This window comes from Ideonella alba, assembly GCF_018069845.1.
GTDB lineage: Bacteria > Pseudomonadota > Gammaproteobacteria > Burkholderiales > Burkholderiaceae_C > Ideonella > Ideonella alba.
This window is the reverse complement of the sequence record NZ_JAGQDD010000016.1, coordinates 1-111391: the sequence shown is the minus strand read 5'-3', so window position 1 is coordinate 111391 and position 111391 is coordinate 1. Positions and strand designations below refer to the sequence as shown.

The window sequence follows — 111391 nt, the reverse complement described above, 5'->3', positions numbered from 1 at the left end:
TCACGGCGCTCACTGAGCCGGCGCAGGCCTCGGGCCAGATGACCGAACTGTCATCTGCCGGTTCCGAAACTGTTGCCAGGCGATTTCTAGAGTCCGTGGTCATGCCATCGGGGCATGCGGCTGAGTGAAAGCCGATCACACCACCACGAGGAACTCATGCAATCACCTTCGTCATCCCTTCTCCGCCTGTCGGCCGTGCTGATCGTGGCGGCCGCGCCTGCCGTCGGCTTCGCGGCTGGCGAGACCTTCATGAACGGCCAATCCATCTACGGCCAGCCGGCCGCTGTATCGAGCGCGGCTCGTGTCGTCGACCTGGCGCAGGCCCCGCGCCCGAACATCGCCTACGGCGAGACGGTCGCCTTCCGCGGCGACGCCGGACAGCAGTTCGCATGGACCTTCAATGGCCTGGACCGGCGCGGCGTCGACCTCGCCAAGATCGCGCCGCCGGGCTTCGGCGCGAAATCCGCCGTCGCCTACGTCGGGCGCGATCCGTCCAACCGCCGCTAACCGCGGTCCGACGCGCGCACAAGCGCCGGCCGGGATCGTCCCGTGCGGCGGGCTTGACCCGGTAGTGGCTTCAGGGTCTGAAATGCGGCTGTCGCCGCCTGGGGCCACCCTGATCGAGTCATGTCCGACATACCTTCGTCACTACTTCGCAGCACGCCACTGCTCGACACTCAACATCCTGACATCGAGCGGCTTGTCGCCGAGCGGGGGTGGCGCGCGCTGCCGATGCGCGAGCGGATCGGCGCGGTCTACGACTTCGTCCGCGACGAGATCGCATTCGGCTACAACGAGGCGGACGATCTGCCGGCATCCCGCATACTGGCCGACGGCCATGGGCAGTGCAACACCAAGGGCACCTTGCTGATGGCCTTGTTGCGCAGCGTCGGCGTGCCGTGCCGTTTCCACGGTTTCACCATCGACAAGGCGCTCCAGAAGGGCGCGATCACCGGGATTGCGTATGTCCTCGCGCCGCGGCGCATCATCCACAGCTGGGTGGAGGTCTGGTTCGAGGGGCGATGGGTCTGTCTCGAAGGATTCATCCTCGATGCGCAGTACCTTCGCAGCCTGCAACGCAGATTCCCCGGTGCGCGACGCTTCTGCGGCTTTGGCGCCGCCACCCGGGACCTGTCGGCGCCGGACATCGAGTGGCGTGGCCAGGACACCTTCATCCAGAAGGAGGGCATCGTCGACGACTTCGGGATCTTTGACGATCCCGACGCGTTCTATGCCCTGCACGGCGCCAACCTGCGTGGTCCGAAGCGGTGGCTGTTCGTGCACGCGATCCGCCGCTGGATGAACAACAACGTGGCGCGCGTCCGCGCCGGACGGTGGTGATGTCCTTCACGCCTCCGCTTGGCCTCGCATGCCCAGGGTCAACCCTGTAGCCGCTACACTCTGACCCCATGCGCCGTTGGCTCGCCATCCTGCTGCTCGTTCTGCTGCCCACCCAGATGTCCTGGGCGGCAGTGGCGGACTACTGCGCCCATGAATCGGGCGCGGCAGCGGACCATGTCGGCCACCACGATCACGCCGATCACGGCCATGCGCCTGCAACGGCGGATGTGGCCGATCAATCGGGTGCTGACGAAGGCGCTACTTCAGCGCCTGACGCAGACTGTGGCCATTGCCACGGTCAGTGCACAGGCATGCTGGTGTCGCTCGTCACCACGGCGCACGACCGCGCCACGGCCGCCCCGACTCCAGCCGGCGATGCCCCGTGCGCTGCCCAGGCGGCAGCCCAACCTGAACGCCCTCAGTGGGCGCGCCTCGCCTGATCGGCGGGGCGGGTTCGTTCTCCTCCTGAACCTCGTCCGCGCCTGAGCGCGTTGCCGTAGCTCGCTCTCGGCAACCCGTTCGGGTCGGCGCGACCGCATTGGTCGCGGCTCGCCGGTCTCCCGTGTTCCCCTTCTTTCACACTGGAGCATCGGATGCATCCGAGAACACGAACAACGATCGGCGTGCGGCAGGCCCTACTTGCCGCCGTCCTGGCCGGGGCCGTTGCTGGCGCAGTGGCGCAGGCGCCGGCAGCCCCCACGCCCGGGGGACCTGGCACGCCCGGCCTCAAGGAACTCTTCGAGGCGGCCTGGGCACGTCAACCCGAGGCGCTGGCGCTGCAGTCCCGCCGAGAAGCCGCGCAGGCGCAGCGCCGGGCGGCCGAAGCCTGGACGCCCGAGCCGCCTGCGTTCGAGGCAAGCCACAAGACCGACCGCCTCACCCGCAACGACGGTGCCCGGGAACTCGAGGTTGGTCTCGCCGTGCCGTTGTGGCTTCCGGGCGAACGCCGCAGCAGCGGCGCGCTCGCGGAGGCCGAGGCAGCCGCCGTCGAAAGCCGCGCCCAGGCTGCCCGCGTTCGCCTGGCCGCGGCGGTCCGCGAAGCCTGGTGGACCTGGCAGCGTGCCGGCGTCGATGTCGAGATCGCGCGCGGCCAGCTCGACAACGCGCGCAAGCTCGCCGCCGACGTCTCGCGCCGCGCCAGGTCCGGTGAGCTTGCCCGCGCCGACCAGCACCAGGCCGATGGTGCCGTGGCCGCGGCGGAGGCGGGACTGGCGCAGGCCGAGGCTGCGGCCACGGCGGCGCTGCAGCAGGTCAAGGCCTTGTCTGGGGGCGCAATCGGGATGACCCCCGCGGTGATGGCCGCTGCCGAACCGGAGCCCGCCGCGACCGAGGCGGGCACCCATCCGGCGATCACGGAGCTGCAGGACCGCGCCAGCGCCGCCGAGCGCACCGCCGTGCTGGCTGCCACGCAGTCGCGTGCAAACCCCGAACTGACCCTGGCCACGACGCGCGATCGCGGCGCATCGGGCGAGCGATACGGCCAGACGGTGACGCTGGCCGTGCGCATTCCGTTCGGTGGCGGTCCAAGACATGACAGCCGAGTGGCCAGCGCGCGTGCCGATGCTGCCGAGGCCCAGGCCCAGCTTGCACTTGACCGCGCGCGCTTGCAGTCCGAGCGCGACGCCGCCGTTGCAAGGGTCGACGCGGCGCGGGTCCAGCTGGCAGCGGCCGAGCGCCGGGCGACGCTGGCACGCGAAACACGCGGCTTCTTCGAGAAGTCGTTCCGGCTGGGCGAGACCGACCTGCCGACCCGGCTGCGCATCGACGCAGAGGCCAACGAGGCCGAACGGCAGGCCGCGCGCAGTCGCATCGAGCTGGCCGCTGCGATCTCGGCCTGGCGCCAGGCGCTGGGGCTGCTGCCGCAGTGACGAACGAACCGAACACCCACCTCCTCTTGCGAATCTTCACCATGAGACTGACATCCTTCATCGCTGCGCTTGGCCTCGCCACGGCTGCCTTCCTTCCCTCGCCGGCTCACGCCGGCGAGGGCCACGACCATGGCGAAGCCGCTCCCGCGGCGGCCGGCCCCGCCCTGCCCCGCTTTGCGGCCGCCTCCGAGACCTTCGAGCTGGTCGGCGTGCTCAACGGCAAGCAGATCACCCTCTACCTGGACCGCGCCGCCGACAACAGCCCGGTCACCGATGCCCAGATCGAGATCGAGATCGCCGGCACCAAGCTCAAGGCCGAGAAGCACGAGGACGCCTACGAAGTCGTGCTGGCAGCCGAGCCGAAGCCGGGCGTCCTGCCGGTCACGGCCACGGTGACGGCCGGCACGGAGACCGATCTGTTGGCTGGCGAGTTCGATCTCCACGAGGAGGTGCATGCCGACGAGTCCGCACATGCCCACGGCTGGCAGGAGTACGCCGGTTGGGCCGCAGGCGCCATCGCCGCCCTGGCCGTCCTGATCGTGGTCGTCCGCCGCGTTGCGGCCAACCGTCAATCCCGCGCCGGAGCCCCCGCATGAAGCCGAATCGCATCCGCACGTTCTCGGCGCTTGCGGCTACTCCCCTGGCAGCCCTGATGCTCATCCTGGCCGGCGCGCGGCCTGTCCATGCCGGTGAAGGCCATGACCACGGCGGCGCCGCCGCGGCGCCCAGCGCCAACGGCCCGCAACGCTTGCCGGACGGCGGCGTCTTCCTGCCCAAGCCGGCGCAGCGCCAGCTCGGCATCCGCACACTGCTCACCGAGGCGGCGGAACTGCCTCGCTCGTTCGAGCTGAACGGCAAGGTCGTGATGGACCCGAACGCTGGCGGCAAGGTGCAGCCCCTGAACGCCGGCCGCGTCGAACCGGGCCCGCGCGGGTTGCCGACCGCAGGCCAGACGGTGCGCAAGGGCGAGGTGCTGGCCTACGTCGTTCCCTCGGCCGCGCCGATCGAGCGCTCGAACCAGGCCGCCCAGCTGGCCGAGCTGCGCGCCGCGAAGTCCCTGGCCGACAAGCGCGTAGCACGGCTCAAGGAACTCTCCGACACCGTGCCGCGCAAGGACATCGAGGCGGCCGAGAGCGATGCGCTGAGTCTGGCCGAGCGCATCGCTGCCGTCGGCACGGGGCTGGCAACGCGCGAGGCCCTGATCGCGCCGGTCTCTGGCGTGATCGCCTCGGCCCACGTCGTCGCCGGCCAGGTGGTCGATGCACGCGAGCTGGTGTTCGAGGTCGTCGATCCTCAGCGCCTGCACATCGAGGCCCTGGCCTTTGACCCTGCGGTCGCTGCCGGCATCGGGCGGGCGACCCTCGCGGTCGGCAGCGAGCGGGTGCCGCTCGCCTTTGTCGGCGCCGCCCGCAGCCTGCGCGAGCAGGCGCTGCCGCTGACCTTCCGCGCGCAGGGCAAAGCCCTCACCGCTCTGGCCGTCGGCCAGCCGGTTCGCGTCTTCGTCCAGGGCAAGGAGCTGGTCAAGGGCATCGCGGTGCCGGTGGCATCGCTGATGAAGAACCCGGCGAACCAGACCATCGTGTGGGTGAAGACCGCGCCCGAGCGCTTCGAACCACGCACGGTGACCGTGGACCCGCTGGACGGCGTGAGCATTGCCGTCACCTCCGGCTTGAAAGCCGGTGATCGGGTCGCCACGCAAGGCGCAACCTTGATCAACCAGGTCCGCTGAGGAGCCCCCGATGTTCAAGTGGCTCCTCGACAACAGCCTGACGAACCGCCTGCTGGTGATCATCGCCAGCGTGGTGCTGATGGCCTACGGCGCGTTCACCCTGTCCCGAACGCCGGTGGACGTGTTCCCCGACCTCAACAAGCCGACCGTCACCATCATGACGGAAGCCGGCGGCATGGCCGCCGAGGAGGTGGAACAGCTCATCACCTTCCCGCTGGAGACGACGATGAACGGGCTGCCCGGCGTGGAGAGCGTTCGCTCCACCTCGTCAGCTGGCCTGTCCTTCCTCTACGTCACCTTCGACTGGAGCACCGACATCTTCCGCGCGAGGCAGCTGGTCGCCGAGCGGCTGGCATCGATGGAGGAAGGTCTGGCCGAGGGCGTCGTGCCGCGCATGGGGCCGATCAGCTCGATCATGGGCGAGATCATGCAGATCGCCATTCCGGTCGATCCGCAGAAGATCAGCCCGATGGCCGTGCGCGAGTACGCAGACTGGGTGCTGCGGCCGCGCCTGCTGTCGGTGCCCGGCGTCGCGCAGGTGATCCCGATCGGCGGCGAGGTTCGGCAATTCCAGGTGCAGCCGAACACGGCGCGCATGGCCGAACTCGGCATCACGCACGATCAGCTGGAAGGAGCGCTGAAGGGATTTTCCGCGAACACCTCCGGGGGCTTCCTGGAGCTCAATGGCCGCGAGTACCTCATCCGCAACCTCGGCCGGACGTCGCGCCTGGATGACCTGAAGAACCTGGCGATCGGTGCGAACCGGGGGCAGCCCATCCTGCTGCGCCAGATCGCCGAGGTCACGTTCGCCGCGGCGATCAAGCGCGGTGATGCCGGCTTCGAAGGCAAGCCTGCCGTGATCCTGGGGGTCCAGAAGCAGCCGACCGCCGACACGATCGCGCTGACAAAGTCGATCGAGGAAGCGCTGACAGGGCTCAAGGCCTCGCTGCCGGCCGGCATGGAGGCGCCCCGCGTCACCTTCCGCCAAGCGAGTTTCATCGAGGCGTCGATCACCACACTGCAGGGCAAGCTGATCGGCGCGTCGGTCTTTGTCGCGGCGATCCTGTTCTTCTTCCTCGGGACGCTGCGGCCGACAGTGATCGCGCTCACCGCGATTCCCGTGTCGATCTTCATCACCGCGCTGGTCTTCCGCTACTTCGGGCTGTCGATCAACACGATGACACTGGGCGGCCTGGCCATCGCCATCGGCGGGCTCGTGGACGACGCGGTGGTCGGTGTTGAGAACGTGCTGCGGCGGTTGAAGGAAGACCGCGCCAAGCACCCGCACTCGCGCCTCCATCCTTTGGAGGTCGTCGCCCACGCCACGATGGAGGTCCGCTCCGCGATCCTGTATGCGACGGTGATCATCGTGCTGGTCTTCATCCCCTTGTTCGCATTGCCGGGATTGGAAGGCAAGCTGTTCGTGCCGCTGGGCATCGCCTTCATCGTCTCGACGCTGGCCTCGCTGGTGGTGTCGGTGACGATCACGCCGGTCCTGAGTTTCTACCTGCTGCCGCGCATGAAGAACCTAGACCACGGCGACACCAAGGTTCTGGCATGGCTGAAGGCGCGTTACAGCAGCAGCCTGCAGGCCGTCCTGACAAGGCCGAAGGCGGCGCTCGCGGCAGCCGGTCTGGCTGTCGTGGCGGCAGCGGCTGCCGTGCCGTTCTTCCCCACCACCTTCCTGCCGCCGTTCAACGAAGGCACGCTGTTGATCGGCCTGCGCCTGAACCCCGGTGTCACGCTGACCGAGAGTTCAACCGTGGCGCGCCAGGCCGAGACGCTGGTGAGCCAAGTGCCGGAAGTGACTCACGTCGGGCGACGAAGCGGGCGTGCCGAATTGGATGAGCACGCGGAAGGCGTGCACGTCAGCGAGCTCGATGTAGGCATCGTACCCACGGCCGAGCTCAAGCGCAGCATGGACGAGGTCAAGGCGGACATTCGCGCCAGGCTGGCCAACCTGCTGGCAGCCATCGAGATCGGCCAGCCGATCTCGCACCGTATCGACCACATGCTCTCGGGCGTGCGGTCGCAGATAGCGGTGAAGATCTACGGCGAGGACCTAGATGCACTGCGCGGCCAGGCCGATGCGCTGCGCCAGCGCCTGGCAACGATCCCCGGCATTGCCGACCTGCAGATCGAGAAGCAGGTCCTGGCGCCGCAGATCAAGGTGCGCGTGGACTATGCCGCTGCCGCGCAGTACGGCGTGCCGGCGCCACAGGTGCTGGCCACGCTGCAGAGCCTGGTCGAGGGCGAAAAGATCACGCAGATCGTCGAGGGAGGGCGCCGCTTCGCACTTGTGGTCAAGCTGCCCGAGTCGGCACGTTCGATCGAGGGGCTGAGCCAGATCCTGATCGAGACGCCGACCGGCCGCATCCCGCTGTCGAAGGTCGCTTCCATCGAGGACGGCGACGGCCCGAACCAGATCAGCCGCGACGACGGCAAGCGGCGCATCGTGCTGTCGGCCAACGCCTCCGGCCGTGCGCTGTCGGAGATCGTGGCCGACATCCGCAAGATCGTCTCCGAGACCAAGCTGCCGGAAGGCTACTTCATCACGCTGGGCGGCCAGTTCCAGGCGCAGGAGGAGGCGTCGCGCCTGGTCGGCCTGCTGTCGATCGTCTCGCTGGTGCTGATGTTCGTGGTGCTGTACAGCCGCTACAAGTCCACGACGCTGTCGGCACTAATCATGGTGAACATTCCGCTGGCCCTCGTCGGCGCGGTGATCGGCCTGTGGCTGTCGGGCCAGCCCTTGTCGGTGGCGGCGCTGGTCGGCTTCATCACGCTGGCCGGCATCTCGGTGCGCAACGGCATCCTGAAGGTCAGCCACTACATCAACCTGATGCGCTTCGAAGGCGAGAGCTTCGACACCAAGATGATCGTGCGCGGCTCGCTCGAGCGGCTATCGCCCGTCCTGATGACGGCGCTCGTGACGGCTTTCGCGCTGGCGCCCCTGCTCTTCGAAGCCGAGCGCCCGGGCACCGAGGTGCTGCATCCGGTGGCCGTGGTGATCTTCTCCGGCCTGATAAGTTCGACCCTGCTCGACACCTTCCTCACGCCCGCTATGTTCTGGCTCTTCGGCCGCAAGGATGCTGAACGGCTGATGGACGACAAGGACGCCGAGGCGCTCTGACTCCGACAACCCCGCTCACCCACCGAAAGGAACCCCATGAAGCTGCAAGCCCTTATCGCCACTATCGCCCTCGCCATCACCAGCGCCGCCCACGCGGCGGGCGACAAACACGACCACGCCCACGAGCACAAGCCGCTGCACGGCGGTGTCGTGGTCGAAGTCAAGGACATGGACTTCGAGCTCGTCGCCAACGCCACGGCCGTCAAGCTCTACCTGCGCGACCACGGCAAGCCGGCCGACGTGTCAAAGGCAAGCGCGAAGGTCACGCTGCTGGCCGGCACCGAAAAGCAGGAAGTCGAACTCAAGCCAGCCGGCGACCGGCTCGAGGCCACCGGCAGCTTCAAGGTCGGCCCTGGCACCAAGGCGGTGGCCGTGGTGACGATCGCAGGCAAACCGGCCACTGCACGCTTCACGTTGAGGTGATCACCATGGACAAGGACCGACTGATTTTCGTGGCCGCGCTGGGGGCGGCCGTGCTGCTGACCGGCTGTGCCACGCCCCCTCCGCCCGATCCCACCGCGGAAGTTCCGCATTGCTACAAGACCAACAAGGGCCGGGTGATTGCATGCACACCCGCCGCGGCGCCCAGCCTGAATGCGGATGCCGAGGCCAAGCGCTTCGTGCCGGACCGCAATGCGCTGACCGTCTACGTCGTGCGACGCAACTGGGGGGACGGCCGCAACTTCGTGAAGGTCTACCCGGATGGCGGAACCGGCGTCGATACCCTGCCCGACACCATGGTCCGGCTCAAGTTCCGGCCCGGTGCCCACAGCGTCACCTTCGAGTTTGACGGCAAGCGTCAGAGCACGACGGTGCAAGGTCAGGCGGGCGACATCCGCTTCGTCCGAATCGACGGGACGGTGTGGGCTTGGAAAAGTACCTACGAGTGGGTTGATGAGCCGGAGGCCGCAACCCGCGAGCGTGCCCTGAAGGCGAGGCTCGTCGCCGACGTGTCCGTCCGCTGAACCAGGGCGATACTGGCTGAGTGACGCTGCCCCCTCTTTCCGTTGCCCGCTGACTAGCAGTCGGCACGGCTGCGGCCTTGCTCGCCGCGGCGCTCTTCGGCGCCGGTACGCCGCTGGCCAAGGCACTCATGGCCGCCGTCGGTCCATGGACGTTGGCCGGCCTGCTGTACCTGGGATCCGGTCTCGGGCTGGCGCTGCTGCGGCTGGTGCGGCGGGCGCCCCAGCGCGCCTCCAAGCCGGCGAGTGGCCGTGGCTGGCCGGTGCGGTGCTGACGGGCAGTGTGGTCGGGTCGGTGCTGCTGATGTTCGGCTTGACGGCCATGCCAGCCTCTGGCGCCTCGCTCCTGCTCAACGCCGAGGGCGTGTTCACCGCCGTTCTGGCCCGGTTCGCCTTCAAGGAGATGGGCGGAGGCACCGCCGACAGCACCACCTTGAGCGGCTTCCTGGATCGCATCGAGAAGCGCTACGGCCGCGCCAACCGCATCTGGGTGATGGACCGCGGCATCCCCACCGAAGACAGCCTGGCCAAGATGCGCAGCATCGGCGCGAGCTACCTCGTGGGCACACCCAAGGGACGGCTGACGAAGCTGGAGCAGAGCTTCCTGAACCGGCCCTGGGCCAAGGTGCGCGACGGCGTGCAGGTCAAGCGGTTGGCCACCGAGGAGGACGTCTACGTGCTGGCGCAAAGTGACGCGCGCATCGACAAGGAACGCGGCATGCGGCGCAAGCGGCTGCGGCGCTACGTCGAGCGCTTGAAGGCGTTGCAAGGCCAGAGCCTGACGCGTGACCAGTTGCTGATGAAGCTCGGTGCGGCCAAGCACGACGCCGGCCGTGCGGCAGGCCTGGTGAAGGTGACCTGGCCCAAGGACGCATCGAGCACGGCCAGCCTGGGGTTCAGTCTGGACCGCCACAGACTGCGCCAAGTGCGCAGACGAGAGGGTCGCTACCTGCTGCGCACCAACCTCACGGCGCACGAGCCAGACGCCTTGTGGACGTTCTACATCCAGCTCACCGAAGTCGAGCAGGCCTTCAAGGAGATCAAGCACGACTTGGCCATCAGGCCGATCTTCCACAAGACCGAAGATCGCATCGAGGCGCACATCTTCGTGGCCTTCCTGGCCTACTGCCTGCAGGTCACCCTGAAGGCCAAGCTCCGGGCATTGGCTGGCGGCACCACACCGCGCGAGGTGCTGGCCAAGTTCAAGACCATGCAGATGGTTGACGTGCACCTGCCCACCACCGATGGCCGCGAGTTGACCTTGTCGCGATACACGCAGCCCGAGGCAGAGCACCGCATGCTGCTGGACCAACTGAGGCTGAACTTGCCGTGCCAGCCGCCACCGAGGATCACCGTCGCGCAAGCCACACAAGCCACCGCAGAACTCACCCTGTAGTGGAGACCTACGGGTCTCGCACAAGTCAAATCAACAACTTAGCAGCGGTGTCAGTGGGAAAATGAGAAAGCGGGCTAGTCGAGAGACTGGGGCGCGGCGACGGCGCCGAGCACCGGAAGCCTGGCGGCAGCCAGGAAGACTGCACGCAGGACGTGGCTGGACATGGGGCTCTCCGAGGTCGGGCGGACGTGCCACGCCAGCACCGGTCCGTTGACGGAGCGGATCAGCCCCGGAGTCTGAGCGTGGAGTGGAAGACGGGATCGGGAGGTGGCTGCGCCTCGGACGTGGCCATCGGGGGAACGGCGCGCAGAGCCTGGGCTTCGAGCACCAGGGGCAGTTCGAGCAACTGGACCACCACCGGCTAGCCCGCTTCCATCATCGCAGCCACCGTCTCGACGTCCGCCTGCTGCAGGCAGACGTACCGGCCAGCGCCAACTGCGAGAGCAGCAGCGACAGCACCACGAAGAGCGCGGTGGCAAGGCGGTTGTTGCGGAGCTGCAGGATGTGTCGTGGCAGGTGGTAGTGCGACTGTGCGGAATGCTCGACTTGACGGAAGTCCTTTTGCGTCGGCCGCGATTGCTTTCGCCCTTGTCGGTGCCGTCCCCCGCCCCTGCTACCTCGCTTGTCTGCCAAGAGGTTCCGTCAATTTGTCTTTGTCAAATGACGTCCTGATAAGAACACTTCTCAGGACATCCCCCACCGCGATGCGTTGACTGTCGATCACGTAGAACATCCTTCCACGGACATCGCCTCCAGGTCGATCAACGCATCCGCCATCCCCGTCAGCTCCGGCGTCTGCGACACAAAGAACTCTCGCGCGTAGCCACCCAGTTCCAGCACCCGCCGCTTCATCGCCATGAACATGCGCTTGCGTTCCGGGTCCAGCGGTCCATCGGTCTCGTCGGAGAACAGGGTGTCGTAGCGCCGGCCGGTGTTCTGCGCCAGGTACAGCGCCACGGCCCGCACCAGGCACTCGTTGATCCAGACCCGTTCGCCTCCGCTCATCGCCGTGACGCTCTTGTCCTCGCCCGACTCTGCGTCGTAGACCCGGATGTCGAAGCCCTCGCGCTGCTCGCCCTTGGCCGTCTCCTGCAAGGTTTCGATGGCCACCGTGAAGCGCGGGCCATAGCAGGCCAGCAGCAGGTCGTTCACCAGACCGGACAAGGTCGGCCCCGCATCGTCGATGGCCAGCGCGATCAGGCCATCGTTGCCCATGCAGCGGGCGAACAGCAGCCAGTTGGCGAGTTCCTGCTCCACCCGTGCCGTGCGGGCCGCGGCTGCGTCGCGCCGCCGGCCATGCTCCTCCATCTGGGCCGACAGGGCGGCAAGCGCCTGCGCGTCGCGGACGGCAGCCAGATGCAAGCGCTCCGCCTCATCCAGCACACCATGCCAGCGCTCCACCTGGGCTCGAGCATGTGCGAGCCCCGCAGCATCCGGCGGCGACGGCAGTGCATCGATCGCGGTCTGGAGTCGCTGGATGGCCGCCTGTGTCTGAGCCTCCAGCAGCGCGACACGCTCGGCAACGCGCATCCGGCTGGCGATGATCTGCTGGCGCTCGGCCGCTTCGGAGTCGGTGTCGATCGCGATGCCCGCCCCGGCCGAGGAGTCTGGAGCGGGAGGAAGAGCGGCCAGTTCGTCCTCCGCTTCGACAAGACCCGCGCGCGCCTGGAGCATCTCCGCCCCGCGCGCAGCCAAGGCGGCATAGGCCGTCTGACGGGCCAGGGCTCGCCTCGACTGGCACTCGGCCCGGCTCAGGCTCTGCGGTGCGCCGACGTTGAGGCTTACCACCTCTTGCAGGGCTTGCAGTTCAAGCCGAAGACTGTCCCGCTCCGCAGCGAGTTGACGGATGCGCTGCTGGGCGCTCGGCGCCAGCGCGGCCGCTTCGCGTGCGTCCGACAGCAGGGTGCATAGGCCCTGCATGGGCATGCCGCTGCACGGCACGCGGTTACTCAGGGCCAGTCGGCGACTCAGGTCCTCCGCCTGGAGCGCGGCCTGGCCCGCCTCGCGCTCGAGCGATGCCAGCCGCTGCCCGAGCCCTGCGACGGCATCGCGACGACGCGCAAGGTCCTGGACGGCATCGCGAAGCGCCAGCACGCGGTCCTCGCGGCGACGCACCACCTCTGTCGCCAGCGGAAGACGGCGGCCGGCTCGAGCCACCGCTCCCCCGTCCGCCAGCACCCGATGCAGGGACCGGATGCGGGCCTCCAGTCGTTCGCGCTGTGCCCTGGCCTGCGCGACACGCTGCGCCACACGACCGTCGAGCCGTGCGAGTTGCTCCGTTGCCTCCCGGTCCTGCGTGCGCAGGTCCTGCAGGGTGCGATCACCCTCGGCACGGGCGCCCGCCAGTTCCTCCACCAACTGCGCTCGCCGGCTCTCGATGGCCTTCGCCTGCTCCTGCAGGGCCATCAATGACGCCTCGTGCGTTCGCGCAGCTTCCAGTTCTTCATGGGCTGCCTGCTGGCTGGCGTGCGCCGCCTTGACCCTCTCGTCCGCGCCGTGCCATCGACGGGCGTCATCCTCCAATCGCTGGCGCTCGGCATCGAACACGGCTCCCTCGGCGCGCAACGCCGCCAGCGCCGCCTTCAGCTGCCGCGCCGTCTCGCCGGCCTTCTGACCGAGCGCGCGGATGTCCTCCTGCCCCAGCAGATCGGCCAGCAGGGCCTTGATCTCGCCGTTGCGGTAGGTGCTGAGCTGCCGCTTCCCTTGCGCCGAGAAGACCGAGGTGAAGAAGGTGTCCGCCGGCCCGCAGATGGCCTCGACGCATCGCGCATAGGTCTCGACCTTGCCGTCGGAGACGGTGCCGTCTGGCAGCGCGGCGGGAGACCACGTGCCGGCGTCATCCAGCGTCAGCAGGTAGGCCTCGGTCCTGCGGCGGCTCCCGGTGCGGCCGTTCATGCGGATGACCACCTGCGAGCGGTAGCAGCGCCCGGCGTGCGCCCAGTGCAGGTCCTTCTCGTTCTCGGGCAGACAGACCTGGTCGTAGTACGAGAATCCGCCCGGTCCGGCCTGCGCCGCCCGCGACGGCATGGTCAGGTAGGGATGTTAGGTTGCATTCGCGAGTGTCAACAGAGTTGGCTCGCTCGACGCCACGACCTACAGTTGTTCATGCCCGAGGAGCCCAAGCCTCTTTCAGAGGCGAGTAGCCCGGTGCGTCCCGCGTTTTCAGCAGCTTCAGCGGGGGTTCGACATGATGGTTGCGCGCCGATCTCGCAGGTCGTTCAGTGCCTCGACGTTGACACGGCTTCGTCAGATGCCGGCCAGCGACGCGCTCGCGCTGCTAGCCACCCACGTCAAGCCCGATTCGACCTATCAGCCCCTCAAGGATGAGCACAGCCGCCGCTGGCACGCCAGCACGGCACGCGGCGAGTTCGAGATCCTGACCACGGGCGTCAAGTGGTACGACACACGCGCGCACGCCGGTGGCGGCGGAGCCATCGACCTGGCGATGCACTTGCTCGGCGTGTCGTTCGTCGACGCTGTGAAGCGCTTTACCGCGAGGTAAGAGCGCCGTGGTCCAGATAGTCCGCAAGGCTTCGCTGCCGAGTCCGGCAGACCTGCCGGAACCCTTGGCGCAGCTTGCAGCACAGGCTTTGGCGACTTCGCTTCGCGAGCCGCGTCCTGCCGGTTTCCCGCTTCTTTTCACGAAGCAGTGGCAGTTGATCGAGCCCGCGGTCGCCTTCCTGCATGAGCACGCGATCCAGCGCGCGCACACCGCCGACACGCTCAGAACCTATACCGAGATCCTCTACGACTGGTTCGACACGCTCGAGCAGAACGACATCCCTTGGCACAAGGCGGATGCTGTCGACCTGGTTGCCTATCGCAACCGCATGATGTCGCAGCCCAGTCCGCACACCGGACGTGCGTACCGGACGACGACCATCAACCACCGGGTTCGCGGCGTGCTGCGGTTCTATGCTTGGGCGGTCCGCGCGCATTGGCTGAGCGAATCGGCGCTCGCGGACAAGACCCGCGACTTCGCTGTGTCGAGGCGGTACTCGCCGATCCGGACGCGCTACGCTGCGGACACCGAGCGCAGCATCTTCGTACTGCGGCAATACGAACCGCTGCCCCGCCCGCTGGTCTCCGGGCAGGCTCGCGAACTGCTCGCCTATCTCGCCCCGCCGTACGATCTGATGGCCCGCTGGCAGCTGTACACCGGGCTGCGGATCAGCGAACTCCTGCGGCTCGGCGTCGACGACATCAACGGCCGCCCCACCCCGCTCACGGCGCATCACACCATCGAGATCACGCGCAAGGGCCGCAAGCCGGGCTACGTGATTGCACCGGCCAGCCTGCTCGACGAGACCGATGGCTACATCTCGGGGCTTCGCTTCGCGTGGCTCAAGCGCGCGCGACGCAGGGGACGCGCCGCCCACCACCCGGCGTTGTTCGTCAACGCCCGCGGCGCACCGGTGAGCAAGAACGCCTACCAGCGCGCCGTCAGCCGGGCCGGCCTGGCCTGCGGCTTCAAGGCGACGACGCATCTGCTTCGCGCGACCTTCGCATGCATGCTGCTGGCCCGGCTCGAGTACTTGGCCAGCGAGGGCGCCAAGGTCAATCCACTGCTCGTAGTGAAGATCCTGCTCGGGCACGAGCACATCGAGACCACCGACCGGTACCTGCGTGCCGTCGCCGTCGACGCCTGCGTCCTCAAGGACGTGCTGGACACGCTGCTCGCGGGCAGCGCAGAGCCGTGAGTTCACGGCGCCCGCCGATTCCGCGGACCCTGGCCACCAGACCGCAGGCCGGAACGGGGCACGCGCCACAGCCGGCGCGCCACGACGCGGCTCGCCTGGTTCGCCACACGCTCATCGACTTCTCGTCGTTGCCGCTGCCAGCCGACGTGCGCCTGGCGCTCGCCCAGGCCTTCTGGGGCCATATCGGGGGCCATTCGGATCGCAGCATCGCCTCGTACTGGAAGTCGATACTGCCCTTCGCCCGGTTCGCCGCCGAATCGCAGTCCCTCAGATCGGTCGCCGACCTGGACCGCGCGATGCTGGTTCGCTACATCGAGTGGCTCAACGCGCAACGCTGTGCCGACGGCAGGATCTGGGCCCTCACCACGCAGGCCGCCGTCTATGGGGCATTGCGCCAGCTGCTGCGATGGCTTGAGCGGTGTCGGCCCGACTTGATCACCAGCATCGATTACCCCTTCTCGCCGTTCCCCAACAAGGCCGCCGCGCGGGCATCGCGCTCGACGCTTTCCGGTCGGCAGCTGCGCGCCATCCTCCAGGCCTGTGAGGATGAGATCGCCCAGATGCGCACGGCCCGCGAATCGGCTGCCCGTCAACGCGCCGCCGACGCAGACAAGCCCGGCACTCTCGGCTGGATCCTCGAACAGATCGATCAACGCCACGGAGGAATCATTCCGGACTGGCGCACGACCCAGGCCAGCGGCAATTTCTGGCTGCAGAAGGCCGTTCGCCGCTACGGCGGCGCCAAGCAACTGGCTCCCCTCCTGTACCCGCGCGCGGTTTCGCTGCTGCCGTACTACCTGGCGATCCTGATCCACACGGCCGGCAACCCCGAAGCCATCGCCGACCTCACTCGCGACTGCCTGCAGCCCCTGCCCTTGCTCGATGACCGCGAGTTGCTGGTGTGGTTCAAGGCTCGCGCGTCGCGCATCCAGCGCCGGACCTTTGACCGCGCCGACGCATTCGGGCCGCCGGCCCTGGTACGGGACATCCTGGCCTGGAACGAACGGCTGATCCCGCTGACCCCTCCCCCGCAGCGCAACCGGCTCTTCGTGTTCAAGGGGCAATTCACGGTCAACGCGATGTCGATCATCACGGTCCACCATCAGCTCGGCGCGTTCTGCGATCGCCATGGCTTGCCGCACTTCGCTCCGGCGAGCATCCGGCCGAGCGTGCTGAGCTGCTTCTACCGCGCCAGCGGTGACCTGCTGCGCACCAAGGCCGTTGCGAACCACGCCAGCGTCGCCACGACGGTTCGTTACGTGCAAACGCCCCTGGTCGAAGCACAGAACCGCTCGCGCATCGCGGATCTTCAGGGTGCATTCATCGAGCACATCGAAGGGCGGTCGGGTCCGAGCCAGACGCGGTGCGACGCTGCGCCTGAACCATCGCCTCCCCCACGCGGCCGCGGTGTCACGCTGTTCGGCTTCGACTGCAAGGATCCATTCGCGGGCATCGCACCCGGTACTCGGCAGGGCGACCTCTGCGTGAACTTCATGGGCTGCTTCACCTGCCCGAACGCCGTCATCACGCCCGACCCGATGTCGCTGGCGCGCTTGCTTCAGGCGCGCGATCACCTGCGCGCCGCTGCGGCGACCCTGTACCCGGCTCGTTGGGAAGTACTCTATGCCCCGCAGCTGAGGATCCTGGAGGAAGACATCCTCCCGCGCTTCGGCTCCCGCGAGCTCGACGCCGGCCAGAGGCTGCAGGCGCAGCTTCCCCCGCTGCCTGACCTGCGGTGAGGTCGCGCCATGCAACCACGGCGATCCAGCGCGCTGAGAACTTCGGCCGGCACTACGCTCGGCACCTCTGACGATCGCCCATGGTTCCTGAAGAACTCGCGCTGGGAGGATTCGACCTGGATCCTTGCGCCCACCAATGCGCTCGAAGAGAGGCTGCCCGTGCGCCTGCACTGGGACTTTTCGGTCGAGGATGGCTGCAGTTTCACCGACGCGCGCCATGCCCCGCTGCTGCAAACCAGCAAGCGGCTGATCGCCCTCATACGCGGCCGCTCGCTGTACACGGGACTGCCGCTGCGGCCGAGTTCCGTCCTGAACTTCTTCCACACGCTGCGCCTGCTGGTGCGCTGGATGGACCTGGAAGGCCTCAGGCGCTTTGCCGACCTCGATCGGCCGGCGCTGCTGCAGTTCCAGCACCGGCTGTCGGTGTCTCCGACGTCCAGGCACTCGACACGCGCCGCCTCAACGGTGCAGCGGCACCTCGCCTTGTTCAACTACCTCTACCGCTGTCGCGCCGAACTCGGCGACGGTCTTTCGTTCGACCCGTTCCCGGGGAGCAACCATCACGAAGCCGCTGGCGCCCGGGAAGGACTGCGCCGGCCGTGGCCGTACACGCCGGACACTGTCTCGGTGGTGTTGCTGCAGGCCGCCGTCAAGATCGTGACGCACGACGCGGCGCATGTCCTGCAAGCCCGAGAGACCTATCGGCGCGTGATGGCGAGCGCAGCCGCGCCGCCCCACAGCTCAGCACCTGTCGGCCGGGCAACGAGGGCGCTGCGTCGGGCACGCGAGGGTACGTCGGGCGTCGAGCGGCCGGTGACGTCGGTGTCCGAACTCGTGCGGCGCATCGACATGCTCTACGCGGCGTGCTTCGTGGTCCTCTCCTACATGGTCGGTCCGCGTGTCAGCGAGATCCTCCACCTTCATGCCGGCTGCGTGCGGCGGCTGGTCGGCGATGCGGCCGGCGCACCCGTGAGCGTGATCGTCGGCAGCATCTTCAAGCGCCAGCCCGGCTACGATGGCTGTCCCCATGAATGGGTCGCACCGCCCGTGGCCGTCCAGGCGATCTCGGTGCTCGAGGCGCTGTCCGAGCCGCATCGCGCCCTCACGGCTCGCCCGGAACTGTGGCTGCGCCTGCGCCGTGGCAACGGCGCGTGGGAGTGGCACGAGGTGCAGCCCGAACTGCTGGAGATCGCGTCGGCCCCGCGCGTCAGCCATCTGCTGCGGCGCTTCGGCGCCGCGCTCGGCCTGTCGCACCTCGACAAGCCCTGGAGGCTGACGACGCATCAGGGGCGCAAGACCTTCGCCAGGTTTGCCGCGCTGCGCGACCGCAGCTGCCTCTTCGCGCTGGCTCAGCATCTTGGCCACCGCGAGCGCGCGCAGACCGACCACGGTTACGTCGGCAGCGACTATCGGCTCAACCAGGAGATCGACGCCGAGATCCTCAACCAGTCCGTCGCCGCGTGGGAGCACATGCTGGCGGCGCCCGGGCTCGGCGGGCGCGCGGGCGCCGAGATCGTCGCCAAGCGCCCGCGCTTTCGGGGCAGCCGCATGAAGCAGGACCTCAGGAGCTACGCCCGCTTGCTCGTCGACGCCGGCTTGGTGCTCGGCGTGTGCGACTGGGGCTACTGCGTCTACCGCGAGGAACACAGCGCCTGCCTCGGCAACGCGACCGGGCCCAATCCAGCCCGGCGCGAGCCCTCGACCTGCGCGCGCTGCCAGAACTTCGTCGTCTCGGCGCAGCACCGGCCGTACTGGCTCGAACAGGTGCGACGCAGCGAGAGGCTTCTCAACGAACCCGCCCTGCCGCTGCAGACGTTGCGCATCGTCCGCGCGCGCATGAACGAGGCCCGTGGCCTGCTGCGCGCGCTCGGCTCGGACACAGCCGAGGAGACTGATCATGCCTAGGAAGACGCCCGTCAGCTCCGCAGAACCGCCTGCTGCCCAGCGCCTGCATGACGCCCTGGCGGAGATGGTTCGCCAGCACGGCGCCGGCCTGTCGCCGCGCGAGCTGACCGCCAAGGCGCTTTGTGAGTCGGCCGGCATCTCGCGCAACGCGCTTTACCGGTACCACCGCGACGTGCTGCTGGCGCTGCACGACGCCCAGAGCCGCCACCGCGATCGGCCCGAGGCTGCGAAGCGCGTCGCCGCCCAGTTGCGCCGGGAGAATCGCGAACTGCGCGAACACCTCGCCAAGCTGGCCGCGCTGGTCGACCACTACTTCGCGGCTTGGCAAGAGACGCGGCTGCAGCTCGAGCGGCGCGATCGGGAGTTGGCCGACCTGCGCCGGATCCACAGGCCCCAGGTGATCCCATTGCAGCGCTCACCCGGGAACCGGAGTTGACCTTGACACGGGGACAAGGTCTACGCTGCAAGCAATGGGGCAGTGGTGTCCCGTATGGAGGTCTGCGATGAACTGCGACCTCGGATCGAACCTCGTGCTCGCGCGAGGACTGTTGCGGCTCTTCAAGCTGGCCGTGATCGATGGGCACCGTGGCGTAGCCGACCAACTGCTGTGTGCCCTGGAACGACTCGCCCGAAGCGATCCGGGATGCGAACCGATTCTCGATCATGCCTACCTGTGGAGCGTCGGTGGGCACGCCGGCGCAGCGCGTCTGCGCACGCCAGGGCCCGGGCCGCAGTGATCGATGCCGCTGCGACGCCATCGGCTACGCCAGCGACACGCACCGATCCGCATCGCACCCGTCCGCCCTCAGCGCGTCGATGTCGATCACGGCGTCCGCCATCGCCGTCAGCTCGGGGGTCTGCGAGATGAAGAACTCGCGCTCGTAGCCGCCCAGGCGCAGCACTTCCCGCTTCATCGCCATGAACATGCGTTTGCGCTGCGGACCCAGTGCGCCGTCTGCTTCGTCGGTGAACAGCGTCGTGTAGCGGCGCCCGGTGTTGCGGGCAAGGTACAACGCGATCGCCCGGGTCAGGCACAGCTCCACCAAGGTCCGCTCGCCGCCGCTCATCATGCTGACGCTCTTGCTGTCGCCGGTGTCGCCGTCGTGCACGACGATGTCGAAGCCCTCCTTCTGCTCGCCCTTGGACGTTTCCAGCAAGGTGTGGATGGACACCGTGAAGCGCGGTCCGTAGCAGGCCAGCAGCAGGTCGTTCCCCAGTGCCGACAGCGCAGGCCCCGCGTCGTCGATCGCCAGCGCGATCAGCCCGTCGTTGCTCATGCAGCGCGCGAAGAGGCTCCAGTTGCCCAGTTCATCCTCGACGCGGGCGCAATGCGCGCGCAGGCGTTCGCGACGTTCATCCAGCACGCCCTCTTGCTTGGCGACCTCGTCGAGCGTCTGCGCCTCGCGCACCGCCGTGAGCATCGACTGCTCGGCTGCGGCGAGCGCTTCCCGCGCGGCGCCCAGTGCCCGCGCAGCCTGCGCGACCTGCTGCTCGTCGAAGGCGGGAGGCAGCGACCCGAGCGCTTGATCCAGGCGCGCCAGCGCCGCGCCGGAGTGCGTGGTCTGAAGATCCCGTTGTTGCCCGATCGCCGCCCGCGCTGCGGCGATCTGTTGGCGCTCCGCGCGCTCGTCGGCGGTCTCGGCGGCGGCACCGTCACCCACCTCGGGCCCCAGCGCCTGCAGCTCCCGCTCGACCTCGACCAAGGTCGCCTGCGCCTGCGCGCACGCCTGGGCCTTCGAGCACATCACGGACAAGCGGTTCACCCGCTCGCGTGCGACGGTCTCGTGGAACTCGGCCTGCGCCAGGGCCTGCGGCGCGCCGGCCAGTGCCTCGTAGCGCTGGCGTGCGTCGGTGAGCTCCCGTTTCGCCTCGGACTTCTCGCCGGCCAGCCGAGCGACCTGCGCCTGGGCGTTCGGGATCAGCGCCTGCGCCTCGCGCGCATCACCCAGCAGCTTGCAACGCCCCTGCAGGTCCGTGCCGGCGCAAGGCACCTCGCCGGTCAATCCGAACCGGCGCGCCAGTTCCTCGGCCTTCAGCACGGCCCGACCCGCGTCCCGTTCGATGCCGGCGACGCGCTGCTCTGCAAGACGTACCGCCCCCTGGCACTGCGTCAGCTGATGAACCTGCTCGCGGCACGCCTGCGTGCGTGCACTGCGCTGCGTCTGCACGCGTTGCGCCAGCGGCAGGCGCCTTTCGGCGTGCCGCACCGCGCCGGCCTCGGCAAGCACCACCAGGCATCGCTGCCGGGACTGGCCCAAGGCCCGCCGCCGCTGTCGTTCCTGCTGCAATCGGCTGGCGACCCGCTGATCGAGGCGTTCCAGCCGCTGCTGCTCGGCCTGTTCCTGAGCATCGAGCGCGCGCAGCGCCTGAGTCGCGCTTGCCAGCGCGGCTTGCCGTTCGGCCACGAGCTGTGCCCGCCGGGCATCGGTAGCCTGCGACTGCTCGCGTTCGACCACCACGCGGGCGTGCCGCGCCTGGGCGGCCTCCAGGGCGGCCTGTGCCGCCGTCTTCGCGCGCTCGGCCGCCGACACACGATCGTCGGCGCCGTCGAGTTTTCGGCGCACCGCGTCGAGGCGCTGATCCTCCGCGTCGAGCCCGGCCAGTTCCTGACGCTGGGTTGCCAGTCCCGCTTTCAGCAGGCGGACGATTTCTGCGGCCTTCTGGCCCAGTTCCTGGATCTCCTCCTGCCCGAGCAGGTCGGCCAGCAGCGTCTTGATTTCAGCGTTGCGATAGGTGCTGAGCTGCCGTTTGCCTTGTGCGGCGAACACCGAGGTGAAGAACGTCTCGGCACTGCCGCAGAGGCTCTCGACGCAGCGCGTGTACGTCTCCACCCGGCCGTCGGACTGCATACCGTCATCGAGTTGCACCGGCCGCCAGCATCCGGCATCGTCGAGCGTGTGCAGGAACGCCTCGGTGCGGCGGCGGCCGTTGAGGCGGATGACGATCTGCGACCGATAGCATCGGCCCTCGTGCGCCCAGGTCAGGTCCTTCACGCTCTCGGGCAGGTAGACGTGGTCGTAGTAGGAGAAGCCGCCCGCACCGGCCAACGCGACCCGGCTTGGCAGTCCCATGAAGGGCGTGAGGCAGTCCATGATCGTCGACTTGCCGCTGCCGTTGGCGCCGACGATGGCGATCAGGTTGGCGCCGTCCGCCAGGCGCTCGAGGTCGAGGGTGATTTCGTCGCGGCCCAGGCCGTCGCGGATGCCGCGGAAGCCTTTGAGGGTGAGTCGGAGCGGCTGCATGGGATGCCTCGGAGTTGATCTCCGATCAGGCTCTCATGGCCGACGGCGCCTTCAACGGTTGTCAGGGACGACCGTTCACGAGCTTTGCCGCAGGTGGCGATGCTCCGCGACGTTCCTTGTTCAAGTCCCGCTGAGCTCAGCCGGCGCAGCACGACAGTTGCTTCACGTCCTTGGTGAAGGTCTGCGCCGCGAGCTTCAGGGCTTCGACCATCGTCAGGTACGGGAACAACTGGTTGGCGAGGTCGTGCACGCTCATGCCGGCACGGATGGCAATGGCGGCGGTCTGGATGACCTCGCCGGCTTCGGCGGCGACCGCCTGCACGCCCAGCAGCCGGCCGGTGCCCGCTTCGGCCACGAGCTTGATGAAGCCGCGCGTGTCGAAGTTGACCAGCGCGCGCGGCACGTTGTCGAGCGTCAACGTGCGGCTGTCGGTCTCGATCCGCCCCTGGTGCGCTTCGGCCTCGCTGAGACCAACCGTCGCGATCTGCGGATCGGTGAACACGACAGCCGGCATCGCGCGCAGGTCCAGTGCTGCATTGCCGCCAGCCATGTTGATCGCCGCCCGCGTGCCTGCGGCGGCCGCGACGTACACGAACTGGGGCTGATCGGTGCAGTCGCCTGCGGCATAGATGTTCGGTGCGCTGGTGCGCATGTGGCCGTCGACCACGATGGCGCCCCGACCGTCCACCTTCACGCCGGCGCCTTCGAGGTTGAGCGCGCCCGTGTTCGGCGTGCGTCCCGTGGCCACCAGCAGCCGGTCGGCGCGCAGTACCCCGTGGTTCGTCATCACCACGAATTCGCCGCCAGCATGAGCGACGCGGCTGGCTTGCGTCTGCTCGAGCACCTCGATGCCTTCCTCGCGGAACGCGGCGGTGAGTACCTCGCCGATGGCTGGGTCCTCGCGGAAGAACAGCTTGTTGCGCGCGAGGATCGTGACCTGGCTGCCCAGGCGCGCGAAGGCCTGAGCGAGTTCCACTGCGACGACGGACGAACCGATCACAACCAGCCGCGGCGACGTCTCGCTGCTGGCCAGCGCCTCGGTCGAGGTCCAGAACGGCGTGTCTGCGAGGCCAGGGATCGCCGGCACCGCCGCGCTGGCACCGGTAGCCACCAGACAGCGGTCGAACGGCACGACCCGCTCGCCGCCGTCGCGTAGGGTCACCGTCAACGAGTGGGCATCCGTGAAGCGCGCCGTGCCGTGCACGACCGTGATGGCCGGTGTGCCCTGCAGGATGCTCTCGTACTTGCCGTGGCGCAGTTCGTCCACCCGCGCCTGCTGCTGCGCGAGCAGCCGGTCGCGCAGGATGATCGGCTCGGCAGCGGAGACGCCAGCGTCGAACGGGCTGCGTCGCCGCAGGTGCGCGACGTGCGCGGCGCGGATCAAGATCTTGGACGGCACGCAGCCGACGTTGACGCAGGTGCCGCCGATCGTGCCGCGTTCGATGAGCGTGACCCGCGCACCGCGTTCGACCGCCTTGAGCGCCGCGGCCATTGCGGCGCCGCCGCTGCCGATGACGGCAACGTGCGACGCATCGCCGCCGCTGCGCTCCTTCTGGCCACTGCCAAGCCAGCTGCGTGCCCTATCGAGGAATCCGTCGCGCGACGGACCGGAGGCAGCCTCGGGCACGCGAGCGCGATATCCGGCGGCGGCCACGGCCGACACGAGCTCCGCCACGGGTGTGTCAGTCGCAAGGGTGAGGCGCGCCGTTCCGTTGGGGTAGGACACTTGCGCCGAACGCACACCAGGCACCTTCTCCAGGGCCTGGCGAACGTGCGCGGCGCACGACTCGCAGGTCATGCCGCTGATCGCGAGTTCGGTCATCGGAATGCCTTTCTGGTGGAGTCGCAGCGTGAAGGCTTCAGGCGTGCTTGGGCGGGACTGCGCAGCCATCCGGACCGCAGCGCCGGTTCGCCGGCGAGACGAAGTCCCACACCGACACCGCGACCATCGTCGCGAGGCCCACGTAGAGAAGCTTCTCGGCCACGGTGAAGCTGGCGACCAGCACGATGGCGGGGCCGACCATGCCCAGCACGCTGCGGTGCCACTGGCGGTGGTTGAACCAGCCCAGCGCGTTGGCCAGCAGCGCCAGCGCCGCGAACAGCGGCAGCAGCACGGTGACGAACACGGCCTCGAACTGGCTCAGGAAGCCGAGCCCGAGTGCTGCGCCAAGGCTGGCCAGGGCCGGGAAGCAAGCCCCGCAACCCATCGCCGAGACGATGCTGCCCAGCGCTCCGGCCTTGTCCGCGACCCGCGTCATGACGCTCATGGTGTCCTCCTCGATCGCTGCGGCTTCAGCGCTTGACGGTGGACGGATAGCCCGCGTTCTCGGTCGCCGCGGTCAGCTTCTGCACGTTGGCCTTGGCATCGTCGAAGGTCACGATGGCCTGGCGCTTCTCGTAGCTCACGTCGACCTTGCTCACGCCGTCGACCTTCGAGATCGCCTTCTTCACCGTGATCGGACACGCCGCGCAGGTCATGCCCGGCACGTCCAGCGTCACGGTCTGCGGCGCTGCCTGGACACCGGCCGCGCCGGACATGGCGAGGGCCGCGATCAAGATCAGCTTCTTCATGGAGCACTCCTGGTCAGTAGAACAGCGGAAGGACATAGGGGAAGGCCAGCGCGATCAGCACCAGCACGGCCACGAACCAGAAGACGGCCTTGTAGGTGGACCGCACCTGGGGGATCGCGCACACCTCGCCCGGCTTGCACTGCTGCACCGGTCGATAGATGCGACGCCACGCGAAATACATGGCGACAAGCGCAGCGCCGATGAAGAACGGGCGATAGGGCTCCAGCGCCGTTAGGTTGCCGATCCACGCGCCGCTGAAGCCCAGGGCCACCAGCACGAGCGGGCCCAGGCAGCAGGTTGACGCGAGGAACGCGGCCAGTCCGCCGGCGAAGAGCGCACCACGCCCGGTCTGCGATTCCGTCATGCACTTTCCTCGGTGTGTCGGGGACACGATGGCGTAAGCTTATTTCCGTACTCATGTACGGAGTCAAGCGGGATGGACAGCGATCAGCAGGGACTGACGATCGGGGCCGTCGCCAAGGCGGCCGGCGTCAACGTGGAGACCGTGCGCTTCTATCAGCGGCGGGCCTTGCTGCCCGAACCGGAGAAGCCCTATGGCGGCATTCGGCGCTATGCGGCCAAGGACGTTGCGCGGGTACGCTTCGTGAAGGCCGCGCAGCGCCTGGGTTTCAGCCTCGACGAGGTTGCAGGACTGCTACAGCTGGACGACGGCACGCACTGTGACGAGGCGAGACAGCTCGCCGAAGCAAAGCTCGGCGATGTGCGCAAGAAGCTGAAAGACCTGCGCCGGATCGAGTCGGCGCTGGCCGTCCTCGTCCGCGACTGCTGCTCGATGCGGGGCAAGTTGTCGTGCCCGTTGATAACCACCCTGCAGAGGCAGTGAAACAAGTGAAACGCCGCGTGTTGGACGATTGTTGACGCAGCGAATTCAACATAAGGGGTGCAGGTTGTCCATCACCGTGGACTTGCCGCGGCCGTTGGCGCCTGCGATGGCGACCAGCGCGACACCATCGGCCAGCCGCTCCAGATCGAGGGTCAGCTCGTCCAGCCCGAGGCCGTCGCGGATGCCCCGGAAGCCCCGGAGCCTGAGAGATAGTGGTTGCATGGCATGCCTCCAGCGCCGCTGGGCGGCGCGATGGGTGTGGTGGGCAGTGAAGCAGCCTGGGCGCCCTTCGGGCGCTGTTCAGGCGAAGCTTCAGGCGGCCTCGACGAGGTCCAGTTTCGAACCCTTCTCGGCCGGGTCAACGCCACCCTGTGCCTTGGCACGTTCATTGGGGACCGCCAGGACTGCCACGACGATGTCCTCGGGCTCGGTCGTCGTCACCCGCTCCAGGCAGTCCAGCAGCGGCGGCGCGTGGACGTCCGTCGCCGTGGCCCAGGCCCTGACCTTGTCGGCCAGGCTGACGAGCTGCGAGATGCCGGGCGCGCGGGTGCGGACCACGGGCACGATCCGCCCTTCGAGCTGGACATCGGCGGCGCCGGACAGGGCGCGCTCGATGGCGCCGCGGTCCACCTCGTGCCGGTCCTCGTCGGCTACGGTCCATCGGACCCGCACGCTGACGCCGGCCAGTTCCTGCGCCCGAACCGCCTCTCGCAACTGCTCCAGGTCGGGCCGGCCTTCGAACACGATGTCCAGCGTCCGTCTGGCAGGGGTCGGTTCGAGGCGACAGTCCACCCCGTCCGGTCCGAATTCCCACAGCAGGAACCCCTTGTCGCCCTGCTCGCCGTGATGGAAGCGACCGATCGACCCGGCGTATGCAATGCACTGGCGCCGCTCGCCATCCCCCTGAGTCCAGGCCTGGTGCCGATGGATGTGGCCCAGCAAGGTGGCCTGCACGCCGGCGCTGAACAGCGCCCCGGTGGTGAACTCGTGGTCGAACCCGGCCATCGGCACGCCGTGCTCGGTCACGCAGCCGAAGACCGTGCCATGCGACACCGCGAGCGTCGGCACGCCGGCAGCACGGGCTACGCCGTGGATGCCGGCGTAGCCCTGCAGCAGCCGGGCCAGCTGCTCGCCCTGGGCCTCGGCGGCAGCGGTGGCGCCGACCGCTGCCGCGACAGCCGCCTTGTTGGTCGACGGAATGCAGGTGAACAGCGCCCTGGCGCCAGGCGGCACCTCTGCGAATCGCGGGCCTTCGGACGCGATCCAAAGGTCGGCAGCAGACGCATCGGTCGCCGACAGGTCCCGAGACGATCCGCTGCCCATCAGCGCCACCTGACCGATCCGGTCCGCGACGAAGACCCGATGGCGGCTGCCCAGCATCCTGAACACGGACAGCGTGCCGGGCGGCTCGTGCGACCACGTGCCCTGGAGCATCAGCACCGGGCAATGATCGGCCAGCCGCCGCACCTGCGCCAGCAGCCGCAATGCCGCGGGCGCATGCAGATCCAGGGCGTGATCGGTGGCATCCCCGCAGATCACGGCCACATCGACGGCGAGTTCGATGGCGCGGTCCACGGCCGCCGAGAAGCAGCGATCGGCCTCCTCCAGGTGGCGCGGCCCGTAGTGCAGGTCGGACAGGTGCGCCACCCGCAAGCGATGCGCCTGAAGGTGCGGACCGTGCACTCGCGGACGCCCATCCGGGATGGGCGGCACTTCCGCGCGTTGCGCACCGGTACCGCCTTGCGGTCGTTCCGGCGCGCTCACGATGCCACCTGCTGCAGTTCGGCGTTGACCTTGTCCGCGTAGCCCTTCGGATCGTTCCGGAAGCGCTCCAGCTCGCCGAAGGCCCGCTGCCGCCCTTGCGGATTGAGCTTCCACCCAGGACCCCAGCGCGCGGCCGCATAGCTCAGCCAGGTCTGCGCAGGCACGCCCATCGCGCTCAGCCGCCCGAGCACATGCTCCAGCGTGGGCGGCATGCCGTCTGCCGTGGGATCGCTCGCAGCCGCGGGTTCGTCGACAGACTCGGGTCCCTGCCCTGGCGTCGAGGAAGCGCTCTCCCGGTGTCCCTGGAGCACGCGGGCGGCAACATCGGCCTGCAGGAGCACGGTGTCCTGATCGTCCTGCTCCCGCATCAGCGTCGCCACATCGACCGGCGCTTCCAGTTCGATGATCCACTGCGGCACCCGGACAGGCCGCCCATGGTCATCGATGTAAGCCACGTCCATCAGCCGCTTGGTCAGGTAGAACGGCGTGCCCTGGCGGTCCAGGAACCCGGCGAGCCGGCCGCCCCGCAGGAACGCCACGGTCTCGAAGGTGCGGATCGCCGCATTCATCGCGTAGAAGCTGCGCGTGTGCAGCTCGAAGGCGCTGATCGAGCGGATGCCGGGGATGAAGAACAGGAAGCGTCCGGTGAGGTTGCACTGCCGCTGCTGGTACTCCGGGCAGGACTCCGGCTGGCACAGCCCGCCGTTGTCCTCGCGCGGAATCGCCTTGCGGCCGCCGAACAGCCGCACCGTGCGGCGCCCGGTCGCGTCCACCGGCACCGGCGCGTGCGTCATGCAGTGGCGCCATCGTCCGTCGGTCGAATACTCGGACCAGAAGCGCTTGTCCTGCGCACCCCAGGTGGCCAGTTCATGCGGCATCACGCTCTGCCAGCGATCTGTCGGGAACACCACCGGGAAGCGGTAGAGGCGCCGGCCCTCGCCGCGGTCCTCGCCATGGAGGTCGAGAATCTGTGTCGCCAGTTCGGGGTTCGGGAAGTCCTGGGCACGCACAGTGAACCACGGCACGTTGCGCGGAACGAGCGGGCTCTTGAGCTCAGGGCAGGCCTCGGCCAGCGCACGCTCGATCTGGTCGAACGACTGGCCCTGGTTCAGGCCCTGTTCGTAGATCGCCTGCGCACGCGGCACCTCGGCAGCCCGACGGGTCAGGACCTTGATGCCCGCGCGGACCTTGCCGCCCGTGGGCAGGCGGGGCATTCCGCTTGTACCGTTACCCAGCAGGGTCGGCAGAGCGGTGGGCCCGCCGTGCAGCACGACGGCGGGCCGGGGATCGGGGGATGGTGAAGAGGCCATCGGCGTTCCTCGGTGGGCGTCGGGGGATTCCGACGAACCATCGTCCCGCCTCGACCCGTGCTTTCAACCCCGGGTGCCGTCCGGATGCCATGATGCGACCCGTCACGAACGCCATGGGCCTGCGCAGTCGCATCGCCCTCACCAGTCCCCTCAATGCACGCCGAGTCACCCTCCAACCCAGAAGACAGCACAGACAAAGACGACGATGAACTGCGGCGCGTACTCGCCGCCTCCGAGGCCTTTGACGAAGATCTGCTCGCACTGCTTCGAGCCGGTTGGAACACGTCGTCCCGACGCTCGACCATCTGCCTGGCCTTCTGTCGTTCGGCGATCGAGCATGCGATCGCGCAGCGGGTCCTGATCGAAGCCGGCCTGACGGGGACCGCACTCAGCCTGATCCGCCTGCAGTTCGAGGCAGTTGTCCGTGCCGCCTGGGTGCTTCACGCCGCCAAGGAGGACTGGCTGGACAAGTTCTCCGCGCCGGTGCCGGACGGCGAACTCTCGGAACCCCAGATGGGGCCACCGATCCCCGCCATGATCGATGCCATCGGCGCGGTCGCCGGCCCGGCGGCCACCGAACTGAAGCGACTGCATGGCACCGTCAAGGTGATGCACTCGTTCGTCCACGGAGGTGTCCACCTGGTCGTCCACGCCCTGCGGGGCTACCCGGCAGGAAAGCTGACGTCCGTGCTGCAGAACCGCAACCTGCTCTCGCTGATGCTGGCCAACGTCATCGTGATCGTCAGCCAGGATCCCGGCCTGCGGGGTTCGGTCGGACGGCTGTCGGGCCTGCATGCGGCCTGCATGCCGCCGCTCCAGCGGTGAGCCTCGTCGAGGGCCCGGGCAGGACCGGCATGGCCTCGCCAGATGACCAGAGCCAGGACCTCGGCCGGGCGCTCTCGAACGCCCTTCGCTTGGCACCCTGTTCGGCCTCGCCCATGAAGCCGCTGACGACATGGAGGTCGACCGGCTCCGCGCCCACGTCCAGGAGGATGGCATTCGCGAACCCGGATACCGATCGCGCGTCGTACCGCAGCGGCTTCACGAACCGCCGTCCCTGCGCCACCAGCGCACGGACCAGCGGCGCCTCGTGCACCCCCTCCAGCGGAATCCACTCCTCGCTGGTCAACATCAGGGTGGCGAGGTCGATCTCGTAGGTGTGCTCCCGGCGTGCGCGGATCAGCGCCGCCAACATCAGACGCAGCCCTCGCCCTCCGTCCGAGTCGAGCGCCTCGAAGAGTGGCGCGAAGCCGCGCTGCACCCGCGCCCACGTCCGTGCGTCTGCCAGCAAGGGTGCGTCCGGCATGTGGCGGATCCAGATGCGCGCGCCCGCGGGCGCCGACTCCCAGCCCTTGAACTCCCCCAGAACCAAAGCCAGCGGCTGACGCCCGTCATGCGGCTGCAGCACCGACAGCCGGGCACGCCGCCGTTCGGCCTGCTCGGCCTTCGCGGACTCGTTGAAGGCTTCCGGCACGTACAGCCGGTTCGACAGCGGCTCACCCTTCACCTGGATCGCCTCGGCGGCCTGCATCAGGTACTTGTGAAGCACCGCCTGGTTGCGCTTCCCGGCCATGGCCGGTGACCAGCGGTTGAAGCCGGCCCGCTCGAACAGGAAGTGCATCAGCGCCCGCAGGCTCATCCGGCGACGGGTGCGGCCGACCTCCGACGGATCGGCAGGCTCGCGGCTCACCCCAGGCCGCCCGGGTACACGCGCCCACGGGAAGTCCACGTGCAGTTCCACCCGCGCCGGATCCAGCTGGACGACGGCCTCGCCGACCAGTTCGCCCAGGCCCGACATTGCAGGCCCCGGCTCGTAGCTCGGGCAGGCCGGGTGGTGCCGGTCCCCGGTCTCGGGCATGCGCTTGATCTGGAAGTGGCGATGGAAGGCGACGTACATCTCGACGCCGCCTGCCACGCACAGGCAGCGTGGCCGGCCCGGCGCCTCGTAGGCCTGGGCCAGCAGGTCCTGCAGCTGCGGGTCGTCGGCGTCGACCACGCGCCCACCGATCGCAAAGCGCTGCCCGTCCACCCCCGACTCCTTCCCCGACTCCATCGCCGATGCAGCCCTTCAGCGGGCGCGCCGCGTCATGCCAGCTCCTCGAGCACCTTGGCGAGCTCGGGTCGCGGCCTTGGCAGCTGCTCGCGCACGGCACTTCGATCGGCGATGCCCAGCACCAGCCCGACCTGATCCTCGTCGGCGCCACGCTCGTACATCCGCGACATCAGGGTCAGCCGTGCCGACTGCGTGCACAGACCGGGTATGTCGGCCTGGCGGAAGATCTTGCGGTAGATCTCGAGCAGGGGACGGCAGACGTAGCGGTTCTGGCCCTCGGCGCCATTCGGCGTGATCGGATAGACCTCGCCCTCCGCGCCCAGGAACAGCGGGCCGTGCCGATCCAGGCCGCGCCAGTGCTCGGCGGCGCCGAGACCATGGCCGGCACGGACCCGCTCGTCGAGATAGGCGCCGAGCGCCTCGTCGAGACGGCGGTGGTTGAAGAACAGCGGTCGGTCCCTGCCGTTGATCGCGACATCGGCGCGCACCCTCGACTCTCGCCGCACGCTGCCGTCCTCCAGCAGGTAGTCGCCCACCGTCAGGCGCGCGACCTCCAGCGGGCGCAGGCCGGTCGCGAAGGGCAGGTAGTAGAGCGCCAGGTCGTGCAGCGGCCGCGTGGATCGGCTGCGCACGCGGCGCGCCCCGAGATCGACCTCATCGGGATTGAGCACACGGGCCTCGCGCTGGGAGCTCACCTGCGTCGGGTCGAAGTGCTCCAGAGCCTGGAGGATCGCGTCCCGGTGCATGCGCAGACGCTTCACGAAGGCGGCGCCGCTCTCCTGCAGGCCATCGACGCCCACAGCCTGCGTGAGCTGCACCGCGAGGCCCTTGATGCGCCGGTCGACGGCCGACCGCGACAGCCCCCATCGCTGCGCCACGGTCGCGTAGGGATCGCCGTCGATCACCTCGCGCAGCATCTGGATCGTCTGCAATGTCTGCCGGCGATCGCCGGCGGCTTCCGGATCGTCTTCCATTGTTGTTACTCCCTGGACGACGGAATCACCGACGGACGCTGGCCGGGCGCGGCGTCGTGGTCGCTTCGCGCCAATCGCTTCCCCGATGTCGACGGCTTGGACTCCGCACGGCCCAAGCACGTGCACGGTGTCCCCACGTCTAACGCGCGGACCTGCGACTCCCGTGTGACCAGTCGTTTCGCGACCGATACACGCCAGGCCCTGTCGCGTTCACGGCCGCGGCGAGACCTCGCCCGACCGCGTTGCGGCTTCAATGTGCCCGCGTATACGTGCCGCCTTGTTGCCGAGGCGTTACCGCGTGCAGCGCGATGCGTCCGTCGCCTTTCCAGGTGTCTCATTGCGCAACCCCCTGCTGCTCGATCCAGCGGCGGATGTCCTCGGCTCGCCAGACGGTCACGCGCTCGGACAGCTTCACCGGCTCCGGAAACGTGCGCGCATGCACGCGCCGCCACAGGGTCGACTTAGAGATGGGGACGAAGGACAGCACCTGCGGCTGGCGCAGGAAGCCGGTGTCCGGCAGCGCGGCGCTGGGCGGCGCGGCCGGGGAATCCGCCGACGGGGCGGCGGGAACAGGAACGCGGGGCATGATCGGCCTCTCATCGGCATGCAGCCGGCAAAGGTCATGACCTGCTCTGCGACGACGGCGCTCGGTCAGGAAACGCGCCAGCCGCCCGGGAACGCTCGACTCCTGGACCACCGCGGGCGTTCCGTTCGCGCGGTGGATGAAGATGCCTTCCGAAGAGGGCCCCTGCCGAGGGCCCCCTTCGGTGTGATTCGATCGCCACCCCCTTGGGGGTGCATGCCGGCCGCCATGCGGTGCGGGTCCGCGCGTTCGATGCCGCGGAGGGCCGAGTCCGGCACCGGGTGCGTTCGGTTGCCGAGCCGGGCGCGGCGGGTCCGCCGGAACTGGCCGGCACGCCGGAGGCAGCGGACCGACATTGGACGAGGCAGGTATCGACTGCGACGCCACCCGATGCGGGTGGAGGCCCGGGGCGATTCGCCCGTTGAACGGGTGATCGGCGCTACGGTGGCGCCGACCTGCCTCTGCGGGCAGCCCACGGCCTGGACACACGGTAGCGTCCGCACCGCTCACGGGCAACACGCCCGCGCCGATTGCCCGCGCAAGCGTCGGTGGGCGCCGCCGCTTGGGAGAGACATCGGACTGCCTGCAACTCCACCACCTACTCCGCCACCGCAGCGACTGTCGCCGGCGCAGGCAGCGGCTCCACGTCGCGGCCCGCTGACGGTGGGGGATCTGCGGGTCCGTCCTGTGCCCCGGTCGTCGAATCGACGGCTTCGCCGATGGCGGCACCGTGCGCATCGTCAGGACCTTCGGCATCGTCGGGCGACGTGGCGCGGGCATCGAGCGCGTTCATGCGCCGCCGCAGGCCCGTTGCAAAGCTGCGCGCACCATTGGCGATGTCGCGCACCTGGCGCTTGAGCCCCGCACGCTGCGTGTCCACCGCCTGCGCCGACACCACCTCGTGGATCTCCAGCGTCTGCAGCAGCGGCATCAGCTGGTCGAGCTTGACCAGCACCTCCAGGAATCGGCGGCTGATCGACGACAGCACGCGCACGTCCACGTCCAGCGGCACCGTGTCGTAGGACGCCAGGCTGGTGATGCCGTGGGCCTTGAACAGCGCCTCGGCGCCATCGATGGCCTCGTTCAGGCTGGCGGTGGCGGCATCGATCCTGCCGCGCAGCGCCGTCTCGATCCTGCCGATGTCGTCGTGGTCGAGCCGGGTGCGGGCGATGACCGAGATGAAATGCATGTTCAGCTGCAGGGTGTTGAACATGCGCACGAACATGCGCTTGCCCTCGGCACTGCTGAACCGCGTGGCGATCTTGAGGCTGGCCGCCTCGACGCGCCGGAAGTCGACCTTGGCTTCGCGGGCCAGGATACGGGCGTTGGCGCCGCCCTGGTCCACCTTCACGATCTCGACATTGGCCATGCCCGCGGCTCCTTGTGCTGACAACGGGGTCGACGGCATCTTCCGAACGTGCGCGGCCCTTTGCCACGCGAAAGCCCCGGCACCTCGGGGCGCTTTCGCGATCAGTTGCGTGGCGACGGGCGTCGGCCCATTGACCGGGCGGAAACGGCGCCCTACCTTTGCGCCATGCAGCAGCTGGCCCTGCATCCAGACTCGGCAAGCCTTGGAGATTTCCTGAACTGATCCCCCGCGTGGGTTCCCGTGCAGGTCGCACAGGCACCCGTGGGGGCGATCGAATCGCGGTGATGCACGCCCCACCGATGGGGGACACCCGTTGCGGTGTCGCTCCGTCGGGTGCCCCTGTGCATCGCCGTGCCGAGGACCGCGCAAGCGATCAGGCACGCCGGGGCATTCGCCTCAGGCCGGGCCTTCGAGGCAAGGGCCGCGACCAGGTGCCGAGCGCATCTGCTCGAGCGCCGCACCGACCGCGCCCTTGCCTCCCGGGCTCGTCCTGTTCCCGCCGATGTCCCCCCGATCGGACGCTGACACCGATCACCGCGCTCGCGCGCGCCACTGAACCCGGTCAGCCCTGGAGTTCCACGCCCCGACCGCAAGGCGGCCGGCGCCACATCACCCAACCGTCACCCGCATGGGGGCCCACGCCCCCGCCACGGGGTGCACGTGGTCTCCCTTCCCATCCAAGGAGTCCACGATGCACAGCACCAACGCCTGCCGTCAGGCCGGCGCCCATGTCGGCTCGCCACACACGGCAAGCGTCGACGCAAACCGAGCCCGACTCGGCTCGACGACGACCCCGTTCGTCGTCGACGCCCTGTTCGACATCCCGACCGCCCTGGATCTTCAGGACGATCCCGGCGCAGACAGCGCCGACAGCGCCATCGGCGCACCGGGCAGCACCCGCGAGGAGTGGGTGCAGGAGTGGAGCGAGGACGACATCGTCCTGCTGCACTGGCGCCTGCTGCAGGAGATCCGGCACCTGGCCGACCCGGCCACGCCGCTGGAGGAGAAGCTCGACACCCTGCGCTGGGTGTTCACCGAACGCGAGAAGGACGGCCTGCCGTTCTCGTTCGTGAACTGCCTGCGCGTGGTCGGCTGCAGCCCGCTGTCGCCGATCCCGTACTGCGGACTCGTCGACGCCGAGGAGGTTCGCGAGTGCATCCGCCATGGGCTGCGGCCCTGGCTCCACGCGACGCTGGCCCGCTACCCCGACTGGGTGCGCGAGGCCGTGGCGACCCACCCCGAATGGGTCGAGGCCCGGCTGACACGCAATCCCCAGTGGATCAACGAGCAGCTCAAGCAGATGTCCGTGCAGGGCGACCTGTTCGCGTGATCACGCCCACCCCGGGCGCCGTGCCTCGGGCCGCGCCGACCGATCCGGTCAGGCCGGCGGCACGCGCCCATCCGTTCGAAGGAACTCACCATGCTCACGTTCAAGGAAGCCCTCTGTCTGCTGGCGATCGTCATCGCCTACGGCATCACCGGGCGCATGGACTACGAAGACGCCCTGCTGATGGAGCAAGTCCGGCAGCAGGTCGGCGCCGACTGCATCCTGCCGCCCGAAGGCGACGACACCCTCCCGGAAGCGGGACCCACCGGGCACCCGCCGGTGGCCCGCCCCATCGAGGGCATCCCTCCGGAGGCACCCTGCGTCCCGGACGCTGCGTCGGACCAGCCCATTCGGCTGACCCGGCACTGAGGGGAGCCGCCATGCACACCGATGCACGCCTGGTTCCCGGCCGCGTGCGCCTGCTGTCCGTGCAGGCGCCCGAGGACATCGAGTACCTCGTCAAGGAAAGCGAAGTGCTGACCGGTCGGTCCGGCCGCACCTTCGTCATCGCCGGCGCCGACCGGCTCGTCTACCGCGTCCACTGGCAGCCGCTCACCGAATCCGGTGGTCATGCCGCCGGGCCGTTGGTCGAGCGCCTCGGCCACCAAGGCGAGGTCCTGAGTCGCCAGCACCTGCAGCTCTGGGAGTTCCTGGAGCACAGCCTCGTCGAGGCGCAGGCTGCCGGCCAGCTGTTCACCCCTCCGGTCCGCACGACGCCCTGATGGGCACCGATCCGCGCTGACCGGCCCACACACCCCGGCGGGTGCATCCCGCCAGGGGTGCTTCCGCCGGTTCTTCCCCCGATCGGGATGCCCCCGAAGGAGTCAACGATGAAGATCCAAGTCCGAATCAACGAAGAAGGCGCGCTGCGCAACCAGCGCCATGCCTTCAGCAACCGGTTCACCCTGGTGTCCGAGCTGCTGCAGAACGCGCGCCGTGCCGGCGCCCGCCTGATCCGGATCGACCACGATCCGCAGGCACAGATCCTGACCGTGCAGGACGACGGCCACGGCCTGGACGACTTCCAGAAGCTGCTCAGCTTCCACGAGTCGGGCTGGGACTCTGACACCTGCACGCAGGAGCGCCCCTTCGGCGTCGGGTTCTCGAAGTGCCTGTACGCCGCCTCGCGCTGCGTCGTGGCCTCGGGCCGGCGCCGCGTCGACATCGACACCGCGGCCGCACTGGCCAAGGCGCTGGTCGAGGTCGAGGAGTGCACAGAGGGTGACGCGGTGTCGGGTACCCGGGTCGAGCTGCACGGCGTCGACCTGCCGGACCTCGCACAGCGCGTCGAGGAACTGTGCGCCGGGTTTCCGGTGCCGGTGTGGTTCAACGGCGAGCCGCTCAGGCGCGCCATGGCCGAGGCCAACCTTGCCACCCAGGCCAGCGCCATCGGCGCCGTGCACCTCGCGGGCACGCGCGACGGCCGCTACACCCACGACACCTGGGTGTTCCTGCAGGGCTTCTGCGTGCTGCGGCCGGCCTGGTCGACACGCGAGGACGTGAACGTCGTGCATCTGGACTCGCGCCAGTTCATGGCCCGCCTGCCGGACCGCGACCGCCTGATCGACGAGGACGTGCAGCGCCAGCGCATCGACACCGAGCTGAAGGCCTGCTGGCGGCGCACGCTGGAGATCGCCAAGGCCGAACTGCCGCCGCGCCACTTCATCGACACCTACTACGGCGTCATGCGCGGCTGGGGGCACCTCGACCTGCTGAACGACCTCGGCACCCTGCCGACGGAGCTGTGCAGCCTGGTATCGGGCTACCCGGTGCAGGTGGAGCATGGCGAGCGCCGCCATCTGACGCCGGTGCCGACCGCGCCCACGCGCGAGGCCATCGAGTCGGGTGCCGTGCAGCTGGTGGCCCTGGACGACGTGGGCGACGACAACGCGCCGCGCTGGATGATGGCGCGCGCCCGCGGGTTGCTGGTGTTCGACTGGATCGGCGTGCATGCCGACCACTGGGTGATGCGCCACGTCCGCTTCCTCGAGGAGGAGGGTCAGCGCGTGACGCCGGTGGGCGAGAAGCTGCGCACGGCGCTGGAGGGCCGCTGGGTCTGGCCCACGGTCATCCTCTGCGAGAAGGTTCGCCTGCGCGTCGGCGACGACGAGACGCTGGTCAGCGACGCCGGGGTCTGCCACGACGGCAACCTGTACATCCCCGACGGCGAGACGACGGGCGCGCCGGTGGAACAGCTGTCCTCGTTCACCGACGAGCACGACCAGTTCCTGGATGCCGACCGCGACGCCGACCGTGACGCGCTGGCCGATCTGCTGCGCCTGCTGCGGGCGGTGGACCCGGTGCAGACGCTGGACTCGCTGCTGCAGTCCCTGCGGCTGGGCAAGTACCCGCTGCTGCACGGCAAGACCTTCCAGCTGACGGTGGGTGTGGGTCTCGCGCCCGGGCACACCGTCGATCTGGTCGACCACGCAGCCGCAGGCGGAGGAGCCCATGCAGGACGCTGATTACGCGGCACGCATCGACGCCGTGAAGCAGCGCGCGCACGGTCGCTGGAGCGAGGTGCTGGCTGCGGCCGGCATCGAGGAGCGCATCCTCAGGCACCGCAACGGGCCCTGCCCGTCCTGCGGCGGGACGGACCGCTTCCAGTACACCGACAAGTTCGGCGAGGGCAACTACCACTGCCGGCAGTGCGGCCCGGGTGGCGGCTTCAAGCTGCTGCAGGCCGTGCGGGGCGTGGACTTCCACGCCGCTCTGTGCGAGGTGGAACGTTGCCTGGGCATGCTGCCGGCGGCGGCCGCCTGCGAAGCCGGTGCCCCGGCGGCACCGGGGGAGCGCATGCGCCGGCTGGTGCAGCGCATCTGGGACGAGGCGCGACCGGTGGTGGCCGGCGACGAAGTCGACCGCTACCTGAGCGGGCGCGGCCTGACATTGCATCGGCATCCGCCGGTGCTGCGGTTCCACCCGTCGCTCGGCTACTTCGAGAAGGGTGCGGACGGCAAGTCGCGGCAGATCGCGGCCTACCCGGCCATGCTGGCGCTGATCCAGGCGCCGGATGGTCAGGCCGTGACGCTGCACCGGACCTACCTTCGCGACGGCCGAAAGCTCGACGCCGCCGACGCGAAGAAGGTGCTCTCCGCGGGCATCCACGGCGCCGCCGTGCGGCTGTTCGATGCCGGCGCGCAGCTCGCGCTGTGCGAAGGCATCGAGACCGCCCTGGCGGTGCACCTGGCCACCGGCAAGCCCGCGTGGGCCGGCATCAGCGCCGGCAACCTGGAGAAGCTCTGGGTGCCGGACACCGTGCGCGAGGTCTGCATCTATGCGGACAACGACGCCGGTGGCGACTTCGCCGGCCAGTGCTTCGCCTACGCGCTCGCGCGGCGGCTGAAGCGGGAGGAGAAGACCACCGGCCCGCGCCAGGTGCGGGTGTTCGTGCCGCGCCATGCAGGCACGGACTGGGCCGATGTGTGGTGCCAGCGTGCCACCGGCCCCGACCAGGGCCGGGGGCAGGCGACCGCATCGTCGTCGGCCGACCGGGCCTCGGGCAACCGGGTGGCCCTCGGTGGCTGAGGCAGAGGTCATGAAGCTTGGGGTGCGGCGAGCCACGGCGGGCCGCACCCGCTTTTTCAGCGGCACTGGACGGGTCGGCGCATGCCCTGCGCCAAGACCTGCCGGTGCCGGCGAAAAGGTCAGGCGCCGTCGGCCATGCGGCCGACGCGCTCCCCTCGTCGATTCCCGACTGGTAGCTGCCAGACCAGGTGACGCCAAACGGCGCCACGAAGGCAGCCCTGGAGATCCCGCGCGACCGATGGCGACACACGTGTCTCCGATGTCGCGCCCCTGCCTCGCCGATGCATCGCCAATCCATCCAGGACACGCTGCATGCGGCGAGTTGTTGTCGTCAACCCACTGCGGGGACCCGTGCCCCGACGTGGGCCGTGCCGTCCCCGCCTTTCACACACCCCAACCCGATTGGAGAAAGTCATGAAGAGCGGACGTACCCTCGTGAGCCTGGCCCAGGAACTGGAGCGCCAGCTGCACTCGAAGAAGGACCTGATCGTGCCGTCGCAGCTGGTGCATCACAGCACCGGCGACGACGGCCAGACGCACATCATCGTCAACGAAGCCGGCAACCCGGTGCGCTACGGCGTCACGCCGCTGGCGCGCCGCCAACTGGCCGACAAGCTGAAGATCCCGCACGCGTACTTCGAGCGCATGCGCGAGGAGCAACCGGTGCTGCTGGACCGCAACGTCAACACCTGGCTGCAGAGCGAGGACGACCGGCGCATGCTGCGCACCCTGGACGGCCAGGTGCGCGCGGTGCTGTCGGACCGCTACCGCCGGCTCGACAACTTCGACCTCGCCGAGAGCGTGCTGCCCATCCTGCAGCAGCTCCCCGAGGTGCGCTTCGAGTCGGTCGAGCTGACCGAGACGCGCATGTACCTGAAGTGCATCACCTCGCGCCTGACCTACGAGATGGCGCCGGGCGACGTGGTGCAGGCCGGCGTGGTGATCTCGAACTCCGAGGTCGGCCAGGGCACGCTGTCGGTGCAGCCGCTGCTGTACCGGCTGGTCTGCCGCAACGGCCTGATCGCGGCCGACCGGTCGCTGCGCAAGACGCATGTGGGCCGTTCGCTCGGCACCGAGGACGAGGGCCTGCAGGTCTACCAGGACGACACTCTGCGTGCCGACGACAAGGCCTTCTTCCTGAAGGTGCGCGACGTGGTGCAGGCGGCGGTGTCGGAAGCGAGCTTCCGGCAGACGGCGCAGAAGCTGCAGAAGACGCTGAAGATCCCCCTCGTCGGCGACCCGGTGAGGACGGTCGAGGTGCTGGCCCAGCGCTACACGCTCAACGACGTCGAGCGCTCGGGCGTGCTGCGGCACCTGATCACCGAGGGAGAGCTCTCGGGCTACGGGCTGGTCAATGCGGTGACGCACTACAGCCAGGAGATCGACGACTACGACCGCGCCACGGAGTTCGAGGCGCTGGGCGGCAAGCTGATCGAGCTTGGCACCGCCGAGTGGAAGGGCCTGGCCGAAGCGATCTGAGCACGGCCTGAGCAGGCAGTCAGGCTCGGCGGCGAGCGGGGGTAACCCCGTTCGCCGACCGTGCCGGCACCGACGTTGCACGACGCCCCGACAAGGTCGTCGTTCACGCCGCATATAGCTTCATGCGGTGGCGCTCACGCATTCGCCGGAATTCACCAGGGCTTGCGAGTGGCAATTCGGTAAGCAGATGCACAGGCCCGCGCCGCCCATTGAAGTCGACCTGCCGCCCACCCTATGCTGGCCGCACAGCGCCGGAACCATTCCCTAAGCCACCGCAACACGACCCGCATCCACCGACCAACCCCTCCACCCTGCCCTGCACGGGCTCGTGGTCCCCACGCGAGGACGCACCATGAACCAGGTCCAGCTCTCCGATGTGCAGATCGCCAACCTGACCCTGCTGCTCACCATCCGCGACGGCATCCTCCACGACCGCACGGCCGCGTGCTGCCGCTTCTCGCTCGACGCCATGCAGGCAGAGCGGCTCGGCACGATGAGCGTCCAGCAGTTGATGGCCATCGTGGCCAACCTGGGTGACGCCACGCTCTTCCCTCCGCGCCGCGACCTGGTCAGCCTGCTCGACACACCGTTGCCGCTGGTTCGACCGCTGGCCGCGGTCCACGCCCCCCGCCATGTGACGGCCAGTTCGGCAGCCTGACGCCCAGTTGCCCGGTCATACGCCATGCAGTCGCGGGTCGATCGCCAACTGCGCGCCCTGGCACTGGCCAAAGCCTGCGCGGCCTGCGGTGCACGCGTGCGCACCATCGGCCATCTGACGGGCCTGCCACCCCGCGAGGCGCTGCGCCTGCTCTTCCCGGACCGCATGGCTGTGCCTCGAGGGCGCTCGCCGGACTCGCCGGAGTGGTACCACGGCGCCAACCTGCTCCACCGCGCCGAGGCCTCGATCGTCGTGGCCCTGTACCGCCGTCTGCGAGACGCCGACTTCCCTGCGGGTGAAGCTCTCGTCGGCGCCTACCGCCACTACGTCGGCATCTGCCAGCCGCCGCACCGCATCAGCTTCGACCGCGCCTTCGATCTGGCCGCGCACACGGACGGTCTGTGGCTCACCGACACGAGGAGCTTCTCGCTCGTCACCTGCCCGACCTGCCACAGCGAGTTCCTGGCGGCCTTCGGCTCCGTGGCGCGGTCGAACGACCACTGCCCGTTCTGCAAGCTGGTGCAGCGGTACGGCACGGACCCGCGGGTGCAGGGGGCGTTTCCGGTGCAGCCGCTGGCTGCGCCGAGTGCGGAGCAGCTGGGGATGCTCATCCTGCTGCAGCGTTCCTTTGGCTCGTCGACGGGGCAGGCTGGAACGTCCTCGGCGAGCGAAAGCCAGCCGTGAGCCAATCGGTTCGCAGCAGGACCTTCCCTGTCGGATGGCGATGCGAGATACAGAGGAAGCAATTCCGATCTGGCGTGGACGGCACAGCGTCCTACTTGCATCAGAAGCGGATGCCGCCGGACTTCGGTGTCGCAAACTGGTCCGGCTCCTTGCCCAGCGGGAAAGCGACAACGTACAGAACGCTTACCGGCATCGGCTTGGCATCGGGGTCGGTTCCCCACTTCACCTGCATCTTGCGTTCGGCATAGCGCAATGACACGCCGAGCGCCTTCAGGCCATCGATGCGGGACTGCAGTTCGTCGTACACCTCGAACTTGGTCGACTCGGTGTAGAGGTCCGCGCAGTCACGGTACTCCCTGAAGTAGTCCACCAATCCGGCGAACGCCTCGTCCGCCTCCCGCTCGAGCTCGCACCCAGGCTCCGACAGATCCATCATGTGAGCTTCGGTGAGCTTGGCCAACTGCTTCCCCGTCGTCAGCGGGAGTGCAGTCAAGGTGACGTGTTCGCGATCGAACTTTGCCTTCTGTGCCTTGAGCTCCTCTTCCGTCGGGATCGCGAAAGGCTTGTTCAGTACATCCAGATCCTCGAACTCGAACGCACCGGCCAGAGCCCTTCGCGTGTCCAGGCTGGCCGCCAGGCCCTGTTCGACCCGCTGGATCGTGCGGACGTTGAGCCCGGAGATTTCAGCCAACTGCTCCTGAGACCACTGGCGCATCTCCCGGAAGAGCCGCACGCACAGGCCGAGTTCGGCCGGGGTCAGCAGGCGAGCGGTCGTCACTCTTTCGGCGGTGTCAATCACAAGGTTCTCCATGGTAGGACATCGATGGCATGCAGTATCGAAAGCACCGACGGCGCTGACCACGACAGCTGCCCGACAGCAGCCCGCCATGGCGGTGTATGAACGCGGACGACGCACGCCCGATGTCGACCGCCAGCGATGTCGGATCAGGCCTGCCGCCGACGCCTGGTGTCGAAAGCCGTGCCCGAGAGTGATCCTTTCAGGTGACGGCGTTCAACCGTGTCCATCAACATGGCCGCGGGTGCACGCCTGCAATCGCCATGCTTTCGTCAGCTTCCCACGGAGCCTTTCCAGCGTCCGACCCGGGCTTCGCCGCCCTGCCCGTCCCTGACGTGCTGGCATCGGCCGACGGCCTCGTCAGCCGCATCCGCCTGTGCTTCGGCCTGTCCCGCGACACCTTCGACGCCGAGGTGCAGCCGCTGCTTCAGCGCTATGCCGGCTACGTCCACCTGCTGCCGGCCACCGCCGACAACTACTTCAGCTCACCTGCTGGCCTGCTGAACCTCGGGCTGGAGGTCGCGTTCTACAGCCTGCAAGGCACCGACGCGCACATCTTCTCCGGACGATCGACGATCTCGGCGCGCCGCCAGCTTGAACCGCGCTGGCGCCTGGCCACCTTCATCGGTGGCCTGTGCTGCGAACTGCACCGGGTGCTCAGCCACCTGATCGTGACCGACGAGGCGGGTGGCGAGTGGCCGCAGTTCCTCGTCCCCCTGGGCGACTGGCTGGCATCGCGCAGTGCTACTCGCTACTTCGTTCGCTGGCGGCCGAACGCCACCGAGTCGCGCGGCCTGGGCGTGTTCGCACTGCCCCTGGTCATCCCGGGAGCCACGCTCCAGTACCTGGCGCAGGACAACAGCATCATCGTCCCGCACCTCCTGTCCAGCATCAGCGGGCAGCCGGTATACCGTGACCACAACGTCCTCGACGCTCTGGTGCGTCGATCGCTCGCGCTGGTGGTCGACCGGAACCTGCAGGCCAACGCCGATCGCTACGGTGTGCCTCAGTTCGGCTCGCACCTTGAGCGGTACCTGGTCGACGCCATGCGTCGCCTGGCATCCGGCAGTCCCAGCTGGTTCCCGAATCGGGAGAAGTCGCGCGCCTGGCTGGGGTCCGATGGGCTGTTCCTGCTGTGGCCGCAGGCGGCCCACGATGTCCAGGCACTCCTCGAAGCCGATCAGCTGGCCGGCATCCCGAAGGCGCCTGAGACGATGCTCGATCTGCTTCTGGAGGCCGGGGTCTTCGTGCAGCAGCCGGACGGTGCCTCGACTTGGTTCGTCCTGCCGCCTGAGTTGAAGACCGCCGCGGAGGCTGTGAAGCTGGCATCGCCGGCGATCCTGCTGAACGGTGTCACGCCGCCGGCCGAGCCATTGACCATCTCGTTGGTCTGCCCACCTGGCGCCATGCGGACCACACAGAAGACGCCAGCGACTGCACCGGCGCCAGCCCCCGTACCGCCGCCCGGCACCCAGTTCTCATTGCTCGACGCCACCGATGTGGCCACTTCACCGGCAGCTCGCACGTCCCCGCCGCCAGCCTCGCAGACCCCGGCACCGCCCTCCGCTGTCGTCGCCGACCTCGCAGTCCAGTCGCCGCCCCCTCCGCCCTCCCCTCCGCCCTCCCCGTCGCAGGCCGCGGCGCCCACCTTAAAGCTGAACGCGCCCATGCGCCTGAACCCGGCCGTGCGCGATGCCCTCGCGGCCATCGTCAGCACCCTCAATGGGCCCGGCAGCGCTGCGGCCGCCGCACCTGTCGCGGCCGGCCTGTTCGTGCCGCTGGCTGAACTGGAACGGCGTGGCGTGCAGCCCGCGCTGGCGGGTCGGGCGCTGGCCGATGTCGGCCTGCTGGTACATGCCGGACGGGATGGCCCGGCCACCGTCACGGCCGACTTCCGCGGCGAGCCGACCATCGGGCTGGTCGTTGCCCCAGCCTGCATCGATGGTTTCGACCCTGCCGCCTTCGAGCCGGCCGCGCACGAGGAGCCCTGACATGCTGATGCGCCGCTACGAGATGCCCTGGCGGCGCGCCTACGAGGTGTACGCCGCCGCCGTCTGGGCATCCGCCCTGCTGTTCTTCGCAGTCACCGGCGGACTGGGCCTCCTCCCGCGACAGCTCGCACTCCCGCTCGCCGCTTTCTGCCTGGCGATGGGCGTCCTGCGGCTGGCGCAGGGCGTTCACACCCTGGTGCTGCGCGCCTCGCTCTCCGGCCGCGGCATCCAGGTGCTGAGCACACGGGCCGTCGCCCGCTGGACGGAGAAGCCTGACGCGGTGTTCCTGGGCTTTGGCTTCGAGTGGAGGCCCGTCCACTCGCAGCGTCTCTACGAACTGGCCAAGGTCGACTACCGCGAGTTCACCGTGTCGCCCCGCCTGCTTCAGGTGCTGGGCTACGACGCACGCCCGCAACCCGATGCAGAGATCGGCCTGCCCTACATCCATGGCGTCGAGCCACGCGAGGTGGCCCTGCACCGGCCGCTGCAGAACTTCGAAGGCGGCACCTTGCTGGTGGGCACCACCCAGTCCGGCAAGGGCGTGGCGCTGGCCAACCTGGTGACGCAGGCCGTGCGTCGCGGCGACGTGGTCATCGTCATCGACCCCAAGAACAGCCGCCGCCTGAAGCGTGTCACCCAGCGCGCCTGCGAGGACTGGCGCGACCCCGACACCTTCCTCGAGTTCCACCCCGCCTTCCCTGAAGCCGGCGTGCGCCTGGACTTCACCTTCAACTGGCAGAAGCCCACCGAGATCGCGTCGCGGATCCAGTCGATCATGCCGCCGGACACGGCCGGCGCCTTCTCCGCCTTCGGCTGGGACGCCGTGAATGTGGTCGTGCAGGGCTTGGTCGAACTGGAGGAGCGGCCGAATCTGGTCAAGCTCACCAAGTACATCGAGGGCGGTATCGAGCCCGTGCTAGAAGCGACGCTGCGCCGCTTCTACGAGCGGCTGCTCGGCGCCAGCTGGCGCGACCAGCCGGAAATGAAGAAGCTGCTGCACGACGCGCACCGCGGCAACATGAAGCGCCCGTCGGAGGCGGCCAGTGCGGACCTGCTGGCCCTGGTCGCCTTCTACGAGCACCACGTCCCGCAGTCGCAGCGCAACAAGGTGCTCGACGCCCAGGTGCGCACCTTCCGCCACAACCGCGAGCACTACCAGAAGATCACCGCCAACCTGCTGCCGGTGCTCTCGATGCTGACCTCGGGCGACCTGGGCCGCAGCCTGTCGCCCGACCCCTTCGACGCCGGTGATGCGAGGCCGATCATGAACTTCGAGAAGATAGAGCGCGCGGGCCATGTGTTGTACATGTGCCTCGATTCCCTGCCCGACCCGTCGGTGGCTACCGCCATCGGCGCACTGGCCCTGGCCGACCTGGCCGCCCGTGCGGGCATGCGCTACAACCTGGGCGGCTACCGGCGCATCTCGCTGTTCGTGGACGAGGTGTCGAACGTCATCAACCAGCCGCTGATCGAGATCCTGAACAAGGGTGCCGAGGGTGGCATCTTCACCACCTGCGCGATGCAGACGCTGGCCGACCTGGCCAAGCGGCTGGGCAGTGAAGACGCGGCGCGCATGGCGCTGGGCAACCTGAACAACCTGATCGCGCTGCGATCCAAGGACCGGCCGACGCAGGACTTCGTGGTCGAGACCTTCGGCAAGACCGCGATCCACTCGGTGCGCGTGGGCCTGAGCAGCGGCGCCGACGCACACCTGGGCGACTTCTCGTCGAGCTACTCGACGCAGCTCACCGAGAGCTTCGAGGAGATGGTGCCGGCCGACGTGCTGGGAAAGCTGCCGAACCTGCAGTACTTCGCCTCGGTGTCGGGCGGGCGGATCATCAAGGGTCGGTTTCCGATCCTTGACCCGGATGCGGATGAGCCCAAAGCAACAGGTTCGGCGCCACCGAAGGCGATCCGGACTCCAGGTGCGATGACGGGGCAGCCGTCGTGATCCGTATCGTCAGCATCGCCGCCCTGCTGAGCCTGCTGGTGCTGGTGCTCTACCTGCCATCGGCGCATCCGCCAGAGCGGTTCCTGGCGCAGATTCGAAGCGAGCACCAGGCTATGGAAGAGCTTTGGGGCGAGGCGCCGGCGCTACGGATCCTCGACCGAGCACTGGGCCTTCAGGGTGCGGCACGGGAGGCCACGCCTGTGCCCCCAATCGCCAGCGCATCGGCGGCCAGCGGCGTGGACGGTGCCGTGGCGCGGGAGATGGCTTCCGTCAACCGGCGGCTGTTCGGAAACAGCTACTTCCGCGCGATCGACGCGCTCGTGCTGCTGGCCGCCTTCAGGCTGTCGGCGATGCTGGAGTGGCTGCCTTGGATGGCGGCGTTCCTTGTTGCAGCAACGGCGGACGGTGCCATCAGCCGAGTGATCAAGTCGAAGGAGTTTCTGCACCACGATCCCGAGGTCTTTGCCCTTGCGGTCTCCGCAGCGATCGTTCTGGCCTGCACCGCCGCCGTCACCTTCGTCTTGCCGACTACGGTGCCTCCATTGACGCTGCCAACGGTGATCGTGGCAATCGCTCTCCTTGGCGCCGCTGCGCTCTCAAGCTTTCACAGGCGAGCGTAGAGCGGCGCTCCGTTGGCTGCCGGGCACCAGAAATGCGCAGGACCGGCCTTCGCAGGTCACGCCCGAGCATGCGGCGAGGGCCCGCCAGCAGTGGAGCGGCATCCATCCCAGCACGGGAACATTGTTCCCATTTTGGGAACTGTGCTAGACTTGCTCGCATGATCCTGTTGGGCCGAGAGCTCCTCCTCACGCACACGCAGCAGTACCCGGCGGCCCGGACAGCTGTTTCGATGTGGCTCGCAATCACCAACCGATCGACTTGGCAGTCAAAGGCCGATGTCATCGAGTGTTTTCCTGCCACGACTTTCGTGACGCCGACTCTGGCCTCGTTTTACCTAGTAGGGGTCGATTCAGTATTGACTGCCCAGATCGCCTTCAACTCCGGACTCTTGATCGTACTTGCCGCATCGCAGGGTCGTAAGTCCGTCCCAATCTCCGCCCAAGAAAAATAGCATGAAGCTCCGCGTCATTAGAGACGACTTGCAGTATGCCGCTCTACTTGAGCAGGCCAAGGAGCTTGCGATCTCGGACCCTTCGCCCGACAGCGAAGAAGCCGAACGCCTCGCCATTATTTCCGTGCTTCTTGAGAAGTATGAGGAGGAACGCTTCAAGCTCGAAACACCCGACCCGATTGATGCAATTCTGTACAGGTTGGCCGAGCTTGGCTTGAAGCAAAAGGACTTTGCAACGATAGTAGGAAGTCGGAGTCGAGCATCAGAGATCCTCGCGAGAAAGCGCGGTCTGACTATTGAGATGATTCGTGCCATCCATGAACATCTGAAGATTCCTGCCGAGTTGCTGATCGCCCATCCTCGCGATCGGGATGTTGATCCTGAAGATTTGGATTGGAGCAAGTTTCCCGTCCGCGAGATGAAGAAGCGTGGCTGGCTGGACTCCGATCTTGCACAGGGCAAGACTGGGGAAGATTTGATCCGTTCGTTCTTTGCTCGAACCTCAGCGCATCACGCACCGGTTCTCTTACGCAAGACGCTGACCGGCGTTCAGAACGAAGAGAGCCGCTACGCGATTTATGCCTGGGTGGCAAGGGTGCTGGTACGCGCTCGGGACCTACGCAAGGTTGACGTACGGTATGTTCAAGGCTCTATCACCGATGAATTCTTGCGGCAAATCGCCAAGCTCAGCCGCTCGCCCGATGGGCCATTGTTGGCTCGCGAGTTTCTCGCGATGAAAGGCGTTACGCTGGTTGTTGAACCGCACTTGCCCAAAACGAGACTTGACGGTGCCGCGATACTGGACGATGGTGCGCCCGTGATTGGCCTCACGCTTCGGTACGATCGCGTAGATTACTTTTGGTTCACGCTTATGCATGAACTCATTCATGTCCAACGCCATCTAGGTAGGCAACACGCCACCTTTGTCGATCAGGACGAAATGTCCAACGACGAGGAGAAAGAACTGGAGGCCAACATCTATGCTGCAGAAGCCTTCATTCCGCGACAGATCTGGAAGAGCAGTGATGCCTACCGAACTCGGAAGCACGAAGCTGTCATTCAGTTAGCTGATACGTTGATGATTCATCCAGCCATTGTTGCCGGCCGCATTCAGCGCGAAACCTCCAACTACAGGATCCTGAAGGAACTGTCCGGAGTCAGCGGCATCGGCAAGCTTTTCCAGGTATCCACCCAGGGAGATGAAGAATGAAGCGCGTGATCTATTCGCCGATCCTCAAGAGCAAACGAGGTGAGGCAAAGTCGCTCCAACATCTTGCGGCACCTGTCAAGGCGAGGATCATCCCGTTCTTCGACATCCTGGCTCTGAAGCCAGGAACCCAGAACGGCAGCGAGGTTGAGGCTCACCTGATCAAGCAGGCACTCACGGTTGCGTCAGGCTGGAAGCAGCAGGGGATCTGCTACGTGGACCTCTTTGACATCAATCCGCTGGCCCGTGGGCTTGAGGGAAAGCATCCCGTGACGATCGTGCACAACCGACTTGCTGCCGAGCAGGTTCGTGCCATTCCGGTGATCGGCCTCGAACGCGATGTCCAGTACAAGCTGTCCATACGTGCCGTGGTCGCCAACGGCGCAGAAGCCCTTGCGATTCGACTCGAAGCAGAAGATATCCAGCTCACGAGCGTACTTGCTGCGAGAGTGAAGCAGCTTGTAGGCGAGCTGAGCGCCGCGGCAATCCCGATCCACATCTTCTGCGACTTCCGATCTGTTGCTGGTCAAAGCCCGGATGTTGTTCGAGCGCAATTCCTGAAGGCCTACCTCGAACTCTCGAAGGTCGGCGCCGCTCGAGTGGTTTTCGCCGCCTCGGCCATGGTCCCCAACATGGGGAACTACAAGAAGGACAGCTTCAACCGCGTCCCCCGGACCGACTACTTGGTCTGGCAGGCGATTGCCAAGGTCGCGCCTAGCGTCGACTACTCTGACTATGGCGTCGTCCACCCTGACTACATCGATCTGGACCCTCGCGTCATCAAACCATCCGCGAAAATTCGGTACTCGACTGATCGCGAGTGGCTCATCGTGAAGGGTTCTCGCTGGGCCGACAACACGTCTCAGCACCACCGCCTGTCTCAGGTTCTCCAAGGTAAGTCAGAGTTTCGCGGTGCCGACTGCTGGGGTGGGGAGTACATCACTACGGCCGCGGCCGGTCGCAAGACTTACGGTGCCTTGGAGACCTGGGTGACGATCGACCAAAACACCCACATCACGCATACCGTCAACCATCTGAGCAAGGTCATCGAGCCACAGCTGGCAGTGGTCGGCTAGGTAAGCCACGACGGGAGTTGGCTACACGTCGGCACATAGGTCGCACTCAGCTCGGCGTCGAAACCCCCCTCGCAAACGCGCCATTCCGCGGCGCCGCGGCGGCAGCCGGCTCCTACCCTTTCGGTCACGCGCTCGACAGAGCACGGCCTTCAGATCCTGAAGCCACCGAACGAGGACCGCGCCATGTACTCTGCATTGCCCGCTGCCCGCTGCGACGCCGCCCCCCAGGCTGGCCAGACCGGCTCCGGCGCCCACGACGGCGAACACCCGGAGACCATCGAGACCCGGCTCTGGCTCGAGGAGCACGACTGGCTGTTCACGGTGCTGCGCAGCGAGGGCAACGTCTCTCCGACCTTCCGCTTCCCGGACCTCATCAGCGCCTGCGTGTCGCTGGTCTTCCTGCACGATGACGCGCCAGCGCGGATCTTCGATTTCCTGGGCACGCAGTTGGTGCTGCGCCCGCCGCTGACGCCCAGGCGTCGCGAGTCGATGTGGCGCCCGCAGTACGAGCTGCTGCTGGCCGTGCAGCGCTCGCCGGCCAACCGCCACCCCAACCCCAAGTTCCAGCTCGACCAGCTGACCACGGCCTGCGTGGCCCTGTGCTGCCAGCACGAGGGCGCCGACACGCTGGTGCTGCGCCAGGCCCGGCTGAACATGGCCGACCGAGCCGCGCGCGGGCGCCCGTCCCGCACCGGATGAGGCGAGAGGTGACGACGCGGTGGTGCTGGGGTTTCGTCCCAGACGCGCCGCAGGTCACCTCCCCGTAAACCCGTTCAATACCCGCTCCACACCCGCTTCCTACCCTGACCGCTTCGCCGGTCCTCACCCGTCGCTCGACGCCCAGCAGTCGACCAGGCCTGGCCGACTGGAACGGCGTCGCCCTGTCCACCAAGACGTCACGGGTCGATCCATGCAGGTGCCGCTGTTGTTCCCCGCGCGACGGTCGCCGATCCGGCCGATGCCAGGACCCTGGCTGCTGGCAGCGCTCGCCACCGGCTGGACGCCGTTGCAGGCCCAGGCCTGCTGGGATCAGGCGGCGCAGCGCTACGGGCTGTCGCCCCACCTGCTGGTCGCGGTGGCCCGTGTGGAGTCCAACCTCGACCCACGTGCCGTCAACCGATCGCATCTGCAGCGCACGGGCTCCTACGACATCGGGCTCATGCAGATCAACAGCTCGCACCTTCCGACGCTGGCGCGGCATGGCATCAGCGAGGCGCAGCTCTACGACCCGTGCACGAACATCCACGTCGGCGCGTGGCTGCTGGCCGACGCTTTCGCGCGGCACGGTGCCTCGTGGAACGCCGTCGGCGCCTACAACGCCGCCTGCAGCCAGCTCAAGGGCGAGGCCTGCACGGCGGCGCGTGCCAGCTACGCCTGGAAGGTCTACCGCCGGCTGCCTTCCGCCAGCGGCGCGGCTGCACGTCCCGTTGCGGCGACTTCGCAGCGGTCTGTGCAGGCGGCGCAACCGGCGCCCATCCTCCTGGCTGCGAGGGTGGCGCCATGACGCGACGTGCGCTTCGGCTCTTGGCCGTGCCTGTGCTCGCGGTGACGGCCGTTGGCGCCGCGTCGTCGTGCAGCGCCCCCCGAACTGGCGCCCCCCCTTCGCGGCCAGAGGCCGCTCGACCGCCCTCCACTTCGGCGCGCGCCGCAGCTGGACTGTCGATCGCCCAGTTGGACCACGGCCGCCAGGCTCGGTTCGCCGCGTGCGCACCGCCCGCCTGCCCCGTCGTCACGCCGAAGACGCTGGCCGTCGATCCGCCGCGTGCAGCAGCGGGTGAAGCGCGAGCCGATTCCACCCCGGGCTCGGATGCGGTCATTGCACAGTCGCTGAGCCCCGGTGAGACCTTGGTGATCGCCGGTCAGCAGGCACCGCTGCCCCCTGCGCATCGAACCGCGATCGGGCCCAAGGACGCGGGCGAACCGCTGGTGTCTGAGATCGTCGTGAGCTTTTCGTTCGGGAGCGCGGTGCTCACGGCCGCCGCCCGCGCCTCGATCGACGCCGCGGCAAAGGGCGACGGTATCGGGCGCATCGACATCCGGGGCCGCACCGACAACGTCGGATCTGCGGCTGCCAACGACCTGTTGGCCCGCCAGCGCGCTGCTGCGGTCGCGCAGTACCTGCGGGCGCGTCACCCGCACCTGGCTGGCGCGGAGGTGAAGGTCGATGGACGCGGCGTCTGCTGCTACGCCACGGAGAACGACACCCCGGAAGGCCGTGCGCGCAACCGGCGGGTCGAGATCGCCTTCTGGCGTGTTTCCTCCGACCTGTAGTGCGCCTGCAGTCGCCTGACCCTCATCCGCACACCCGGCCCTATCTGCACTGGCCTGAACTCTGCCACCGACCCGCTGACCACCCGCACCCGACCCGACCGCCACCGCCATCCACCTTCGTCTCCCAGCCCTGAACCCTCGGAGGACTCCCATGAACACCGCTCTCGCCACTGTGCATCCCGCCCGTGCCACGGGCTCCCTGACAACCGACGGCGCCGACGACCCCGCTACGGCCCACTTCGCCGGCAACCGCCGCTCGAAGCGCCTGCTGTCGCCGGCCTCGCTCCTCGTGCTGATGGCGCTCGGACTGTGCGTCGCCTTTCCCGGCTACGCCCTCGACCTGGTCGCCTTCACCGGCATCACCGGCCCGCTCACCTCGGCGCTGACGCAGATCGCGAGCCTGGGGCCCGGCATCAAGGCCCTGGTCGGTTTCGTCGGCTTCGTGGTCGCTCTCATCTCGCTGGCCGCGCTGCGCAACTTCGGCCCGGTGCTGTTCTATGTCGGGCTGGCCATCTTCGCCGCGGTCGGCCTCGTGATCGCGGGCGCGATCATGGGTGCGGTGATCTGACGCAAGCGCAGCCGACGAGCAGGAGGCCCGCATGCACGCCGACACCTACATCCCGCGCCGCCTGGACGACCAGTGGAAGATCGGGTTCTGGGACGTCGACGTCGCCGCGCCCCTGCTCTTCGGGCTGTTCATGGGCTATATGTCCGGCTCGAAATTCTCCTTCGCGCTGTGCCTGGCTGCCGGCTTCCTCACCTCGCGCGCCATCGCCCGCATCAAGGCCGACAAGCACCCGGCCTTCGCGGTGCACTGGCTGTACTGGCACCTGCCCACCAGCCCGCTGACGGCGATGCGCGCCACGCCGCCGTCGCACATCCGGCGCATGGTCGGTTGACCCCAAGGCCAAGAGATGAAGCCCCAAGCCCACTTCGTTCGCGGCCCCCGAGGGGCTGCTCAGTCCCTTCGGACGGCCGGGCGGGACTGACATGGACTTCGAACGCCTGAACGGGGACATCAAGGAGATGCGCCGCCGCAACCGCGGTCTGGCGCTCACCGTGGGCCTGCTGGCAGGCGCACATGTGCTGGCCCTGGTGGTGATCCTCAACCTGCTGGGCACGGTGCGCACCGTCGTCGTGCCGCCGTCCATTAACAAGTCCTTCTGGGTCTCGCGCGACAAGGCCAGCGGCGAGTACCTCGAGCAGATGGGCGCCTTCATCGCCTGGCTCGTGCTGGACGTGACGCCGGCCTCCATCGACTGGAAGAAGGACATCCTGCTCGGCTATGTCGAGCCCGACCAGCACGGCGAGCTCAAGACCCGCCAGGAGCTGGAGGCGGCGCGGCTGAAGCGCATCAATGCCAGCACCTTCTTCATGCCGCAGCAGCTGGTGCCCAGCGAGGACACACAGACCGTCGTCGTCCGCGGCCGGCTGCGCACGCTGGTCAACGGCCTGGAAACGGCCAACGACGCCAAGGCCTACGAGGTGGGCTTCGCGTACAGCGGCGGCCGGATGCACCTGAAGACCTTCAAGGAGGTGACCCATGCCGCGCCGTGACTCCCGGCCGCAGCGCCGTCGCCACGCTGCCCCGGCAGCGGTGGTGTTCACGGCGTGCGGTTGCCTGACTCCCCGCTGGTTCCGCTCGGTCGCCGCATGGGCGGCCGTGACAAGCCTGCTCGCAGCCGCAGCGCCGGCCAACGCGCTGCAGGTGCTGGACGCCCGCGACGGCGTGGCCGTCGAGGCCGTGCTGTCGATCAAGGAGCCCACGCGCATCCGCATCGACGGCGCGCCGATCACGGACGTGTTCGGCAAGATCCACTCCAGCAACTGCAGCCCCGCCGCGCCGTCTTCCAGCGGTAGCAACGGGGCGCCACCCGCTGCTGCGTTGCCAGCCGTGAATCCAGCGGGCGAGATCGTCCTGGAGTGCGACCGCGACAAGGGCGAGATCTACATCCGCCCGGTCGGCGACTCGCCCAAGCCGGTCAACCTGTTCATCTCGTCGGCGCACGCCACCTACACGCTGGTGCTGCGCAAGGCAGACACCCCGGCCGACACCATCGTCATCCGCGACCCCGGCCAACGGGCCCTGCAGGCGATGCAGTCCCCGACCGGCACCGCGGGCTCGCAGACACAGCTGGGCACCGCCCCCAACCACATCCGGGGGATGAAGACGCTGCTCCTGGCGATGGCGTCCGACCGCGTACCGCCCGACATCCGTGTGGACGAGCTCAACCAGCCGATCCAGCTGTGGGCGGAAGCCAGGTTCTCGCTGATGCGCCGCTTCGAGGGCCGGGGTCTGGTGGGTGAGAAGTACCTGCTGCAGAACGTGAGCCAGGCCGTGATGGTGCTGGCGGAGCAGGAGTTCGACCGACCCGACAGCCCCACGGGTGGACAGGTGCTCGCCGTGGCTGTCGAGCACCACAACCTGCGTCCGGGCGAGACCACCAACGTCTTCGTCATCCGCCGCGGAGGCCAGTGATGGTGTCGCCCCTGCCCCCCTCCGCAGCCGCCCTTCGCCAGTCGGCCACCCGCCTCGGCGCGCAACTGGCCGAGCGGATGACGCCGCGCCAGCGCCAGTTCGCGCTGCTGGGCGTGATCGTGGCCGCCGGCGTGGGCCTGCTGTGGCTGATCTTCGCGTCCACGGACACCGGCTCGTCATCCGGTGGGCGCAAGCCCGCCGCCGGCGCGCCGGGGCCGGTGACCAACATCGGCGTCATGCCGCCCGGCCAGCAGGTCAACCCGGTGGACCAGTGGGTCGGCACCGCAGGCAGCAAGCTTGCTCAATACGAGAGCGAGCGCGAGGAGCAGACCCGGCTCAACCGCGACCGCCAGGCCTTCGAGGCCCGCACGATGCAGCGATTCGCGGAACTGGAACAGCGCCTGACCTCGGCGACGCAGGCGGCCCAGGGCGCCGCCGCTCCGGCGCCCGCTGCAGCCCCGGTTCCGCCCGTGCCTGCACCACTCCCACCCGCCGTGCCGTCGGTCTCGGCCGGCACGACGCCGACCGGGCTGCCGCCGGCGGCCAGCCTGCCGCTCCCTTCGACCTACGGCCCGGGCACGGCCGGCCGACAGCTGCCGGCGGGCATGCCGGGGCTGCCGACGGCCGACCCCGTACCGGCGGCACCGGTGGCACCTGCGATCAGCCGCGTCACGCTGGTCGATCGCAGCATGCAAGGCGTCGCCGGCACGAGCGGCAGCGCTTCGGAGCGTACCGGCACACCGGCGGCCGAGCCTCGGACGGTGTCGACCTGGCTGCCCGTGAGCTTCACGCGCGGCACGCTGCTTGGCGGACTGGACGCACCCACCGGCGGGCAGGCGCAATCCAACCCCCACCCGGTGCTGATCCGCCTGTCGGACAACGCGGTGCTGCCCAACCGCTTCCGTGGCGAGTACCGCGAGTGCTTCGTCATCGCGGCTGGCTACGGCGACATCAGCTCCGAGCGGGCCTACCTCCGCACCGAGAACCTCTCGTGTGTCCGCGCCGACGGCGCGACCCTGGAAGTGAAGATCCAGGGCAGCGTCTACGGCGAGGACGGCAAGGTCGGCATGCGCGGGCGACTGGTCACCAAGCAGGGCCAGATGCTGGCCAACGCCCTGCTGGCCGGCGTGGTCAGCGGCATCGGCCAGGGCCTGGCCACCTCGTCCACCAACGTCAGCACGTCGCCGCTCGGCACGATCACCAGCGCCTCGGGTGCCGAAGCCTACCGGGCCGGGCTCGGCACTGGCGTCGGCCGCGCCCTCGACCGGCTCGCCCAGTACTACATCAAGCTGGCCGAGAACACCTTCCCTGTGATCGAGGTCGACGCCGGCCGCGAGATCGATGTCGTCATCACCAAGGGCGTCCGCATCGACGTGCCGATGAGCGCCGCTGCCGCCGCGCCCCTTGCAGTCCGACCGAGCAACCCGGAGGTCCCCGACGATGCCAACGACTGACAAGCCCTCGCCAGGGTTCGCCTTTACCTCCCCCGCCCCCCGTGCTCCCGGCTGGCATCTCCGGCCCGCGGCCTGGTTCATGGCCGGTCTGGCGGCCCTTGCCGCAGGCCACGCCGGCGCCGCCGCCGCCGATGAGGCGCGGCTGCTGGCTGCGCTGCGCAAGGCGCACCCCGGCACCCAGTTCACGCAGGTGCAGCGCTCGCCCGTGGCCGGCCTGTACGAGGTCTGGATGAACAGCAACGTGGCCTACGTGTCGCCGCGGAATCCGCGCTACTTCATCTTCGGCCGGGTCTTCGACACCCAGACGATGCAGGACCTCACCGGCCCCAGACTGGCACGCGCGGCCGCCAGCGCAGCGCAGGCCGGGCAGGCGCCCGGCGCGGGCGTTCCCTCGGCGCAGGCCGACAGGATGCCGGCACCTGAGCCGCCCATCGCCTTCGACCAGCTGCCGCTGGCGGACGCGATCAAGACCGTGCGCGGCAGCGGCGGCAACGAGCACCGTCGCATCGCCGTCTTCAGCGACCCGGGTTGCTCGTTCTGCCGCCGGCTCGAGCCCGAGCTCGCCGGCCTGGACGACGTGACGATCTACACCTTCCTCGTGCCCTTCCAGGGCCGCGCGCGCCCGGTCTCGATCTGGTGCGCAGCGGACCGCGAGAAGGCCTGGCACCAGTTCATGCTGCAGGGCGACACCTCGCTGCTCAGGCCAGCGGGCGACCCGGCAGCTTCGCGGGCTCCGGAGTGCGACAACCCGCTCGACCGCAACCTCGCGCTGGCGCAACGCCTCGCCGTCCAGGGCACGCCCACCCTGGTCTGGGCGGATGGCACTCGAACCGACGGCTACGTCGACCGGACCGTGCTGCTCGCTCGCCTCCAGCAGGTGTCGCAGGTGGCGGGGGGCAAGCCATGAAGCAGTCCGCCGTCGAGTTCCCCGCGGCTCCGACATCGCGTGCTGCCCCAGCCACCGGACTGGCCGCGGCGTCGGTCCTGCTGGCCTGGATGCTGGGCGGCTGCATGAGCATGAGCGGTCTCAGCGGCAGCTCCAGCTATGCCTGCAAGGCCCCGGACGGCGTGACCTGCGACTCCGTCTCCGGCACCTACGCCAATGCCGTGCAGAACAACCTGCCGAGTCAGCGGCGAACGGCCGGTGCCAGCCCAGGCACGCCGCAAGCTCCGCGCGCGACGGAGGGCATCGCAGCCGCAGCCGCAGCGGGCGCTGCAGGCGCGGCAGCCTCCCGCATCGCCGTCTCGTCATCGGCGCCGCCCGCGCCCACGGCCATGCCGCTCCGGTCCTCGGCCCGCATCCTGCGGCTGTGGTTCAAGCCCTGGGAAGACGCCGATCGCGACCTCCACGACCAGGGCTACGTCTACGTCCGCGTCGACGATGGCCAGTGGCTCGTCGAGCACGCGCAGCGGCAGATCCGCGATGCCTACGCGCCGCTGCGGCCTCCGCCGCCCGCAACCGCACGTTCTGCCGGCGGCGCCACCGAATCGCGCGACCCCAGGACATCGAACCAGTCCGGTCGGACAGATCAACCGAGTGGTTCGCTGTCCCTACCCGCCCTGACACCTCCGGCGGGCCGGCCGCAGATGCCCGCCGATCCGCGTGGCAACGAACCAAACGACTGACCTGACACCGCATCCGGCCATCCCTGCGAGGCACGCTCCATGCTCACTCCGTTCGCCCCGACCGCTTCGACCCGATCCGCCGCCTCTCCCGGCGGCAGCCGCCCCCGCCACGGGAGCCTGGGCTGGCTGGGCCTGGGCTCGCCTCCGGACACGCCGGCCGAGCAGTTCGCGTCCTGGCTGCCGTACTCGGCCTACCTCGCCGACGAGAAGCTCTTCGTCAACCGCGACAGCCTGGGCTTCATGCTCGAGCTGATGCCGCAGTCGGGTGCCGACGACCGCATGGCCGAGGTGCTGATCTCGCTGTACTCGACCTGCCCGCCAGCCACCGGGATCCAGTTCCACCTGTTTGCCTCGCCGCACATCCGCGAGCAGCTGCGCCGCTATGCCAACCTGCGCGTCGAGGATGCCGACCAGGCCGACAAGGCCAAGCACTGGGGTCGCCCGGCGCGCAACGACAACCTGTTCCACCGCCTTGCTCGGCAGCGTGTGGGGCACCTGCTGCACGGTGCGCAGCAGTCGCTGACCACCGGCTTCCACTACACGATCCGCGACTTTCGGCTGATGATGAGCGTGTCGGTGCCCGGCGGCGTGGAGCAGGCCGGCGACCTGACCCGGCGCGACGAGCTGGTCGCGCTGCGCGAGTCCATGGCGTCCACGCTGCGCTCGGCGTCGCTGCCCAGCCGTGTCTGCGACGCCGCGGACCTGATCAACTGGTGTGCGCTGTTCACCAACCCGGACCGGGTCTCCCAGACCGACGCCCCCAACCTCCACTACGACGACGGCCGCGAGATCCGCGACCAGATCGTCGACTTCGACACCATCCAGGACCCGCATCCTGCCGGCCTGACCCTCTGGAAGGAGGGCCACGAGGGATCGTTGGAAGCACGCTTCTACTCGATCAAGTCCTTCCCCGAGCGCTTTGCACTGTGGCAGATGGGCTCACTGATCGGCGACCTGATGCAGCCGGCGCTGCAGTACAGCGCGCCCTTCCTGTTGACCATGGGCGTGCACGTGCTCGACCCCAACGTCATGAAGTCCGTGGTCACGGCTAACCACGTGCGCGCGACCCAGAACGCGCGCAGCAAGATGGCCGAGGTGATGCCCGATGTGGGCAAGAAGCTGCAGGACTGGACGGCGGCGGCCAACGCCATCGACGTGGGCAGCAGCCTGGTGAGCCTGTACCACCAGCTGGCGATCTTCTCGCCGCCCGAGAAGGCCGTGTCCGCCCAGGAGACCGCCAACGCGATCTGGCGCGGCCGGGGCTTCCAGCTCAACGCCGATGTCTACATGCACCGGCAAGCGCTGCTGGCCAGCCTGCCGATGACGCTGTCGGAGGCCTTCCACAAGGACCTGGCCAAGATGCGCCGCGTCTCGCGCAAGACGATGGCCAATGCCATCCACCTGGCACCGCTGATCGCAGAGTGGCGCGGCACGCGCACGCCGGCCCTGGTCTTCGGGGGCCGGCGCGGCCAGCTGATGACGCTGGACATCTTCGACAACGATCTGGGCAACTACAACTTCGCGATCATCGGTGCGCCCGGGTCCGGCAAGTCGGTGCTGATGAACGAGATGGCATGGTCCTACCGGGCCATCGACGCCAAGGTGTGGATGCTCGACCTCGGCCGGTCGTTCGAGAAGCTGTGCCGCAAGGCCAAGGGCACGTACATCGAGTTCCGGCTCGACGTCGACATCTGCCTCAACCCCTTCACGCACATCGTCGACATCAACGAGGACATCGACATGCTGGTGCCGGCCATCTCCAAGATGGCCTCGATGTCCCGGCCGCTGGACGAGGTCCAGTACAAGGCCATCTCGGCGATGGTCCTCAAGCTGTTCCGCGAGCACGGTAACGCGCTCACGGTGACCGCGCTGCGCGACGCCTTCAAGGCCGGCACCATCGAGGAGCTGGGCGTGCGCGAGGACCCGCGTATCCGCGACTTGGCCGTGATGCTGAACCCCTACTCGCGCGGCGGCCAGTACGAGCGCTTCTTCGAGGGGCGCAACAACATCGACTTCGGCAACGACTTCGTCGTCATCGAGAACGAGGAGCTCAAGCGCAGGCCCGATCTGCATGCGGTCGTCAACATCCTGCTGCTGCACCAGATCACCGGCGAGATGTACCTGACGCGCAACCGGCGCAAGGTGCTCTTCATCGACGAGCTGAAGCAGCAGCTGGGCGACATCGGCGCCGACGACCCCGTGAAGGCGGCCGTGGTCGAGGAAGCCGCGCGTCGCGCCCGCAAGTACGGCGGATCGCTCGGCACGGCCACGCAGAGTGCCGACGACTACTACGGCTCGGCCCAGATGGAGGCGGCCTTCAACTGTTCGGACTGGGTGTTCCTGCTGCGGCAGAAGCCCGAGTCGATCGAGATGCTCGACCGCAAGGGGCGGCTGTCGATGGACGAGCCCAAGAAGCGGCTGCTCAACTCGCTGCGCACGGAGCCGGGCGTGTTCTCGGAGGTCTACATCTCCTCGCCGGTGGGCGAAGGCGTGGCGCGGAACATCCTCGACCCGGCGACCCACCTGCTGTTCTCCAACAAGCTGGAGGACAACGCCCCGATCGACGAGCTGCGGGCGCAGGGCCTGAGCATCGACGACGCGATCACCGAGCTGCTGCGGCGGCGCGGGCACGCGGTGTGACCCTGGCGAGGCCCCCATGGACGTCGACGCCAGCGCCAATCCTCACCAGCCCGTTGCCGGGCCTGTGGGCATGACGCCCATCCTTCTCCACGCGACATTCGCGCTGCTGATCGTGCTGGGCACGCTGGCCGCCTACGACCGCGTGGTGGTGCGCCCGGCCCAGCGCGTCGGCGTCGTCGATGTCGGCGAGGTGTACCGGCAGAAGGAGGCCGAGTTCACCCAGCTCCTGACCCGCGCCACCACCGACGCCGACCGCGAGAAGGCGTTTGCGCTGGCCCGGAGCTTCTCGCAGCGGCTGCCGGCCGCTCTCGAGGAACTGCCGCGCGACTGCGCCTGCCTGGTGGTGCTGAAGAGCGCCGTGGCCGGCCGGACACCGCGGACCGTCGATCTGACGGCACTGCTGCAGCAGAAGCTGGGCCATCCCCAGACACCTCACAGGAACGACCCCGAGGAGGCCCGATGAAGCGCAGCCTTCGCACCCAGGCCATCGACTTTGCGATGCACATGCGGCGACGCTGGTATCTCTACCTGCCCGTCTTCGCGATCTGGGCCTTCGCCTACACGCGGCTCTTCATCGACCCGACGCCGCGCGTGCCGGTCCTCTTCAACTGGACGGGCAGCCTGCCGTACCGGGTGGCCTGGCTGCAGCACGGCGAGCATCCGCTGCAGCGCGGCGAATTCGTCATCTTCTCGTTTGCGGGCGAGGCGCGAGCCGCCTACCCCGGACTGGACGGTCAGCCGTTCTTCAAGGTCGTGCGCGGCCTGCCGGGCGACGTGGTGACGGTGTCCGGCCGCACGGTGTCGGTCAACGGTGTCGTCGTCGGCACGGCCAAGGCCCAGGCCTTCGACCGGCGCCCGCTGGAGCCGATCGCGCCGACGGTGATCCCGCCGGGCCACTACTACGTGCAGGGCACGGGCCCGGATTCGTTCGACTCGCGCTACCGCAGCAGCGGGCTCGTGCGGGCCGAGCAGGTGCTGGGCACCGTGGTGCCACTGTTCTAAGGGACTGCCGTGTATACGCACCTGATGCTGCGTTGGCCGGTGCCCCGTCACGTGGCCCGATCGACCTCCCGGGCATATTTGGCGTCCCTCGTCGCCCTGACCGCGCTCGCCACAGCCTTGCCGGCGCTGGCGCAGACACCGTCCGAGCCGGCTGTCACGGGCGACGTGCCGATGGCCGACTACCTAGCTCTGCTCCAGCAGATCTCCCCTGCGGCGCACCAAGGGGCGCAGGCCTATCTCCAGGCGCACGAGCGCCGGTGCCGCCGGAGTCTTTCGAGCCGCGAGTTGCGACAGGCAATGGCGGAAGGAGACGGCGATCCGCTGCTGATGGCGATGATCCGGGCCAGCCACCTCCAGGACGGACCAGGTCTGACGCGGCTTGGCGAGCAGGTCTCTTGCACCCGAAAGGCGGCAAGATGAAGTTCGAAATGCCACTGCCTCGGGCAGGTTGCACCAGCCCGGCGGCACGCGTCATTCGGTCGCTGCTGGTGGCCGTCGCCTCGATCCTGAGCACGGCCGCCCACGCCGTGGACCTGGGGACCATCGGCCCGACCTATGGCATTGCCGAGCCCCACCTGCTGGAGTTCATACAGCAGCGCCTGCGCGACAAGGAACGCACGGGCGAACTGCAGCGTCTGATCGAAGAGGCCCGCAACCGCAGTGTGGCCGCCGTACGCCAGCCCGCTCCGGTCGAGGGCATACGAAGCACCGAGACGGCACGGTCCTGGACCATCGATCCGACCTTCACGCTCGACCGCAACATCGTCGATGCGCAGGGCCGGCTGCTGTTCCCGGCCGGGACGCGCAAGAACCCGCTGGAGGTGGTGTCGCTGTCCAAGCGGCTGCTGTTCTTCGATGCCCGTGACGGACGGCAGGTCGCTCGGGCCCGCGAGCTGATCGCGCGCTACGACGGCAAGGTCAAGCCCATCCTGACAGGTGGCTCGTATCTGGACCTGATGAAGGCCTGGCGTGTGCCGGTGTACTACGACCAGCAGGGGACGCTGACCCGCCGCTTCGGCATCAGGCAGGTGCCCGCCCTGGTCTCGCAGGAAGGCATGCGCCTGCGCGTCGACGAGGTGCTCGTGCAATGACCACCCTGCCCGCCCTGATCCGCTGGCTTGCCGCACTGAGGATGCCCGCGCTTCGCCGATGGGCCGACCACGTGCTTGCCCGCGCGGTGCTGCTCGCCGCCCTGCCCTGGGTGGCGCCTGCGCAGGCCGCCGACAGCCTGACCTGCACCGGCCGCTTCCCCAACCCGATCACCGAGATCTGCTGGAGCTGCATCCTGCCGATCAGCATCGGCAGCGCCACCATCGCCAATTTCGATGGGCAGGAGGACATCCCCAACCCGTCCAACCCGGTCTGCAGCTGCGGCGTGAACCCCACCATCGGACTGTCGATCGGGTTCTGGGAGCCGGCCCGGCACGTGGAGGCCGTGCGCAAGCCGTTCTGCCTGGCGTCGCTGGGCGGCATCGACCTCGACCCCGGCATCCCGGCGCCGGCGGCAGCACGGTTCACGCGCCCCGAAGGCGACGGCGACGGCGGCAGCTTCTACCAGGCGCACTTCTACGTGAACCCGGTGCTGTACTGGCTGGAGGTGGTGACCGACTTCCCGTGCCTGGAGCGGGGCTCGTTCGACCTGGCCTATCTGACCGAGGTGGACCCGCTGTGGAACGACGACGAGCTCACCCTCATCCTCAACCCCGAGGCCGTGCTGTTCGCCAACCCGGTGGCGGTGGCGGCCTGCGCGGCCGATTGCGTGGCCGCGACCGCGGGCTTCGGCATCGCCGAGATGTTCTGGTGCGCCGGCTGCCAGGGCGGCATCTACCCCTTCGATGGCCACGTGCCGTACCACATGGGCGGCGTGCGAACGGCGGCCCTCATCGCGCAGCGGCTGACCGCCAAGATGCACCGCGAGCTGCTGGCCTGGGGCTGGCATGGCCGCCCGGGCCTGTGCGGGCCCTACTTCCTGCCGGCCATGGACAAGACCGCCTACAAGACCCAGCTGACCTATCCGGTGGCCAACACCGCCAAGGACGGCGGGCGCTGCTGCCAGCCCTTCGGCCGCAGCACCATCGTCTGGGGCGCCGGCAAGGAGTACCCGGTGCGCGGCGAGGACTTCGCGTTCATGCTGTTTCGGAAGAGGAACTGCTGTGTGGGCTACTGACGCGGCATCGCCCATCGGACGGACGCTCGGCGCGGGAATCGCTGCGCTCCTTCTTGCCGGCAGCGTGCTGGGTGCCCCGGCGACGCCACCCGTCGTGACCGACGCCGACATCGAGCGCGCACGCCAGCAGCATCGAATGCCGACCGAGGCCGAGCTGGCGAAGGTGCCAGTTCCGGGTACACCGCGCATCGAGAACCTTCCGCAGCCGGTGACCCGCATGCCCATCGATCTCGAGGCAATCTCCAAGGGCTTCGACCTGCAGAACGGCGCGCAGGCAGCTGCGATGAGGCCTGGCAAGGCAGGGCCGAAGGTGTTGATCTTCGTGAGCTTCGCGATGCCGGAGCCGACGCTACAGCGCTTGGTCGACCAGGCAGCGCGGGCGGGCGCGACGCTCGTGCTGCGGGGATTGATCAATGGATCGATCCGCGAGACGGTGACTCGCATGCAGGCGCTGATCGGCAGCCGCCGCGTTGACATCCAGATCGATCCGGAAGCGTTCGATCGCCATGGGATCACAAGGACTCCGACATTCGTCCTAGTCACGGACGGCGCCGGCACCGAGGCCTGTGCATCCCGCGTATGTGGCACGTTGCCACAGTCTGTCAAGGTCGCGGGAGATGTGACCCTGGACTACGCGATGCGATACCTGAACCAGAGCGCCGGAGCTTCAGTTCGTCCACAGCGGTAGGCGCCACTCCCACTGTGCCTCTCGCCCGTAGGCAGCAGACTGAAATCGGCTACTCGCCGCCCGCCCAGTAGGCGACCGCTTCCGTGCGGAGCGGTCGCTCAGCATGACGTCGACTCGAGCGACTGCTTGTCATGGCAGATACGTTCTATCCTTCGTCAGGCAGGCGCTAGCGCTGGGTCCACGCTCGGGCACCATCTCATCTGAACCAGTCCAGCATGCGCCGCCACCAGCGTGGCGGGCGCGCGCTGGCGTGTGCAGACGGTAGTACGGCGGACGGCACTGGAGCCGCCTGCGGATCGAGCCGTTGGTGGTAGTAGCGCCGCTTGTCGCGAACATCGGCATCCCGCACCGCGCGAACATCCGTGTCTGACATCGGTCCCGCCCAGACGACGCGGTTGCCGCGCAGGATGTAGTGCGACCGGCACGGGTAGCTCCAGTTGCCAATCGACGGGTAAAGCGACAGCGAGTCGCCGTCGAAGGTGAGCCGCCAGTCGGTAGGCGACAGCGGTGTCACCACCTTCATGCCGCAGCCGCAGAAGCATCGGTGACTCGCCGTCGCGTAGGTCATCGACACGTAGAGCGCGCCCTCGTCGAGCACCTTCGGCATGAACTCGACGAACCGGAAGGTGTAGGTCTGGCGCTTCACGGCGTCACGTCGCTCGTCAGGAGGTTGGTGTTCGTCGTGTAGGTCGAGTCGTGCTCCCGGTCGTCGTCGATGTAGAAGCCGCAGAGCTTCTTCCACTTGATCACGGCCATCACGGCGCACAGCGAGTTCAGCTCGGCGAGCTGGATGTTGCGGGCGTAGAGGTCGTCGTCGTCGTTCGCGGCGCAGGACACGCGTTGCGCGACGTGGTTCTGCTGGTCCGGGGTGCTGGTAGTCACCCGGCAGATGCCCCAGAGCTGCAGCCTGGCCTGCTTCAGCTCGACGCCGATGCCGGTGTCGATGAACGAGCGCCCGGCGGCCTGCAACGTCTCGATGATCAGGCGCTTGGCCGGCCCGCTGTCCATGCACAGGAACACGAAGTCGTACCCCACGAGCTCGCCCATGTTCGTCTCGTCGATGAAGACCTCGTGCGGCACGATGCCGCGGCGCATCTTGCCGTAGAGCGCCGCCAGGTAGGCCACCTTCGTGGGCTTCGCGTGCAGTTCTTCCAGGGAGGCGGCAGACGGTGCCCGGAACGCGTTGTGCTGCTGGAAGAGGTCGCCGTCGTAGAGATGGATCTCCAGGACTGGCGTCTTGGCGACGAGATCCAGCAGGTACGAGCCCGTGCCGCCCAGACCGATGATGGCGATGCGCGCCCCCGACAACTTGGCCGTGACGGCCATGATGCCGGCGCGGCTCGAGGCCGAGTCGATGTAGCGGAACACGGACTCGGCCTCATCGGCCGCCATCGGGCGGTGGGTGCGCGCCGTCAGGCCCGGTTGCAGCGACTGCGCCGGCGCGCTGATGATCTCGATGTAGCGCGTCATCTTGGCGTGGTAGTCCGGATACCCGGCCGGCGGCTTGTTCGAGAAGGCGTGCTGCGCCGTGATGTCCGGCGCCAGATCGAACTTCGCCGTGCCGTGGCGGATCGCAGTGATCGCGCGACCGGCGCGGTCGCACGGGTGCTCGCCGACGAACCACGCCACGTGGTTGCCCGGCCGCACCGTGGCGTCGCCCGCCAGTGTCAGGTCCGACACCAGCACGCCGTAGCCGATGGCGCCGGCGGCGTTGACGTAGGGCACCCTGTGCACCAGCAGGTGCCCAGAGCGGATTTCGAGCTCGTAGCCCTCGTCGCGCAGCCTGAGTAGGTCAGGACTACGACTTATCAGTGCGCTTTGCATTGAAGATCATCCCGTTGGTTACGAACACTGCCTCGCCGGCGACCAGCGAGCCTTCCCGGTTCTGCTCGGGACCGCGCTTGTAAGTGACCGTGTAGACGATGTCGTCGTTGAAGGTGGCGTCGTCGAAGGCCAGCCGGACGACGTCCTCGAAGGTCAGGCGGCGACGCGGCACCACGTGCTGTTCGCCGTTAATGACGATCTCAAAGCTCCGGCGCTCCGAGTTGGCTTCTTCCGTTTCGGTGTTCATACTGGGTGCTCCTTGTGGTTTCGCCCCCCTGTAGGACTCTCCACCGGCCCAGCCGAGGACGGCAGAAAAAAAGATCCGCCGCGCGTCCAGATCGCGATCACCAGGAGTCATACGGGTCGGAAGCCGAACCATGGAACAACCCAAGCCACCAGACGAAGAGCCACTGTCCAAGGCCGAGCGCGAGGCGTTGCTGGGCGCTATGTCGCCCGGCGACTGGGCCCGCGCCGAAAGCCTCGCGCGCGTGGCTGCGTACGGACTGACCGACATGACCCCGGAAGATCTGCTGCAGGAGACCCTGGTCGATCTCCTCGGTGAGGATCGGACCTGGCGGCGCGGTGTCCACCCGCTCGTCACGCTCAAGGTGGCAATGCACAGCGTTGCCAGCAACGCGCAGAAGAGGGTCGAAAACGCCCCGATCGATCAGTACGCCGTCGTGTCGACGGGCGAAGAAGAGGCGCCCGAGGAGGGCCGACCGGCACCAGTGCACGCTGTCCAGCGTCTTGGCCCGCAGGACACCGTGGAAGGGCGCCAACAACTGGCCGCGATCGAGCAACTCGTCAAGGGCGACGACCAGGCCGAGCTGGTTCTGATGGCGTGGGCCATGGGCTACAGCGGCGCCGAGGCTCGGCAGGAAACCGGTCTCGACGCCAAACAATTTGATGCGGCACGACAGCGCTTGCTGCGAAAGCTCAAGCCGGCCGCTGCAGCGAGGAAACTGAAATGACTGCGCCTCAAAAGCTGCAGGATGACCTGAGCGTCTTGCTGGACGCACTGCTTGCCGAGTTGATGGGCATGAGCGACGAGCAGGTCCTCGACGGCGATGGTCCGGCCGCCATCCAGGCACGTGGGCTGACTCTGCTGAGCGCGGCGAAACAGGAGGCCGCCAAGCGGAGACTGGCCGCCGCCAAGGCAGGCCTGGCTGGAGCGCGGGCTCTCTCGCGTATCCGCGGCAGCGGGTCGGTGAGCGCCACCGAGGCCAAGGCCTTTCTCCGCGAGGCGGCCAACACCGGCCGGTACACCATGGCGGCGCGCCAGCTCGATGAGTTGTCGGACCAGGCTGCGCTCGCCCTGTACAGCAAGTTTGTTCGTCTTGGCGTCGTCCCGCCCGGGGCTGGGGATGATTCCCGATGACCCCTGGCGAGCGCGCCGAGGCCCGAATAGCGGAGCTCGGCATCAGCGACCCGCGCGACATTGACGTCGACGCGATCGCCTTCGACGCCCGAATGCTGGTGGAGTACGAGGCACTCGAGGGCTGCGAAGCCATGCTGGTCGGCGCCGGTGACCGCGCTATCGCGACGATTCGGCCCTCGAGCGTCCGAGGTCGGGAGAGATTCTCGGTGGGGCATGAACTCGGGCACTGGGAACTACACCGAGGAAAGTCGTTCGCGTGCCGCGCCGACGACCCCGACCGTAACCTGACGTCGGACAAGCCGCGCGAGCGCGAGGCCGACGAGTATTCAGCGCACCTGCTCATGCCAGCAGTGTTCTTCGGGCCTGCTGTGAAGGCGCTGGGGAAGCCCGGGTTCAAGGAGCTCGATGGCCTATCGAACGACTACGAGACCAGCCTCTTGGCAACGGCAATCCGCTTGGCCGACATCGATACGCTGCCAGTGATCGTCGCCTGCTACTCGGCCCAAGGGCTCAAGTGGAGCAAGCCCGCCAAGCACGTGCCACGCCGCTGGTGGCTGCGCAGCCGCTTGGACGACGACTCATTTGCTCACGGTCTCTTGACCGCCGGAACACGCGTCGCATCGGCACGCAAGCAACCGGGCGAGGTCTGGTTCGAGAATGACGACGCCGAGAACTACGAGGTTACCGAGGAGTGCATCCCGGGCAAGGCGGGAGAGGTTCTGGTACTTCTGTACCTCTCGTCTCCGATGCTGGACGCGCGCTTCGATCCGAACGTCGGTATTCGACGCTACAACGAGAGTGGCTCGTACACGAAGCGTCGCTAGATACATGGTGAAGATGGATGACGCTTGTCGTCGGCGCGTGGAAGCCGTGACGCTGCGCGCCTGATCCGACGGCGCACCATCAGCGTGAAGGTAGGAAGGGAGCAAGGGGTAAGAACCCCCGCTGGCGCTCAGGGTCGGGCGCACCTGGTTGGCAGTCCGGCGAACGCCCGATCCCCGGCGGTGATCAGCCCTTCGGCCGCTCTCGACAGACGACCGCTCCCGCTGCCGAACAGCCGTTCCCCAAACGCTTGCCCAGCATCGAAACCCCTCTCTCTCAGTCGCCGTTTCACCGCGACACCGACCGGACCGCCCCTGACCATGGGGCGTGCTTCCACCGACCCCGCTAGGCCCCGATAGCCACCTCCCTGCCTCGCCGCCATCCACGGCGAGCGGCGCCTCGCCTTGGCGCCGCCTCGTCGCCTGCATCACCGCCGCCTGCTTCCTGACAACGCAGACCGCCGCCGTGGCCGGCCCGCACGAGGAAGGTGTCGCCGCCGGCCAGGCCGCGAACCCAGTGGCCCGCGGCAACGTCACCACCCCGGGCGCCACCGCCGTGGTCCCGGGCTACACGACCACCCCTCCTGAGCGCAGCTACTACCGCCAGCCCAATCTCTCATCGCAGGGCAGCGCGAGGCTGTCTGCCTGTACTTTGACCCCGAGCGACCCGCTCTGCCAGGCGCAGCGCGGCGCCTTCTCCTCGGCCAACACACCGCGCCCGACGATCGGTGTCGATGACCCTGCCGTTGCCTCCGCGCGCGCAATCGGCCGCACGCCATCGGCCGAGCTGGGCAGCCTGGCCGCCTACTACAGCGGGTGCACCACCACGGTCACCCCGGTGCCCGCCGGCATGCAGCCACGCAGCTGCCTGCGCTACGTCGGCGTCGGCAACTACAGCTGCAGCCGAAGCCTGACCGTCAGCACGACGTGGACTACCAGCTGCGGCCCGGGCGACTGGTTCGCCCACGCCGCCTCCGGCCGCACGGGTCTGGACGTGCAGTGCCTGCCTGACCGCTCCGTCACCGCGCAGCACTTCCGCGTCACCCAGGACGGCAATCCGTTCAGCTTCTTCGACGTGGACATGACGACGCCGGTCGTCTTCCCACAGATCGTGTCGGTTCTCGACACCACCTACTCGATGATCGACGGCCAGCCCATCCGCACGGCCGTCTGGGTGGCCGACAAGAGCTGCAGCGGATCGACCTGCAGCCTGACTGCGATGGTGGCCCCGGAGCGTGCCGAGGTCTGCACCGGTGGCGGCGACTCCGGCTACAGCTGCACCAGCGTCGAGCCCTTCCTCAAGGTCTACGCCGCCTGCCGCGCCGGCACGCAGAGCGGCGACAACATCCAGGACACCGTCTGCCAGGGCGACAGCGGCTGCACCACCTCCGCGCTGGACGGCACCAGGTGCTACGCGCCCGCTCCCGGCTGGACGCCCTACGCCGGCATCGACATCACGGGCACCGTGGCCGGTACCTACTGGAACATCGACGCCGACCGGGCCGTGATCGGCTGGGCGCCCAACCCCGCCTTCGGCCCGATTCCGACGATGCGGCTGTCCTATACGCGGCCAGCCACCACCGTCACCGAGACCGACCGCTGGGACGACCAGTGCCCGACCCTGGACGCCGGTGGTCGCTGCACCACGACCTCGCCCGCCGTCTGCACCGATGGCCCGGCGACCAAGGTCGTCGACGGCGTGGCCGTCACCCGCGACTGCTGGGAGTACCGGAGCACCATGTCGTGCAGCGGTGGCGCATCGGCCGACCAGTGCGCACCGCTGGTGGCAACAGGCTGCACGCCGCAGTCGTCGACCTGCCGGCAGACCAACGCCGTCACCGGCGTGTGCGAGGTGTTCGAGGACGGCTACAGCTGCCCCGTGCCCGCCCAGACCGTCACCACCAGCAGCAACTGCCCGACCAACGTCTTCTGCCTGAGCGGCAACTGCTTCGACATCGGCGCGCCGAACGACCCCGACTTCGCGCGCAGCATGTCGATGCTCGAGGCCGGGCGCGAGGCGGGCATCTACCTGGACGCCGACCGCATGCAGGTCTTCAAGGGCGAGGAGAACCGCTGCCGCGACCGCCTGCTGAAGAACTGCTGCTACGCCGACGGCGCCGGCGCCGGCATGACGAACCAGAGCATCTTCGGAGGTGGCTCGCGCCTTGTGTTCGACGTGCTGATGAACTCGCAGAACCAGCAGTTCATCTACCAGGGCATCTCGGCGCTGCTGATGGGCGGCGGCTTCAGCGGCACGTTCACGACCTACGGCGTGACGGTGGCGGTCAACGGCGCCGCCCTGCCCGCCGGATCGGTGGCCGTGTATGCCGGGGACAGCCTGGTCGTGGCCTTCGACCCGTGGACGCTGGCCATCGCGGTGATCATCTACATCGTCCTCTCGATGATGTCCTGCAACGAGGACGAGGGGAAGCTGGCGATGAAGGAAGGCGCCAGGCTGTGCCACACGATCGGCACCTGGTGCTCATCGTGCTTCCGGGTCCTGGGCGTGTGCGTGTCCTGCGTCGAGCACACCACCTCGAAGTGCTGCTTCAACTCGATGCTGGCGCGCATCGTCAATGAACAGGGCCGCGCGCAGATCGGCAAGGGCTGGGGCGGCGCGCAGAACGCCGACTGCTCCGGCTTCACCGTCGCGCAGCTGCAGACCCTCAACTTCGCGGCGATGGACCTGACGGAGTTCTATGCGTCGCTGGTACCGACCCTGCCGAACGTCAACGCGCTGCAGGCCGGCAGCGCCAGCCGCGTGCCCACCTGCTACTACGGCCAGGGGAAGTGCCAATGAAGGCCATCACCGTTCTGGTCGGCGCCGCATGCGCCTTGATCGCCAGCACTTCCACGGCTCAGGAACGACTGCCCGTCCGCGATGCCAAGCAGCTGATGCTGTCGGCCCTGGACGCGCCCGACGGCAAGGCCCACGGGGTCCTGGTTGGCGAGGTCGCCGAGGCGATCTCGAAGCGCTTCAACGCCACGACGCCGATCTACATCGACGTCAGCACCGAGAAGCGTTACGCCCAGCCAGGCTGCAGTCGCCTCAACGTGCGCTTCTGGCAAGACGGCGTGCAGCTGCCCAACTACGGCGCTGGCGGCGTGCAGGCACCCCGGCGGCAGACCATCGACTTCGGCATCAACTACTGCCGCGACGGCCAGCCGCCGCGGTCGCCCGTCTTGATGGACATGAGGCGGCGCCCATGACGCTGCGCCGCCCTGCCTCGCGCCAAGCTCGGCTCGCACTCTGCCTCGTTGTCACGCTCGGCAGCGGGACGATCGTCCTTGCGCTGCCGCAGGACTCCGGACGGCCGTACTGGTCCGACAACTGGCGCGGATGGCACTTCTACGAGGAGCCGGAGGTCCCGCCGCCCGAACCACCGGCTTCCGCACCGCGGCAGGCCGCACCGGCATCGAGCGCCGCCACTGCACCCCGGCGTTTGCCCGCAAAGCCCCCCGAGATCGTCGAGTTCGAGCGCCTGCAGAAGGCCCTCGAGGAGCGCCGGCACATCGCCATCATGCGGCCGACCGAAGCCAACGTACGCCGCTACATGGAGCTGGAGGCCCAGGTGGTGTCGCGCGCATCCACCTTCGCCGACGTGGCGCAGCGCATCGCATGGGCCAGCCCCGAGCTCGACCCCACGCTCCAGGGACGCCCGGTGAACGCGAAGGCTCTGGAGGTGTTCGACCAGCTTCAGACGGCCCGGCGCAGCCAGTCCATCAGCGCCCTGGGCCGCGACCATGTCCTGTTCTTCTTCTTTCGCAGCGACTGCCCCTACTGCCATGCCTTCGCGCCGACACTCGAGGCCTTCCAGGCCCGGCACGGCATCAAGGTGGTCGCGATCAGCGTCGACGGTGGCCCGATCCCCGGCTTCGCGGACGCCCGGCGGGACAACGGGATCGCCACCACGCTGCGGGTGAGCCAGGTTCCCGCCGTCTACCTCGCCCAGCCCTTCACCGGAAAGATCACCCCGATCGGCTTCGGCGTGCTGTCCGAGTCGCAACTGGTGGAACGCATCTCGATGGTCACGGCCTCACCCGACAGCGCCGCCACACCGTTCCTCGGCGCGACGGGCGGCCTGCAGGCCCATGCCCGCTTGACCCACCAGCGCTGAGGCGGTGAGCCCGCACCGGCGCAGACAGAAGTCCAAAGGAGCCCCCGATGAAGCGTACCGACGCCGATCGATCCCTGCACCGCGCTGTGGTGGTCGCCCTGTGCTGCTCCGCCCTCGCCGTAGGCCCAGCGCCACTCCGGGCCGGCGACCTGAACACCGAGGTCAACAATATGTTCAACAGCCTGGGCGCCATCGGCAACTACACCGCACCGGGGGCGTTCCGCGGCCAGACCTTCAACACCTACACCGGGGGCAGCCTGTTCATGCGGGCGCCGAACAAGGTCTACCAGCTCGCGGCGATCCAGTTTCCGAGCGCCCGCGCCGGCTGCGGCGGCATCGACGTCTTCGGCGGCTCCTTCTCTCACATCTCGGCGGCCGAGTTCAAGAACATGCTGCGCAACATCACGGCCGCGCTGCCGGGCATCGCCTTCCAGCTGGCGCTGGAGTCGGTCTCGCCGCTGCTGGGCGGGCTGACCAAGTGGGCCAAGGGCCTGGAGACCTGGATCAACAACGCGCGCATCAACTCCTGCGAGACCGCAAAGGCCATCGTCAGCACGGCCGCCGAGGCGGCGGGCTTCAGCTCGCAGGAGGCCTGTTCCGATCTGGCGATCGAGATGGGCCTGGAGACCGATCGGGATGCCGCGCGCCGCCGCTGCGCGACCGACCGCCCCAGCATCCTTGCCTCGGCCCGATCCTCAGGGGACGCCAACATCCGCAACAAGGCGCCCTTCGTCGGCAATCTGACCTGGAAGGCGCTGCAGCGCACCGGCACCTACCTCGACGACCAGGAGCGCGAGCTCATCATGAGCATCGTCGGCACGGTGATCTTCTACGCCGAGGATGCCGCGCGCGACCCCGAACCCGTGGCGCCGACGATCACCTCGATCAGCCAGCTGCTGTACGGCCAGGCAGCGGGCACCGGCACCAACGTGACGCAGCACCTGCTCCGGTGCAACAACTACACCGACTGCGACGTGGTGACGCTGAACACCAGCTACACCCACACGCCCTTCACCGCTCGTGTCGAGACCATGATGCGCTCGATCGCCGACAAGATCGCCACGCGCACGGCGATCCCGAACAACTCGGCCGAGGTCGGCTTCGTCAACCAGACCACTGAGCCGGTCTACAAGATGCTCTCGATCGGCGCGACGATCCCCGGCTCGGGGCTGTCCGACAGCCTGATCGCGCAGTACCGCGACGTGATCGCGGCCGACTACGCCTACGTCTTCCTGGAGCGGAACCTGCGCGTGGGCATCGCAGCCCTCGACAAGGACTACACCCTGCAGCAGACCCAGCGGGATCGCGCCAACCTGGTGAGGCAGCGGGCCCAGGCCATGCTGCTGCAGTTGTCGCAGGAGAAGAACCTGCTGTACCAGAAGGTCGGCTCGTTCCGGGCGGTATCCAGTCACCTGGAGCAGCTCGAGCGCCAGCTGCGTTCGAGCATGCCCCAGCACGTGATGGACATGCTGGGCCAGCAGGCGGCCTTCCAGGCCCGCTGACACGGCGGTCGGCAGGGCCGTCTTCCGCGGGCACCGCTCCAGCAACCTGGATGCGGACCAGTCCCCAGGAGCGACGCATGTGGGAGATATATGCCTACCAGAACGCCGACAGTCTGTTCGGCATCTTCAACGCCGCGGCAGCCATCCACGGCTCCGGCGACTACATGGCGGCGGTCGCCGCGGTGGCCTTCTGCGGGTTCATCGCGGCGCTGGTGGCCTACGCCTTCGCGCCCGAGAAGCTGCAGGGGTGGAAGTGGCTGGCCACCGTGCTGCTGGTGTTCTCCGTCCTCATCGTGCCGCGGGTGACTGTGGGCGTCGTCGACAAGACCGGCGGATCCGCCGTGAAGGTTGTGGCCAACGTCCCGTTCGGCGTGGCCTTCCTCGGCAGCGTCACCAGCACGGTCGGGCACACGCTCACTGGCCTGTTCGAGACGGCCTTCCAGGTCATCCCGGGTGTCGGCGCCCTGCCGAGCGAACTGAGTTACGAGAAGAACGGCCTGATGTTCGGCAACCGCCTAATCCGGGAGACCGGATGCGTCGCCTTCCAGGATCCGAACTTCCGCACGGACCTGGTCAACTTCATCCACAACTGCACGATGTACGACCTGATCGACGGCACGGTCGATCCGGGCACGTTCTCGAGTTCGGACGACGTGTGGGCGTTGATGGCATCGCCCAACCCGGCACGCTTCACGACCCTGACCAGCGCCGGCGGCTCGATCACCGTCGACACCTGCCCGAACGCCTACACGAACCTCAACGGCCGGCTGCCGGCACAGCTGACCCGCATCCAGGGCAAGCTCGCCTTCCAGCTGAATCCGACGCTGCCGGCTGCGGCCGCCAATGCCGTCATCGCCGGGCAAATCCAGCAGGCCTACCTGAAGAACAGCATCGCGACCGCGGCCGCGACGGCGGCCGACCTGATCCGCCAGAACGCGGTGCTGAATGCGATCAACGACACCAGCAGCATCATCGGTCAGAAGGTGAACGACCCGGCTGCCATGGTGCTGGCCGTCGGGCGGGCGCAGTCCGTGGCGCAGCAGAACGCGGCCTGGCTGAACGCAGGCAAGGTGGCCGAGCAGGCGCTGCCGGTGTTCCGCAACGTGATCGAGGCCATCACCTACGCGCTGTTCCCTCTCCTCGTACTGCTGATGCTGCTGACCAGCGGGCGCGAGACCATGCTGGCCTTCAAGGGCTACGCCGCGGTGCTGATCTGGATCCAGCTCTGGCCGCCGCTGTATGCAGTGCTCAACTACATGGCATCGATCTACGCCGCCTACGACCTGGCGGCTGCGGCCGACCTGGGCAGCGGCGCCAAGGCCCTGTCGCTGCAGACTGCATCGACGATCTACTCGCGGGCGATCTCCGGCGAGGCCGTGGTCGGCTACCTCGCCATCAGCATCCCGTTCATCGCCTGGGCGGCACTCAAGCGGATGGAGACCTTCGGCACCGCGCTGGTGGGCGGTCTCTCGGGCCTGCAGTCGATGGTGGCCGGCGCCACGGCAGGTGCCGCCGCGGGCAATCTGAGCATGGGCAATGTCTCGATGGACCAGATCCGGCTCGCGCCGAACCGGACGTCCGCGTTCATGAGCAACTGGCAGAACGACATCAGCGGCAACACCTTCTCGTCGAATATGCTGACCGGCCGGACCGCCGTGAGCCTGCTGCGCAACCAGGGCTACGCGTCGCGGGTCGTATCGATGCGCGTGAGCGAGCAGGACGTGCAGGACGCCAGCCGCCAGGTCGACGCGGCCCGCAGCGAGGCAGTCGCTGCCAGCACCGAACGTTCGGCGGTGCTGTCCGAGGCATTCACCAAGGGATTGGCAAAGCTGAAGTCGTCGCGAAGCAGCACAGGGTCGACATCCAGCAGCTTCGAGCAGTTGGGGCAGACGCTGAACCGGTTGGACCAGATCACGAGGAGCGTCGCCGACAGCACGGGGATGAGCCAGTCGCAAGTCGCACGAATCGCTTTCGGTGCCGCTGGTCATCTCGGTGTCTCCACACCAGTTGCCGGCGCTCGAGCAACTGCCAACGCGGAGAAGGGATACCTGGCGGGGCTTTCGGCAGACCAGCAGAGGGTACTGGGCGCCTTGACCTCGGAGCAGTTGGCCGAGTTCAAGCAGTTCGGCGACCGAGTGTCCCGCGACTCGAGCTTCGCGTCGGTTGTCGCATCTGACGCCCGCGAGGCACGTGAACTGTCTTCACGCTTGAACTCAAGCTCTACCCGGAGTTCGCGCGCCGAGGCCGGTCTCTCAGATCGGAGCGCCTATGCGGAGCGCGTGAGCGCAGCCTATGAACGGGGTGAGGTGATCGCGCTCGACATTGCCCAGGACCCGCACAACCTCGCCATGTTCACACGGTACGCCGAGCAGTACGGTGGCACGAGTGCCGCCGCCCGTGCACTGATGGAGGCCGAGCTTGCCAGGCAGTCACTTGGACCGAACCGGACCCTCTCTGACGGTACTGCCGTGCCGCTGTCATTTGAGTCCCTCAGGACCCAACATGCGCGGCAGGCCAATCAGCTGGCCGAGGGCCCAGATATCGAGAGCGTGAAACGCGCTGGCGATGCTGCAGTCGCTCGCCAGCCCGGTCTGCCAGCTGGCGCTGTACCTCCACCGATCGTGCCCGGCACAGTCCGTGACGCAGTTTCACGGCGCGGCCAAGCGATCCGCGAAGGCGTTCAGCAACAGAACGGCGCATTGAGCTCGGCTGTCAACGCGGTGCGAAGCGAGGATGGGACCTTGGTCGCAGGCCAATCACTGCTCAAGCGCGCCGCCAAGCAAGTAGCTGCGGATGCCAAGGAGTCCGCCGAGGGCGCTGCCGACGCAGTGAAGGACCTGCTGAAGCGAAGGTAGTCAGGCCAGCCGGTCCGGATCGTGGATGTGCTGATCCGGCGGCGGAGATTGTGGCTTCATGAGCGGCGGGTGGCCCCTGTCCCGCCAGTAGTTGGCTGCGATGTCGGCCGTAGACGTTCCCATCCCAGGAACGTCGTGACCAGTATCGACATGGTTTCGGGTCTCTCGCTCCTTACGCCGGAACAGCGGGCCACCTATTGCGATCCCAAACAGTGCAGCAACGCCTGCCAGCACGACCTGCGTTCCCACTCCGCTGTCAGCCCCAGACGTCCAGCCGACTGCTGCAAACGCAGCAACGACCAACAAGAGAAGGAGGCGTCTCATGGTCTCCTCACAAACGTCAATTGCAGGACGCACAGTGTGAACTACGTGATCGCGAGAAGCGGCTACAGGCTGTTCCAGGACCAAAACCGCTACGCAGCCGACGCAGGCGCCTTCACACAGGTGGCGCGACCTTCTGTTCGATACATCTCGTCTGCAGTCCGATCCTTCTCGCGAGGTCTGCCTAGTGGCTTGGTCTTGAGTTCGTCCAAATAGTCCGCCCAAGCCTTCATCATGTCGCGCCGCTGTTCGATGAACTCTGCCCTGTCGTAGGCAGCGCCCAGCGGGCCGGACTTCCCATGTGCCAGCTGGGCCTCGATCACGTCCGGCGCCACGTTGAGCCGCTCCACCATCACGGTACGGGCCATCGCCCGGAATCCATGGGGAGTCATCGTCTCGTTGTCGAAGCCTAGCCGGCGCAGGGCAACGCGGACCGTGTTCTCGCTCATCGGCCGCTTGGCACTGATCAGGGACGGAAACACGTATCGCCCTCGGCCGGTCAGCGGCATCAGGTCCTTCAGAGCGTCCACAGCCTGGGTGGCGAGCGGAACCAGGTGCGGCCTTCCGTTGATCTTCTCCCGCTTTGTCCGCTTCATCTTGGCGGAGGGTATCGCCCACATCCTTGCATCGAGATCCAGCTCGGCCCACTCCATCTGCCGGATGTTCCCTGGCCGCTGGAAGAGCAGCGCCGAGAGAAGCAGTGCCGCCCGGGTGACGGGGTGACCATGGTAGCCGTCGATCGCGCGCATCAAGTCGCCGACCTGATCCGGTTCGACGATCGCCGAGACGTGTCTGGTCAGCACCGGCTTCAGTGCGCCGCGCAGATCCGAAGCAGGGCTGCGCTCACAACGTCCGGTGGCAACGCCGTATCGAAACACCTGCCCGCAGGCTTCCAGCAGAGAGTGAGGCAGTTCGCGCGTGCCACGTGCCTCGACGCGCCGCAGCGTCTGCAGCAGCATCGGTGCGCCGATCTGGGACAGCGGAAGCTTGCCCAGCCAGGGGAAGATGTCCTTCTCGAGGCGCTCCATCCAGCGCTTGGCGTAGTGATCGCTCCAGCCGACCTTCTTGGTCGTGTGGAACTCGCGCGCGGTCACCTCGAAGCTGGCGTTGGCGTCGAACCGGGAACTGAGGCGCTCCACCTGCCGCGTGAGCACCGGATCTGCACCCGACTGATGTTGCTTGCGCGCATCATCACGTGCGACCCTGGCCTCCTTCAGACCCAGATCTGGATAGCCCCCGAGGGCAAGGCGCTTCTCCTTCCCGTCGAAGCGGTACTTCCAGAACCAGCGCTTGGACCCAGAGGGCGAGACCTCCAGGTACAGACCACCGGAATCGGCCAGGCGCACGCGGGGCCTACCCGCGTCGCAACTCGCGTTCTTGCACTGCTTGTCGGTGAGCATGGGGGAACAAAACGTCAAATGGCTGCGAACACGCCATTTGTTCCCCCAGATGTTCCCCCAACTTCGCTGCGCTGCCGTGGGACGGCAGGAGCCTTCCTGACTCAAGCGACTGTCTAAGTCGTTGATTTAGCGGGAAGTTCGGTCCGGCATGGGACCTGATGAAACGCTGGGATGGGGTGGCTGATGGGACTCGAACCCACGACGACCAGAATCACAATCTGGGACTCTACCAACTGAGCTACAGCCACCACTGCAGAGCCACGCATTATAGCCCTGAAATCAGGGCATCTGCCGCGTGGCGTCGCTCAACTCATTTGGCCGCCGAGGCGGCCGCGGACGGCGTCTCCACGATGCGGGTCTTGAAGCGGCGCTTCAGGGCCTCGTAGTAGGCCAGGGTCTCGGCCTCGGCCAGGGCCTGGGCCACGAAGGGCTGGGCGCGTGGGACATCGGGGTCATTGGCGCCACGGTCCACCACCTTGAGCACCTGCACCACGGCAAAGCCCTGCTCGCCCAGGTCCACGCCCACCACGGTGGCGCCCTTGCTGAGGTCGGCGCGCAGCGCGGCCTCGACCACCTGCCGAGGCTGACCCGCCGGCTGGGTGCGCGACACCGCCACCGCCGCGCCCTGCGGCTCGCCCGCCTTGGCCTTCAGCGCCTCGACGCGGGCCTGGCCATCCTTGCGGGCCGCGGCGGCGGCCTGCCCGGTGCGCACGCGCTGCAGCACCCGGTCCTTGACCGCGTCCAGCGGCAGCAGCACCTCGGGCTGGTGCTTGACGATGCGGGCCGAGACCAGCTGGTTCGGGCCCGTCTCGATCGCCTCGGTGTTGCGCTTGTTGTTCAGCACCTCGTTGCCGAAGATCGCCGCCAGCAGCTTGGGCGAAGCCAGCGGACCGCTGGCCCCCGGCGCCGCCTCGCGGCCCACCACGCCGGTGGACAGCGTCAGCCGCAGCTTGTCGACGACCGGCTGCAGGCTGTCGGACTGTTCGTAGACCAGGTTGCCGAACTGTTCGGCCGCCTCGGCAAACTTCTTCTGCGCCATCTGGCGGCCGACCTCATCGACGATCTCGGCGCGCACCGCCTCGAACGGCTTCTTGGTGCCGCCGCGCACGCCGGTCAGCTTGATGATGTGGTAGCCGAACTCGGTCTCCACCGGGCCGACGATCTCGCCGTCCTTCATCGAGAACACCGCGTCCTCGAAGGGCTTGGTCATCGCGCCCTTGCCGAAGAACTCCAGGTCGCCGCCCTGGGCGGCCGAGCCCGGGTCGTCCGAGTTCTTCTTCGCCAGCTCGGCGAAGCCGCCCGGGTTCTTGCGCGCCTGCTCCAGCAGCGACTGCGCCTTGGCCTTGGCCTTTTCGCGGTCGGCCGCCGGCGCGTCCTTGGGGGCGTTGACCAGGATGTGGCTGGCCCGGCGCTCCTCGGCCGCGGTGTAGCGGCTGGCGTTTTCCTCGTAGTACTTCCTGAGGTCGTCGTCGCTGAGGCTGAGCTGCTTCTTCAGCATGTCCAGGTCCAGCACCACGTACTCGATCTGCGCGCTCTCGGGGGTCTTGTAGAAGGCCGGGTGGGCCTTGTAGTAGGCCTCGGTGTCGGCGTCAGTGGGCTGGACCTTGGACAGGTAGTCCTTGGCGTCGAGCTTCTGCACCGCAATCTCGCGCCGCTCCAGCAGGGCTGCCACGCCAGCCTGGCTGACCGCGGTGGAGGCGAAGCTGCTGTCACCCACCCCGCCCAGCACCTGGCGCAGCATGTAGTCCTGGCGCAGCCGCTCGGCGAAGACCTCGGAGCTCATGCCCTGCGCCGCCAGCATCTCGGCGTTGACGCTGCCGTCGGGGCGGCGCAGCGAGGCGTACTGCGGGTCGCTGGCGAACAGGCGCTTGAGGCGCTCGTCGGAGATCAGCAGCCGGTCCTTGGTAGAGGCCACCGCCAGCACGCGCTGCTGCACCAGACCCTCCAGCGAGCGCTTGCGCATCTCGGGCGTGTCGAGCAGCTTCACGTCGACGCCGGGCATCTGCTGGGTCATGCGCTCGATCTGCTGCTTGTGGGCAGCGTCGAATTCGCCCGACTTGATCGCCGCGCCATTGACCTCGGCCACGGTCTTGTTGCTGCCGTCGACAAAGCTGGAGTAGCCCTGGACACCGAAGAAGATGAACGACGGGAAGATCAGCAGCACCAGCAGGAACTGCAGCAGTCGGGTGTGCGTGCGGACGAAATCGAACATGAATGACCTTGCAAGAGGAGAGCGCGCGGCGCGCGGCGCTTGAAACGACAAAGGCGAACCGGAGTTCGCCTTGTGATCGGGTCCAGCGCGAGTCGCGCGCGATTCTAGCCAAGTGTCTAGCCAGGTCGCCGGAGGTCCCGGTGGTGGTGGGTGCTGACGGGCTCGAACCGCCGACCTACGCCTTGTAAGGGCGCCGCTCTACCAACTGAGCTAAGCACCCGGCATTCAGCCGATCAGAGCGCGTCCTTCAGGGCCTTGCCCGGACGGAACTTCGGCACCTTGGCGGCCTTGATCTTGATGGCGGCGCCGGTGCGCGGGTTGCGGCCGGTGCGGGCGGCGCGCTTGGTCACGGCGAAGGTGCCAAAACCGACGATCGACACGGTGCCACCCTTCTTCAGCGTCGTCTTGACGCCGCCGATGAGCGCGTCCAGCGCGCGGCCGGCAGCGGCCTTGGAGATGTCGGCCTTGGTGGCGATGTGGTCGATCAGTTCAGACTTGTTCACGAAGAAGCCCCCTCTTGTAAGGACAGTAGTAAGGTCAGTGAGCGTGGGTGGATTTCGGCGCCGCTTCTGACGGCGGAAAAACGATTACAGCCGTGGCGCTGAGCAGTGTCAAGCTTGAAAAATCATTCTAGTTGTTAATCGTTGGGGGGCCGGACGCGCCGCCGCAACGCCGCGTGATCAGGTGCTCAGCGCGAGCGTGTCACCAGGGCCACGCCGGCCACCGTCAGGCCGATGCCGGCCAGCACCCGCAGCCCCAGGGCCTCGCCGAACAGCGCCCAGGCCAGCACGGCCGTGCAGGGTGGCACCAGGTACATCAGGCTGGCCACCTGGGTGGCGGCACCGCGCTGGATCAGCAGGTACAGCAGCGAGCTGCCGCCCAGCGTGAGCGCCAGCACCGACCAGGCCATCGCGCCGACGAGCTCGCCGGTCCAGTCCATGGCCTGCGGCTCGAGCAGCGCCAGCGGCAGTGACACGGTCAGCGCCGCCGCCAGCTGGATCAGGTTGGCGGTGCGCACATCGCAGGGCTGCACATGGCGCTTCTGGTACAGCGTGCCCGCGGTGATGCTCAGCAGCGCCAGCACGGCCCAGGTCAGCGAAGGCCCGCTGGCCTCGCCCATCCCCAGGCGGTGCCACACCACCAGCGCCAGCCCGCCCAGCCCCAGCAGCAGACCCAGCCACTGCCGCGCCGACACCCGGTGCTCACTGCCGGTGGCCGACACCCACAGCGCGGTCAGCACCGGCTGCAGTCCCACGATCAGCGAGGCCGTGCCGGCGCCCAACCCCAGCTTGACCGCCGACCACACGCCACCCAGGTAGCCGCCATGCATCAGCACGCCAGTGACGGCCAGGTGCAGCCATTGCTGCCGCCCCTGCGGCCAGGCCGCACCGGCCCAGCGCACCCACAGCACAAAGGCTCCGCAGGACAGCGCGTAGCGCCACGACAGGAACGAGAAAGGGGGCGCATGCGGCATGCCGAATCGCGCCACCACGAAGCCGGTGCTCCAGATCAGCACGAACACGGCGGGCATGGCGCGCAGCCAGCGCGCCTGGGCGGCGGACACGGTCACCGTCAGCGCGCCTTGGCCCGGATCTCGGGCAGCGCCTTGCGCAGGTAGTAGACCATCGACCAGATGGTCAGCACGGCCGCGGCGATGATCAGCAGGCGGCCCCACAGGCGCGTGTCGACCAGGCCGAACAGCGGCGAGTCATACAGCAGGAAGGGGATGGCCACCATCTGCACCGTGGTCTTGAGCTTGCCCAGCATGTGCACCGCCACGCTGCGCGAGGCACCGATCTGCGCCATCCACTCGCGCAGCGAGGAGATGGCGATCTCGCGGCCGATGATGATCAGCGCAATCAGCACGTCCACCCGCTGCAGGTGCACCAGCACCAGCAGCGAGGCGCAGACCAGGAACTTGTCGGCCACCGGGTCCAGGAAGGCGCCGAAGGCCGAACTCTGGTTGAGCTTGCGGGCCAGCCAGCCGTCGAGCCAGTCGGTCAGCGCAAAGACCACGAACATCACGGTCGCGATCAGGTTGCGCGTCGGCTCGGCCAGCGGCAGGTAGAACACCCCGATGATCAGCGGGATGGCCACGATGCGCGCCCAGGTGAGCAGCGTGGGAATCGTCAGGAACATGCCGCGATTCTGCCTGTGCGCGCGGCGGTATGGCTCATTCGTCCAGGGTGCGCGGCTTGAAGCGCCGGTTGTCGTCGAACAGGAAGGCCTCGGAATAGCGCCAGGGCTTGGGCAGGCGGCGCATGTCGCCATAGGGCGCGGCACGCTTCATGGCGTCGATCGCCAGCTGCGTGGTGTCCTTGGCCTGCGAGGGGTAGCGCAGCACATTGATCTTCAGGACGCGGCCGTCGGCATCCAGTTCGGCCTCCAGCACCGGGATGGCCAGCAGCGGCTCGGGCGCGTCCTCCAGGTAGGTCATCGACGGGTTGGCCTCGACCAGCCGGCGCGCCGCCTGCAGCCGGAACTCGGCCGGGGTGCGGGCGGTGGGCGTGCTGGGCGCCGGAGCGGGCGCCGGACGGGTGCTGGGGGCCGGGGCGGGCGCCGGCGCCGGCATCGGCGTCTTGCAGCCCGACAGCCAGGCCGAGCCGCCCACGGCCGCCAGCAGCGCCCAGCCGCGCCAGGACGACCAGAAGGCGTAGCCGATCGGGTGGGGTTCAGTGAAGCGCACGGTAGATCTCCAATGCCAATTCTCGTGATATGCCTTCGACACCTTGCAGGTCCTCGACGCTGGCGGCGGCCACGCCGCGCACGCCCCCGAAGCGCTGCAGCAGTTTCGCGCGTTTCTTGGGGCCCACGCCGGCAATGTCTTCCAGCCGGCTGCCGCCGGTGCGCACGCTGGCGCGCTTGCTGCGCATGCCGGTGATCGCGAAACGATGCGCCTCGTCGCGGATCTGCGCCACCAGCATCAGCGCCGCCGAATCCGGCGGCAGTGACAACTTCTCGCGCCCGTCGGCAAACACCAACTCTTCCAGGCCGACCTTGCGGCCCTCGCCCTTCTCGACACCGACGATCAGGCCCAGGTCCAGACCCAGTTCGCTGAACACCTCGCGCGCCATGCTCACCTGCCCCTTGCCGCCGTCCACCAGCACGATGTCGGGCAGCCGGACCTTGGCGGTGGCGGGCGGCACGCCTTCAGCCGCCACCTGCTCGGCCAGCTTGGCGTAGCGGCGTGTCAGCACCTGGCGCATGGCCGCGTAGTCGTCGCCCGGGGTGATGCCGTCGATGTTGAAGCGCCGGTACTCGCCGTTCTGCATCTTGTGGTCCTGGAACACCACGCAGGATGCCTGGGTCGCCTCGCCGGCCGTGTGGCTGATGTCGAAACATTCGACACGGAACGTATCCGGGTCGTCGATCGCCAGGTCCAGCGCATCGATCAGCGCACGGGTGCGCTCACGCTGCGAACCCTCCTCGGCCAGCAGCCGCGCCAGCGCCAGGTCGGCGCCGGTCTGGGCCATCTCCAGCCAGATGCGTCGCTGCTCGCGGGGCTGGTGCTGGGCGCTGATCTTCACGCCGGTGGACTCGGCCAGCGTGGCCAGCAGGCCCTTGTCCACCGCGTGGCTGGTGACCAGCAGCGGCGGCGGCGTGCCCTGCAGGTAGTGCTGGGCGATGAAGGCGTCCAGCACCTGCTGCTCGGGGCTGCGCGTGTCCTCGTCGCCGCCGGCCAGCGCGGTGGCGTCCTCCACATGGGCGGGGAAGAAGGCGCGGTCGCCCAGGTGGCGGCCGCCACGCACCATCGCCAGGTTGACGCAGGCGCGACCGCCGGCCACCTTCACCGCCAGCACGTCCACCTCGCGGCCCGCCGAGGACTGGCTGCTCTCGTCCACCGCCTGCTGGTGCTGCACCTTGGCCAGTGCGCTCAGGCGGTTGCGGACCTCGGCGGCCTTTTCGTACTCCAGCGCGTCGGCAAAAGCCATCATCTGCGCCTGCAGGTCGGCCACCACCTGCTGCTCGTCGCCCAGCAGGAAGCGCTCCGTGTCGCGCACGTCGCGGGCGTAGTCCTCGGCCGAGACCAGGCCCACGCAGGGGCCCGAGCAGCGCCGGATCTGGTAGAGCAGGCAGGGCCGCGAGCGGTTGGCGAAGACGGTGTCCTCGCAGGTGCGCAGGCGGAAGACCTTCTGGATCAGCTGGATCGCCTCGCGCACCGCACCGGCACCCGGGTAGGGCCCGAAGTAGCGGTGCTTGCGGTCCACCGCGCCGCGGTAGTAGGCCACGCGCGGGAAGCCGCCGCCGGTGATCTTGACGTAGGGGTAGCTCTTGTCGTCGCGGAACAGGATGTTGAACTTGGGGTTCAACGCCTTGATCAGGTTGTTCTCCAGCAGCAGCGCCTCGGCCTCGGTGCGCACCACCGTGGTCTCCAGGCGGGCGATGCGCGCCACCATCAGGCCGATGCGGGTGCCGCCATGGTCCTTCTGGAAGTAGCTGGAGACGCGCTTCTTCAGGTCGCGCGCCTTGCCCACGTAGAGCACGTTGTCGCGCGCATCGAAGTAGCGGTAGACGCCGGGCAGGCCGGGCAGCGCAGCCACCTCGGCCAGCAGGCGCTCGCGGGCGGCCGCCGCCGCCTCGACCAGCGCCTGCTGGGCGCGGGCCTCGGCGGCCTCGCTGGCCGGGGCAGGAACGGGGGACGGCTCGGGGACTTCCATGCAGGCGCGCATTGTGCCCTTCGATAATGCCCACCATGGCTGCGCCGCTCTGGGACCTGTTCTGCCGCGTGATCGACAACCACGGCGACCTCGGCGTGTGCTGGCGTCTGGCCGTGGACCTGGCCGAACGGGGCCAGCGGGTGCGGCTGTGGGTGGACGATGCCGCCGCGCTGGCCTGGATGGCGCCGCAGGGCCACCCGGGCGTGCAGGTGCTGCGCTGGCAGGAGGACGCCTTGCCCACGCCGGGCGAGGTGGTGGTCGAGGCTTTCGGCTGCGACCCACCTCCGGCCTTCGTCGCCGCGATGCGCGCCGAGCAGCGCCCGCCGGTGTGGCTGAACCTGGAGTACCTCAGCGCCGAGCCCTATGTGGAGCGCAGCCACGGCCTGCGCTCGCCGGTGATGAGCGGCCCGGGCGCCGGCCTGGACAAGTGGTTCTTCTACCCCGGCTTCACGCCCGCCACCGGCGGCCTGCTGCGCGAGCCCGGCCGCATCGAGGCGCTGGACACCTGCGCGCGCGATGCCTGGCTGGCCGCCTGGGGCTTGCAGGCACGCCCCGGCGAGCGCCTGGTCAGCCTGTTCTGCTACGCCGGCGCGCCGGTCGACCGGCTGCTGGCGGCCCTGGCCGGCACCCCGACGCTGCTGCTCACCACCCCGGGTGCAGCCACCGCCGCGCTGCAGGGCCGTGCGCTTCCGCCGGGCCTGCGCAGCCTCGCCCTGCCCTGGCTGCCGCAGACCGCCTACGACCAGTTGCTGGCCGTGTGCGACCTGAACCTGGTGCGCGGCGAGGACAGCTTCGTGCGCGCCCAGTGGGCCGCGCGCCCGTTCCTGTGGCAGATCTATGTGCAGGACGACGGCGTGCACCAGGCCAAGCTGGAGGCCTTTCTCCAGCGCCTGCGGCAGGATCAGCCACCGGCATTGGCCGGTGCGGTGGCCCAGGCCTTCCGGGCCTGGAACGGCTTTGCCGCCGACGGGCTCGACCCGCTGCCGCCGCTGGCGGATTGGCAGGGGCTGACCCGGCGCTGGCGTTCCCGGCTCTTGACCCAGGTCGACCTGACAACGCAGCTCCTCGCCTTTGTCACCGAAAGGCGTTAAAATTCAAGGCTTTGCGAAAAACGGCTGGCTGGTCCTGCACCGGACAGCCTGGGGCGCAAGCCAGGTTTTTCGCGACCCACTCATTTCAATCAGGCCCCGGTCACCCCGCGGATACCCCGCGACGGCACGCTGAACAACGCCCCGGGCCCCCAGCTGGAACAGCACCATGAAACTCGCTCAGGAAATCCGCGCCGGCAACGTGATCATGCAGGGCAAGGACCCGATGGTCGTGCTGCGCACCGAATACAGCCGCGGCGGCCGTGGCGCCGCCACCGTGCGCATGAAGATGAAGAACCTGCTCAACGGCGCCGGCGCCGAAGTGGTCTTCAAGGCCGACGACAAGATGGAGCAGATCGTCCTGGACACCAAGGACTGCACCTACACCTACTTCGCCGACCCGATGTACGTCTTCATGGACGCCGAGTACAACCAGTTCGAGGTCGAGGCCGAGAACATGGGCGACGCGGTCAGCTACCTGGAAGACAACATGCCGGTGCAGGTCGTGTTCTATGACGGCAAGGCCATCTCGGTCGAAATGCCCACCACCGTCGTGCGCGAGATCGAGACCGAGCCGGCCGTCAAGGGCGACACCTCGGGCAAGGTCATGAAGCCCGCCCGCATCGTCGGCACCGGTTTCGAGATCGCCGTGCCGCTGTTCGTGGAAAACGGCGACAAGATCGAAATCGACACCCGCACCCACGAGTACCGCAAGCGCGCCTGACGCGGCGCAGCGCCCGGCGCGGTCCGGGCAGGCATCATGGGCACCTTCTCAGGTGCCCTTTTTCTTGTCCACCATGGCCCTGTCCTTCGATTTCGAACACACGGTGACGGCCCCGTTCCGCATGCAGCCCGGGCTGCGGCGGTTGGCGGCCGACACGCCCCAACTGACCCCGGTCGCCGCCGGCTCGCGCCACCTGCGTGAGAAGGTGGCGGTGCTGCAGCGCTGGCCGACCGAGGCGCTGCTGAGCGCCCCGGGCGCCGACCCCACACCGGCGCTTGATGCCCTGGCCGCCCATGCCGCGCAGGCCCATCCAAGCGCCTGGCAGGTCCAGCCCGATGGCCGCTGGCACGCCCCGGTGCTGGGCTGCACGGTCGCGCCCGATGGCACGCTGCAGGCCGATCCCGGCGCCTGGGCCGAGCCCGCCCGTGCCCTGGCCGCGCTGCCCGCCCCGCTGCGCCGCAGCGCGCTGCTGGCGCTGGCCTTCGCCGAGGACCTGGCCCTGGTCGACGGCCGAGACGGCAGCCTGGCCTGGCTGGCGGTGTGCCTGCCCTCGCACTGGGCGCCGCGCGACAAGATCGGCCGCCGCTTTGCCGACGCCCACGCGCCGGTGGCCGATGCCGACAGGGTGCGACAGGCTGGCGCCCACCTGATGAAGCTGGTCTGCGGCCCGGACGCCTGGGAGCGCTTCGTCTGGACAGTCACCGATTCGCCCTGGCTGCACGGCCACCCCGACCGCGCGCCGCATGCCTGGCCGCGCGACCTGGACCCCGGCCGCCCCGGCGACGCCTGGTTCCGCACCGAGCACCAGTGCTTCATTCCGCTGCCCGCGCTGCAGCAGGCGGTGTTCACGATCGGTGTGCAGGTGCGCCCGCTGGCCGAGGCGGTGGATACGCCGGCGCGCGCGCAGGCCCTGCATGACGCGCTGGCCAGCATGAGCCCTGCGGTGCTGGCCTACCGCGCGCTGGACGGCGTGCGCGAGCCGCTGCTGCGCTGGCTGGCCGCGCGCACGGCCGCATGAAGACCGCGCCCATCGTGGCGGGCGCGCTGCGGCTGGACCAGCCCGGGTTCGAGGGCCTGCCCTACGCACCCGCCTTCGGTGACGTCTACCACCCGCGCGCCGGCGCCTTTGCGCAGGCGCGCCATGTGTTCCTGGCCGGCAACGGCCTGCCACAGCGCTGGCGCGGCCGGCGGCGCTTCGTGGTGCTGGAGACTGGCTTCGGTCTGGGCAACAACTTCCTGGCCACCTGGCAGGCCTGGCGCGACGATCCGCAGCGACCGGCGCAACTGGTCTTCGTCTCGATCGAAAAGCACCCGCTGCGCGCCGCGGACCTGGCCCAGGTTCATGCCGGCAGCCAGACGCCGGAGCGGGTGCGTGATCTGCTCGCCGCCTGGCCGCCGCTGACCCCTGACCTGCACACGCTGGAATTCGACCATGGCCAGGTGCGGCTGCTGCTGGCCTTCGGCGACATCGCCGACTGGCTGCCGGAACTGGTGGCCGAGGTCGATGCCTTCTACCTGGATGGCTTTGCGCCGGCAAAGAACGCGGCGATGTGGGACGCACGCCTGTACCCTGCGCTCTCCCGCCTGGCCGCCGCAGACGCCACCGCCGCCACCTGGAGCGTGGCGCGCGATGTGCGCGACGGTCTGGCGTCGGCGGGCTTCACCGTCGAGCGCCAACCCGGCCTGGGCGGCAAGCGCGAGATCAGCGTGGCGCGCTTCATCGGTGCCCACCGACGTGCCGCAGCACCGCCAGGGCGCCGCCCTGCGCCGCGGGCCCGCAGCGCGCTGGTGATCGGTGCCGGTGTGGCCGGCGCAGCGGCGGCCGACGCACTGGCCCGCGAAGGGCTGACCGTGACGGTGCTGGAACGCCGCAGCGCGCCGGCGCAGGAGACCTCGTCCAACCGCGCCGGGCTGTTCCATGGCGTGCTGCATCCGCACGACGGCGCGCATGCACAGCTGCTGCGCGCGGCGGCGCTGCGCACGGCGCAGCGACTGGCGGGGCAGCTTGGCACCCAGGCCTTGCCGGGCGCCGTGGCGGGTCTGCTGCGCGGCGGCGGTGACGATCCCGCCGAGGTCCTGCAGGCGCTGGCCGATCGGCAGGGCCTGCCGGCCGGCTATGTGCAGGCGCTGCCGGCCGACGAGGCCTCGCGCCGGGTCGGCCTGGCGCTGCCGCGGCCACAGTGGTTCTACCCCGGCGGCGGCTGGGTCAGCCCGCCGGCCCTGGTGCGCCACCTGCTGGACGCGCCGGGCATCGCGCTGCGTCCCGACAGCGATGTCGCGCGGCTGGTCCGCGAGGGCGGCCTCTGGCAGGCGAGTGATGCGCAGGGCCGCGTCCTGGCCGTGGCCGACGTGGCGGTGGTGGCCGGCGCCCTGGACGGCCTGGCGTTGCTGGTGCCGTGGCACCCGGAGGCCGCGGACTGGCCCCTCGGCCAGCAGCGCGGCCAGGTGAGCATCGTGCCGCCGTCGCTGGCCTCGGACCTTCCGAAGCCCGCACTGCCGCTGGCCAGCGGCGGCTACCTGATCACGCTGCCCGATGCACTGGGCGGCGGCCTGCTGTGCGGGGCCACCTCGCAGCGCGGGGACACAGACCCTGCCGTGCGCACGGACGACCACCGGCGCAACCTGGCCCGCATGGCCGAGCTCACCGGCCAGCCGGTGGACCCGCTGCTGGCCGAGCACCCGGCGCTGGAGGGCAAGGTGGGCTGGCGCCTGGCCGCCGACGACCGGCTGCCCCTGGTGGGTCCGGTGCCGGCCGATGCGCCCGCGCGTGCCGGTGCGCGGCGCCAGGAACAGCCGCGCCAGGTGCCACGCGTCGAGGGCCTGTACCTGCTCACCGCGCTGGGCTCGCGCGGGCTGACGCTGGCGCCGCTGCTGGGCGAGGTGCTGGCAGCGTGGATCTGCGGCGCGCCTGTGCCGCTGGCGGCCAGCCTGCTCGATGCGATCGATCCGGCGCGCTTCGTCGCCCGCGCCGCCCGCAAGCCGGCTTAGAACGCCAGCGTCTTCACGCCCTGCGGCGTGCCCAGCAAGCAGACCTTGGCCTTGTGGCGGCCGAAGATGCCCACCGTGACCACGCCGGGCCACTGGTTGACCTCGGCCTCCATAGCCAGCGGGTCGGTGATCTGCAGGCCGCGCACGTCCAGGATCAGGTTGCCGTTGTCGGTCACCACGCCCTCGCGGACCGTGCCGGTGCCGCCATAGGTGGCGGCAAAGCGGCGCGCCACCTGGGCTGCCGCCATCGGAATCACCTCGACCGGCAGCGGGAAGCGGCCCATCACCGGCACCAGCTTGGATTCGTCGGCGATGCAGATGAAGCGCTCGGCCAGGTCGGCCACGATCTTCTCGCGCGTCAGCGCCGCGCCGCCGCCCTTGACCATGCAACCGCTGTGATCGATCTCGTCGGCCCCGTCGATGTAGACCGGGATGGACTCGACCTCGTTGGCGTCGAACACCGGGATGCCCAGCGCCTGCAGGCGCTCGGTGCTCTTGACCGAGCTGGACACCGCACCGCGGATCTGGTCCTTCATCGTCGCCAGCGCGTCGATGAAGCAGTTGACGGTGGAGCCGGTGCCCACGCCCACAATGGAGCCGGGCACCACATAGGCCAGTGCGGCCTGGCCGACAAGGGCCTTGAGTTCGTCTTGCGTCATGGCGGCGATTATCGCTGTCGGTTACGCTGGCCTGATGCACCACCTCACCCGGCGGCAGGCGCTCGCCAGCCTCGGCCTGCTGCCGCTGACAGCCCAGGCGGATCTGTGCCGCGATGGCCGCCGCCAGTCACCGATCGACATCGTGCCCACGGCGCAGGTCCCGCTGCCGCCGCTGCGCGCCGACTGGCAGCCCTCGCCGCTGCGCTGGGTCCACGATGGCCACACGCTGCGCGTGCGCAGCGCCCCGGGCAGCCGGCTGTGGGTGGGCGCGGTGCCGCACACGCTGCAGCAGTTCCACTTCCACTTGCCCGGCGGCGACCGCATCCGCGGCGAGAGCTTCCCGCTCGGACTGCATTTCCCGCACAAGAGCCCCTCGGGGCAGCTGGTGACGCTGGTGCTGCTGTGCCGTGAGGGCGCACCCCACCCCGCCCTGGCGCAGCTGCCACTGCCCTGGCCGCGGGCCGGTCAACCCGAGCAGCGGGTGGACGGCGCCAGCGTCGACCCCCGCCGCTGGCTGCCCACCGACCTGGCCTACTACCGCTACGAGGGCTCGCTGACCAGCGCGCCCTGCACCGAGGGCGTGGTCTGGCTGGTGCTGAAGGCGGTGGCCACGGTGTCTGCGGCGCAGCTGTCCGCGCTGCGGGCGGTGATGGCACCGAATGCGCGCGCCGTGCAACCATCGAACGGCCGCGCGGTCCTCGCCTCCTGAGGCGGGTCAGCGACAATCGCCGGTTGACCGCCCGCCCACACCCTTCCATGAGCACTTTGCCTGCCTGCCCCGCCTGCGCCGCCGACTACACCTATGAGGACGGCAGCCAGCTGGTCTGCCCCTCCTGCGGCCACGAGTGGAACCCGACCGACGCCACCGCCGAGCCGGCCGCCAAGGTCTGGAAGGACGCCCATGGCAACCTGCTGCAGGATGGCGACAGCGTCACGCTGATCAAGGACCTGAAGATCAAGGGCTCATCGTCGGTGATCAAGGTGGGCACCAAGGTCAAGAACATCCGCCTGATCGAGGGCGACCACGACATCGACTGCAAGATTGACGGCTTCGGCCCGATGCAGCTGAAGTCGGAGTTCATCAAGAAGGCCTGAGCCGGCCCAGACAGCTGACGTGCCGCTGAAGGCGGCCGGCGCGGTTGACCCGCCTCAAGCACCGCGACCTCACCCGCGGGCATCGTCGCGGCATGCCCTTTGCCTGCCCCGCCCTGCGGCCGCTCTCGCTGGCCGCCCTGATCCTGCTGGCCGACACGGCCGGCGCCGCCCTCCCTGCCAAGCCCGATGAGGGCGTGGCTGTGCCCGTCACGCCCGCGATGACCGGCGCCGGCATCGTCTCCAGCGGTGTCCAGCTGCCGCCGATCCCGCCGGTCACCGGCAGCCGCCGCCAGCCGGTGGCGTCCTGGGGCAAGCCGCTGCCCTACCCGATCATCGTGGCCGACCGCCGCAACAACCGGCTGATCGAGATCGCGCCCGACAAGCGCATCGTCTGGGAGATGCCCTCGCCCGACCTGAGCTTCTACCGCGGCAACGAGGACGTGAACTTCTCGGCCGACGGCAAGACGCTGGCAGTCAGCGAAGAAGACAACTTCGACATCCATCTGGTCGACTACGACAGCCGAACCGTCACCTGGACCTGGGGCATCCCCGACCGGCGTGGCAAGACCGGCCGGCTGATGAACTACCCGGACGACTCGCACCTGCTGGACGACGGCCAGTTCCTGACCGCGGACATCCGCAACTGCCGGGTGCTGATCGTCAACCCCAAGACCGACCAGATCACCACCCAGTGGGGCCGCCCCGGCCAGTGCAAGCACAACCCGCCGCACACGCTGGCCTGGCCCAACGGCGCCACGCCGATGGACAACGGCGACATCCTGGTCAGCGAAATCACCGACGCCTGGATCTCGCGCATCACGCGCAGCGGCGAGGTCAAGTGGAGCGTGCGCGCGCCCAAGCTGCGCTACCCCTCCGACGCCTTCCCCACGGTGGACGGCCAGCAGGTCATCGTGGCCGACTTCGCCAAGCCGGGCCGCATCATCATCTTCGACCCCAAGACCGGCAAGGCCACCTGGGAGTATTTCGAGACCAGCGGCGAGAAGATGCTGGACCACCCCTCGATCGCCCGCGAACTGCCCGACACCGGCGACATCCTGGTGGTGGACGACCTGCGCAACCGCGTGCTGGTGATCGACCGCCAGACCAAGGCCATCATCTGGCAGTACGGCGTGACCGACACCCAGGGCCACGCGCCGGGCTACTTCAACTACCCCGACGGCGTGGACATCGACGTCTTCCGGGACTGGCGGCCCACGGCGGCGGCCGGCGCGAAGAAGTGACCTGAGACAATCGCGGCCACCATGGCCCTGATCCCGTACGCCCTCACCCGCCCCATCCTGTTCGGGATGGACCCCGAAGCCGCGCACGAGCTGACGCTCGAGCAAATGGCGCGCTTCCAGAACACGCCGCTGCAATGCCTGTGGTCGCAGCCCCGCGTGGACGACCCGGTCACCGTGGCCGGCCTGCGCTTTCCCAACCGCGTGGGCATGGCCGCCGGCCTGGACAAGAACGGCCGCGTGATCGACGGCCTGGGCGCCATGGGCTTCGGCTTCATCGAGGTGGGCACGGTCACGCCCAAGGCCCAGCCCGGCAACCCCAAGCCGCGCATGTTCCGCCTGCCGGCGAAGAACGCGCTGATCAATCGCCTGGGCTTCAACAACGAGGGCCTGGACGCCTTCCTGGCCAACGTGCAGCGCGCGCGCAGCTTCCGCGCCGGCGGCGGCATCCTGGGCCTGAACATCGGCAAGAACGCCGTCACGCCGATCGAGCACGCCACCGCCGACTACCTGAGCTGCCTGGACGGCGTCTACCCGCACGCCGACTACGTCACCGTCAACATCAGCAGCCCCAACACCAAGAACCTGCGCGCACTGCAAAGCGACGAGGCACTCGACGGCCTGCTAGGCGCGCTGGTCGAGCGCAAGGCCCAGCTGTCCGCGCGCCTGGGGCGCAGCGTGCCGATGTTCCTGAAGATCGCGCCCGATCTGGACGAGGACCAGGTGCGGGTGATCGCCGCCACACTGAAGAAGCACGGCATGGACGGCGTGATCGCCACCAACACCACGATCGCCCGCGACGCGGTGCAGGGCCTGCCGCATGCCGACGAAGTCGGCGGTCTGTCAGGCGCCCCCGTGCTGGAACCCAGCAACCGGGTGATCTGCCTGCTGCGCGCCGAGCTGGGCGCGGGCTTCCCGATCATCGGCGTGGGCGGCGTGCTCAGCGGCGAGGATGCGCGCAGCAAGATCGCCGCCGGGGCCGACCTGGTGCAGCTCTACACCGGGCTGATCTACCGCGGCTCGCCGCTGGTGCGCGAAGCGGCCCAGGCGCTCAAGCGCTGATCAGTCGCCGGCCACCACGCCTTCGCGGCGCGGGTCCGCGCCGCCCAGCCAGCCTCGGCCGGTCGGGTCGCGCTGCAGCACATGGATGCCGCTGGGGATCTCGTCCTCCTGCACCTGCTGGCCCCGCGCGCGCAGCCCCTGCACCACGTCGGGCGACCAGCGGCCGCGCTCCAGCCAGCTCAGCGACGTGTTGAAGTTCAGCAGGTGCGGTGCGTCTGCCGCCTGCTGCGGCGTCAGCCCCTCGGCCAGGCCCTGCAGCGTGCCGGCCACGAAATGGATGATCGCGCCACCGCCCGGTGAGCCCAGCGTGGCCAGCAGGCGGCCATCGCGGCGGTCGAAGACCAGCGTGGGCGCCATGCTCGAGCGTGGCCGCTTGCCGCCCTCGGCGCGGTTGGCCACCGGCCGACCGTCGGCACCAGTGGGCTGCAGCGCAAAGTCGGTCAGCTCGTTGTTCAGCAGGAAGCCCCCAGGCCATCCGGTGCCACCGTCGCACAGCAGGCCGCTGCCGAAGCCGGCCTCGATCGTCGTGGTCAGCGCCACCGCGTTGCCCTGGGCATCGACCACGCTGATGTGGCTGGTGCCGTGCTCGGGCTGCGGCGCCTGCGGCGCGAAGGCCAGGCGCACGCCGCCAGGCTGGCCGGGTGTCGCCTCGCCCATGGTCCGCGGACCGATCAGCGCAGCGCGCTGGCGCAGGTAGGTGGGCGCCAGCAGGCTGCGCCAGTCACCGCCGGGCGGGTCGACGAAGGCCGGATCAGCCAGGTACTGCGCACGGTCGGCGTAGGCCAGGCGCGCCGCCTCGATCCAGCGGTGGGCGCGCTCGGCCGGGTCCGTGGTGGGGGGCAGCGCATCGAGCAGACCTAGCATCTGCATCGCCGCCAGGTGGCCGCTGGAGGGGGGCGGCATGCCGCAGACGCGCCAGTCGCGCCAGTCGGTGCAGATGGCCTCGCGCTGCAGCGGCCGATAGCCGGCCAGGTCGGCCTCGGTCATCGCGCCGGGACCTTGCGGGTGTTGACGCACGCGCGCGACGATGGCCGCGGCCACCGGGCCACGGTGCAGCACATCGGCGCCTTCACTGGCCACGCGGCGCAGCACCGCGGCCAGCGCCGGGTTGGTCAGACGATGGCCCACCGGCCAGGGCTGGCCCTGCGGGTCGAGATAGAAAGCCCGCGCAGCCGGGTCGGCGCGCAGCTGCGCGCTGGCCGCGATCGACTGGTGCAGCCGCAGGCTGACCGCAAAGCCCTGCTCGGCCAGCTCGATCGCCGGTTGCACCAGACGCGCCCAGGGCAGATGGCCACCGCGGCGATGGGCCGCCTCCAGCATGCGCAGCGTGCCGGGCACGCCCACCGAGCGGCCACTGGCGATGGCCTGCGGCAGCGGCAGTGGCCGGCCATCGGCCCCCAGGAACAGGGCCGGCGTGACCGCGGCCGGTGCGGTCTCGCGACCGTCCCAGGCCAGCACCTGGTGGCCGTCCCAGCTCAGCAGGAAGGCCCCGCCGCCGATGCCGCTGGACTGCGGCTCCACCAGCGCGAGCACCAGTTGCGCGGCGATCGCCGCGTCCAGTGCGTTGCCGCCCTCACGCAGCACCTGGGCCCCGGCCTCGGCCGCCAGCGGGTGCGCGGCCGCCACGCCTTGTCGCTGCAGCTGCCAGCCGGACTTGGCTTGCACCATGCCTGCCACCTCGGGGGTCGCCCATCGCTGCGGCGTGCCCTGACAGGCCAGCAGGCCGACCGCGCTCAGCAGCAGGGCGGCCACGGTGCGGGTGCGGGGGCGGATCAGGCGGTGCATGCGGCGGATGCTACGTCCAACCCCCCGTGTCCTGGGGAGAGGGTCGGGACAGCTGCCCCATGGAGGCCACCGATGGGTGTCGCCAACGGGACATCGAGCCCGCGACGCCGCCATCCACACGCTGGACGATGACATCACCGCGCCACCACGGCCCGGCCCACCCACCAGGAGCCTCGATGATGACTGCACGAACCCTTCTTTCCGCCGCCGCCCTGACTGCCCTGCTGGCCGGCGCCTCCGGCGCCCAGGCCGCCAACGGCTGGCAGATGGTCGCCTCCGGCTGTGTGCCCACGCCCGGCTCGGCCAAGCTGATCACCGTCGGCACCAAGAGCGGCGCCGTCAGCTTCAAGGACACCAAGACCGGCAGCGCCTCGCTGATCTGCCCGGTCAACTACGAGTTCACCGGCACCAACGTGCTGGACCAGCTGGAGGTCCAGGCCGTGGACGCCAGCGTCAATGGCTCAGTGCGGGCCACGCTGGTGCGCAAGAGCAAGACGACTGGCGCCATCGAGGTGCTGGGCACCGTCACCAGCGCCGACGCCACCGGCGTGCAGAACACGCTCACCAGCTTCACGCCGGCCTCGATCAACTTCTTCACCCATGGGGCCTACGTGGTGCTGCAACTCAGCCGCACCGATCCGACCGCCGACGTGCAGGCGCACATGGTGTACCTGAGCCGCTTCATTCCCTGAGTGCTTCCTGGCCCGATCGGGCCCCGTCCTCCACCCCTGCCGGTCTCCGGCTTCATCCCCTGAAAGGAACGACCATGAACACGACCCTGATCACCCATGCCGCCGCCGCCCTGCTGCTGGGCACCCTGACCGTCGCGGCCCAGGCGGCCGACATCAATGGCAGCTCCCGCGACCGCGCCGCCGCCAGCCAGGGTGACGTGCAGCCCACCTTCAGGGCTGGCCGCCCGCGCGTCTGGGACGCCGTGGTCTCCGAGACCGGCGTCCTGCAGCGCGGCGGTGCGACCGGCGCCTCGGCGCTGAACACCACCGGTGCCTACCAGATCGATTTCCCGGTGGACGTGAGCCAGTGCACCTATGTGGCCACGCTGGGCAGCATCGACGTGGGCACGCCGGCCTCGGGGCAGGCGGTCACGGCGCGCCGCGTGAGCGTGCCGACGGCGGTCTTCGTGCAGACCACTGACGATGCCGGCACGCGCGTGCAGCGCGCCTTCCATGTGGTGGCGGTCTGCGCCTGATCAGCCGCGGCCGAAGCCGGCATCGCGGGCGCGCACGATGGCGCGCGCCCGGTTGTCGGCGCCGATCTTGTCGAAGATGGCGGTGACCTGGTTGCGCACCGTCTTCTCCGACAGCCCCAGGGCCGCGGCGATCTGCGCGTTGTCGCGGCCCTGGGCCATCAGCTCCAGCACCTCGCGCTGGCGCGGCGACAAGCCGCCGAAGTCGACCGTGCCGCTGCTCTGGCCCGGCCGCGGCGGCAGGAAGGCGTCCACCGCCTGCCACCAGGCCTGCCAGCCAGGTTCGGTCTCCAGCAGCAGGTGGTTGCCGCTCTCGATCACCACGAACTGCGCGCCGGGGATCTGGGTGGCCAGCAGGCGCCCTTCTTCCAGCGGCACGCGCACGTCATGGCGACTGTGCAGCACCAGCGTCGGACAGCGCACCTGCGGCAGCAGCGCCTGCACGTCGATGCCGGCGAACACGCGCATGAAGCGCGCGGCATTGGCTGGCGAGGTGGACAGCCTCTCCATCTCGTTGAACCAGGCGTGCTGCTCGGGCGTGCCGCCGGGGATGAACTGGGTGGTGAAGAACTGCCGGAACGACGGGTCCTGCTTGCCCCAGCCCAGTTCGGCCAGGCGGCACATCATTTCGGCCTCGTCACGGGCCTGCGGTGAGTCGGCGCGCACCAGGCGCCCCCGTGCATAGCCGCCGTGCAGCACCAGGTGCGAAACGCGCTCCGGGTGGCGCACCGCATAGGCCACGGCCACCGCCGCCCCTTGCGAGATGCCCAGCAGCGCAAAGCGCTCCGGCGCACCCACCGCGTCAACGACGCATTCGAGGTCGTCCACCCAGTCGTCGAATCCCAGCGAGGCGACGTCCCAGTCCGACCAGCCGCAGCCGCGCTCGTCGTAGCGGACCAGACGCGTGCGCTCGGCCAGCGCGTGCAGCAGGCCGCGCCAGACCGGGCTGTCCCAGTCGGCTTCCAGGTGCGACAGCCAGGTGGCGGCCTTGATCAGCACCGGCTCGCCGAGACCGGCCACCGAGAACGCCAGACGGACCCCGTCGGCGGTCTGGGTGAAGCGGATCTGCTGCTGGGAAGGCACCGGCGGGGGCATGGTCGGAGACTAACGTCCCGACCCCACCCGCTGGAAGCCCTTGATCGCGGGACGGCCCCGCGATGGGGCGTGCCCGGTGTCAGTGCACCTGCACGCCGGTCTTGGCCTGCACTTCCTCGCGCGTGACGCCCGGCGCCAGCTCGACGATCTTCAGGCCGTGCGGGGTGACGTCCAGCACGCACAGGTCGGTGATGATGCGGTCGACCACGCCCACGCCGGTCAGCGGCAGGGTGCAGTGCGGCAGGATCTTGATGTCGGTGGTGCCGTCCTTCTTGGTGGCCACGTGCTCCATCAGGACCACCACGTTCTTCACGCCGGCCACCAGGTCCATCGCGCCGCCCATGCCCTTGACCATCTTGCCCGGGATCATCCAGTTGGCCAGATCGCCCTTCTCGGAGACCTGCATCGCGCCGAGGATGGCCAGGTTGATCTTGCCGCCGCGGATCATGCCGAAGCTGTCGGCGCTGCTGAAGATGCTGCTGCCCGGCAGCGTGGTGACGGTCTGCTTGCCGGCATTGATCATGTCGGCATCCACCTGGTCCTCGGTCGGGAAGGGGCCGATGCCCAGCAGGCCGTTCTCGGACTGCAGCCAGACCTCCATGCCCTCGGGCACGTGGTTGGCCACCAGGGTCGGCAGGCCGATGCCCAGGTTCACGTAGAAGCCGTCGGCCAGTTCCTTGGCGGCGCGGGCGGCCATTTCATCGCGGGTCCATGCCATGTCGTGTTCTCCTTCAGGCCTTGCGGACGGTGCGTTGCTCGATGCGCTTTTCCGGCGTCGTGTTGAGCACGATGCGGTGCACGAAGATGCCGGGCAGGTGCACCTGGTCCGGGTCGATCGCGCCGGTCTCGACGATCTCCTCGACCTCGACCACGGTGATGCGGCCAGCCATCGCCACGTTCGGATTGAAGTTGCGCGCCGTGCGGCGGAACTGCAGATTGCCGCTCTTGTCGGCCCGGAAGGCCTTGACCAGCGAGACCTCGGGCACCAGGGAGCGCTCCATCACATAGGTCTCACCGTCGAACTCGCGCAGTTCCTTGCCCTCGGCGACGATCGTGCCCACACCGGTCTTGGTGAAGAAGGCCGGGATGCCGGCGCCGCCGGCGCGCAGCTTCTCGGCCAGCGTGCCCTGGGGCGTGAACTCCAGCTCCAGCTCGCCGCTGAGGTACTGGCGCTCGAACTCCTTGTTCTCGCCCACGTAGCTGGAGATCATCTTCTTGATCTGCCGGGTGGCCAGCAGCTTGCCCAGGCCGAAGCCGTCGACACCGGCGTTGTTGGAGATGACCGTCAGGTCCTTCTTGCCGCTGGCCTGCAGCGCGTCGATCAGCGCCTCGGGGATGCCGCACAGGCCGAAGCCGCCCACCGCCATCAACTGGCCGTCGTGGACGATGCCGTCCAGCGCAGCAGCCGCGCTCGGGTACACCTTGTTCATGAGAGAAGCCTCCGGGCTTGTTCGGATGGGAACGAAGGGTACTACGTAACACATTACGTAGTCAGTACGTCAGATTGCTTAAGGCCGACCCATGATCGACCTCGATTACCGCACCGCCTTCGACCTCGCCCCGGTGGGCCTGGTGATCTCGCGCCATCGGCAGATGGTGGACTGCAACCAGCGCCTGCTGGCGATGTTCGGCGCCGAGCGTGAGCAGCTGATCGGCCAATCCTTCGAGTTGCTCTACCCCAGCACCGAGGAGTACCTGCGCACTGGCGAGCGCATCGTCGCCAGCCTGGACCGCGACGGCCGCTATGCCGACGACCGGGTGATGAAGCGGGTCGATGGCGAACTGTTCTGGTGCCACGTCAGCGGCCGCGCACTGGAAGCCGCCGACCCGCACGCCGCGGGCATCTGGAGCTTCGAGGACCTCTCCGCCCGGCGCGTGCTGAAGGTGGATTTCACGCCGCGCGAGCGCGAGATCGCCGCGCTGCTGATCGACGGCGCCACCAGCAAGCAGATCGGCAAGAAGCTGGGCATCAGCCCGCGCACGGTGGATGTCTACCGCGCGCGGCTGATGCGCAAGGTGGGCGCCGGCACCACGCCGGAGCTGGTGCACCGGCTGCTGACGGGCTGAGGCTCAGCGCGCCCCGGGTGCCGCTTCGTGCACCGCCTGCGGCAGGGCCTGGCCGGCGGAAGCGAAAGCCTGCTCGGCGGTCTGCTGCAGGCCCAGTTCGGCCGGCATCGGCGCGCCGTCCAGCGCGGCCTGCATCTGCGCGTCGTCGCGCTGGCCACACCACTTGGCCACCACCAGCGTCGCCACGCCATTGCCGATCAGGTTGGTCAGCGCACGGGCCTCGCTCATGAAGCGGTCGATGCCCAGGATCAGCGCCAGGCCCGCCACCGGCACGCCGCCCACCGCGCTGAGCGTGGCCGCCAGCACGATGAAGCCCGAGCCGGTGACGCCCGCCGCGCCCTTGCTGGTCAGCAGCAGCACGGTCAGCAGCGTGATCTGCTGCATCAGGCTCATCGGCGTGTCGGTGGCCTGGGCGATGAAGACCGCCGCCATGGTGAGGTAGATCGAGGTGCCGTCCAGGTTGAACGAATACCCGGTGGGGATCACCAGGCCGACCACGCTCTTCTCGGCGCCAGCGTGCTCCATCTTGCGCATCATGCGCGGCAGCACCGATTCGCTCGACGAGGTGCCCAGCACGATCAGCAGTTCCTCCTTGATGAAGCGGATGAACTTCAGGATCGAGAAGCCGTGCAGGCGGGCGATCAGGCCCAGCACACCCAGGATGAACAGCAGGCAGGTGGCGTAGAACGAGCCCATCAGCTGGGCCAGCTGCAGCAGCGTGCCCACGCCGTACTTGCCGATCGTGAAGGCCATCGCGCCGAAGGCGCCGATCGGGGCCACCTTCATGATCGCGCCCACCACCGCGAACAGCACGTGCGAGAGCTTGTCGATGAAGGTGTAGACCATGTTGTGGCGGCCGCCGAACTTCTGCAGCGCGAAGCCGAACATCACCGAGAACAGCAGCACCTGCAGGATCTCGCCCTTGGCGAAGGCGTCCACCACGCTGGTGGGGATCACATCCAGCAGGAAGTCGACCGTGCTCTTCATCTTGCCCGGCTCGGTGAACTTGGCGATGGCCTTGGTGTCCAGGCTGTTCGGGTCGACATGCATGCCGGCGCCCGGCTGCACCAGGTTCACCACCACCAGGCCGATGATCAGCGCCAGCGTGGACACCACCTCGAAGTACAGCAGCGCCAGACCGCCGGTCTTGCCCACCTTCTTCATGTTCTCCATGCCGGCGATGCCCAGCACCACGGTGCAGAAGATGATCGGCGCGATGATCATCTTGATCAGCTTGATGAAGCCCTCGCCCAGCGGCTTCATCTGCTCGCCCAGCTGGGGCATGAAGTGGCCCAGCAGGATGCCGGCGGCGATCGCCAGCAGCACCTGCGCATACAGGCTGCGGTAGAACGGCGCACGCGGCGCCGTGGCGGTGGGATCGTGGCTCATCGGTGTCTTTCGGGGTGGGTGTCGGAGGGTGGCGGCAGTCTAGGGTTCACCCTGATGCCACGGGCTGTGGGAACCGCGTAGCCGCGATGTGGAAACTGCGTAGGCTGGCGGTTGATTCAGTCCTGACCAGCACGCGGGCAATCGGCGCCGTCCGGGCCGCGATACTCTCGGTCTGCTCCAACCGCCCTGCACCACCATGAAGACCAAGCCCTGCCTCACCCACGACGACGTGATCACCGTGCTGAACGCCGCCAAGGCCGAGGCCCTGGCCAACGCCTGGGCGGTGAGCATCGCGGTGTGCGACGACGGCGGCCACCTGCTGGGCCACTACCGCCTGGATGGCGCGCCGCCGATGTCGGCCCGCATGGCGCCCGCCAAGGCGCGCACCGCCGCACTGGCCAAGCGTGAAACCGCCGTGCTCGAGAAAATGATCAACGACGGCCGCACCGCCTTCCTCAGCGCGCCCGACCTGGACGGCATCCTGGAAGGCGGCGTGCCCATCGTGGTCGACGGCCAGGTGGCCGGTGCGGTGGGGGTGAGCGGCGTGAAGTCGATCGAGGACGCGCAGATCGCCAAGGCGGGCATCGCCGCGCTGCTCGGCGCCTGATAACCGGGGCCGGCCACCGGCAATTCCAGGGATCGGCCGCCAGCCGGTCCGGGTATCTTGTCGGCATGCCGGCCGATACCCTCACCACTGCCCCGCCCCGCCATGGCATGCGCCGGATCCAGGTCGAACTCGACCAGGCGCGTGACGGCGGCCCGCTCAAGACCATCGTCATCCCGCCCTGCCCGGCCCTGTTGCAGCGCCTGCGCGACACGATGGGCGAGGCCGAGCCCGACCTGACCGAGGTGGGTCGCATCGTCGGCAGCGACGTGGCGATGTCGGCCGCACTGATCAAGGTGGCCAACTCGCCGGCCTACCTGACCGGCCAGCCGGTGCAGACCATCGGCCAGGCGATGAACCGCCTGGGCCTGGAGCGCACCGCCACCGAGATGGCGGCCTTCCTGCTGCAGCGCAGCCTGCCGGCGAATTCACCGCATCTGAAGCGCTTCTGGGAACGCGCCGCCAAGCGGGCCAGTGCGATGGGTTTCATCGCCCGGCGCCTGCCCGGCATGTCGGCCGACCTGGCGCACACCTACGGCCTGTTCTGCCACGTCGGCACGCCGGTGATGCTGCAAAGCCTCAAGGGCTATGGCTCGACCATGGTCGAGGCGGCCGCCCGCATCGACCGCCCCTACGTGGCCACCGAGAACGCCAACCACCGCACCGACCACGCCGTGGTGGGGGCGCTGGTGGCGCGGGTCTGGCGCCTGGCGCCCGAGGTGATGGCCGCGATCCGCCGCCACCACGACCTGGACATGCTGGGCTCGGAGGACACCGAGTCCGAGGTGCACACGCTGGTGGCCGCCGGCCTGGTGGCCGAGCACCTGATGCGCCGCCACGAGGGGCTGGACCCGGACGCCGACTGGTCGGCCCACCACGGCGCCGCGTTGCGCTGGCTGGCGATCGACGAGGACGAACTGGCGACCTGGGACGACGAACTGCGCACGCTGCTGGACGCGGCCTGAGGCCGCGACCCGTGGCGCCCGGCAAGGCCGGGCCAGCGAGGCCGGGCGCCGCTCAGGCCGTCTGCCGGCCGTGCTCCGGCAACTCGATCTTCACCTCGAGCACTTCCAGGTTGTCCTGGCGCTCGAGATGGACCTTGATGTCGTCCGGGTTGATCTTCACGTACTTCGAGATCACCGCCACCAGTTCGCGCTGCAACTGCGGCAGGTAATCCGGCTGGCCGGGGTTGCGGCCGCTGCGCTCATGCGCCAGGATGATCTGCAGGCGCTCCTTGGCCACGCTGGCCGTGGTCTTCTTCTCGCCAAGCAGGAAGGAGAGGAAGGACATGGCGCTCACCTCCCGCCGAACAGGCGCTTGAAGAAGCCGGGCTTCTCGGCCTCGGTGAAGCGCATCGGGCGGTCCTCGCCGAGGAAGCGGCCGATGACGTCAGCGTAGGCCTCGGCCACGTCGGTGCCCTTGAGGTGGATCGCCGGCAGGCCCTGGTTGGAGGCATCCAGCACGTTCTCGCTCTCGGGGATCACACCGATCAGCTCGATGCGCAGGATCTCGCGGATGTCGTCGATCGACAGCATCTGGCCGGTGTCCACGCGGTTGGGGTTGTAGCGCGTGATCAGCAGGTGTTCCTTGACCGGCTCGCGGCCCTCGATGGCGCGGCGCGTCTTGCTGGCCAGGATGCCCAGGATGCGGTCGGAGTCGCGCACCGACGAGACCTCGGGGTTGGTCACCACCAGCGCCTCGTCGGCGAAGTGCATGGCCATCAGCGCGCCGGTCTCGATGCCCGCGGGCGAGTCGCAGACGATGTACTCGAAGCCCATGGCGGCCAGGTCGTTGAGCACCTTCTCGACGCCTTCAACCGTCAGCGCGTCCTTGTCGCGCGTCTGCGAGGCGGCCAGCACGAACAGCTGCTCGCACTGCTTGTCCTTGATCAACGCCTGGTTGAGGTTGGCCTCGCCGTGGATCACGTTGATCAGGTCGTAGACCACGCGGCGCTCGCAGCCCATGATCAGGTCGAGGTTGCGCAGGCCGACGTCGAAGTCGATCACGGCGGTCTTGTGGCCGCGCAGCGCGAGGCCGGAGGCGAAGCTGGCGCTGGTGGTGGTCTTGCCGACCCCACCCTTGCCGGAGGTCACCACGACGATCTTGGTCATCGCTCTTCGTCCTTTCAGGAGATGCGTTGGGAAATCAGAACTTCAGGGGCTCGATGCGCAGCGACTCGCCCTCCAGGCGCACCTGGGCGGGTTTGCCGGCCACCTCGGGCGGCAGGTCGGCGTCGAAATTGCGCCAGATGCCGGCCACCGAGACCAGCTGCGGCTCCATCTGCGCGGCGAAGACGCGCGCACCGGTGTCGCCACGCGCACCCGCGATCGCGCGGCCGCGCAGCGGGGCGTAGACATGGATGCTGCCGTCGGCAATCACCTCGGCGCCGAAACTCACCACCGCCAGCACGATCAGGTCGCCGCCGCGGGCATAGACCTGCTGGCCAGAGCGCAGCGGCTTGTCGATGATCAGCGCCGGCACCGGTGCCGGATCGGGCAGCACGGCGGGCGGCGGGGCCGCGGCTTCGGGCGCGGCAACAGGGGCGGCAACGGGCGCGGGGGTCGGCGCAGCGACCGGGGCGCGCGGCGTGGCGGGGGGGGCCGCCTCGAACAGGCCGGCGGCCACGGCCGCGGCGGTCTGGGCCGCATCGCCGCCGCGCACCGCCACCAGGCGCAGGCCGTGGCGTGCGAGCAGCCCGGTCAGCGCGTGGATGTCGGGCGCAGCCGAGCCGGCCGGCAGGGCCGACAGGTCCAGGCAGGCCGGCTCGTTGTCGAAGGCGCCGGGGCCATCGCCTACCAGCGCCGACAGCGCCGCGTCGAGTTCATCCAGGTCGAGGGTCTTCAGCGGCAGCGCCAGCAGGTCCAGCGTGGCGCTCTTGAGCTCAAGCGCCACCGCGGCGCCGGCCCGGGAGGAAACGGCCATGAATCGTCAGCCGGTGCTGCCAGGGCACCGCAGGGAGAAAACCGGCGATTCTACCGGGGGGCGACGGCCGCCTCGTGACCACCGGTGAGCGGAAACCACTGCGCCAGCGCCTGGCCGAAGTGGCGGCCGTCGTTGTGGGCCCGCAGCGCCTGGTAGGCCTGCTCGGCCTGCGGATAGCGCCGGCGCAGGAAGTTCAGCCACTGCTTGATGCGCCCGGCGCGGTGGCGCGGCTCCACCCGCTGCGACACCTGTGCCCAGTAATGGTGCAACAACTCGCCCAGCGTGGCGTTGTCCAGCAGCGCGTCGCTGCCCTGCGCCAGACGCAGCGCCAGTGACGGGTCCGCCACCTGGCCGCGTCCGATCATCAGGGCATGGCAACCCGACGCCTCGCGGCAGGCCTGCGCGTCCTCGACGCTCCAGATCTCGCCGTTGGCGACCAGTGGCACCGTCACGGCCGCGCGCAGGTCGGCGATGCGCGACCAGTGCGCCGGCGGCCGGTAGCCCTGGGCGCGGGTGCGCGCATGCACGACGATCTCGGCCGCGCCGCCATCGGCCAGGGCCTGCGCGCATTCGACAGCACGTGCGTCGTCGTCGGTGCCCAGGCGCATCTTGGCCGACACCGGGATGTGCGCCGGCACGGCCCGCCGCACCGCGGCAACGATGCGGGTCAGGCCCTCGGGATCGTCCAGCAGCATCGCGCCGCCGCCGTGGCGGTTGACCACCTTGGCCGGGCAGCCGAAGTTCAGATCGATCCCCGGCGGGTTCAGCGTGGCCAGCACCGCGGCGTTGTCGGCCAGGCAGGCGGGGTCCGAGCCCAGCAACTGGGGCCGCACCGGCACGCCCGAGCGGGTGCGCCCGCCGCGGCCCAGCTCGGGGCAGATGCGCAGGAACACGCGGGCTGGCAGGACCTGGTCGGTCACGCGGATGAACTCGCTGACGCAGCGGTCGATGCCTGGCACCCGGGTCAGCACCTCGCGCAGGTCGTGGTCGAGCAGCCCCTCCATCGGGGCCAGCAGAATCGTCATGGGGCCGAACGATAGCCTAGGGCCTGCTCACACGACCGGAAGGGAGGGCGGCAGGCCCCAGGCGCTCCTGCAGCAGCTCCTCGCGCCAGGCGCGCAGCCGTTCCAGCGTGGCCTCGTCGGGCCGCAGGCCCCCGGGGCGCGGTGCATCGGCGTACAGCAGGCCCATCACCTGGCCGTCGCGGCGCATCGGCAGCACCAGCAGGCTGCGCGCGCCGATGCGGCTGCGCCACCAGTGCGGCAGGAAGCGCGCGATCGCCGGATCGGTGGCGTCGGCGATGCAGGTGTCGGCGCCGCGGCGGCACAGCAGCGAGAACAGGTCCTGGTCGTCGTCGGGCGGCACCAGGAAGTGGCTGTGGCCGGGCTCGATCCCCTCGGCCAGGCCCAGCTCGCCCACCAGCTCGCCGGCGCGGCCGCGGCGCCAGCACAGCACGGCACGCTGGGCACCGGTCAGGCGCAACAGGCCCAGCAGCACGCGACGGGGCAAGGGGTCGGCCGGTGCGGGCGCGGGCGCGGAGGTCGGCGGCGCCGGTGGCCGGATCAGCACGGGCAGCGCATCGACAGCCTCGGCAGTGGCCCGCTGGCGAGGCAGCGCTGCCACCGGCAGGCCCAGCTGTTCGCACAGCGGCGCCACCGCCGGGCGCACGCGCTGCAGTGCCGCTTCCATGCTGGGCCCGTCGTGCGCGGTGGCGGCGCCGAAGCGCTCGGCCAGGGCGGCCAGCGCCTCGTCGTGCCGGGTCGGGGGCTGGTAGAGCAGCACGTCGGTCAGCTCATTGGCCAGCCAGCCCATGCAGCGCAGTTGTTCGGTGCGCGAGTGCGGGTAGTGCCGCGGCGGCGCGTCGCCATGGCCGATCGCGCGCCGCAGCGACGGCGGCCAGCCCCAGCGCTCGGCGACCGCCTGTCCGAGGCGGTGGTAGTCGGTGCCCAGCAGGCGGCGGGCCACCAAGGCCTCGGTCTCGGGGGACCCATCGGCCGTGGCCTGCTGCACCGCCAAGGCCTCCTCGGGCAGGTGCATGGCGGCCACCAGCCGCCCCAGGTTGCGCAGCACCGCGATCAGCGTGCCGTCTTCGGCCTGGCTGTGGGCCAGTTCATGGGCCATCTGGCCGGCCAGCAGCGCGCGCAGGAAAGGCTCGCGCAGCGCCAGCCCCGGCACCGAGCTGCGCAGCGAATCGACCAGCCGGGCGGTCAGCGCCAGGCGCCCCACCTCGATGAAGCCCATCACGGCGATGGCCCGCTCCAGCGTGTCGATCTCGCCCGCACCCACCGAGCCGTAATGCGCCGAGTTGGCCATGCGCAGCACGCGCGCCGACAGGCCGACGTCCTGCACCAAGGCCTCGGTCAGGTGCTGCAGCCGCGCCTTCTCCGAGCGGGCCACGCGGCGCACCCCCGACAGGGCCTGGCCCAGCGAGGGAAAGTCAGGCTGGCGCGAGACCCTGTCGAGCAGCCGCGCCAGTGTCTCGTCACCCGCGGTGATCGAGTCTTCGGGGGCTGGCGGGGTCACCGGCCCCAGCTCGCTGAAATCGGTCTGTGCGCTCATGCCGTGGTGTGCTGCCCCGATTGGAACAGGCCCGTCGGCGGCGCGCCAGCGCCATGGTCCGCAGATCAGCGGCCGCCCAGGCCGCCAGATCAGGCGCTCAGTCGCGCAGGTCGCCGGCCAGGCTGGCCAGCGTCTCGGCCGGGATGGCCAGGTGGGCCGGGTAGTTGGTGTGGTCGCAGCCCAGGCGCACCTGGGCGCCTGCGCGCACCGCCTGGCGTGCGGCGGCGGGCAGCTCGAAACGCACGAAATGCACCGACGAGGTCTTCTCGGCGGTTTCGCGATCCAGGTCCTCGTCGGCGATGGCGTACACGCGGGCATGGCCTTCGACCTCGACAAACAGCCGGTCCTCGACACCGATCAGCCGCGCCAGCTCGCGCCGCCGCTCGTGCACGTCGGGGTACTCCAGCAGCACCGTGGCCTTCCAGTTGCGGCCATCGGGCACCAGCGGGGCGTAGGCGTCGATCTCGGCCTGCACGCCCTCGTCCTCGAAGATCTTCTCGATGTGCAGCATTTCCTGGATCTGGCGGCGGATGGTCTGCTCGTCCTCGAACTGCAGCGTCATGTGCTCGCCCAGGCTGATGCTGCGCAGGCGGCGGTGGGCGATGGCCTCGGCGCGCAAGGTCTTGCGCTGGCGGGCATAGGCTTCCAGGGTCAGCAGGCTGTCGCGGGTGATGCTCATGGGTGATGCGGGTCAGAGTCCGTAGGCGGTGCGCAGCAGCGTCAGCGGATGCTGCAGCGCTTTCGGCGGCGTGCCGGCCTGGGTCATGCCCTGGGCGATGTGGTGGCCGGCCAGCGCACAGTCGCTGGCGATGACATCGGGCTCGTCCTTGGCCATCGCCTTGAAGACCGGCTTGCCGATCTTCATCGCCATCGGGTGGAAGGCTGTCTTGACGCCATAGGTGCCGGCGTGGCCGGAGCAGCGCTCGACCGTGTTCAGCTGCACCGTGACCGACTGGCCGATGAGCTTGAACATCTCCTCGGTCTTGCGGCCGATGTTCTGCACCCGGCCGTGGCAGGGGATGTGGTAGCTGACCTTGCCCAGCGCCTGCTTGAAGTCGGTCTTCAGCAGGCCGTCCTTGTGGCGCGCCACCAGGTACTCGAAGGGGTCGAACATCGCGGCTTTCACCGCCTGCACGTCCTCGTCCTCGGGGAACAGCAGCGGCAGCTCCTGCTTGAACATCAGCGTGCAGCTGGGGATGGCGCTGACGATCGCCCAGCCCTCGCGGGCGTAGCGGGCGAGCACCGGGATGTTGGCGGCCTTGTGTTCGGCCACGCCCTGCAGATCGCCCAGCTCCAGCTTGGGCATGCCGCAGCAGCGCTCCTTCTCGACCAGGGTCCAGGGAATGTCGTTGTGGTCCAGCACCTTCAGCAGGTCATGGCCGATGCCGGGCTCGTTGTAGTTGACGTAGCAGGTGGCGAAGACCGCCACCTTGCCCGGGGTGCGCTGACCCCGGGTGACCACCTGCGCAGCGCCCTGGCTGGGCGCGCTCCAGCGCAGCCGGCTGCTGGCCAGCTCGGGCAGCCAGGCCTCGGGGTGCACGCCCAGGGTCTTGTCCAGCAGGCGACGCATCGGCTGGGTGCGGTTGACGGCGTTGACCACCTGCACCACCACCGGGATCCCGGCGAACTGGCCGTGGGTGTCGGTGGAGGCCAGCAGGCGCTCGCCGCGGCCGACCTCGCCCTTCCTGAACTTGATCGCCTTGGCACGCAGCATCAGGTGCGGGAAGTCCAGGCCCCATTCGTGCGGCGGCACGTAGGGGCACTTGGTCATGTAGCAGAGGTCGCACAGGTAGCACTGGTCGACGACCTTGGCGTAGTCCTTGGCGTCCACGCCGTGCAGTTCGCCGTCGTCGGTGGCGTCGACCAGGTCGAACAGCGTGGGGAAGGACTGGCACAGGCTGACGCAGCGGCGGCAGCCGTGGCAGATGTCGAACACGCGCGCCATCTCGCGCTGGCAGTCGGCTTCGTCGTAGAACGAGTCCTCACGCCAGGGGACGGGGTGTCGGGTCGGCGCTTCGAGGTTGCCTTCGCGGGGGGGCATGGCGGCTCCTGCGGCGTCAGGGAACGAACCGGCAAGACAGGGCCCGCCGGACACCCACGCCCGGCGAAAGCCCTGCGGGCGAGCGTGCTCAGTCCACCAGCTGGTCGAGCGCCTTCTGGTAGCGGTTGGCGTGCGAACGCTCGGCCTTGGCCAGGGTCTCGAACCAGTCGGCGATCTCGTCGAAGCCCTCGTCACGCGCAGTTTTCGCCATGCCCGGGTACATGTCGGTGTACTCGTGGGTTTCGCCGGCCACGGCGGCGGCCAGGTTCTGGCGCGTGGAGCCGATCGGCAGGCCGGTGGCCGGGTCGCCCACGGCCTCGAGGAATTCCAGGTGACCGTGCGCATGGCCGGTCTCGCCTTCGGCGGTGGATCGGAACAGCGCCGCCACGTCGTTCTGGCCCTCGACGTCGGCCTTGTTCGCGAAGTAGAGGTAGCGGCGGTTGGCCTGCGACTCGCCCGCGAAGGCGTCCTTGAGGTTCTGCTCGGTCTTCGATCCCTTCAAGCCCATGTCTCGCTCCTGGTTGGTTGACGACTCGGCCCGGGGCCTGATGATCCCGCAGGCGCCAGCCCAAGGTAGCACAGGCCCGTCGAATGGGGCCAATGCATCCCGTCAATGCCGGGCATAGCGCCGCACTATGCTGGAGGGGGTTATCCCCAGGGCCTGGCTCAGCGCAGACCCAGCAGCCGCAGCGCCAGATCGTGGAGCCGACCGGCCGGGTCGGCCAGGTTGTGCAGGATGTCCAGGTGATGGTGGCGTGCCAGCGTCTCGCAGACGGGCACGCTGCTGGGGCCCCACTGGTCCCGGATCAGGCGGTTCTGGCGGATGAATTCCTCGGATTCGTCGCCGCCGGCCACCGCGTAGAGCGGCTTGCGCGGTCGCGGGTAGAAGGCCGGGCTCAGGCGCCAGGCGTCGCGCTCGCTCAACTGCAGATCGCCGCGGATGAACGGCGCGTGGCGCAACGGTTCCAGGTCGTACAGGCCCGAAATGCCCAGGGCGCCAGCCAGCGGCTGCGGCGGCAGCGCCGGATCGACGTCCTTCCAGCGGCAGCACAGCAGCATCGCCGCCAGGTGCGCGCCGGCCGAGTGCCCCACCAGGGCGAGGCGGGTGGGATCGATGCCCAGCTCGCCTGCCCGAGCCACGATCCAGGCGATGACGCGGGTCATCTCCAGCGCGATGTCGGCGATCCCCACCCCGGGGCACAGGCTGTAGTTCGGCACCACCACATGCGCACCGTCGGCGACGAAGGACGGCGCGATGAAGCTGTGGTCGGACTTGTCCAGCGAGCGCCAGTAGCCTCCATGGATGAAGACCAGCACAGGCGCGTCACGGCGCTCGGTCCGGAAGAGGTCCAGCGTCTGCGAGGGGGCGTCGCCGTAGGCCAGATCATGCTGCCCGTCCAGCTGCTGCCGGGCCAGCGCCGAGGCCTGCCGCCAGCGCTCGAACAGCGCGGCGTGGTCGGGAATGCGGGCCCGGTTGTTGTACTGCTGGTCCAGCCAGACGGGATCGAAGGCGTTCAAACGGCATCTCCTGCGGGTCGACCGGCGCGGTCGGGGCGATGGGCAATGCTATACTGCGCGCTGCTCATGGGGACGTAGCTCAGCTGGGAGAGCGTCGCGTTCGCAATGCGAAGGTCGGGAGTTCGATCCTCCTCGTCTCCACCATTGAGCCATCACACCCCCACCGGGCCCGCAGGGCGGGCCGGTCACCGCAAGGGCTGCACCCCAGGGTCGCAGCCCTTTGTCATTTCCGAGCCCCGCGCCCGGTACTGGGGCAAGTCCGGAGGCCCGGCCCCGCACTGTCGATGTAGTATTGCTACTTCATTCATCGACAAGAAGCTGTAGTTTGCCTCCAGTCACCAAACTGACAAACTGGCAACCACTCGGCTCAGACCCAGGTACGCAACCTGCTTAAGCTATTCAAGGCGGTCACCGGCGCATTTCTATAGGGTGATTGCCTGTGCCGCCGACGCCCGGATGACGGCTATAGTGCCGGTTACCGGGGCTCATGAGGCCCTTTTCAACGACAAGTACAGCACCCACACGGGGTGACTGGAGGAACCGAGTGGATTTCGCTGAATCGCAGCGCAGCCCCACCAAGCACCCGGTGGGTCTGATCGTCGTGGCGCTGATGCACGTGGTGGTCGGCTACGCGCTGGTCAACGGCCTGGCGCGCAAGATCGTCGAGGTGGTCAAGGCCCCGATCGAG

Annotated in this window: 108 protein-coding genes, 3 tRNA genes and 2 pseudogenes (1 of these 113 cut by a window edge); 72 read left to right on the top strand and 41 right to left on the bottom strand. The window is 68.8% G+C overall.

Annotated features, from left to right (window positions below):
* The 12 genes and pseudogenes from cadR to KAK03_RS18500 all read left to right on the top strand — a co-directional run.
* Window positions 1-16: the end of a Cd(II)/Pb(II)-responsive transcriptional regulator gene (gene cadR / locus KAK03_RS18550; RefSeq protein ID WP_210856068.1), read on the top strand. 428 nt of this gene lie to the left of the window's left edge; 16 of the gene's 444 nt are visible here — the last part of the coding sequence; its start codon lies off the left edge, out of view; it ends in the stop codon at window positions 14-16.
* Between the two features lie 98 nt (window positions 17-114).
* The gene (locus tag KAK03_RS18545; RefSeq protein WP_210856066.1) at window positions 115-507 is read left to right on the top strand and encodes a CzcE family metal-binding protein; all 393 of its coding nucleotides are present in this window, start codon (window positions 115-117) and stop codon (window positions 505-507) included.
* A 120-nt stretch (window positions 508-627) separates the two neighbouring features.
* On the top strand, window positions 628-1341 hold the full coding sequence (locus tag KAK03_RS18540; RefSeq protein ID WP_210856064.1) for a transglutaminase-like domain-containing protein: 714 nt from the start codon (window positions 628-630) through the stop codon (window positions 1339-1341).
* Between the two features lie 68 nt (window positions 1342-1409).
* Complete coding sequence (gene czcI, locus KAK03_RS18535; protein WP_210856062.1) at window positions 1410-1781, top strand: cation efflux protein, CzcI family; 372 nt, start codon at window positions 1410-1412, stop codon at window positions 1779-1781.
* Window positions 1782-1934: 153 nt separating this feature from the next.
* Window positions 1935-3209 carry a TolC family protein gene (locus KAK03_RS18530; RefSeq protein ID WP_210856061.1) on the top strand — a complete coding sequence of 425 codons (1275 nt, stop codon included), beginning with the start codon at window positions 1935-1937 and terminating at the stop codon, window positions 3207-3209.
* 41 nt (window positions 3210-3250) lie between these two features.
* Window positions 3251-3805, top strand: a complete 555-nt coding sequence (locus KAK03_RS18525) for a hypothetical protein (RefSeq protein WP_210856058.1) — start codon at window positions 3251-3253, stop codon at window positions 3803-3805.
* A 56-nt stretch (window positions 3806-3861) separates the two neighbouring features.
* Window positions 3862-4938: an efflux RND transporter periplasmic adaptor subunit gene (locus KAK03_RS18520; RefSeq protein WP_210856108.1), complete on the top strand. Its 1077-nt coding sequence runs from the start codon at window positions 3862-3864 to the stop codon at window positions 4936-4938.
* Between the two features lie 10 nt (window positions 4939-4948).
* A complete protein-coding gene (locus KAK03_RS18515; RefSeq protein ID WP_210856056.1) occupies window positions 4949-8068 on the top strand; it encodes an efflux RND transporter permease subunit in 3120 nt (1039 codons plus the stop codon).
* A gap of 36 nt (window positions 8069-8104) precedes the next feature.
* A complete protein-coding gene (locus tag KAK03_RS18510) occupies window positions 8105-8491 on the top strand; it encodes a hypothetical protein (RefSeq protein ID WP_210856055.1) in 387 nt (128 codons plus the stop codon).
* A 5-nt stretch (window positions 8492-8496) separates the two neighbouring features.
* On the top strand, window positions 8497-9033 hold the full coding sequence (locus KAK03_RS18505) for a hypothetical protein (protein WP_210856053.1): 537 nt from the start codon (window positions 8497-8499) through the stop codon (window positions 9031-9033).
* A 128-nt stretch (window positions 9034-9161) separates the two neighbouring features.
* Window positions 9162-9433 (top strand): annotated as a pseudogene (locus KAK03_RS25095) (EamA family transporter); the annotation flags it as partial.
* Window positions 9422-10426: pseudogene (locus KAK03_RS18500) on the top strand (IS1634 family transposase); the annotation flags it as partial. The pseudogenes KAK03_RS25095 and KAK03_RS18500, both read left to right, overlap by 12 nt.
* Before the next feature lie 720 nt (window positions 10427-11146).
* Here KAK03_RS18500 and KAK03_RS18495 read toward each other — a convergent pair.
* Window positions 11147-13453 carry a coiled-coil domain-containing protein gene (locus KAK03_RS18495; protein WP_210856050.1) on the bottom strand — a complete coding sequence of 769 codons (2307 nt, stop codon included), beginning with the start codon at window positions 13451-13453 and terminating at the stop codon, window positions 11147-11149.
* A gap of 223 nt (window positions 13454-13676) precedes the next feature.
* On the opposite strand from KAK03_RS18495, the gene KAK03_RS18490 reads away from it, so the two are divergent.
* The 6 genes from KAK03_RS18490 (at window position 13677) to KAK03_RS18465 (ending at window position 19507) form a co-directional block, all read left to right on the top strand.
* Window positions 13677-13928, top strand: coding sequence for a hypothetical protein (locus KAK03_RS18490; RefSeq protein WP_199232326.1), 252 nt, complete (start codon window positions 13677-13679; stop codon window positions 13926-13928).
* Window positions 13929-13935: 7 nt separating this feature from the next.
* Window positions 13936-15126 carry a tyrosine-type recombinase/integrase gene (locus tag KAK03_RS25090; RefSeq protein WP_128199374.1) on the top strand — a complete coding sequence of 397 codons (1191 nt, stop codon included), beginning with the start codon at window positions 13936-13938 and terminating at the stop codon, window positions 15124-15126.
* A complete protein-coding gene (locus tag KAK03_RS18480; protein ID WP_128199375.1) occupies window positions 15123-16865 on the top strand; it encodes a site-specific integrase in 1743 nt (580 codons plus the stop codon). The genes KAK03_RS25090 and KAK03_RS18480 overlap by 4 nt, the downstream gene beginning before the upstream one ends.
* 9 nt (window positions 16866-16874) lie before the next feature.
* The gene (locus KAK03_RS18475) at window positions 16875-18770 is read left to right on the top strand and encodes a site-specific integrase (RefSeq protein WP_210856048.1); all 1896 of its coding nucleotides are present in this window, start codon (window positions 16875-16877) and stop codon (window positions 18768-18770) included.
* Complete coding sequence (locus KAK03_RS18470; protein ID WP_112190001.1) at window positions 18763-19206, top strand: hypothetical protein; 444 nt, start codon at window positions 18763-18765, stop codon at window positions 19204-19206. The genes KAK03_RS18475 and KAK03_RS18470 overlap by 8 nt, the downstream gene beginning before the upstream one ends.
* 67 nt (window positions 19207-19273) lie before the next feature.
* Window positions 19274-19507 (top strand): hypothetical protein, encoded by a 234-nt coding sequence (locus KAK03_RS18465; protein ID WP_127997788.1) that lies wholly within the window; start codon window positions 19274-19276, stop codon window positions 19505-19507.
* Between the two features lie 24 nt (window positions 19508-19531).
* Here the strand turns inward: KAK03_RS18465 and KAK03_RS18460 are convergent, their stop codons facing one another.
* The 5 genes from KAK03_RS18460 to merT form a co-directional block, all read right to left on the bottom strand.
* Window positions 19532-22012, bottom strand: coding sequence for an AAA family ATPase (locus KAK03_RS18460; protein ID WP_210856046.1), 2481 nt, complete (start codon window positions 22010-22012; stop codon window positions 19532-19534).
* A 136-nt stretch (window positions 22013-22148) separates the two neighbouring features.
* Window positions 22149-23834 carry a mercury(II) reductase gene (gene merA, locus KAK03_RS18455; protein WP_112190003.1) on the bottom strand — a complete coding sequence of 562 codons (1686 nt, stop codon included), beginning with the start codon at window positions 23832-23834 and terminating at the stop codon, window positions 22149-22151.
* A gap of 37 nt (window positions 23835-23871) precedes the next feature.
* Window positions 23872-24279, bottom strand: coding sequence for an organomercurial transporter MerC (gene merC, locus KAK03_RS18450; protein WP_112190004.1), 408 nt, complete (start codon window positions 24277-24279; stop codon window positions 23872-23874).
* A 25-nt stretch (window positions 24280-24304) separates the two neighbouring features.
* A complete protein-coding gene (gene merP, locus KAK03_RS18445; protein WP_112190005.1) occupies window positions 24305-24583 on the bottom strand; it encodes a mercury resistance system periplasmic binding protein MerP in 279 nt (92 codons plus the stop codon).
* A 13-nt stretch (window positions 24584-24596) separates the two neighbouring features.
* Window positions 24597-24947, bottom strand: a complete 351-nt coding sequence (gene merT / locus KAK03_RS18440; RefSeq protein ID WP_112190006.1) for a mercuric ion transporter MerT — start codon at window positions 24945-24947, stop codon at window positions 24597-24599.
* Window positions 24948-25019: 72 nt separating this feature from the next.
* Between merT and merR the strand changes: the two genes are divergently transcribed.
* Complete coding sequence (merR, locus tag KAK03_RS18435; protein WP_210856044.1) at window positions 25020-25427, top strand: mercury resistance transcriptional regulator MerR; 408 nt, start codon at window positions 25020-25022, stop codon at window positions 25425-25427.
* Between the two features lie 45 nt (window positions 25428-25472).
* Here the strand turns inward: merR and KAK03_RS18430 are convergent, their stop codons facing one another.
* The 3 genes from KAK03_RS18430 to KAK03_RS18420 all read right to left on the bottom strand — a co-directional run bounded on the left by KAK03_RS18430 (window position 25473) and on the right by KAK03_RS18420 (window position 28405).
* On the bottom strand, window positions 25473-25649 hold the full coding sequence (locus KAK03_RS18430) for a hypothetical protein (RefSeq protein WP_210856042.1): 177 nt from the start codon (window positions 25647-25649) through the stop codon (window positions 25473-25475).
* A 90-nt stretch (window positions 25650-25739) separates the two neighbouring features.
* The gene (locus KAK03_RS18425) at window positions 25740-27191 is read right to left on the bottom strand and encodes a metallophosphoesterase family protein (RefSeq protein WP_210856040.1); all 1452 of its coding nucleotides are present in this window, start codon (window positions 27189-27191) and stop codon (window positions 25740-25742) included.
* Entirely contained in the window at window positions 27188-28405 is a 1218-nt protein-coding gene (locus KAK03_RS18420) for a recombination directionality factor (protein ID WP_247661261.1), read from the bottom strand. The genes KAK03_RS18425 and KAK03_RS18420 overlap by 4 nt, the downstream gene beginning before the upstream one ends.
* Before the next feature lie 249 nt (window positions 28406-28654).
* On the opposite strand from KAK03_RS18420, the gene KAK03_RS18415 reads away from it, so the two are divergent.
* Window positions 28655-29326, top strand: a complete 672-nt coding sequence (locus KAK03_RS18415) for a DUF6988 family protein (protein ID WP_247661260.1) — start codon at window positions 28655-28657, stop codon at window positions 29324-29326.
* Here KAK03_RS18415 and KAK03_RS18410 read toward each other — a convergent pair.
* The 4 genes from KAK03_RS18410 to KAK03_RS18395 all read right to left on the bottom strand — a co-directional run bounded on the left by KAK03_RS18410 (window position 29244) and on the right by KAK03_RS18395 (window position 33666).
* On the bottom strand, window positions 29244-30530 hold the full coding sequence (locus KAK03_RS18410; protein ID WP_310738661.1) for a DUF1173 family protein: 1287 nt from the start codon (window positions 30528-30530) through the stop codon (window positions 29244-29246). The genes KAK03_RS18415 and KAK03_RS18410 overlap by 83 nt on opposite strands.
* 56 nt (window positions 30531-30586) lie before the next feature.
* Window positions 30587-31528, bottom strand: a complete 942-nt coding sequence (locus tag KAK03_RS18405; protein WP_247661259.1) for a site-specific integrase — start codon at window positions 31526-31528, stop codon at window positions 30587-30589.
* Between the two features lie 334 nt (window positions 31529-31862).
* Window positions 31863-32114, bottom strand: coding sequence for a helix-turn-helix transcriptional regulator (locus KAK03_RS18400; RefSeq protein WP_210856035.1), 252 nt, complete (start codon window positions 32112-32114; stop codon window positions 31863-31865).
* Window positions 32115-32709: 595 nt separating this feature from the next.
* Window positions 32710-33666: a DUF1845 domain-containing protein gene (locus KAK03_RS18395; protein WP_247661258.1), complete on the bottom strand. Its 957-nt coding sequence runs from the start codon at window positions 33664-33666 to the stop codon at window positions 32710-32712.
* A gap of 505 nt (window positions 33667-34171) precedes the next feature.
* Between KAK03_RS18395 and KAK03_RS25085 the strand changes: the two genes are divergently transcribed.
* From KAK03_RS25085 to KAK03_RS18355, 8 genes are all read left to right on the top strand, one after another.
* On the top strand, window positions 34172-34810 hold the full coding sequence (locus tag KAK03_RS25085) for a hypothetical protein (RefSeq protein ID WP_247661257.1): 639 nt from the start codon (window positions 34172-34174) through the stop codon (window positions 34808-34810).
* Between the two features lie 90 nt (window positions 34811-34900).
* Window positions 34901-35176: a hypothetical protein gene (locus KAK03_RS18385; protein WP_210856032.1), complete on the top strand. Its 276-nt coding sequence runs from the start codon at window positions 34901-34903 to the stop codon at window positions 35174-35176.
* Between the two features lie 11 nt (window positions 35177-35187).
* Complete coding sequence (locus KAK03_RS18380; protein ID WP_210856030.1) at window positions 35188-35529, top strand: hypothetical protein; 342 nt, start codon at window positions 35188-35190, stop codon at window positions 35527-35529.
* Between the two features lie 108 nt (window positions 35530-35637).
* A complete protein-coding gene (locus KAK03_RS18375; RefSeq protein WP_210856029.1) occupies window positions 35638-37272 on the top strand; it encodes an ATP-binding protein in 1635 nt (544 codons plus the stop codon).
* The gene (locus KAK03_RS18370) at window positions 37259-38335 is read left to right on the top strand and encodes a DUF7146 domain-containing protein (protein WP_210856026.1); all 1077 of its coding nucleotides are present in this window, start codon (window positions 37259-37261) and stop codon (window positions 38333-38335) included. The genes KAK03_RS18375 and KAK03_RS18370 overlap by 14 nt, the downstream gene beginning before the upstream one ends.
* 414 nt (window positions 38336-38749) lie before the next feature.
* Window positions 38750-39814 (top strand): DUF932 domain-containing protein, encoded by a 1065-nt coding sequence (locus tag KAK03_RS18365; protein ID WP_210856024.1) that lies wholly within the window; start codon window positions 38750-38752, stop codon window positions 39812-39814.
* 352 nt (window positions 39815-40166) lie between these two features.
* Window positions 40167-40472, top strand: a complete 306-nt coding sequence (locus tag KAK03_RS18360; RefSeq protein ID WP_128001284.1) for a hypothetical protein — start codon at window positions 40167-40169, stop codon at window positions 40470-40472.
* 24 nt (window positions 40473-40496) lie between these two features.
* Window positions 40497-41156 (top strand): FlhC family transcriptional regulator, encoded by a 660-nt coding sequence (locus tag KAK03_RS18355; RefSeq protein WP_210856023.1) that lies wholly within the window; start codon window positions 40497-40499, stop codon window positions 41154-41156.
* 100 nt (window positions 41157-41256) lie between these two features.
* Here the strand turns inward: KAK03_RS18355 and KAK03_RS18350 are convergent, their stop codons facing one another.
* Window positions 41257-41955, bottom strand: coding sequence for a helix-turn-helix domain-containing protein (locus KAK03_RS18350; protein WP_425342684.1), 699 nt, complete (start codon window positions 41953-41955; stop codon window positions 41257-41259).
* A 260-nt stretch (window positions 41956-42215) separates the two neighbouring features.
* On the opposite strand from KAK03_RS18350, the gene mobH reads away from it, so the two are divergent.
* The 22 genes from mobH (at window position 42216) to trbC (ending at window position 63576) form a co-directional block, all read left to right on the top strand.
* Window positions 42216-43943 carry a MobH family relaxase gene (mobH, locus tag KAK03_RS18345; RefSeq protein ID WP_210856020.1) on the top strand — a complete coding sequence of 576 codons (1728 nt, stop codon included), beginning with the start codon at window positions 42216-42218 and terminating at the stop codon, window positions 43941-43943.
* A 1-nt stretch (window position 43944) separates the two neighbouring features.
* Window positions 43945-45894: a conjugative transfer system coupling protein TraD gene (traD, locus tag KAK03_RS18340; RefSeq protein ID WP_210856018.1), complete on the top strand. Its 1950-nt coding sequence runs from the start codon at window positions 43945-43947 to the stop codon at window positions 45892-45894.
* Entirely contained in the window at window positions 45891-46514 is a 624-nt protein-coding gene (locus tag KAK03_RS18335; protein ID WP_176066343.1) for an IncC plasmid conjugative DNA transfer DtrJ family protein, read from the top strand. Before traD ends, KAK03_RS18335 begins: the two co-directional genes overlap by 4 nt.
* A 453-nt stretch (window positions 46515-46967) precedes the next feature.
* Window positions 46968-48176 (top strand): ImmA/IrrE family metallo-endopeptidase, encoded by a 1209-nt coding sequence (locus tag KAK03_RS18330; protein WP_176066347.1) that lies wholly within the window; start codon window positions 46968-46970, stop codon window positions 48174-48176.
* Entirely contained in the window at window positions 48173-49249 is a 1077-nt protein-coding gene (locus KAK03_RS18325) for a beta family protein (protein ID WP_176066349.1), read from the top strand. The genes KAK03_RS18330 and KAK03_RS18325 overlap by 4 nt, the downstream gene beginning before the upstream one ends.
* 183 nt (window positions 49250-49432) lie before the next feature.
* Window positions 49433-49948, top strand: coding sequence for a hypothetical protein (locus KAK03_RS18320; RefSeq protein ID WP_176066351.1), 516 nt, complete (start codon window positions 49433-49435; stop codon window positions 49946-49948).
* 211 nt (window positions 49949-50159) lie between these two features.
* The gene (locus KAK03_RS18315; RefSeq protein ID WP_247661256.1) at window positions 50160-50753 is read left to right on the top strand and encodes a lytic transglycosylase domain-containing protein; all 594 of its coding nucleotides are present in this window, start codon (window positions 50160-50162) and stop codon (window positions 50751-50753) included.
* Between the two features lie 167 nt (window positions 50754-50920).
* Complete coding sequence (locus tag KAK03_RS18310) at window positions 50921-51520, top strand: OmpA family protein (protein WP_210856016.1); 600 nt, start codon at window positions 50921-50923, stop codon at window positions 51518-51520.
* 151 nt (window positions 51521-51671) lie between these two features.
* A complete protein-coding gene (locus KAK03_RS18305; protein WP_247661255.1) occupies window positions 51672-52088 on the top strand; it encodes a hypothetical protein in 417 nt (138 codons plus the stop codon).
* A gap of 31 nt (window positions 52089-52119) precedes the next feature.
* A complete protein-coding gene (gene traL, locus KAK03_RS18300; protein ID WP_128001254.1) occupies window positions 52120-52419 on the top strand; it encodes a type IV conjugative transfer system protein TraL in 300 nt (99 codons plus the stop codon).
* A 91-nt stretch (window positions 52420-52510) separates the two neighbouring features.
* Window positions 52511-53077: a type IV conjugative transfer system protein TraE gene (traE, locus tag KAK03_RS18295; RefSeq protein WP_173806301.1), complete on the top strand. Its 567-nt coding sequence runs from the start codon at window positions 52511-52513 to the stop codon at window positions 53075-53077.
* A 106-nt stretch (window positions 53078-53183) separates the two neighbouring features.
* Window positions 53184-53999: a type-F conjugative transfer system secretin TraK gene (locus tag KAK03_RS18290; RefSeq protein WP_310738659.1), complete on the top strand. Its 816-nt coding sequence runs from the start codon at window positions 53184-53186 to the stop codon at window positions 53997-53999.
* Window positions 53999-55453, top strand: coding sequence for a TraB/TrbI/VirB10 family type IV secretion system protein (locus KAK03_RS18285; RefSeq protein WP_210856013.1), 1455 nt, complete (start codon window positions 53999-54001; stop codon window positions 55451-55453). The genes KAK03_RS18290 and KAK03_RS18285 overlap by 1 nt, the downstream gene beginning before the upstream one ends.
* A gap of 79 nt (window positions 55454-55532) precedes the next feature.
* On the top strand, window positions 55533-56360 hold the full coding sequence (locus KAK03_RS18280; RefSeq protein ID WP_210856011.1) for a DsbC family protein: 828 nt from the start codon (window positions 55533-55535) through the stop codon (window positions 56358-56360).
* Window positions 56357-57079, top strand: a complete 723-nt coding sequence (gene traV / locus KAK03_RS18275) for a type IV conjugative transfer system lipoprotein TraV (protein WP_210856009.1) — start codon at window positions 56357-56359, stop codon at window positions 57077-57079. Before KAK03_RS18280 ends, traV begins: the two co-directional genes overlap by 4 nt.
* A 39-nt stretch (window positions 57080-57118) precedes the next feature.
* Window positions 57119-59719, top strand: coding sequence for a type IV secretion system protein TraC (gene traC, locus KAK03_RS18270; protein WP_210856007.1), 2601 nt, complete (start codon window positions 57119-57121; stop codon window positions 59717-59719).
* Window positions 59720-59735: 16 nt separating this feature from the next.
* Window positions 59736-60182: a hypothetical protein gene (locus tag KAK03_RS18265; protein WP_247661254.1), complete on the top strand. Its 447-nt coding sequence runs from the start codon at window positions 59736-59738 to the stop codon at window positions 60180-60182.
* Window positions 60179-60721 (top strand): conjugative transfer signal peptidase TraF, encoded by a 543-nt coding sequence (gene traF / locus KAK03_RS18260; RefSeq protein ID WP_176066363.1) that lies wholly within the window; start codon window positions 60179-60181, stop codon window positions 60719-60721. Before KAK03_RS18265 ends, traF (KAK03_RS18260) begins: the two co-directional genes overlap by 4 nt.
* A 9-nt stretch (window positions 60722-60730) precedes the next feature.
* Window positions 60731-61141 (top strand): hypothetical protein, encoded by a 411-nt coding sequence (locus tag KAK03_RS18255; protein ID WP_310738658.1) that lies wholly within the window; start codon window positions 60731-60733, stop codon window positions 61139-61141.
* A gap of 68 nt (window positions 61142-61209) precedes the next feature.
* The gene (traW, locus tag KAK03_RS18250) at window positions 61210-61812 is read left to right on the top strand and encodes a type-F conjugative transfer system protein TraW (RefSeq protein ID WP_310738657.1); all 603 of its coding nucleotides are present in this window, start codon (window positions 61210-61212) and stop codon (window positions 61810-61812) included.
* Window positions 61813-61853: 41 nt separating this feature from the next.
* A complete protein-coding gene (locus KAK03_RS18245) occupies window positions 61854-62888 on the top strand; it encodes a TraU family protein (RefSeq protein WP_176067415.1) in 1035 nt (344 codons plus the stop codon).
* Window positions 62889-62982: 94 nt separating this feature from the next.
* Window positions 62983-63576 (top strand): type-F conjugative transfer system pilin assembly protein TrbC, encoded by a 594-nt coding sequence (trbC, locus tag KAK03_RS18240; protein WP_310738656.1) that lies wholly within the window; start codon window positions 62983-62985, stop codon window positions 63574-63576.
* A gap of 196 nt (window positions 63577-63772) precedes the next feature.
* Here trbC and KAK03_RS18235 read toward each other — a convergent pair whose 3' ends face one another.
* From KAK03_RS18235 to KAK03_RS18225, 3 genes are read right to left on the bottom strand one after another with little or no spacing between them, the layout of a single operon-like run.
* A complete protein-coding gene (locus tag KAK03_RS18235; RefSeq protein WP_210856005.1) occupies window positions 63773-64222 on the bottom strand; it encodes a ubiquitination-like system serine protease family protein in 450 nt (149 codons plus the stop codon).
* Window positions 64219-65400: a ThiF family adenylyltransferase gene (locus KAK03_RS18230; RefSeq protein ID WP_210856003.1), complete on the bottom strand. Its 1182-nt coding sequence runs from the start codon at window positions 65398-65400 to the stop codon at window positions 64219-64221. Before KAK03_RS18230 ends, KAK03_RS18235 begins: the two co-directional genes overlap by 4 nt.
* Window positions 65375-65647, bottom strand: a complete 273-nt coding sequence (locus KAK03_RS18225; RefSeq protein WP_210856001.1) for a multiubiquitin domain-containing protein — start codon at window positions 65645-65647, stop codon at window positions 65375-65377. Before KAK03_RS18225 ends, KAK03_RS18230 begins: the two co-directional genes overlap by 26 nt.
* Window positions 65648-65777: 130 nt before the next feature.
* Between KAK03_RS18225 and KAK03_RS18220 the strand changes: the two genes are divergently transcribed.
* The 8 genes from KAK03_RS18220 to KAK03_RS18185 all read left to right on the top strand — a co-directional run bounded on the left by KAK03_RS18220 (window position 65778) and on the right by KAK03_RS18185 (window position 76074).
* Window positions 65778-66371, top strand: a complete 594-nt coding sequence (locus tag KAK03_RS18220) for a hypothetical protein (RefSeq protein ID WP_210855999.1) — start codon at window positions 65778-65780, stop codon at window positions 66369-66371.
* Complete coding sequence (locus tag KAK03_RS18215) at window positions 66368-66778, top strand: hypothetical protein (RefSeq protein WP_210855997.1); 411 nt, start codon at window positions 66368-66370, stop codon at window positions 66776-66778. Before KAK03_RS18220 ends, KAK03_RS18215 begins: the two co-directional genes overlap by 4 nt.
* Window positions 66775-67602: an ImmA/IrrE family metallo-endopeptidase gene (locus KAK03_RS18210; protein WP_210855994.1), complete on the top strand. Its 828-nt coding sequence runs from the start codon at window positions 66775-66777 to the stop codon at window positions 67600-67602. Before KAK03_RS18215 ends, KAK03_RS18210 begins: the two co-directional genes overlap by 4 nt.
* Before the next feature lie 463 nt (window positions 67603-68065).
* Window positions 68066-70399: a type-F conjugative transfer system mating-pair stabilization protein TraN gene (gene traN / locus KAK03_RS18205; protein ID WP_310738654.1), complete on the top strand. Its 2334-nt coding sequence runs from the start codon at window positions 68066-68068 to the stop codon at window positions 70397-70399.
* Window positions 70396-70809, top strand: a complete 414-nt coding sequence (locus tag KAK03_RS18200; protein WP_210855990.1) for a hypothetical protein — start codon at window positions 70396-70398, stop codon at window positions 70807-70809. Before traN ends, KAK03_RS18200 begins: the two co-directional genes overlap by 4 nt.
* Complete coding sequence (gene traF / locus KAK03_RS18195; protein ID WP_210855988.1) at window positions 70806-71717, top strand: conjugal transfer protein TraF; 912 nt, start codon at window positions 70806-70808, stop codon at window positions 71715-71717. The genes KAK03_RS18200 and traF (KAK03_RS18195) overlap by 4 nt, the downstream gene beginning before the upstream one ends.
* 47 nt (window positions 71718-71764) lie before the next feature.
* Window positions 71765-73219, top strand: a complete 1455-nt coding sequence (locus tag KAK03_RS18190; RefSeq protein ID WP_210855986.1) for a conjugal transfer protein TraH — start codon at window positions 71765-71767, stop codon at window positions 73217-73219.
* 77 nt (window positions 73220-73296) lie between these two features.
* Window positions 73297-76074 (top strand): conjugal transfer protein TraG N-terminal domain-containing protein, encoded by a 2778-nt coding sequence (locus KAK03_RS18185; protein WP_210855984.1) that lies wholly within the window; start codon window positions 73297-73299, stop codon window positions 76072-76074.
* Between the two features lie 413 nt (window positions 76075-76487).
* Here KAK03_RS18185 and KAK03_RS18180 read toward each other — a convergent pair whose 3' ends face one another.
* The 9 genes from KAK03_RS18180 to uvrC form a co-directional block, all read right to left on the bottom strand.
* Window positions 76488-77795: a tyrosine-type recombinase/integrase gene (locus tag KAK03_RS18180; protein WP_210855982.1), complete on the bottom strand. Its 1308-nt coding sequence runs from the start codon at window positions 77793-77795 to the stop codon at window positions 76488-76490.
* 172 nt (window positions 77796-77967) lie between these two features.
* Window positions 77968-78043, bottom strand: a tRNA-His gene (locus tag KAK03_RS18175).
* Between the two features lie 62 nt (window positions 78044-78105).
* Entirely contained in the window at window positions 78106-80007 is a 1902-nt protein-coding gene (locus KAK03_RS18170; protein WP_210855980.1) for a SurA N-terminal domain-containing protein, read from the bottom strand.
* Between the two features lie 144 nt (window positions 80008-80151).
* Window positions 80152-80227, bottom strand: a tRNA-Val gene (locus KAK03_RS18165).
* A gap of 13 nt (window positions 80228-80240) precedes the next feature.
* Window positions 80241-80510, bottom strand: coding sequence for an HU family DNA-binding protein (locus tag KAK03_RS18160; RefSeq protein ID WP_210804105.1), 270 nt, complete (start codon window positions 80508-80510; stop codon window positions 80241-80243).
* Window positions 80511-80695: 185 nt separating this feature from the next.
* Window positions 80696-81577 carry a DMT family transporter gene (locus KAK03_RS18155; RefSeq protein ID WP_375140989.1) on the bottom strand — a complete coding sequence of 294 codons (882 nt, stop codon included), beginning with the start codon at window positions 81575-81577 and terminating at the stop codon, window positions 80696-80698.
* A gap of 2 nt (window positions 81578-81579) precedes the next feature.
* Window positions 81580-82146: a CDP-diacylglycerol--glycerol-3-phosphate 3-phosphatidyltransferase gene (gene pgsA / locus KAK03_RS18150; protein WP_210855978.1), complete on the bottom strand. Its 567-nt coding sequence runs from the start codon at window positions 82144-82146 to the stop codon at window positions 81580-81582.
* Between the two features lie 34 nt (window positions 82147-82180).
* On the bottom strand, window positions 82181-82693 hold the full coding sequence (locus KAK03_RS18145; RefSeq protein WP_310738653.1) for a hypothetical protein: 513 nt from the start codon (window positions 82691-82693) through the stop codon (window positions 82181-82183).
* A complete protein-coding gene (uvrC, locus tag KAK03_RS18140; RefSeq protein ID WP_210855976.1) occupies window positions 82680-84665 on the bottom strand; it encodes an excinuclease ABC subunit UvrC in 1986 nt (661 codons plus the stop codon). Before uvrC ends, KAK03_RS18145 begins: the two co-directional genes overlap by 14 nt.
* Window positions 84666-84700: 35 nt before the next feature.
* Here uvrC and earP point away from each other — a divergent pair, with 35 nt between their 5' ends.
* The 4 genes from earP (at window position 84701) to mnmC (ending at window position 89465) form a co-directional block, all read left to right on the top strand.
* On the top strand, window positions 84701-85756 hold the full coding sequence (gene earP / locus KAK03_RS18135; RefSeq protein ID WP_210855974.1) for an elongation factor P maturation arginine rhamnosyltransferase EarP: 1056 nt from the start codon (window positions 84701-84703) through the stop codon (window positions 85754-85756).
* Window positions 85757-85922: 166 nt separating this feature from the next.
* Window positions 85923-86477, top strand: a complete 555-nt coding sequence (gene efp, locus KAK03_RS18130; RefSeq protein WP_210804109.1) for an elongation factor P — start codon at window positions 85923-85925, stop codon at window positions 86475-86477.
* Between the two features lie 73 nt (window positions 86478-86550).
* A complete protein-coding gene (locus tag KAK03_RS18125; RefSeq protein ID WP_247661264.1) occupies window positions 86551-87495 on the top strand; it encodes a heme-dependent oxidative N-demethylase subunit alpha family protein in 945 nt (314 codons plus the stop codon).
* A complete protein-coding gene (mnmC, locus tag KAK03_RS18120; RefSeq protein WP_210855971.1) occupies window positions 87492-89465 on the top strand; it encodes a bifunctional tRNA (5-methylaminomethyl-2-thiouridine)(34)-methyltransferase MnmC2/FAD-dependent 5-carboxymethylaminomethyl-2-thiouridine(34) oxidoreductase MnmC1 in 1974 nt (657 codons plus the stop codon). Before KAK03_RS18125 ends, mnmC begins: the two co-directional genes overlap by 4 nt.
* On the opposite strand, the gene rpiA is transcribed toward mnmC, so the two are convergent.
* The gene (gene rpiA, locus KAK03_RS18115; RefSeq protein ID WP_210855969.1) at window positions 89462-90124 is read right to left on the bottom strand and encodes a ribose-5-phosphate isomerase RpiA; all 663 of its coding nucleotides are present in this window, start codon (window positions 90122-90124) and stop codon (window positions 89462-89464) included. The genes mnmC and rpiA overlap by 4 nt on opposite strands.
* A 34-nt stretch (window positions 90125-90158) precedes the next feature.
* Between rpiA and KAK03_RS18110 the strand changes: the two genes are divergently transcribed.
* From KAK03_RS18110 to KAK03_RS18095, 4 genes are all read left to right on the top strand, one after another.
* Window positions 90159-90833 (top strand): carbonic anhydrase family protein, encoded by a 675-nt coding sequence (locus KAK03_RS18110; protein ID WP_210855967.1) that lies wholly within the window; start codon window positions 90159-90161, stop codon window positions 90831-90833.
* A gap of 47 nt (window positions 90834-90880) precedes the next feature.
* The gene (locus KAK03_RS18105) at window positions 90881-91219 is read left to right on the top strand and encodes a zinc ribbon domain-containing protein YjdM (protein ID WP_210855965.1); all 339 of its coding nucleotides are present in this window, start codon (window positions 90881-90883) and stop codon (window positions 91217-91219) included.
* A 92-nt stretch (window positions 91220-91311) separates the two neighbouring features.
* Complete coding sequence (locus tag KAK03_RS18100; RefSeq protein ID WP_210855963.1) at window positions 91312-92460, top strand: outer membrane protein assembly factor BamB family protein; 1149 nt, start codon at window positions 91312-91314, stop codon at window positions 92458-92460.
* A 21-nt stretch (window positions 92461-92481) separates the two neighbouring features.
* Window positions 92482-93519 (top strand): quinone-dependent dihydroorotate dehydrogenase, encoded by a 1038-nt coding sequence (locus tag KAK03_RS18095; RefSeq protein WP_210855961.1) that lies wholly within the window; start codon window positions 92482-92484, stop codon window positions 93517-93519.
* On the opposite strand, the gene KAK03_RS18090 is transcribed toward KAK03_RS18095, so the two are convergent.
* Complete coding sequence (locus KAK03_RS18090; RefSeq protein WP_210855959.1) at window positions 93520-95304, bottom strand: gamma-glutamyltransferase family protein; 1785 nt, start codon at window positions 95302-95304, stop codon at window positions 93520-93522.
* A gap of 179 nt (window positions 95305-95483) precedes the next feature.
* Here KAK03_RS18090 and KAK03_RS18085 point away from each other — a divergent pair, with 179 nt between their 5' ends.
* Together KAK03_RS18085 and KAK03_RS18080 are read left to right on the top strand one after the other, a co-directional pair.
* Window positions 95484-95996: a hypothetical protein gene (locus tag KAK03_RS18085; RefSeq protein ID WP_210855957.1), complete on the top strand. Its 513-nt coding sequence runs from the start codon at window positions 95484-95486 to the stop codon at window positions 95994-95996.
* Window positions 95997-96070: 74 nt separating this feature from the next.
* Entirely contained in the window at window positions 96071-96511 is a 441-nt protein-coding gene (locus KAK03_RS18080) for a hypothetical protein (protein ID WP_210855955.1), read from the top strand.
* Here the strand turns inward: KAK03_RS18080 and KAK03_RS18075 are convergent, their stop codons facing one another.
* The 3 genes from KAK03_RS18075 to KAK03_RS18065 all read right to left on the bottom strand — a co-directional run bounded on the left by KAK03_RS18075 (window position 96512) and on the right by KAK03_RS18065 (window position 99033).
* Window positions 96512-97603, bottom strand: a complete 1092-nt coding sequence (locus KAK03_RS18075; protein ID WP_210855953.1) for an alpha/beta fold hydrolase — start codon at window positions 97601-97603, stop codon at window positions 96512-96514.
* Window positions 97604-97682: 79 nt separating this feature from the next.
* Entirely contained in the window at window positions 97683-98321 is a 639-nt protein-coding gene (locus KAK03_RS18070; RefSeq protein ID WP_210804344.1) for a CoA transferase subunit B, read from the bottom strand.
* Between the two features lie 13 nt (window positions 98322-98334).
* The gene (locus tag KAK03_RS18065) at window positions 98335-99033 is read right to left on the bottom strand and encodes a CoA transferase subunit A (RefSeq protein WP_210855951.1); all 699 of its coding nucleotides are present in this window, start codon (window positions 99031-99033) and stop codon (window positions 98335-98337) included.
* A 91-nt stretch (window positions 99034-99124) separates the two neighbouring features.
* Here KAK03_RS18065 and KAK03_RS18060 point away from each other — a divergent pair, with 91 nt between their 5' ends.
* Window positions 99125-99670: a PAS and helix-turn-helix domain-containing protein gene (locus KAK03_RS18060; RefSeq protein WP_210855949.1), complete on the top strand. Its 546-nt coding sequence runs from the start codon at window positions 99125-99127 to the stop codon at window positions 99668-99670.
* Window positions 99671-99673: 3 nt separating this feature from the next.
* On the opposite strand, the gene KAK03_RS18055 is transcribed toward KAK03_RS18060, so the two are convergent.
* Window positions 99674-101059: a dicarboxylate/amino acid:cation symporter gene (locus tag KAK03_RS18055; protein WP_210855947.1), complete on the bottom strand. Its 1386-nt coding sequence runs from the start codon at window positions 101057-101059 to the stop codon at window positions 99674-99676.
* 196 nt (window positions 101060-101255) lie between these two features.
* On the opposite strand from KAK03_RS18055, the gene KAK03_RS18050 reads away from it, so the two are divergent.
* Together KAK03_RS18050 and KAK03_RS18045 are read left to right on the top strand one after the other, a co-directional pair.
* Window positions 101256-101666, top strand: a complete 411-nt coding sequence (locus KAK03_RS18050) for a GlcG/HbpS family heme-binding protein (protein ID WP_210855945.1) — start codon at window positions 101256-101258, stop codon at window positions 101664-101666.
* A 65-nt stretch (window positions 101667-101731) separates the two neighbouring features.
* Complete coding sequence (locus KAK03_RS18045) at window positions 101732-102628, top strand: HDOD domain-containing protein (protein WP_210855944.1); 897 nt, start codon at window positions 101732-101734, stop codon at window positions 102626-102628.
* Between the two features lie 52 nt (window positions 102629-102680).
* On the opposite strand, the gene minE is transcribed toward KAK03_RS18045, so the two are convergent.
* The 9 genes from minE to KAK03_RS18000 all read right to left on the bottom strand — a co-directional run bounded on the left by minE (window position 102681) and on the right by KAK03_RS18000 (window position 110703).
* Window positions 102681-102953 carry a cell division topological specificity factor MinE gene (gene minE / locus KAK03_RS18040; protein ID WP_210855942.1) on the bottom strand — a complete coding sequence of 91 codons (273 nt, stop codon included), beginning with the start codon at window positions 102951-102953 and terminating at the stop codon, window positions 102681-102683.
* Between the two features lie 5 nt (window positions 102954-102958).
* The gene (minD, locus tag KAK03_RS18035; protein ID WP_210855940.1) at window positions 102959-103774 is read right to left on the bottom strand and encodes a septum site-determining protein MinD; all 816 of its coding nucleotides are present in this window, start codon (window positions 103772-103774) and stop codon (window positions 102959-102961) included.
* Window positions 103775-103808: 34 nt separating this feature from the next.
* Window positions 103809-104585 (bottom strand): septum site-determining protein MinC, encoded by a 777-nt coding sequence (minC, locus tag KAK03_RS18030; RefSeq protein ID WP_210855938.1) that lies wholly within the window; start codon window positions 104583-104585, stop codon window positions 103809-103811.
* A 50-nt stretch (window positions 104586-104635) separates the two neighbouring features.
* A complete protein-coding gene (locus KAK03_RS18025) occupies window positions 104636-105610 on the bottom strand; it encodes a tRNA dihydrouridine synthase (RefSeq protein WP_210855936.1) in 975 nt (324 codons plus the stop codon).
* Between the two features lie 16 nt (window positions 105611-105626).
* The gene (locus KAK03_RS18020) at window positions 105627-107144 is read right to left on the bottom strand and encodes an HDOD domain-containing protein (RefSeq protein ID WP_210855935.1); all 1518 of its coding nucleotides are present in this window, start codon (window positions 107142-107144) and stop codon (window positions 105627-105629) included.
* 97 nt (window positions 107145-107241) lie between these two features.
* Window positions 107242-107823, bottom strand: a complete 582-nt coding sequence (locus KAK03_RS18015) for a DUF3501 family protein (RefSeq protein WP_210855933.1) — start codon at window positions 107821-107823, stop codon at window positions 107242-107244.
* A 12-nt stretch (window positions 107824-107835) separates the two neighbouring features.
* Complete coding sequence (locus KAK03_RS18010; RefSeq protein ID WP_210855932.1) at window positions 107836-109185, bottom strand: (Fe-S)-binding protein; 1350 nt, start codon at window positions 109183-109185, stop codon at window positions 107836-107838.
* Between the two features lie 88 nt (window positions 109186-109273).
* A complete protein-coding gene (locus KAK03_RS18005; RefSeq protein WP_210804333.1) occupies window positions 109274-109693 on the bottom strand; it encodes a rubrerythrin family protein in 420 nt (139 codons plus the stop codon).
* Window positions 109694-109851: 158 nt separating this feature from the next.
* Entirely contained in the window at window positions 109852-110703 is an 852-nt protein-coding gene (locus KAK03_RS18000) for an alpha/beta hydrolase (RefSeq protein WP_210855929.1), read from the bottom strand.
* Window positions 110704-110771: 68 nt separating this feature from the next.
* Here KAK03_RS18000 and KAK03_RS17995 point away from each other — a divergent pair.
* Window positions 110772-110847 (top strand) — tRNA-Ala (locus tag KAK03_RS17995).
* The last annotated feature ends 544 nt before the right edge of the window (window positions 110848-111391 follow it).

What these genes read in the sequence shown, in the direction of transcription:
- KAK03_RS18545 (WP_210856066.1), top strand. Translation starts at nt 115, where the DNA reads ATGCGGCTGAGTGAAAGCCGATCACACCACCACGAGGAACTCATGCAA.
- KAK03_RS18540 (WP_210856064.1), top strand. Translation starts at nt 628, where the DNA reads ATGTCCGACATACCTTCGTCACTACTTCGCAGCACGCCACTGCTCGAC.
- czcI (WP_210856062.1), top strand. Translation starts at nt 1,410, where the DNA reads ATGCGCCGTTGGCTCGCCATCCTGCTGCTCGTTCTGCTGCCCACCCAG.
- KAK03_RS18530 (WP_210856061.1), top strand. Translation starts at nt 1,935, where the DNA reads ATGCATCCGAGAACACGAACAACGATCGGCGTGCGGCAGGCCCTACTT.
- KAK03_RS18525 (WP_210856058.1), top strand. Translation starts at nt 3,251, where the DNA reads ATGAGACTGACATCCTTCATCGCTGCGCTTGGCCTCGCCACGGCTGCC.
- KAK03_RS18520 (WP_210856108.1), top strand. Translation starts at nt 3,862, where the DNA reads ATGCTCATCCTGGCCGGCGCGCGGCCTGTCCATGCCGGTGAAGGCCAT.
- KAK03_RS18515 (WP_210856056.1), top strand. Translation starts at nt 4,949, where the DNA reads ATGTTCAAGTGGCTCCTCGACAACAGCCTGACGAACCGCCTGCTGGTG.
- KAK03_RS18510 (WP_210856055.1), top strand. Translation starts at nt 8,105, where the DNA reads ATGAAGCTGCAAGCCCTTATCGCCACTATCGCCCTCGCCATCACCAGC.
- KAK03_RS18505 (WP_210856053.1), top strand. Translation starts at nt 8,497, where the DNA reads ATGGACAAGGACCGACTGATTTTCGTGGCCGCGCTGGGGGCGGCCGTG.
- KAK03_RS18495 (WP_210856050.1), bottom strand. Translation starts at nt 13,453, where the DNA reads ATGCCGTCGCGGGCGGCGCAGGCCGGACCGGGCGGATTCTCGTACTAC.
- KAK03_RS18490 (WP_199232326.1), top strand. Translation starts at nt 13,677, where the DNA reads ATGCCGGCCAGCGACGCGCTCGCGCTGCTAGCCACCCACGTCAAGCCC.
- KAK03_RS18475 (WP_210856048.1), top strand. Translation starts at nt 16,875, where the DNA reads ATGCAACCACGGCGATCCAGCGCGCTGAGAACTTCGGCCGGCACTACG.
- KAK03_RS18470 (WP_112190001.1), top strand. Translation starts at nt 18,763, where the DNA reads ATGCCTAGGAAGACGCCCGTCAGCTCCGCAGAACCGCCTGCTGCCCAG.
- KAK03_RS18465 (WP_127997788.1), top strand. Translation starts at nt 19,274, where the DNA reads ATGAACTGCGACCTCGGATCGAACCTCGTGCTCGCGCGAGGACTGTTG.
- KAK03_RS18460 (WP_210856046.1), bottom strand. Translation starts at nt 22,012, where the DNA reads ATGCAGCCGCTCCGACTCACCCTCAAAGGCTTCCGCGGCATCCGCGAC.
- merA (WP_112190003.1), bottom strand. Translation starts at nt 23,834, where the DNA reads ATGACCGAACTCGCGATCAGCGGCATGACCTGCGAGTCGTGCGCCGCG.
- merC (WP_112190004.1), bottom strand. Translation starts at nt 24,279, where the DNA reads ATGAGCGTCATGACGCGGGTCGCGGACAAGGCCGGAGCGCTGGGCAGC.
- merP (WP_112190005.1), bottom strand. Translation starts at nt 24,583, where the DNA reads ATGAAGAAGCTGATCTTGATCGCGGCCCTCGCCATGTCCGGCGCGGCC.
- merT (WP_112190006.1), bottom strand. Translation starts at nt 24,947, where the DNA reads ATGACGGAATCGCAGACCGGGCGTGGTGCGCTCTTCGCCGGCGGACTG.
- merR (WP_210856044.1), top strand. Translation starts at nt 25,020, where the DNA reads ATGGACAGCGATCAGCAGGGACTGACGATCGGGGCCGTCGCCAAGGCG.
- KAK03_RS18430 (WP_210856042.1), bottom strand. Translation starts at nt 25,649, where the DNA reads ATGCAACCACTATCTCTCAGGCTCCGGGGCTTCCGGGGCATCCGCGAC.
- KAK03_RS18420 (WP_247661261.1), bottom strand. Translation starts at nt 28,405, where the DNA reads ATGCCCCGCCTGCCCACGGGCGGCAAGGTCCGCGCGGGCATCAAGGTC.
- KAK03_RS18415 (WP_247661260.1), top strand. Translation starts at nt 28,655, where the DNA reads ATGCACGCCGAGTCACCCTCCAACCCAGAAGACAGCACAGACAAAGAC.
- KAK03_RS18405 (WP_247661259.1), bottom strand. Translation starts at nt 31,528, where the DNA reads ATGGAAGACGATCCGGAAGCCGCCGGCGATCGCCGGCAGACATTGCAG.
- KAK03_RS18400 (WP_210856035.1), bottom strand. Translation starts at nt 32,114, where the DNA reads ATGCCCCGCGTTCCTGTTCCCGCCGCCCCGTCGGCGGATTCCCCGGCC.
- KAK03_RS18395 (WP_247661258.1), bottom strand. Translation starts at nt 33,666, where the DNA reads ATGCAGGGCCAGCTGCTGCATGGCGCAAAGGTAGGGCGCCGTTTCCGC.
- KAK03_RS25085 (WP_247661257.1), top strand. Translation starts at nt 34,172, where the DNA reads ATGCACAGCACCAACGCCTGCCGTCAGGCCGGCGCCCATGTCGGCTCG.
- KAK03_RS18385 (WP_210856032.1), top strand. Translation starts at nt 34,901, where the DNA reads ATGCTCACGTTCAAGGAAGCCCTCTGTCTGCTGGCGATCGTCATCGCC.
- KAK03_RS18380 (WP_210856030.1), top strand. Translation starts at nt 35,188, where the DNA reads ATGCACACCGATGCACGCCTGGTTCCCGGCCGCGTGCGCCTGCTGTCC.
- KAK03_RS18375 (WP_210856029.1), top strand. Translation starts at nt 35,638, where the DNA reads ATGAAGATCCAAGTCCGAATCAACGAAGAAGGCGCGCTGCGCAACCAG.
- KAK03_RS18370 (WP_210856026.1), top strand. Translation starts at nt 37,259, where the DNA reads ATGCAGGACGCTGATTACGCGGCACGCATCGACGCCGTGAAGCAGCGC.
- KAK03_RS18365 (WP_210856024.1), top strand. Translation starts at nt 38,750, where the DNA reads ATGAAGAGCGGACGTACCCTCGTGAGCCTGGCCCAGGAACTGGAGCGC.
- KAK03_RS18360 (WP_128001284.1), top strand. Translation starts at nt 40,167, where the DNA reads ATGAACCAGGTCCAGCTCTCCGATGTGCAGATCGCCAACCTGACCCTG.
- KAK03_RS18355 (WP_210856023.1), top strand. Translation starts at nt 40,497, where the DNA reads ATGCAGTCGCGGGTCGATCGCCAACTGCGCGCCCTGGCACTGGCCAAA.
- mobH (WP_210856020.1), top strand. Translation starts at nt 42,216, where the DNA reads ATGCTTTCGTCAGCTTCCCACGGAGCCTTTCCAGCGTCCGACCCGGGC.
- traD (WP_210856018.1), top strand. Translation starts at nt 43,945, where the DNA reads ATGCTGATGCGCCGCTACGAGATGCCCTGGCGGCGCGCCTACGAGGTG.
- KAK03_RS18330 (WP_176066347.1), top strand. Translation starts at nt 46,968, where the DNA reads ATGAAGCTCCGCGTCATTAGAGACGACTTGCAGTATGCCGCTCTACTT.
- KAK03_RS18325 (WP_176066349.1), top strand. Translation starts at nt 48,173, where the DNA reads ATGAAGCGCGTGATCTATTCGCCGATCCTCAAGAGCAAACGAGGTGAG.
- KAK03_RS18320 (WP_176066351.1), top strand. Translation starts at nt 49,433, where the DNA reads ATGTACTCTGCATTGCCCGCTGCCCGCTGCGACGCCGCCCCCCAGGCT.
- KAK03_RS18315 (WP_247661256.1), top strand. Translation starts at nt 50,160, where the DNA reads ATGCAGGTGCCGCTGTTGTTCCCCGCGCGACGGTCGCCGATCCGGCCG.
- KAK03_RS18305 (WP_247661255.1), top strand. Translation starts at nt 51,672, where the DNA reads ATGAACACCGCTCTCGCCACTGTGCATCCCGCCCGTGCCACGGGCTCC.
- traL (WP_128001254.1), top strand. Translation starts at nt 52,120, where the DNA reads ATGCACGCCGACACCTACATCCCGCGCCGCCTGGACGACCAGTGGAAG.
- traE (WP_173806301.1), top strand. Translation starts at nt 52,511, where the DNA reads ATGGACTTCGAACGCCTGAACGGGGACATCAAGGAGATGCGCCGCCGC.
- KAK03_RS18285 (WP_210856013.1), top strand. Translation starts at nt 53,999, where the DNA reads ATGGTGTCGCCCCTGCCCCCCTCCGCAGCCGCCCTTCGCCAGTCGGCC.
- KAK03_RS18280 (WP_210856011.1), top strand. Translation starts at nt 55,533, where the DNA reads ATGGCCGGTCTGGCGGCCCTTGCCGCAGGCCACGCCGGCGCCGCCGCC.
- traV (WP_210856009.1), top strand. Translation starts at nt 56,357, where the DNA reads ATGAAGCAGTCCGCCGTCGAGTTCCCCGCGGCTCCGACATCGCGTGCT.
- traC (WP_210856007.1), top strand. Translation starts at nt 57,119, where the DNA reads ATGCTCACTCCGTTCGCCCCGACCGCTTCGACCCGATCCGCCGCCTCT.
- KAK03_RS18265 (WP_247661254.1), top strand. Translation starts at nt 59,736, where the DNA reads ATGGACGTCGACGCCAGCGCCAATCCTCACCAGCCCGTTGCCGGGCCT.
- traF (WP_176066363.1), top strand. Translation starts at nt 60,179, where the DNA reads ATGAAGCGCAGCCTTCGCACCCAGGCCATCGACTTTGCGATGCACATG.
- KAK03_RS18245 (WP_176067415.1), top strand. Translation starts at nt 61,854, where the DNA reads ATGCCCGCGCTTCGCCGATGGGCCGACCACGTGCTTGCCCGCGCGGTG.
- KAK03_RS18230 (WP_210856003.1), bottom strand. Translation starts at nt 65,400, where the DNA reads ATGCAAAGCGCACTGATAAGTCGTAGTCCTGACCTACTCAGGCTGCGC.
- KAK03_RS18225 (WP_210856001.1), bottom strand. Translation starts at nt 65,647, where the DNA reads ATGAACACCGAAACGGAAGAAGCCAACTCGGAGCGCCGGAGCTTTGAG.
- KAK03_RS18220 (WP_210855999.1), top strand. Translation starts at nt 65,778, where the DNA reads ATGGAACAACCCAAGCCACCAGACGAAGAGCCACTGTCCAAGGCCGAG.
- KAK03_RS18215 (WP_210855997.1), top strand. Translation starts at nt 66,368, where the DNA reads ATGACTGCGCCTCAAAAGCTGCAGGATGACCTGAGCGTCTTGCTGGAC.
- KAK03_RS18210 (WP_210855994.1), top strand. Translation starts at nt 66,775, where the DNA reads ATGACCCCTGGCGAGCGCGCCGAGGCCCGAATAGCGGAGCTCGGCATC.
- KAK03_RS18200 (WP_210855990.1), top strand. Translation starts at nt 70,396, where the DNA reads ATGAAGGCCATCACCGTTCTGGTCGGCGCCGCATGCGCCTTGATCGCC.
- traF (WP_210855988.1), top strand. Translation starts at nt 70,806, where the DNA reads ATGACGCTGCGCCGCCCTGCCTCGCGCCAAGCTCGGCTCGCACTCTGC.
- KAK03_RS18190 (WP_210855986.1), top strand. Translation starts at nt 71,765, where the DNA reads ATGAAGCGTACCGACGCCGATCGATCCCTGCACCGCGCTGTGGTGGTC.
- KAK03_RS18185 (WP_210855984.1), top strand. Translation starts at nt 73,297, where the DNA reads ATGTGGGAGATATATGCCTACCAGAACGCCGACAGTCTGTTCGGCATC.
- KAK03_RS18180 (WP_210855982.1), bottom strand. Translation starts at nt 77,795, where the DNA reads ATGCTCACCGACAAGCAGTGCAAGAACGCGAGTTGCGACGCGGGTAGG.
- KAK03_RS18170 (WP_210855980.1), bottom strand. Translation starts at nt 80,007, where the DNA reads ATGTTCGATTTCGTCCGCACGCACACCCGACTGCTGCAGTTCCTGCTG.
- pgsA (WP_210855978.1), bottom strand. Translation starts at nt 82,146, where the DNA reads ATGTTCCTGACGATTCCCACGCTGCTCACCTGGGCGCGCATCGTGGCC.
- uvrC (WP_210855976.1), bottom strand. Translation starts at nt 84,665, where the DNA reads ATGGAAGTCCCCGAGCCGTCCCCCGTTCCTGCCCCGGCCAGCGAGGCC.
- earP (WP_210855974.1), top strand. Translation starts at nt 84,701, where the DNA reads ATGGCTGCGCCGCTCTGGGACCTGTTCTGCCGCGTGATCGACAACCAC.
- efp (WP_210804109.1), top strand. Translation starts at nt 85,923, where the DNA reads ATGAAACTCGCTCAGGAAATCCGCGCCGGCAACGTGATCATGCAGGGC.
- KAK03_RS18125 (WP_247661264.1), top strand. Translation starts at nt 86,551, where the DNA reads ATGGCCCTGTCCTTCGATTTCGAACACACGGTGACGGCCCCGTTCCGC.
- mnmC (WP_210855971.1), top strand. Translation starts at nt 87,492, where the DNA reads ATGAAGACCGCGCCCATCGTGGCGGGCGCGCTGCGGCTGGACCAGCCC.
- rpiA (WP_210855969.1), bottom strand. Translation starts at nt 90,124, where the DNA reads ATGACGCAAGACGAACTCAAGGCCCTTGTCGGCCAGGCCGCACTGGCC.
- KAK03_RS18110 (WP_210855967.1), top strand. Translation starts at nt 90,159, where the DNA reads ATGCACCACCTCACCCGGCGGCAGGCGCTCGCCAGCCTCGGCCTGCTG.
- KAK03_RS18105 (WP_210855965.1), top strand. Translation starts at nt 90,881, where the DNA reads ATGAGCACTTTGCCTGCCTGCCCCGCCTGCGCCGCCGACTACACCTAT.
- KAK03_RS18100 (WP_210855963.1), top strand. Translation starts at nt 91,312, where the DNA reads ATGCCCTTTGCCTGCCCCGCCCTGCGGCCGCTCTCGCTGGCCGCCCTG.
- KAK03_RS18095 (WP_210855961.1), top strand. Translation starts at nt 92,482, where the DNA reads ATGGCCCTGATCCCGTACGCCCTCACCCGCCCCATCCTGTTCGGGATG.
- KAK03_RS18090 (WP_210855959.1), bottom strand. Translation starts at nt 95,304, where the DNA reads ATGCACCGCCTGATCCGCCCCCGCACCCGCACCGTGGCCGCCCTGCTG.
- KAK03_RS18085 (WP_210855957.1), top strand. Translation starts at nt 95,484, where the DNA reads ATGACTGCACGAACCCTTCTTTCCGCCGCCGCCCTGACTGCCCTGCTG.
- KAK03_RS18080 (WP_210855955.1), top strand. Translation starts at nt 96,071, where the DNA reads ATGAACACGACCCTGATCACCCATGCCGCCGCCGCCCTGCTGCTGGGC.
- KAK03_RS18075 (WP_210855953.1), bottom strand. Translation starts at nt 97,603, where the DNA reads ATGCCCCCGCCGGTGCCTTCCCAGCAGCAGATCCGCTTCACCCAGACC.
- KAK03_RS18070 (WP_210804344.1), bottom strand. Translation starts at nt 98,321, where the DNA reads ATGGCATGGACCCGCGATGAAATGGCCGCCCGCGCCGCCAAGGAACTG.
- KAK03_RS18065 (WP_210855951.1), bottom strand. Translation starts at nt 99,033, where the DNA reads ATGAACAAGGTGTACCCGAGCGCGGCTGCTGCGCTGGACGGCATCGTC.
- KAK03_RS18060 (WP_210855949.1), top strand. Translation starts at nt 99,125, where the DNA reads ATGATCGACCTCGATTACCGCACCGCCTTCGACCTCGCCCCGGTGGGC.
- KAK03_RS18055 (WP_210855947.1), bottom strand. Translation starts at nt 101,059, where the DNA reads ATGAGCCACGATCCCACCGCCACGGCGCCGCGTGCGCCGTTCTACCGC.
- KAK03_RS18050 (WP_210855945.1), top strand. Translation starts at nt 101,256, where the DNA reads ATGAAGACCAAGCCCTGCCTCACCCACGACGACGTGATCACCGTGCTG.
- KAK03_RS18045 (WP_210855944.1), top strand. Translation starts at nt 101,732, where the DNA reads ATGCCGGCCGATACCCTCACCACTGCCCCGCCCCGCCATGGCATGCGC.
- minE (WP_210855942.1), bottom strand. Translation starts at nt 102,953, where the DNA reads ATGTCCTTCCTCTCCTTCCTGCTTGGCGAGAAGAAGACCACGGCCAGC.
- minD (WP_210855940.1), bottom strand. Translation starts at nt 103,774, where the DNA reads ATGACCAAGATCGTCGTGGTGACCTCCGGCAAGGGTGGGGTCGGCAAG.
- minC (WP_210855938.1), bottom strand. Translation starts at nt 104,585, where the DNA reads ATGGCCGTTTCCTCCCGGGCCGGCGCCGCGGTGGCGCTTGAGCTCAAG.
- KAK03_RS18025 (WP_210855936.1), bottom strand. Translation starts at nt 105,610, where the DNA reads ATGACGATTCTGCTGGCCCCGATGGAGGGGCTGCTCGACCACGACCTG.
- KAK03_RS18020 (WP_210855935.1), bottom strand. Translation starts at nt 107,144, where the DNA reads ATGAGCGCACAGACCGATTTCAGCGAGCTGGGGCCGGTGACCCCGCCA.
- KAK03_RS18015 (WP_210855933.1), bottom strand. Translation starts at nt 107,823, where the DNA reads ATGAGCATCACCCGCGACAGCCTGCTGACCCTGGAAGCCTATGCCCGC.
- KAK03_RS18010 (WP_210855932.1), bottom strand. Translation starts at nt 109,185, where the DNA reads ATGCCCCCCCGCGAAGGCAACCTCGAAGCGCCGACCCGACACCCCGTC.
- KAK03_RS18005 (WP_210804333.1), bottom strand. Translation starts at nt 109,693, where the DNA reads ATGGGCTTGAAGGGATCGAAGACCGAGCAGAACCTCAAGGACGCCTTC.